Annotated in this window: 103 protein-coding genes (1 of these 103 running past the window's edge); 40 read left to right on the top strand and 63 right to left on the bottom strand. The window is 63.3% G+C overall.

Annotated features, from left to right (window positions below; translation table 11 throughout):
• The 12 genes from CD932_RS04465 to CD932_RS04410 form a co-directional block, all read left to right on the top strand.
• Nucleotides 1-1528, top strand: partial view of a flagellar hook protein FlgE gene (locus CD932_RS04465; protein WP_094441577.1) — the 3' portion only. Its footprint begins 20 nt before the window's first position; only the last 1528 of its 1548 coding nucleotides appear in the window; its start codon lies off the left edge, out of view; it ends in the stop codon at nucleotides 1526-1528.
• Between the two features lie 18 nt (nucleotides 1529-1546).
• Nucleotides 1547-2290, top strand: a complete 744-nt coding sequence (locus tag CD932_RS04460; protein ID WP_094441576.1) for a flagellar basal body rod protein FlgF — start codon at nucleotides 1547-1549, stop codon at nucleotides 2288-2290.
• A gap of 71 nt (nucleotides 2291-2361) precedes the next feature.
• Nucleotides 2362-3144 carry a flagellar basal-body rod protein FlgG gene (gene flgG / locus CD932_RS04455; protein WP_094441575.1) on the top strand — a complete coding sequence of 261 codons (783 nt, stop codon included), beginning with the start codon at nucleotides 2362-2364 and terminating at the stop codon, nucleotides 3142-3144.
• A gap of 58 nt (nucleotides 3145-3202) precedes the next feature.
• Nucleotides 3203-3862 carry a flagellar basal body L-ring protein FlgH gene (locus CD932_RS04450; protein ID WP_094441574.1) on the top strand — a complete coding sequence of 220 codons (660 nt, stop codon included), beginning with the start codon at nucleotides 3203-3205 and terminating at the stop codon, nucleotides 3860-3862.
• A 2-nt stretch (nucleotides 3863-3864) separates the two neighbouring features.
• On the top strand, nucleotides 3865-4980 hold the full coding sequence (locus tag CD932_RS04445; RefSeq protein WP_094443452.1) for a flagellar basal body P-ring protein FlgI: 1116 nt from the start codon (nucleotides 3865-3867) through the stop codon (nucleotides 4978-4980).
• Nucleotides 4981-4991: 11 nt separating this feature from the next.
• Nucleotides 4992-5912 carry a flagellar assembly peptidoglycan hydrolase FlgJ gene (flgJ, locus tag CD932_RS04440; RefSeq protein WP_094441573.1) on the top strand — a complete coding sequence of 307 codons (921 nt, stop codon included), beginning with the start codon at nucleotides 4992-4994 and terminating at the stop codon, nucleotides 5910-5912.
• 88 nt (nucleotides 5913-6000) lie between these two features.
• Nucleotides 6001-7968: a flagellar hook-associated protein FlgK gene (gene flgK, locus CD932_RS04435; RefSeq protein ID WP_094441572.1), complete on the top strand. Its 1968-nt coding sequence runs from the start codon at nucleotides 6001-6003 to the stop codon at nucleotides 7966-7968.
• A 48-nt stretch (nucleotides 7969-8016) separates the two neighbouring features.
• On the top strand, nucleotides 8017-9258 hold the full coding sequence (gene flgL, locus CD932_RS04430) for a flagellar hook-associated protein FlgL (protein WP_176460877.1): 1242 nt from the start codon (nucleotides 8017-8019) through the stop codon (nucleotides 9256-9258).
• A gap of 148 nt (nucleotides 9259-9406) precedes the next feature.
• On the top strand, nucleotides 9407-9847 hold the full coding sequence (locus CD932_RS04425; protein ID WP_094441570.1) for a MarR family winged helix-turn-helix transcriptional regulator: 441 nt from the start codon (nucleotides 9407-9409) through the stop codon (nucleotides 9845-9847).
• A 51-nt stretch (nucleotides 9848-9898) separates the two neighbouring features.
• Nucleotides 9899-11161, top strand: a complete 1263-nt coding sequence (locus tag CD932_RS04420; RefSeq protein ID WP_094441569.1) for an MFS transporter — start codon at nucleotides 9899-9901, stop codon at nucleotides 11159-11161.
• A gap of 6 nt (nucleotides 11162-11167) precedes the next feature.
• Nucleotides 11168-11569 (top strand): hypothetical protein, encoded by a 402-nt coding sequence (locus tag CD932_RS04415; RefSeq protein ID WP_141213181.1) that lies wholly within the window; start codon nucleotides 11168-11170, stop codon nucleotides 11567-11569.
• Between the two features lie 84 nt (nucleotides 11570-11653).
• The gene (locus tag CD932_RS04410; protein ID WP_141213180.1) at nucleotides 11654-12187 is read left to right on the top strand and encodes a hypothetical protein; all 534 of its coding nucleotides are present in this window, start codon (nucleotides 11654-11656) and stop codon (nucleotides 12185-12187) included.
• Between the two features lie 281 nt (nucleotides 12188-12468).
• Here CD932_RS04410 and CD932_RS28685 read toward each other — a convergent pair whose 3' ends face one another.
• From CD932_RS28685 to fliF, 15 genes are all read right to left on the bottom strand, one after another.
• Nucleotides 12469-12609, bottom strand: a complete 141-nt coding sequence (locus tag CD932_RS28685) for a hypothetical protein (RefSeq protein WP_176460876.1) — start codon at nucleotides 12607-12609, stop codon at nucleotides 12469-12471.
• Nucleotides 12610-12937: 328 nt separating this feature from the next.
• On the bottom strand, nucleotides 12938-13390 hold the full coding sequence (locus CD932_RS04405; RefSeq protein ID WP_070246640.1) for a VOC family protein: 453 nt from the start codon (nucleotides 13388-13390) through the stop codon (nucleotides 12938-12940).
• Between the two features lie 222 nt (nucleotides 13391-13612).
• Nucleotides 13613-14479 carry a flagellar biosynthetic protein FliR gene (gene fliR, locus CD932_RS04400; RefSeq protein ID WP_094441566.1) on the bottom strand — a complete coding sequence of 289 codons (867 nt, stop codon included), beginning with the start codon at nucleotides 14477-14479 and terminating at the stop codon, nucleotides 13613-13615.
• A gap of 22 nt (nucleotides 14480-14501) precedes the next feature.
• On the bottom strand, nucleotides 14502-14771 hold the full coding sequence (fliQ, locus tag CD932_RS04395; RefSeq protein ID WP_094441565.1) for a flagellar biosynthesis protein FliQ: 270 nt from the start codon (nucleotides 14769-14771) through the stop codon (nucleotides 14502-14504).
• 9 nt (nucleotides 14772-14780) lie between these two features.
• Nucleotides 14781-15557, bottom strand: coding sequence for a flagellar type III secretion system pore protein FliP (gene fliP / locus CD932_RS04390; protein WP_094441564.1), 777 nt, complete (start codon nucleotides 15555-15557; stop codon nucleotides 14781-14783).
• Nucleotides 15547-16110 carry a flagellar biosynthetic protein FliO gene (gene fliO / locus CD932_RS04385; protein ID WP_094441563.1) on the bottom strand — a complete coding sequence of 188 codons (564 nt, stop codon included), beginning with the start codon at nucleotides 16108-16110 and terminating at the stop codon, nucleotides 15547-15549. Before fliO ends, fliP begins: the two co-directional genes overlap by 11 nt.
• Entirely contained in the window at nucleotides 16107-16541 is a 435-nt protein-coding gene (gene fliN, locus CD932_RS04380) for a flagellar motor switch protein FliN (protein WP_094441562.1), read from the bottom strand. The genes fliO and fliN overlap by 4 nt, the downstream gene beginning before the upstream one ends.
• A 53-nt stretch (nucleotides 16542-16594) precedes the next feature.
• On the bottom strand, nucleotides 16595-17581 hold the full coding sequence (gene fliM / locus CD932_RS04375) for a flagellar motor switch protein FliM (RefSeq protein ID WP_094441561.1): 987 nt from the start codon (nucleotides 17579-17581) through the stop codon (nucleotides 16595-16597).
• Between the two features lie 6 nt (nucleotides 17582-17587).
• A complete protein-coding gene (gene fliL, locus CD932_RS04370) occupies nucleotides 17588-18103 on the bottom strand; it encodes a flagellar basal body-associated protein FliL (protein ID WP_094441560.1) in 516 nt (171 codons plus the stop codon).
• Nucleotides 18104-18245: 142 nt separating this feature from the next.
• Nucleotides 18246-19442, bottom strand: coding sequence for a flagellar hook-length control protein FliK (locus CD932_RS04365; RefSeq protein WP_094441559.1), 1197 nt, complete (start codon nucleotides 19440-19442; stop codon nucleotides 18246-18248).
• A gap of 43 nt (nucleotides 19443-19485) precedes the next feature.
• Nucleotides 19486-19926, bottom strand: a complete 441-nt coding sequence (gene fliJ / locus CD932_RS04360) for a flagellar export protein FliJ (protein ID WP_094441558.1) — start codon at nucleotides 19924-19926, stop codon at nucleotides 19486-19488.
• A 33-nt stretch (nucleotides 19927-19959) separates the two neighbouring features.
• Entirely contained in the window at nucleotides 19960-21276 is a 1317-nt protein-coding gene (fliI, locus tag CD932_RS04355) for a flagellar protein export ATPase FliI (RefSeq protein ID WP_254926598.1), read from the bottom strand.
• Nucleotides 21277-21377: 101 nt separating this feature from the next.
• Nucleotides 21378-22085 carry a flagellar assembly protein FliH gene (locus tag CD932_RS04350; protein WP_094441556.1) on the bottom strand — a complete coding sequence of 236 codons (708 nt, stop codon included), beginning with the start codon at nucleotides 22083-22085 and terminating at the stop codon, nucleotides 21378-21380.
• Nucleotides 22086-22128: 43 nt separating this feature from the next.
• On the bottom strand, nucleotides 22129-23127 hold the full coding sequence (gene fliG / locus CD932_RS04345; protein WP_094441555.1) for a flagellar motor switch protein FliG: 999 nt from the start codon (nucleotides 23125-23127) through the stop codon (nucleotides 22129-22131).
• Nucleotides 23120-24838: a flagellar basal-body MS-ring/collar protein FliF gene (gene fliF / locus CD932_RS04340; RefSeq protein WP_094441554.1), complete on the bottom strand. Its 1719-nt coding sequence runs from the start codon at nucleotides 24836-24838 to the stop codon at nucleotides 23120-23122. The genes fliG and fliF overlap by 8 nt, the downstream gene beginning before the upstream one ends.
• Before the next feature lie 266 nt (nucleotides 24839-25104).
• On the opposite strand from fliF, the gene fliE reads away from it, so the two are divergent.
• Nucleotides 25105-25446 (top strand): flagellar hook-basal body complex protein FliE, encoded by a 342-nt coding sequence (fliE, locus tag CD932_RS04335; protein ID WP_094441553.1) that lies wholly within the window; start codon nucleotides 25105-25107, stop codon nucleotides 25444-25446.
• Between the two features lie 8 nt (nucleotides 25447-25454).
• On the opposite strand, the gene CD932_RS04330 is transcribed toward fliE, so the two are convergent.
• The 14 genes from CD932_RS04330 to CD932_RS04265 all read right to left on the bottom strand — a co-directional run bounded on the left by CD932_RS04330 (nucleotide 25455) and on the right by CD932_RS04265 (nucleotide 40649).
• Complete coding sequence (locus CD932_RS04330) at nucleotides 25455-26204, bottom strand: flagellar brake protein (RefSeq protein ID WP_094441552.1); 750 nt, start codon at nucleotides 26202-26204, stop codon at nucleotides 25455-25457.
• A 35-nt stretch (nucleotides 26205-26239) separates the two neighbouring features.
• Nucleotides 26240-26569: an EscU/YscU/HrcU family type III secretion system export apparatus switch protein gene (locus tag CD932_RS04325; RefSeq protein WP_094441551.1), complete on the bottom strand. Its 330-nt coding sequence runs from the start codon at nucleotides 26567-26569 to the stop codon at nucleotides 26240-26242.
• Entirely contained in the window at nucleotides 26562-27710 is a 1149-nt protein-coding gene (locus CD932_RS04320) for a flagellar hook-length control protein FliK (protein WP_094441550.1), read from the bottom strand. Before CD932_RS04320 ends, CD932_RS04325 begins: the two co-directional genes overlap by 8 nt.
• 17 nt (nucleotides 27711-27727) lie before the next feature.
• Nucleotides 27728-28054: a flagellar protein FliT gene (locus CD932_RS04315; protein ID WP_094441549.1), complete on the bottom strand. Its 327-nt coding sequence runs from the start codon at nucleotides 28052-28054 to the stop codon at nucleotides 27728-27730.
• 1 nt (nucleotide 28055) lies between these two features.
• Nucleotides 28056-28511 carry a flagellar export chaperone FliS gene (gene fliS / locus CD932_RS04310; protein ID WP_094441548.1) on the bottom strand — a complete coding sequence of 152 codons (456 nt, stop codon included), beginning with the start codon at nucleotides 28509-28511 and terminating at the stop codon, nucleotides 28056-28058.
• Nucleotides 28512-28541: 30 nt separating this feature from the next.
• Complete coding sequence (fliD, locus tag CD932_RS04305) at nucleotides 28542-30539, bottom strand: flagellar filament capping protein FliD (protein ID WP_141213179.1); 1998 nt, start codon at nucleotides 30537-30539, stop codon at nucleotides 28542-28544.
• 119 nt (nucleotides 30540-30658) lie between these two features.
• The gene (locus CD932_RS04300; RefSeq protein WP_094441546.1) at nucleotides 30659-31027 is read right to left on the bottom strand and encodes a flagellar protein FlaG; all 369 of its coding nucleotides are present in this window, start codon (nucleotides 31025-31027) and stop codon (nucleotides 30659-30661) included.
• Nucleotides 31028-31120: 93 nt separating this feature from the next.
• Complete coding sequence (locus tag CD932_RS04295) at nucleotides 31121-32566, bottom strand: flagellin (protein WP_094441545.1); 1446 nt, start codon at nucleotides 32564-32566, stop codon at nucleotides 31121-31123.
• A gap of 325 nt (nucleotides 32567-32891) precedes the next feature.
• Nucleotides 32892-34337: a flagellin gene (locus CD932_RS04290; RefSeq protein WP_094441544.1), complete on the bottom strand. Its 1446-nt coding sequence runs from the start codon at nucleotides 34335-34337 to the stop codon at nucleotides 32892-32894.
• Between the two features lie 333 nt (nucleotides 34338-34670).
• On the bottom strand, nucleotides 34671-36122 hold the full coding sequence (locus CD932_RS04285; RefSeq protein ID WP_094441543.1) for a flagellin: 1452 nt from the start codon (nucleotides 36120-36122) through the stop codon (nucleotides 34671-34673).
• A 327-nt stretch (nucleotides 36123-36449) separates the two neighbouring features.
• The gene (locus tag CD932_RS04280; protein ID WP_254926454.1) at nucleotides 36450-38099 is read right to left on the bottom strand and encodes a GGDEF domain-containing protein; all 1650 of its coding nucleotides are present in this window, start codon (nucleotides 38097-38099) and stop codon (nucleotides 36450-36452) included.
• Between the two features lie 119 nt (nucleotides 38100-38218).
• Nucleotides 38219-38866, bottom strand: a complete 648-nt coding sequence (locus CD932_RS04275) for a response regulator transcription factor (protein ID WP_094441542.1) — start codon at nucleotides 38864-38866, stop codon at nucleotides 38219-38221.
• Nucleotides 38867-38894: 28 nt separating this feature from the next.
• Nucleotides 38895-40031, bottom strand: a complete 1137-nt coding sequence (locus CD932_RS04270; protein ID WP_254926453.1) for a sensor histidine kinase — start codon at nucleotides 40029-40031, stop codon at nucleotides 38895-38897.
• 24 nt (nucleotides 40032-40055) lie between these two features.
• Nucleotides 40056-40649 carry a hypothetical protein gene (locus tag CD932_RS04265; protein WP_094441540.1) on the bottom strand — a complete coding sequence of 198 codons (594 nt, stop codon included), beginning with the start codon at nucleotides 40647-40649 and terminating at the stop codon, nucleotides 40056-40058.
• Between the two features lie 88 nt (nucleotides 40650-40737).
• Here CD932_RS04265 and greB point away from each other — a divergent pair, with 88 nt between their 5' ends.
• Nucleotides 40738-41307 carry a transcription elongation factor GreB gene (gene greB / locus CD932_RS04260; protein ID WP_094441539.1) on the top strand — a complete coding sequence of 190 codons (570 nt, stop codon included), beginning with the start codon at nucleotides 40738-40740 and terminating at the stop codon, nucleotides 41305-41307.
• Between the two features lie 137 nt (nucleotides 41308-41444).
• Here the strand turns inward: greB and CD932_RS04255 are convergent, their stop codons facing one another.
• The 4 genes from CD932_RS04255 to CD932_RS04240 form a co-directional block, all read right to left on the bottom strand.
• Complete coding sequence (locus CD932_RS04255) at nucleotides 41445-43709, bottom strand: bifunctional (p)ppGpp synthetase/guanosine-3',5'-bis(diphosphate) 3'-pyrophosphohydrolase (protein WP_094441538.1); 2265 nt, start codon at nucleotides 43707-43709, stop codon at nucleotides 41445-41447.
• 81 nt (nucleotides 43710-43790) lie between these two features.
• Entirely contained in the window at nucleotides 43791-43994 is a 204-nt protein-coding gene (rpoZ, locus tag CD932_RS04250; protein WP_094441537.1) for a DNA-directed RNA polymerase subunit omega, read from the bottom strand.
• Nucleotides 43995-44063: 69 nt separating this feature from the next.
• The gene (gene gmk, locus CD932_RS04245) at nucleotides 44064-44702 is read right to left on the bottom strand and encodes a guanylate kinase (protein WP_176460875.1); all 639 of its coding nucleotides are present in this window, start codon (nucleotides 44700-44702) and stop codon (nucleotides 44064-44066) included.
• A 106-nt stretch (nucleotides 44703-44808) separates the two neighbouring features.
• A complete protein-coding gene (locus CD932_RS04240; protein WP_094441535.1) occupies nucleotides 44809-45699 on the bottom strand; it encodes a YicC/YloC family endoribonuclease in 891 nt (296 codons plus the stop codon).
• 324 nt (nucleotides 45700-46023) lie between these two features.
• Here CD932_RS04240 and rph point away from each other — a divergent pair, with 324 nt between their 5' ends.
• The 3 genes from rph (at nucleotide 46024) to hemW (ending at nucleotide 48675) form a co-directional block, all read left to right on the top strand.
• Entirely contained in the window at nucleotides 46024-46752 is a 729-nt protein-coding gene (gene rph / locus CD932_RS04235) for a ribonuclease PH (RefSeq protein ID WP_094441534.1), read from the top strand.
• 61 nt (nucleotides 46753-46813) lie between these two features.
• Nucleotides 46814-47398: an RdgB/HAM1 family non-canonical purine NTP pyrophosphatase gene (rdgB, locus tag CD932_RS04230; RefSeq protein ID WP_094441533.1), complete on the top strand. Its 585-nt coding sequence runs from the start codon at nucleotides 46814-46816 to the stop codon at nucleotides 47396-47398.
• Nucleotides 47395-48675 (top strand): radical SAM family heme chaperone HemW, encoded by a 1281-nt coding sequence (gene hemW / locus CD932_RS04225; protein ID WP_094441532.1) that lies wholly within the window; start codon nucleotides 47395-47397, stop codon nucleotides 48673-48675. Before rdgB ends, hemW begins: the two co-directional genes overlap by 4 nt.
• Before the next feature lie 10 nt (nucleotides 48676-48685).
• On the opposite strand, the gene CD932_RS04220 is transcribed toward hemW, so the two are convergent.
• From CD932_RS04220 to zwf, 6 genes are all read right to left on the bottom strand, one after another.
• Nucleotides 48686-49849 carry a tetratricopeptide repeat protein gene (locus CD932_RS04220; protein WP_094441531.1) on the bottom strand — a complete coding sequence of 388 codons (1164 nt, stop codon included), beginning with the start codon at nucleotides 49847-49849 and terminating at the stop codon, nucleotides 48686-48688.
• A gap of 108 nt (nucleotides 49850-49957) precedes the next feature.
• Nucleotides 49958-51676, bottom strand: a complete 1719-nt coding sequence (locus CD932_RS04215; protein ID WP_094441530.1) for a methyl-accepting chemotaxis protein — start codon at nucleotides 51674-51676, stop codon at nucleotides 49958-49960.
• A gap of 268 nt (nucleotides 51677-51944) precedes the next feature.
• A complete protein-coding gene (locus tag CD932_RS04210; protein WP_094441529.1) occupies nucleotides 51945-53033 on the bottom strand; it encodes a patatin-like phospholipase family protein in 1089 nt (362 codons plus the stop codon).
• Nucleotides 53034-53163: 130 nt separating this feature from the next.
• Nucleotides 53164-54099 carry a transaldolase gene (gene tal / locus CD932_RS04205; protein WP_094441528.1) on the bottom strand — a complete coding sequence of 312 codons (936 nt, stop codon included), beginning with the start codon at nucleotides 54097-54099 and terminating at the stop codon, nucleotides 53164-53166.
• Nucleotides 54100-54145: 46 nt separating this feature from the next.
• The gene (locus tag CD932_RS04200; protein ID WP_094441527.1) at nucleotides 54146-55000 is read right to left on the bottom strand and encodes an SIS domain-containing protein; all 855 of its coding nucleotides are present in this window, start codon (nucleotides 54998-55000) and stop codon (nucleotides 54146-54148) included.
• A gap of 109 nt (nucleotides 55001-55109) precedes the next feature.
• Entirely contained in the window at nucleotides 55110-56582 is a 1473-nt protein-coding gene (zwf, locus tag CD932_RS04195; RefSeq protein ID WP_094441526.1) for a glucose-6-phosphate dehydrogenase, read from the bottom strand.
• 544 nt (nucleotides 56583-57126) lie between these two features.
• Here zwf and CD932_RS04190 point away from each other — a divergent pair.
• Nucleotides 57127-58080 carry a chemotaxis protein gene (locus CD932_RS04190; RefSeq protein WP_094443450.1) on the top strand — a complete coding sequence of 318 codons (954 nt, stop codon included), beginning with the start codon at nucleotides 57127-57129 and terminating at the stop codon, nucleotides 58078-58080.
• A gap of 92 nt (nucleotides 58081-58172) precedes the next feature.
• Here CD932_RS04190 and CD932_RS04185 read toward each other — a convergent pair whose 3' ends face one another.
• On the bottom strand, nucleotides 58173-59069 hold the full coding sequence (locus tag CD932_RS04185; RefSeq protein WP_094441525.1) for an SMP-30/gluconolactonase/LRE family protein: 897 nt from the start codon (nucleotides 59067-59069) through the stop codon (nucleotides 58173-58175).
• A 13-nt stretch (nucleotides 59070-59082) separates the two neighbouring features.
• A complete protein-coding gene (gene pgi / locus CD932_RS04180; RefSeq protein ID WP_094441524.1) occupies nucleotides 59083-60735 on the bottom strand; it encodes a glucose-6-phosphate isomerase in 1653 nt (550 codons plus the stop codon).
• 327 nt (nucleotides 60736-61062) lie between these two features.
• Here pgi and edd point away from each other — a divergent pair, with 327 nt between their 5' ends.
• The 3 genes from edd to CD932_RS04165 all read left to right on the top strand — a co-directional run bounded on the left by edd (nucleotide 61063) and on the right by CD932_RS04165 (nucleotide 64231).
• Nucleotides 61063-62976: a phosphogluconate dehydratase gene (gene edd / locus CD932_RS04175; RefSeq protein WP_094441523.1), complete on the top strand. Its 1914-nt coding sequence runs from the start codon at nucleotides 61063-61065 to the stop codon at nucleotides 62974-62976.
• A gap of 2 nt (nucleotides 62977-62978) precedes the next feature.
• Complete coding sequence (eda, locus tag CD932_RS04170) at nucleotides 62979-63608, top strand: bifunctional 4-hydroxy-2-oxoglutarate aldolase/2-dehydro-3-deoxy-phosphogluconate aldolase (protein ID WP_094441522.1); 630 nt, start codon at nucleotides 62979-62981, stop codon at nucleotides 63606-63608.
• A gap of 83 nt (nucleotides 63609-63691) precedes the next feature.
• Entirely contained in the window at nucleotides 63692-64231 is a 540-nt protein-coding gene (locus CD932_RS04165; protein ID WP_141213178.1) for a type IV secretion protein Rhs, read from the top strand.
• A gap of 22 nt (nucleotides 64232-64253) precedes the next feature.
• Here CD932_RS04165 and CD932_RS04160 read toward each other — a convergent pair whose 3' ends face one another.
• From CD932_RS04160 to CD932_RS04150, 3 genes are read right to left on the bottom strand one after another with little or no spacing between them, the layout of a single operon-like run.
• Nucleotides 64254-65237 (bottom strand): diguanylate cyclase, encoded by a 984-nt coding sequence (locus CD932_RS04160; RefSeq protein ID WP_094443449.1) that lies wholly within the window; start codon nucleotides 65235-65237, stop codon nucleotides 64254-64256.
• Nucleotides 65238-65242: 5 nt separating this feature from the next.
• Nucleotides 65243-65866, bottom strand: coding sequence for a chemotaxis protein CheC (locus tag CD932_RS04155; RefSeq protein WP_094441520.1), 624 nt, complete (start codon nucleotides 65864-65866; stop codon nucleotides 65243-65245).
• Nucleotides 65867-65868: 2 nt separating this feature from the next.
• Nucleotides 65869-66237 carry a response regulator gene (locus CD932_RS04150; protein WP_094441519.1) on the bottom strand — a complete coding sequence of 123 codons (369 nt, stop codon included), beginning with the start codon at nucleotides 66235-66237 and terminating at the stop codon, nucleotides 65869-65871.
• A gap of 202 nt (nucleotides 66238-66439) precedes the next feature.
• Between CD932_RS04150 and rpiA the strand changes: the two genes are divergently transcribed.
• Complete coding sequence (rpiA, locus tag CD932_RS04145; RefSeq protein ID WP_094441518.1) at nucleotides 66440-67117, top strand: ribose-5-phosphate isomerase RpiA; 678 nt, start codon at nucleotides 66440-66442, stop codon at nucleotides 67115-67117.
• 25 nt (nucleotides 67118-67142) lie between these two features.
• On the opposite strand, the gene CD932_RS04140 is transcribed toward rpiA, so the two are convergent.
• Both CD932_RS04140 and CD932_RS04135 read right to left on the bottom strand, forming a co-directional pair.
• The gene (locus tag CD932_RS04140) at nucleotides 67143-67664 is read right to left on the bottom strand and encodes a DUF6622 family protein (RefSeq protein WP_094441517.1); all 522 of its coding nucleotides are present in this window, start codon (nucleotides 67662-67664) and stop codon (nucleotides 67143-67145) included.
• 190 nt (nucleotides 67665-67854) lie between these two features.
• A complete protein-coding gene (locus CD932_RS04135; RefSeq protein ID WP_094441516.1) occupies nucleotides 67855-68127 on the bottom strand; it encodes an oxidative damage protection protein in 273 nt (90 codons plus the stop codon).
• Between the two features lie 228 nt (nucleotides 68128-68355).
• Between CD932_RS04135 and kdsA the strand changes: the two genes are divergently transcribed.
• Both kdsA and kdsB read left to right on the top strand, forming a co-directional pair.
• Entirely contained in the window at nucleotides 68356-69201 is an 846-nt protein-coding gene (gene kdsA, locus CD932_RS04130; protein ID WP_094441515.1) for a 3-deoxy-8-phosphooctulonate synthase, read from the top strand.
• A complete protein-coding gene (gene kdsB, locus CD932_RS04125; protein WP_094441514.1) occupies nucleotides 69201-70505 on the top strand; it encodes a 3-deoxy-manno-octulosonate cytidylyltransferase in 1305 nt (434 codons plus the stop codon). The genes kdsA and kdsB overlap by 1 nt, the downstream gene beginning before the upstream one ends.
• Before the next feature lie 49 nt (nucleotides 70506-70554).
• On the opposite strand, the gene argA is transcribed toward kdsB, so the two are convergent.
• Complete coding sequence (argA, locus tag CD932_RS04120; RefSeq protein WP_065310349.1) at nucleotides 70555-71865, bottom strand: amino-acid N-acetyltransferase; 1311 nt, start codon at nucleotides 71863-71865, stop codon at nucleotides 70555-70557.
• 56 nt (nucleotides 71866-71921) lie between these two features.
• Here argA and hrpA point away from each other — a divergent pair, with 56 nt between their 5' ends.
• The gene (gene hrpA / locus CD932_RS04115; RefSeq protein WP_094441513.1) at nucleotides 71922-75992 is read left to right on the top strand and encodes an ATP-dependent RNA helicase HrpA; all 4071 of its coding nucleotides are present in this window, start codon (nucleotides 71922-71924) and stop codon (nucleotides 75990-75992) included.
• Nucleotides 75993-76007: 15 nt separating this feature from the next.
• Here hrpA and CD932_RS04110 read toward each other — a convergent pair whose 3' ends face one another.
• Nucleotides 76008-76619, bottom strand: coding sequence for a PRC-barrel domain-containing protein (locus CD932_RS04110; RefSeq protein ID WP_094441512.1), 612 nt, complete (start codon nucleotides 76617-76619; stop codon nucleotides 76008-76010).
• A 181-nt stretch (nucleotides 76620-76800) separates the two neighbouring features.
• Between CD932_RS04110 and CD932_RS04105 the strand changes: the two genes are divergently transcribed.
• Nucleotides 76801-77946, top strand: a complete 1146-nt coding sequence (locus CD932_RS04105; RefSeq protein WP_094441511.1) for a PHB depolymerase family esterase — start codon at nucleotides 76801-76803, stop codon at nucleotides 77944-77946.
• A gap of 10 nt (nucleotides 77947-77956) precedes the next feature.
• Here CD932_RS04105 and CD932_RS04100 read toward each other — a convergent pair whose 3' ends face one another.
• Complete coding sequence (locus tag CD932_RS04100; RefSeq protein WP_094443448.1) at nucleotides 77957-79222, bottom strand: putative Na+/H+ antiporter; 1266 nt, start codon at nucleotides 79220-79222, stop codon at nucleotides 77957-77959.
• Nucleotides 79223-79430: 208 nt separating this feature from the next.
• Between CD932_RS04100 and imuA the strand changes: the two genes are divergently transcribed.
• From imuA to CD932_RS04085, 3 genes are all read left to right on the top strand, one after another.
• A complete protein-coding gene (imuA, locus tag CD932_RS04095; protein WP_094441510.1) occupies nucleotides 79431-80141 on the top strand; it encodes a translesion DNA synthesis-associated protein ImuA in 711 nt (236 codons plus the stop codon).
• Nucleotides 80071-81567 (top strand): DNA polymerase Y family protein, encoded by a 1497-nt coding sequence (locus tag CD932_RS04090; protein WP_094441509.1) that lies wholly within the window; start codon nucleotides 80071-80073, stop codon nucleotides 81565-81567. The genes imuA and CD932_RS04090 overlap by 71 nt, the downstream gene beginning before the upstream one ends.
• Nucleotides 81568-81743: 176 nt before the next feature.
• Nucleotides 81744-82508, top strand: a complete 765-nt coding sequence (locus tag CD932_RS04085; RefSeq protein WP_094441508.1) for a S9 family peptidase — start codon at nucleotides 81744-81746, stop codon at nucleotides 82506-82508.
• Here CD932_RS04085 and CD932_RS28040 read toward each other — a convergent pair whose 3' ends face one another.
• The 8 genes from CD932_RS28040 to CD932_RS04050 form a co-directional block, all read right to left on the bottom strand.
• A complete protein-coding gene (locus CD932_RS28040) occupies nucleotides 82509-82769 on the bottom strand; it encodes a hypothetical protein (RefSeq protein WP_141213177.1) in 261 nt (86 codons plus the stop codon).
• Nucleotides 82770-82841: 72 nt separating this feature from the next.
• Nucleotides 82842-83192, bottom strand: coding sequence for a hypothetical protein (locus tag CD932_RS04080; protein ID WP_094443447.1), 351 nt, complete (start codon nucleotides 83190-83192; stop codon nucleotides 82842-82844).
• A gap of 22 nt (nucleotides 83193-83214) precedes the next feature.
• Complete coding sequence (locus CD932_RS04075) at nucleotides 83215-83847, bottom strand: glutathione S-transferase family protein (protein WP_094441507.1); 633 nt, start codon at nucleotides 83845-83847, stop codon at nucleotides 83215-83217.
• 67 nt (nucleotides 83848-83914) lie between these two features.
• A complete protein-coding gene (locus tag CD932_RS04070) occupies nucleotides 83915-85786 on the bottom strand; it encodes a M61 family metallopeptidase (RefSeq protein WP_094441506.1) in 1872 nt (623 codons plus the stop codon).
• Between the two features lie 21 nt (nucleotides 85787-85807).
• A complete protein-coding gene (locus CD932_RS04065) occupies nucleotides 85808-89017 on the bottom strand; it encodes a CHAT domain-containing protein (protein WP_094441505.1) in 3210 nt (1069 codons plus the stop codon).
• Nucleotides 89014-90663, bottom strand: coding sequence for a caspase family protein (locus CD932_RS04060; protein ID WP_094441504.1), 1650 nt, complete (start codon nucleotides 90661-90663; stop codon nucleotides 89014-89016). Before CD932_RS04060 ends, CD932_RS04065 begins: the two co-directional genes overlap by 4 nt.
• Nucleotides 90660-91169 (bottom strand): hypothetical protein, encoded by a 510-nt coding sequence (locus CD932_RS04055; RefSeq protein ID WP_094441503.1) that lies wholly within the window; start codon nucleotides 91167-91169, stop codon nucleotides 90660-90662. The genes CD932_RS04060 and CD932_RS04055 overlap by 4 nt, the downstream gene beginning before the upstream one ends.
• Nucleotides 91166-91777, bottom strand: coding sequence for an RNA polymerase sigma factor (locus CD932_RS04050; protein ID WP_094441502.1), 612 nt, complete (start codon nucleotides 91775-91777; stop codon nucleotides 91166-91168). Before CD932_RS04050 ends, CD932_RS04055 begins: the two co-directional genes overlap by 4 nt.
• A 144-nt stretch (nucleotides 91778-91921) precedes the next feature.
• On the opposite strand from CD932_RS04050, the gene CD932_RS04045 reads away from it, so the two are divergent.
• The 6 genes from CD932_RS04045 to coaD all read left to right on the top strand — a co-directional run bounded on the left by CD932_RS04045 (nucleotide 91922) and on the right by coaD (nucleotide 97800).
• The gene (locus tag CD932_RS04045) at nucleotides 91922-92155 is read left to right on the top strand and encodes a helix-turn-helix transcriptional regulator (RefSeq protein ID WP_094441501.1); all 234 of its coding nucleotides are present in this window, start codon (nucleotides 91922-91924) and stop codon (nucleotides 92153-92155) included.
• A gap of 139 nt (nucleotides 92156-92294) precedes the next feature.
• Nucleotides 92295-92768: an Hsp20 family protein gene (locus CD932_RS04040; protein WP_094441500.1), complete on the top strand. Its 474-nt coding sequence runs from the start codon at nucleotides 92295-92297 to the stop codon at nucleotides 92766-92768.
• A 238-nt stretch (nucleotides 92769-93006) separates the two neighbouring features.
• Entirely contained in the window at nucleotides 93007-94536 is a 1530-nt protein-coding gene (locus CD932_RS04035; RefSeq protein WP_094441499.1) for a Do family serine endopeptidase, read from the top strand.
• A gap of 24 nt (nucleotides 94537-94560) precedes the next feature.
• Nucleotides 94561-95220: a response regulator transcription factor gene (locus tag CD932_RS04030; RefSeq protein WP_094441498.1), complete on the top strand. Its 660-nt coding sequence runs from the start codon at nucleotides 94561-94563 to the stop codon at nucleotides 95218-95220.
• A 2-nt stretch (nucleotides 95221-95222) separates the two neighbouring features.
• Nucleotides 95223-96557, top strand: coding sequence for an ATP-binding protein (locus CD932_RS04025; protein WP_094441497.1), 1335 nt, complete (start codon nucleotides 95223-95225; stop codon nucleotides 96555-96557).
• A gap of 94 nt (nucleotides 96558-96651) precedes the next feature.
• Nucleotides 96652-97800: a pantetheine-phosphate adenylyltransferase gene (gene coaD / locus CD932_RS04020; RefSeq protein ID WP_094441496.1), complete on the top strand. Its 1149-nt coding sequence runs from the start codon at nucleotides 96652-96654 to the stop codon at nucleotides 97798-97800.
• Between the two features lie 178 nt (nucleotides 97801-97978).
• Here coaD and CD932_RS04015 read toward each other — a convergent pair whose 3' ends face one another.
• The 3 genes from CD932_RS04015 to CD932_RS04005 all read right to left on the bottom strand — a co-directional run bounded on the left by CD932_RS04015 (nucleotide 97979) and on the right by CD932_RS04005 (nucleotide 103530).
• Entirely contained in the window at nucleotides 97979-99790 is a 1812-nt protein-coding gene (locus CD932_RS04015; RefSeq protein ID WP_254926452.1) for a methyl-accepting chemotaxis protein, read from the bottom strand.
• A 367-nt stretch (nucleotides 99791-100157) separates the two neighbouring features.
• A complete protein-coding gene (locus CD932_RS04010; protein WP_094441494.1) occupies nucleotides 100158-102578 on the bottom strand; it encodes a TonB-dependent siderophore receptor in 2421 nt (806 codons plus the stop codon).
• 166 nt (nucleotides 102579-102744) lie between these two features.
• Nucleotides 102745-103530, bottom strand: a complete 786-nt coding sequence (locus CD932_RS04005; protein ID WP_094443446.1) for a PhzF family phenazine biosynthesis protein — start codon at nucleotides 103528-103530, stop codon at nucleotides 102745-102747.
• 109 nt (nucleotides 103531-103639) lie between these two features.
• Here CD932_RS04005 and CD932_RS04000 point away from each other — a divergent pair, with 109 nt between their 5' ends.
• Together CD932_RS04000 and CD932_RS03995 are read left to right on the top strand one after the other, a co-directional pair.
• Complete coding sequence (locus tag CD932_RS04000) at nucleotides 103640-106801, top strand: error-prone DNA polymerase (protein ID WP_094441493.1); 3162 nt, start codon at nucleotides 103640-103642, stop codon at nucleotides 106799-106801.
• Nucleotides 106802-106822: 21 nt separating this feature from the next.
• Nucleotides 106823-107317, top strand: a complete 495-nt coding sequence (locus CD932_RS03995; RefSeq protein ID WP_094441492.1) for a GNAT family N-acetyltransferase — start codon at nucleotides 106823-106825, stop codon at nucleotides 107315-107317.
• Here CD932_RS03995 and CD932_RS03990 read toward each other — a convergent pair whose 3' ends face one another.
• Together CD932_RS03990 and CD932_RS03985 are read right to left on the bottom strand one after the other, a co-directional pair.
• A complete protein-coding gene (locus tag CD932_RS03990) occupies nucleotides 107318-108727 on the bottom strand; it encodes an FAD-binding oxidoreductase (RefSeq protein WP_254926451.1) in 1410 nt (469 codons plus the stop codon). It abuts the gene before it with no gap.
• Between the two features lie 108 nt (nucleotides 108728-108835).
• Nucleotides 108836-109240: a PRC-barrel domain-containing protein gene (locus CD932_RS03985; RefSeq protein WP_094441491.1), complete on the bottom strand. Its 405-nt coding sequence runs from the start codon at nucleotides 109238-109240 to the stop codon at nucleotides 108836-108838.
• Nucleotides 109241-109484: 244 nt separating this feature from the next.
• Here CD932_RS03985 and CD932_RS03980 point away from each other — a divergent pair, with 244 nt between their 5' ends.
• The 3 genes from CD932_RS03980 to ftsB all read left to right on the top strand — a co-directional run bounded on the left by CD932_RS03980 (nucleotide 109485) and on the right by ftsB (nucleotide 112944).
• Complete coding sequence (locus CD932_RS03980) at nucleotides 109485-111137, top strand: CTP synthase (protein ID WP_094441490.1); 1653 nt, start codon at nucleotides 109485-109487, stop codon at nucleotides 111135-111137.
• Nucleotides 111138-111275: 138 nt separating this feature from the next.
• Complete coding sequence (gene eno, locus CD932_RS03975; protein WP_094441489.1) at nucleotides 111276-112559, top strand: phosphopyruvate hydratase; 1284 nt, start codon at nucleotides 111276-111278, stop codon at nucleotides 112557-112559.
• 61 nt (nucleotides 112560-112620) lie between these two features.
• Nucleotides 112621-112944, top strand: a complete 324-nt coding sequence (ftsB, locus tag CD932_RS03970) for a cell division protein FtsB (RefSeq protein ID WP_094441488.1) — start codon at nucleotides 112621-112623, stop codon at nucleotides 112942-112944.
• Between the two features lie 240 nt (nucleotides 112945-113184).
• Here the strand turns inward: ftsB and CD932_RS03965 are convergent, their stop codons facing one another.
• The gene (locus tag CD932_RS03965) at nucleotides 113185-113442 is read right to left on the bottom strand and encodes a hypothetical protein (RefSeq protein WP_141213176.1); all 258 of its coding nucleotides are present in this window, start codon (nucleotides 113440-113442) and stop codon (nucleotides 113185-113187) included.
• Between the last annotated feature and the right edge of the window lie 37 nt (nucleotides 113443-113479).

Raw genomic sequence — 113479 nt, 5'->3', positions numbered from 1 at the left:
GAGCGGCTTGAACGGCGCCGCCAAATCGCTGGACGTCATCGGCAACAATATCGCCAACTCGGGCACCGTGGGTTTCAAGCAGTCGCAGGCGCAATTCGCCGATATCTACGCCAGTTCGCTGTATGGCGTGGCCGGCAGCCAGTCCGGCATCGGCGTGGCGGTCTCGCAAGTGGCGCAATCATTTACCCAGGGCAACCTTGAAACCTCGGCCAATCCGCTCGATCTTGCCATCAATGGCGGCGGTTTTTTCCGCACCAACGCCGCCGGCACGATCCAGTATTCGCGCAATGGCCAGTTTCAGGTCGACAAGAGCGGTTTTATCATCAATGCGCAAAATGCCAAACTGACCGGCTATCCGGTCGACGCCAACGGCAAGGTGCTGGCCGGCGCCCCCATCCCGCTGCAGATCAATCCGGGCGACATGAACCCGCAGGCCACCACCAAGGTCAACACCCAGATCAACCTCAATTCGAATTCGGCCATGCCCACCACGGTGCCGTTCAGTATTACCGACCCGACCTCGTACAACAAGCAGATCCCTGTTCCCGTCTACGATACGCTGGGCAATGCGCACACCATGTCGATGTTCTACGTCAAGACCGGCACCAATACCTGGGACGTCTATACGGCCTCCGATGACCTGGAAGTGACCAGCGCCAAGGCCGCGTCCGCCCTGCAGACCGATCCCGCTGCCCTGGCCGCGCGCGCCGCCTACCAGGCGGCCGTCACGGCCGTGCCGCAAGTGGCCGCCAATGTCGCCAACGCCGCCGTGGCCTACGCCGGCGCGGCCGGCGCCGCCGTCACCACCGCCGCCGGTGCCGCCGGCGCGAATGCCGCGCAACTGGGCGCGATCAGCGCCACCTATGTCGGCGCGGTGGCCAACGGCGTCAATTCGAGCCGCACGCCGGACCAGATCGACGCGGCGATTGCTGCCGCCACCGTGGTGCCAGCGGTCAAGACCGGTTCGCTGATCTTCAACACTGTCGGCAGCCTGGACAAGGCCGCCATGCTGGCGCTCAATCCGCCGCAAAGCTTGCCCGTCAATGTCACCCTGCCGATCATCCCGGCCACCGGCGCCACCGGCACCCTGGCGGTCAAGGTCGATTTCAGCAGTTCGACCCAGCTGGGCATCGCCACCAGTGAAAAGAAAACCGAGGCCGATGGCTATGCCGCCGGCCAGCTGAGCCGCTTCGTGGTGGGCGCGGACGGCATCATCCAGGGCCAGTACAGCAACGGCAGGACGCGCGACCTGGGCCAGGTCATCCTCACTTCGTTCACCAATCCGAACGGCCTGCAGCCGCTGGGTAACAATGCCTGGGGCGAAACGTCGACCTCGGGCGGCCCCATTGTCGGCGTACCGGGCACCGGCACGGCCGGCAATTTGCGCTCGTCGGCGGTGGAAGTGTCGAACGTCGACCTGACGGCCGAACTGGTCAACATGATCACCGCCCAGCGCTCCTACCAGGCCAATGCGCAGACCATCAAGACGCAGGATTCGATCCTGCAAACGCTGGTCAGCCTGCGCTAACCGCAGCAGGAGAAAAACATGGACCGTCTTATCTATACCGCCAGCTCTGGCGCCAGGCACATCATGGAGAAGCAGGCCACCACGGCCAACAACTTGGCGAACGCGACCAGCACGGGCTTTCGCGCCCAGCTCGACTCGTTTCGCGCCGTGCCGGTGGTGGCCGACGGCATGATGCCGACGCGCACCTTTGTCGTCGATTCGACGGTCGGCTCGAACTTCGAGCAAGGTCCGATGATCCATACCGGCCGCGCGCTCGACGTGGCGCTGGAAAACAATGGCTGGATCGCGGTGCAGTCGGCCGACGGCTCGGAAGCGTACACCCGCAACGGCGCGCTGAAACTGAACGAGAACGGCATGCTGCAAACCCAGTCCGGCCTGATGGTGCAGGGCGATACGGGGCCGCTGGCGGTGCCGCCCGGCGTGACGGTGGCGATCGCTGGCGACGGCACCATCGGCACGATTTCCACCGATGTGCCGCCGGGGCCGTCGACCGTGCTGGGCCGCATCAAGCTGGTCAATCCTCCCGAGCAGATGCTGGTGCGCGGCGACGACGGCCTGTTCCGTGTCAAGGACGGCAGCGTGCCGCCGGCCGACCAGGCCGTCAAGCTGACTACCGGCGCGCTCGAGGGCAGCAATGTCAGCCCGGTCGACTCGATGGTGACCATGATCGCACTGGCGCGCCAGTTCGAAACCCAAATGAGCCTGCTCAAGAATGCCGAGAACAACGCGGCGAAAGCCACCCAGATCCTCGCTTTGAATTGATAGGGTGGCCCGCATAATGGTCACATAGAAATTATCACAGGGCCTGCGCGCGCTGTTATTGGAGAAAAATCATGATACGTTCCCTTTGGATAGCCAAGACCGGCCTGGAAGCGCAGCAAACGCAGATGGACGTGATCGCCAATAACCTGGCCAACGTCAGCACCACCGGCTTCAAGAAGTCGCGCGCCGTATTCGAAGACTTGCTGTATCAGAACGTGCGCCAGCCTGGCGCGCAATCGTCGCAACAGACCCAGCTGCCATCGGGCCTGCAACTCGGCACCGGCGTGCGCACCGTGGCCACCGAGCGCATCCACACGCAGGGCAATCCCCAGGCGTCCGGCAATTCGCGCGACGTGATGATCAACGGCAGCGGTTTTTTCCAGGTGCTGCTGCCCGACGGCGCCACCGCCTATACCCGCGACGGTTCGTTCCAGATCGACGCCAACGGCCAGATGGTGACCTCCGAAGGCTTCGTGATCCAGCCCGCCATTACCGTGCCAACCAACGCCCTGAGCCTGACCGTTGCGCGCGACGGCACCGTCTCGGTGACCTTGCCCAATACGACGGCGCCAGCGCAGATCGGCGCGCTGCAACTGACCACTTTTGTCAATCCGGCCGGCCTGGAATCGAAAGGCGAAAATCTGTACATGGAAACGGGCGCTTCGGGCGTGGCGCAGACCAATACGCCGGGCACCAATGGCGCCGGCCTGTTGATGCAGGGCTATATCGAAACCTCGAACGTCAACGTGGCCGAGGAAATGGTCAACATGATCCAGACCCAGCGCGCCTACGAGATCAACAGCAAGGCCATCACCACGTCCGACCAGATGTTGCAGAAACTTTCACAGCTTTAATCAGCTTCATTATTCAGTTGTCATGCCATCCGCCTGCGGATGGCAGCGGAGGCTCACCATGCGTTACCCCATCCTTGCCGTCGTTTCCCTGATTGCCGCAGCCGTTCTGTCAGGCTGCGCGGTGACTCCCACCTCGATCGTGCCTTACCCGACCACCACGCGCGCGCCGCTGCCCGAGCCGGTGGTGGCCAACAACGGCGCCATCTACCAGCAGTCGACCTACCGTCCGGCCTTCGAAGACCGCCGCGCCCGCCATGTGGGCGACACCCTGATCATCGCCATTACCGAACGCACCAATGCCGTCAAGTCGGGCGCCAGCTCGGGCAATAAATCGAACAGCGCCAGTTTCAGCACGCCCGGCATGCTGCAGGGCCGCTTTGGCGGCACGGTGGCGGCCAATGGCGCGCTCAAGCATGCCGATGGCGACAACCAGTCGGCCAGCAACACGTTTTCCGGCACGATCGGCGTGACGGTGATCGAGGAACTGCCGAACGGCAATCTGATCGTGGCTGGCGAGAAACAGATCGCCATGAACAAGGGCGTCGAGTTCATCCGCTTCTCGGGCATGGTCAATCCGGACACCATCGGCATCGGCAACGTGGTGCCGTCGACCCAGGTGGCCGATGCGCGCGTGGAATACCGCACCAACAGCCAGATCGACCGCGCCGAAATGGCCTCGATGGCCTCGCGCTTCTTCCTCAGCCTGTTGCCGTTCTGATGATGGCGACGCTGACTTTCCCCCGCCTGCTGCTCGCCTGCGCGCTGGCGGCGTCGATGCTGGCGCCCGCAGCGCGGGCCGAGCGCCTGAAAGACCTGGCCAGCATTGCGGGCGTGCGCCAGAATCAGCTGATGGGCTATGGCCTGGTGGTCGGTCTCGACGGCAGCGGCGACCAGACCACGCAAACGCCGTTTACCATCCAGAGCGTGGCGGCCATGCTGCAGCAGCAGGGCATCAACCTGCCGCAAGGCTCCAGCCTGCAACTGAAAAACGTCGCCGCCGTGATGGTGACGACGTCCCTGCCGGCGTTTGCCCAGCCGGGCCAGCTGCTCGACGTGACAGTGTCCTCGATGGGCAACGCCAAGAGCTTGCGCGGCGGCACCTTGCTGATGACGCCATTGAAGGGCGCCGATGGCCAGGTGTATGGCATGGCGCAGGGCAACGTGCTGGTCGGCGGCGTGGGCGCGCAGGCGGCCGGCAGTTCCGTCACCGTCAATCATTTGAGCGTGGGCCGCATTTCCGGCGGCGCCACCGTCGAGCGCAGCGTCGCCAGTGCGGTGGGCGCCAACGACATCATCCGCCTGGAACTGAATGCCACCGATTTCGCCACCGCCAGCCGGGTGGTCGATGCCGTCAACAGCCGCTATGGCCCCGGCACCGCCGCCGCCCTCGACGGGCGCGTGATCCAGGTGCGCACGCCGGCCGGCAGCGACCAGCGCGTGGCCTTTTTGGGCCAGCTCGAGAGCATCGAAGTCAATCCGGCCCGCCTGGCCGCGAAAGTCATCATGAATGCACGCACCGGTTCGGTGGTGATGAACCAATCGGTTACATTGGAAACCTGCGCCATTTCGCACGGCAACCTGTCGGTGACCATCAATACCGAGCCGCAAGTGAGCCAGCCGCCGCCGCTGTCGGGCGGCGCCACGGTGGTCACGCAAACGGCCCAGATCGATATCAAGAAGGAACCGGGCAAGGTGATGCTGGTCAAGGGCGGCGCCGCGCTGTCCGACGTGGTCAAGGCCCTCAACGCCATCGGCGCCTCGCCGCAAGACTTGCTGGCCATCCTGCAAGCGATGAAGGCGGCCGGTTCCCTGCGCGCCGAACTTGAAATCATTTGATTGGGCCTGCCATGATCAGCCAAACCGACCTCAGCAATACCGCCGCCTATGACGTCAAGGGCATGGATGGCTTGCGCCAGTCCGCCAAGGCCAAGGATCCCGCCGCGCTGAAAGAGGCGGCCACCCAGTTCGAAGCCATGTTCATCAACATGATGATGAAAAGCATGCGCGACGCCACGCCGCAGGACGGCGTGATGGATAGCCAGCAAAGCAAGATGTATACCTCGATGCTGGACCAGCAGACCAGCCAGAGCCTGGCCAAGCGGGGCACCGGCCTGGCCGATGTGTTGTTGCGGCAACTGTCGGCCAACCAGGCGTTGCCCGATGGCGAAGCCGCCGCCTCGCCCCGTTCCTCGAGCATGGCCGCAGCGCTGGCCGCCTTCCGCCAGCAGCAGGGCGCCGTCACGGACGGCGCGGCGCCCACCGCCGCCGACGGCAAGACCTTGAGCGACAAGGCCAATGCGAGCCAGGCGCCGCATGTGCGCGCCTTCCAGGAAAAGCTCGGCGCGCACGCCGAAGAGGCCAGCCGCAGCACCGGCATCCCGGCCAAGTTCATGCTGGGCCAGGCGGCGCTCGAAACGGGCTGGGGCAAGCGCGAAATCATCGGTCGCGACGGCAGCAGCAGCCACAACCTGTTCGGCATCAAGGCCAGCGCCGACTGGAAAGGCAAGGTCACCGAAGCGGTCACCACCGAGTACGTCAATGGCAAGGCGCAGCGCAAGGTCGAGAAATTCCGTGCCTACGACAGCTATGCGGACAGCTTCAAGGATTATGCGCAGTTAATCACCGGCAACAAGCGCTATGAAAAGGTCCTGGCCGCAGCCGGCGACGCCAGTACGTTTGCGCAAGGATTGCAAAAGGCCGGCTACGCCACCGATCCCAATTACGCTGCCAAACTGACAAAAATCATCAAGCATTCCCTGGTCGGATAGCGTGTGCCGGCGGTTCAGGCGCGCCTGCGACTTCAAGTTTTCGCCGTCGCTGCCGTAAACAAACAGGACAGGAACCTACAAAGACACCATGACCTCGAATCTCCTCAGCATCGGTAAGAGTGGCTTGCTCGCAGCGCAGGTGGGCCTGTCGACGACCGGCCATAACATCACCAACGTGAACGTGGCCGGCTATAACCGCCAGACGGTGGAGCAGCAGACGGCCAATGCCAATTTTGCCGGTTACGGCTATGTGGGCACCGGTACGGAAGTGTCGCAGGTCAAGCGCCAGTACGACAGTTTCATGGCGACCCAGGTCAATGCCGCGCAAAGCAACACCAGCTCGCTCAACGCCTATTACACGCAGATCAGCCAGATCGACAATATGCTGGCCGATTCGACGGCGGGTCTGTCGCCGTCGCTGCAGGATTTTTTCAAGGGCGTGCAGGACTTCAGTTCGAATCCGTCGTCAGTGGCTTCGCGCCAGGCGCTGCTGTCGAGCGCCGGTTCGCTGACGGGCCGCTTCCAGGGCTTGAGCGCGCGCCTGTCGGAAATCGGCGCCGGCGTCGACTCGCAAATCAGCTCGAACGTGGCGGTGATCAATACCTACGCCAAGCAGATCGCCGAACTCAATACCTCGATTTCGCAACTGACGGTCGATCCGTCGATCAAACCGAACGATTTGCTGGACCAGCGCGACCAGCTGGTCAATGAACTGAACAAATACGTCAAGACCACGGCGCAGCCGGGTTCGAACAACACGCTGACCCTGTCGATCGGCTCGGGCCAGCCGCTGGTGGTGGCCAACCGCAGTTTCGAACTGGCCGCCACGCCGTCGCTGACCGACCCGAACCGGGTCGAAGTGGGCTATGTCACCGGCAGCAACGTGACAATCCTGCCGGAAAACGCGCTGGCGGGTGGCTCGCTCGGCGGCTTGCTGGAGTTTCGCAGCGGCGCCCTGGACCGCGTGCAGAACTCGCTGGGCAAGGTCGCCGCCGGGATCGCCACCACTTTCAACGAACAGCACAAGCTGGGCCAGGACCTGAACGGCGACATGGGCGGCGACTTTTTCAAGATTCCCGCGCCGATGATCGGCGCCAGCCGCCTGAACAGCGCCTCGAGCACCACCGTGTTGTCGGCCAAGATCAGCGATCCGGGCGCGCTGACGGCCAGCGACTACAACATGCGGTACGATGGCAACAACTATGTGGTGACGCGCCAGAGCGATGGCGCGCGCACCGTCATCAATCCGTATCCGCAAACCGGCCCGCAAACCATCGACGGCGTGGATTTCTCGATCTCGGGCACGGCCGCCGAAGGCGACAACTACGTCATCAGGCCGACCTTCAACGTGGCCGCCGGCCTGGGCGTCATGATTAACGACCGCAACAAGCTCGCTGCGGCGGCCCCCATCACCACCGGCGCGCCGGTCAGCAATACCGGCAGCGGCAAGTTGTCGGCCGGCAGCGTCGACAAGACGTATCTGCAAGCGGGTAATGTACTCAAGAGTCAGGTGACCCTGACGTACGACAAGGCCAGCAATGCGTTCAAAGGCTTTCCTGCGGACAAGGCCGTGACCGTCAAGGGCGTGGACGGCAACAGCACCACCTACCCGGCCGGCACGGCCAGCATTGCCTACAAGGCGGGCGACCATTTCAGCTTTGGCGGCATCAATGTGACGATGACGGGCGCGCCAGCCAATGGCGACACCTACACGATTGCGCCGAACACGGGCGGGGTGGGCGACAACCGCAATGCGGTGGCGCTGGCGGCCTTGCAGACGAAAAACATCCTCGATGGCGGCAACGCCACCTTCCAGGGGTCGTATGCGGAAACCGTCAGCTTTGTCGGCAACAAGACGCGCGAAGTGCAGGTCAGCGGCCTGGCCAGCCAGGCCCTGCTGGAACAGACCACCAGCCAGCAACAGGCCGTGTCGGGCGTCAACCTCGATGAAGAGGCGGCCAATTTGCTGCGCTACCAGCAGGCCTACCAGGCGTGTGGCAAGGTCATGCAGATTGCCAGTACCCTGTTTGATGTGGTCATCGGCCTCGGACGCTAATCATTATTTTGCAGCGGCATCGCCGCCGCCATCAGGAAGGGCAGCATCATGCGCATCAGCACACGAATGATTTACGAGCAGGGCAGCACCCAGATCAACACTTTGCAAAGCGCCTTGAACCGCACGCAGATGCAGCTGTCGACCAACCGCCGCAACCTGACCCCGGCCGACGATCCGATCGCCTCGGCGCGCGCGCTGGAAGTGACGCAGTCGCAGTCGCTCAATACCCAGTTCGTGACCAACCGCTCGAACGCCACCAATTTTCTGACGCAAGAAGAATTGGCGCTGAAAAGCACCACCAAGCTGATCGCCGACGTGCAGGAACTGGTGGTCAAGGCCGGCAATCCGGGCTTGCGCAACGAAGAGCGCGACACCATCGCGAAAGAGCTCGAAGGGCGCATGACCGACCTGCTCGGCATCGCCAATACGGCCGACGGCGCCGGCGGCTATCTGTTCGGCGGCTACAAGTCGAGCACTCAGCCGTTCAGCCAGACGCCCACCGGCGCCGTCTATGCGGGCGACCAGGGCCAGCGCGAGCTGCAGGTGGGCTCGTCGCGGTTCCTGCCCACCAGCGATTCGGGCGCTGCGGTGTTTGAAGACAATATGACGGGCAACGGCAAATTTACCGTTACCCCCGACAGCGGCAATTATGCGCGCGGCGGCGCCGGTATCGTCACCAGCAGCACCGTCACCGACGCCAGCAAGCTGACCGGCAACAAATACGAGATCAAGTTCAGCGTGGCCGGCACCGGCACCGCCGCCGTCACCAGCTACACCATCCATGACCTGACGCTGGGCCAGACGGTGCCCAATCCGGCCGTGCCGGTAGCCTACAAGGCGGGCGACGCGATCAATTTCGACGGCCAGCAGGTCATCATCAGCGGCAAACCCGGCGACCAGGACAGCTTCAAGGTGGCGCCTAGCTCAAAGGAGTCGCTGTTTACCACCGTGACCAACCTGATCGGCTCGCTGCGCCTGTCGGGCAATGGCGACGCCGGCCAGGCCCGCCTGGCCAACAACATGAGCGCGGCCAGCAGCGTCCTCAGCACCGCCTACGACAACGTCCTGTCGGTCACGGCCAAGGTGGGCGCGCGCATGAAGGAACTCGATTACCTGGCCAGCGCCGGCGACGACCTGGACTTGCAATATTCGTCCACCTTGTCCAGCCTGCAGGACCTGGACATGGTCAAGACCGCGTCGCTGTTCACCCAGCAGCAGATCACCTTGCAGGCGGCGCAGAAAACCTTTACGCAAGTGTCGGGCCTGTCGTTGTTCAATTACATTCGCTAAGTTACGTCTGCTGACGCCGCCGGGGAGCCGGGGCAGGGAGTTTCTTCCGCCCCGGCTTTTTTTTCGGACAAAGTCAATTGACAGTCTAACTGAGCAGTCTTCCTGCGTATCTGTTACACTTGAGGCCGTTCAACGTTCTGCCTTCCTCATGTCCCTCACCGAACACCACGAACAAGTCCTGCTGCTGGCCAGCGAATTGCGCATCCATGTATGCAAGCTGCGCCGCCGTTTGCGCGAAGAAGCGCATATCGCCGACGTCACGCCCTCGCAGGCGTCGGTCTTGAGCCGGCTCGAACGCGATGGCCCGGCCACCGTCAGCAGCCTGGCGCGCGCCGAAGGCATGCGTCCGCAATCGATGGCGGCCACCGTGCTGGTCTTGACGCAAGCGCAACTGGTGACGGGCGCGCCCGATCCGCTCGACAAACGGCAAACCATCCTGAGCCTGACCGAGCGTTGCCGCGCCCTGGTAAAAGCGAGCCGCGCGGCGCGCGAAGACTGGCTGGCGCGCACCATTGACAGCCGGCTGACCCTGGACGAAGCCATGCAATTGCGGCAGGCCATGGCGCTGCTCAAACGACTGGCGGACTGAACCCACATTGATACTTGATAACTGACCCAGGCAAGGAGGCCCGCTCACCAGATGCTCAATACTTTCCGCTCGCTTAATAATCCCAATTACCGTATCTGGGCCGGTGGCGCCCTGGTGTCGAACGTCGGCACCTGGATGCAACGCACCGCGCAGGACTGGCTGGTGCTCAGCGAGCTGACCCATCACAACGCCAGCGCCGTCGGCATCGTCATGGCGCTGCAGTTCGGCCCGCAAGTGCTGCTGCTGCCGCTGACCGGCATGGCGGCCGATCTGCTGGACCGGCGCAAATTGCTGCTGCTGACCCAGGCGGCCATGGGTTTGTTGGCGCTGGGCCTGGGATTATTGTGCATCAGCGCACGGGTGGAGCTGTGGCATGTGTATGTGTTCGCCTTCTTGCTCGGCTGCGTGACGGCCTTCGACGCGCCCGTGCGCCAGACTTTTGTGTCGGAAATTGTCGGTGAGGAAGACCTCGGCAACGCCGTGGCCCTGAACTCCACCTCATTCAACGCCGCGCGCATGCTGGGGCCGGCCGTGGCGGGCCTCTTGATCAGCAGCGTTGGGACCGGCTGGGTCTTTATCATCAACGCATTCTCGTTTGCCGGCGTGATCGGTTCGCTGCTGTTGCTGCGCACGACCCTGCTGCGCGCCGCGCCGCGCATCAAGGCCAGCCGCGCCGGCCTGGCCGACGGCTTCCGCTATGTCCGCTCGCGGCCCGACCTCGTGTCGGTGCTGCTGATGCTGTTCCTGATCGGCACCTTCGGCCTGAATTTCCCGATTTTTCTCTCCACCATGTCAGTGACGGCCTTCCATGCGGGTGCCAGCCAGTATGGCGTGCTCAGTTCCATCATGGCCTGCGGTTCGGTGGCCGGCGCGCTGATGGCGGCCGGACGCGAGCAGCCGCGCCTGGCGCTGCTGCTCGGTGCGGCGGCGTTGTTCGGCTTCGGCTGCGCGCTGGCCGCCGTGATGCCCAACTACTGGCTGTTCGGCGTCATGCTGGTGGTGATCGGGATTGCCGCGCAAACATTTACCACCACCGTCAACAGCGCGGTGCAGTTGTCGACGGCACCGGCCATGCGCGGGCGCGTGATGGCCATCGTGATGGCGATCGCCGCTGGCGGCACGCCGCTTGGCGCGCCCATCGTCGGCTGGGTCGCCGACGTGTTCGGTCCGCGCTGGGCGCTGGGCATCGGTGCCTTGTCCGGCTTTGCGGCGGCGGCCGTCGGCGTGCGCTACCTGGTGAAATACCACGGCCTGAAGCTGCACTTTGACAGCCGGCGCTGGCGCTTTGCGCTCAGCGGCGACCAGCAACATTAAATTGGCGTGACTGGCGCCACATCTGTCACCTGCGGCGTGGGGTTGGCAAATGGAACAGGCACTTGGTGCGCGTTGCCGCTGGCCTGGCTCATCGGCTTTCCTTTCGCGATCATTGCGGCGCTTGTCTTCGGCTTGCCAGTCGCGTTTTTGTTTTGGAAGCTACGCTTGACGCGCTGTTGGCAATTCGGTACGGCTGGTTTTATCTGTGCCATACCTGTCTGGATGGAGCTCGCCGACCCATTCACTTCTGTCCGCTGGGCGAAATCGGGTCTTTATGATTCGCTGAACTATCTCGGGTCCGGCTTGACAGGCGGCGTTGCTTACTGGTGGATATGTCAGAGAGCAGGCATTCGTGATGGCAATGATGCGCTGTCCCAGGCAGGCCTGTGGCGGCCGCTGGATTTTTAACCTGGCAACCTGCTATGCTGGGCCGAACGGCCGGGTTCGGCCAGAAGCGGACATTTGATGCTCCACCATGTCAACGATAAATCCATGAAAGCAGAATTCCTTAGTCCTCACGATCCCTACCTTGAGTTCGACCAAGTCCTAGCTGCCGCTGGTGAGATATCGGACTCCGAGGTCGTTGCAAGCGTGGCCGTGATTGTTGACAGCGCACCGCTTGCCCGAGTAGACATTCTTGCGAGTGCAGGCGAGTCATGCTTCAGGGACGTACGTTCCATTGACAGCATGATTTACATTGGCTACGGGCGGTTCGTCTTCGTCGTCGACGTTCATCTTGGCTACGTGCGCCGCTTCTCACTAAGCGGGTATTTCGGGCATCTATATGACTCGCGTGACCTGGATCATCTTGATCGTCAGATCTCCGTCCTTGCCGCATCTGCATCTGAAGTGCTCGCATTTGACCGTACAGGGGGTCTGATCTGGAAGCAGCACGACCTTGGAATTGATGGCGTGGTACTCCACCGTGCGACACCCGGTACGATTGATGGAGAAGGAGAATGGGATCCACCTGGTGGGTGGCAACCGTTCAGCTTAAGGTCAGACACTGGTTCGATAATCCGATAATCGCTTCGGGGCGGTTACAGCCCGATGTGAGAATTCTTGCGTTTTGTAGATGGGCAAGCTGCTATCCTAGCAGCGCAACGGGCCGCGTTCGGCCAGGAGCGGTCTGGGATACGCGCTGCAGCGTACGCGGGCACTCATAGTCCAGCGCATCGCGTGTTTGGCGCCGGCGGCATTACGATCTTTTCCGCGGCATCGGAGGCCATGAACGCGCGCAAGGCGACGAGGCCGCTGTTGTTATCGACGCGCGGACTGCCAGGTTAGCATAGTAAATCAGCCCCCTATCATTTACTTTTTGGGGGATTGCTAGATTTGCTAGGTTTAAGGGCCGGGTTATTCCCTGGTGTGGTTTTGTTATCACGGCGGCGCTGATCCGGCAGCCCTGTTGATTTTGCTATCGGCTTTGGTCCTGGTTTAAGTGCCATGTCTGCTCTCCTTTGTAGTTCAAAAATTACAATTTCAACATAAAGTTGGTTAAGGGTAGCATATTTTTCATACGAAAAATTGACTTATTTTACGATGGTACGAATGACCGCTTTGGGGCGAATCCAGCCTGCCGATGAAGCCGCTAGATTTTCACCCTGGCAACCTGCTATGCTGGCCCAAACGGCCGGGTTCGGCCAAAACCGGTCGCTCAAGTAATCACCCATTAAAACCTCACACCGATGATGCACCGCCCAGCTGATGCCGAAGTTATTCTCCGTTTTACGTCTACCAGATAGCAACCAAGATAAGTATTCACTGACAGGCAGTTCACTCCGGATGTTGCATAAGTTCTATGGTGTGGCCGTCAGGTCCTCGGGTGTAGACCATGATTGTTCCGCTAGGCGCAGTTTGCGGTTCGCCGGTTGCCGTCCATCCATAAGGGGCCATGCGATTTAGCATTGCGCGAAGATCGGTCACGGCAAACGTCAAATGAGCCGAACCTACGTCACATGGACGTTGTTTCAAAACCACGCGGTCTTCCGGCGAATCGTACTCAATCAGCTCAACTCTATATCCATCGGGACCCTCTAGGAGAGCGTTTCTTAAATAAGCTCCCGACACCCCGACCACTTGTTCCATCGCGTGCCCACCGCCAAGCTCTTTGCGGTACACGAGTTGAAAGCCGAGGACCTCAGTCCAGAAATCAAGTACGCCATTGATCGACGCGACAGTCAGCCCAGTGTGCTCGGTGCGCAATACGGTAGAGGTTTGGTCGTTCATAGATGCATCCTGTTAACAGTCGAGGCCGCAGATTTATGCGAGAGTTAAGAATCCAGTCTGGATTTCCCCCATTACTTTAACAGATGACCGTTATGGGGGCGTAAGCTGCCATTCAGCGATGGGCCATGGAGCTTTCCAGCTTCATGAACAAACCAGCAAAATATGTCATAACCCTGGTCGCCTGCCCAGACTTTCCGGGCCAAGCCCGCTGTTTTTAGTCATTTAAGGGGGCGGCAATGGCGTGACAGGTGATGCTGGCGGCGCCGGTCGCAGCGGGTTGGCCGGCGGCGGTGGCGGCCGCTCGCGCTCGGCAAAGCCGCGCGGCAGCAGGCGCGCCGTCTCTATCCCGCGCAGGAACATGTTCTGGAACGGCGTGGCCAGGTAGGGCAGCACCATCGCCAGCACCAGCAGGCCCACGCCCAGGGTGACGGGAAAGCCGATGCCGAAGATGTTGAGCTGCGGCGCGGCGCGCGTCAGGATGCCCAGCGCGACGTTGGTCAGCAGCAGGGCGGCGACGATGGGCAGCGAAATCTGCACGCCCGAGCGGAAAATTTCGCCGCCCCAGGCCGCCAGTTGCTGGAAGCCGCCGCTGTGGATCGGGCTCGCTGAAATCGGCAGGCTGACGAAACTTTCCGCCAGCGCCGCCAGCAGTACCAGGTGACCGTTGACGGTCAAAAACATCAGGGTGGCCAGCATGGTCAGAAACTGGCTGATGGCCGACGAGCGGCCCTTGGTTTGCGGATCGAAGAACGAGGCGAAACCCAGGCCCATGGTCAGGCTGCTGATCTCGCCGGCCATCTCGATGGCGGCAAACACGATGCGGATCGAAAACCCCATCGCCAGACCGACCAGCATTTCCTGGGTGAGTATCAACAGGCCGGCCATCGACATCGGGTTCGTGGCGGGCAGGGCCGGCACGGTGGGCGCGATGATCATCGCCAGCAGCACGCCCAGGCTGACCTTGGTGCTGACGGGTACGGCGGCATTGCCGAACAGCGGCGCGGCCGCCACCAGGCCGAGGATGCGGCTAAGCGGCCACAGCAGCGCTGCGATCCAGGTATTGAGTTCGATGCTGGTCAGGGTCAGCACGGCCGTTGCCCTTGCTTCAAGTTCAGCCGACCAGGTTCGGGATGCCGGTAAACACCTGGCGCATGTAGTCGAGCATCACCGACAGTATCCACGGACCGGCCACCACGAGGGCGACAAAGATGCCGACCAGTTTCGGGATGAAGGACAGGGTCGCTTCATTGATCTGGGTGGCGGCCTGGAAGATGCTGACGATCAGGCCGATGATCAGCGCGACGAGCAGCATGGGCGCGGCCACCATCAGGGTGATTTCCATGGCCTGGCGGCCTATCGTCATGACGCTTTCGGGAGTCATTGTGCGCGCCTAGTAAAAACTTTGAGAAAGCGAGCCGAGCATCAACTGCCAGCCGTCGACCAGCACGAACAGCATCAGCTTGAACGGCAGCGAAATGGTGGCCGGCGACATCATCATCATGCCCATCGACATCAGCACGCTGGCCACCACCATGTCGATGATCAGGAAGGGAATGAAAATTGCAAAGCCGATCTGGAACGCCGTTTTCAGTTCGCTGGTGACAAAGGCCGGCACCAGGATGCGCAGCGGCACGTCTTCCGGTCCCTGCAGGGCGGGCGTGCGCGACATCTTGGCGAACAGCGCCAGGTCGGCCTGGCGCGTCTGCTTGAGCATGAAGGTTTTCAAGGGATCGACGCCCTTGTCGAGCGCCTGTTGCATGGTCAGCTTGTTTTCCTGGTAGGGCAGGTAGGCGTCGGTATAGATCTTGTCGAACACGGGCCCCATCACGAACAGCGTCAGGAACAGCGCCAGGCCCACCATTACCTGGTTCGGCGGCGCCGACTGCGTGCCGATTGCCTGGCGCAGCAGGGACAGCACGATGATAATGCGGGTAAAGCAGGTCATCATCAGCAAGGCCGCCGGCAGGAACGTCAAGGACGTCATCAGTATCAGCGTTTGCAGCGGCAGCGAATAGGCCTGGCCGCCGCCGGGCGCCGGCGCGCTGTTAAAGGCGGGAATGCCGGGCTGGGCCAGCGCCCACAGCGGCAGGGCCAGCGCGCTGCCGGCCAGCAACCATTTTACTATCGTCTTCGGATTGTTCAACGTCTTCGCCCGCTTATTTGCCATTGCGTTTTTCAATGGTCTGTTTCAGCCATTCTGAAAAATTGGCGGCGGCCGGGCCGTTTTGTGCATTCGACAACGATGGAGGCTCGCCTTCCTGGCGCGGCAGGGTGGCCAGCGCATTGATCCTGCCGGGCGAAGCGCCGACGACGATCCATTGGTCGGCCACTTCGATCAGCACGATGCGTTCGCGCCCGCCCAGGTTGAGCGAGCTGATTACGCGCATCTTGCTGTTGCCGCCCAGCGCTTTCGGGCCAAAGCGTTTCATGGCCCAGGCCAGCGCGACCAGCAGGGCCAGCACGAACAGCAGGGCGAAAATGGTTTGCAGCAGGCTGCCGCTCGAGCTCGTCGGCGCCATGGTCATCGGCGCGCCGGGCGGCATGGCGGGCAGGGTGGTGGCCGGTGCCGCCGGCGCGTCAGTCTCGGCGGCCGGCGCTGCCGGCGCGCTGGCCGTAGTAGCCGTAACGGCGGCGCTGGCCGGCGCATCGGCCGCCTGCGCCGTGCAGCATGCCGCCGCCAGCGGCAGCAGCAGGGTGGAAATCAACAGGCCAGGCTTCATTTATTGAGTTTTCGGATACGTTCGGACGGCGTGATGATATCAGTCAGGCGGATGCCGAACTTGTCGTTCACCACCACCACTTCGCCTTGCGCGATCAGGCAGCCGTTGACCAGCACGTCCATCGGCTCGCCGGCCAGGCCATCGAGTTCCACCACCGAACCTTGCGCCAGTTGCAGCAGGTTCTTGATGGCGATCTTGGTGCGGCCCAGTTCTACCGTCAGTTGCACCGGGATATCGAGGATGAAATCGATATCGTTATGGGTTTCGGACTTCGACGCATGTTTCGAAAAATCCTTGAACACGGCTGCGCTGGCCGCGCTGGCCGTATTGGCGGCCTGGTTTTGCAGCGCTTCTGCTTCGGCCTTGGCTTGCTCGGCAATCGCCGCGCCCCAGTCGTCTTCCGCGCTTTGATCGTCCAGATTGTCAGACATGTCATTCTCCTGTGGTTCGGGTACGATCCGCATGGCGGATCGCGACAGATGGTTTAATAGTTGTTGATATTATCGGCATTGGCGAGCAGTTTCTCGACCTTCAATGCATATTGTCCGTTCAATACGCCGTAAGTGCAATCCATCACCGGCACGCCGTCGACAGTGGCGGCGATCAGTTCGGGAATATTGAGCGGAATGATGTCGCCCACCTTCATGTTCAGGATCTCGTCAAACGACACGCGCGCCGTGCCCAGCGACGCCACCAGTTCGACTTCGGCGATCTGGATCTGCTGCGTCATCAGGCGGATCCAGCGCTTGTCCACTTCCAGCGCCTCGCCCTGCAGGCTGGAGGTGAGCGAATCGCGGATCGGCTCGATCATCGAATACGGCATGCAGAAGTGAATCTGGCCCGATACCGAACCGAGCTCCACCGTAAAAGTCGACGCCACCACCACCTCGTTCGGCGTGGCGATATTGGCGAACTGGGTGTTCATTTCCGAGCGGATATATTCAAACTCGACCGGGAACACCGGTTCCCACGATTTCGTGTAGGCCTCGAAGACGATATCGAGGATGCGCAGGATAATGCGCTGCTCGGTCTGCGTGAAGTCGCGGCCTTCGACGCGCGTATGGAAACGCCCGTCGCCGCCGAACAGATTGTCGACCAGCAAAAACACCAGGCCTGGATCGAATACCATCAACGCCGTGCCGCGCAGCGGCTTCATGTGTACCAGGTTCAGGTTGGTCGGCACCACCAAGTTGCGGATGAACTCGCTGTACTTCGAGACCCGCACCGAACCGACCGACACCTCCGCGCTGCGGCGCAGGAAGTTGAACAGGCCCACGCGCAGCAAGCGCGCAAAGCGCTCGTTGATAATCTCCAGCGTCGGCATGCGGCCGCGCACGATGCGTTCCTGGGTCGCCAGGTTGTAGGTCCGTACGCCCGTGACGTCTTCCGGCGCCTGCGCGTCGTCCTGATCTCCGTTGACGCCCTTCAGAAGGGCATCGACTTCTTCCTGGGAAAGGAAATTATCGGCCATGGCTGCTTATTGAATGATAAATGCGGTAAATAATACGTCCGTTACGTCTTGTTCCGGCCCTTTTTCTTCGAACGGCTGGTTTATTTGAGCAACGATTTCCGCCGCCAGCTGCTGTTTGCCTTCCACGGTATTGAGCTCCGACGCCTTTTTGCCCGACAGCAGCAGCAGCAAGCGGCTGCGCACCTTCGGCATGTTCGCCTTGATGGTTTCCATTTCTTCCGAGTTGGCTACCTGCAGTGTGAAGGCGGTTTGCAAATATTGCTCGCCATTTTCAGGCTGCAGGTTGACGGTAAACGAATCGATGGGCACGTAGACGGGCGGGCCGGCTTTCGCTGCGGAGTGTTTCTTTTTCTTCGATGGTGCCGATTCTTCCGCGTCACCCTTGCCGTGCAAGAAATACCAGGCCGCACCGCCGCCCACGCCGCCGGCCACCAGCACTGCGGCCAGGATGATGATGATCAGTTTCTTTTTTGACGCTCCCGCAGGTGCCAGTGCCGCATCGGCTTTCGGATCTGCTTTCATTTTTGGATTTGCTTTCAATGGTACTCGACTGCATGGAAGTGGATCACGACGCCATTATGTCATTATCGGCAAATTCTGCGCAGAGGCAACAATGGAAAAGAGGCCGTCAGTGCGCGCAACTTGCTTTTTGCAGCAGAAACCTTCAGGCAAAGGTATCGACTTCGCCCGCTGACGGCCTGCTGCGGCTGGCGCTTTGGGTGATGGCGATCTCGCCGCCCGAGACCACGCCGCCCTGGTTGCCGCCACGTCCGCCGCCATGACCGTCGCGCTGCTTGTTCTGTTGCTGCGCCGTGCCATCCGAGACGGTGGCGTTGCCAAACGCAATACCGGCCTCGCTCATCATGTCGCGCAGGCGCGGCAGCGCCGCTTCCAGTGCCTGCCGTACTTCCGGCTGGGCCGACATGAAGGCGGCATCGGCCTGGTCGTTGGTGACCGTCAACACCACTTGCAGCGGACCGAGATCGGGCGGATGCAATGTCAGGGTGGCGCTCTGGTCGCCGCCGGACGCCATCCACACGACTTTCTGGCCCAGTTGCTGGTCCCACGCCGGCGTGCCGACGCGGCCCATCAGTTTGTCCGTCGGTACGGCGGCCACCGCCGCTGCCTGCTGCAGGGCGCCGGGCGCCAGCGGCGCGGCCAGGCGGGTCAGGTCGGGCGCGGCTTCTTTCGGCAAGGGTTCGGCCAGCGCCGCGCCGGTTCTGGCGGTGGCCGCCAGTTGCGCGTCGAGCGCCAGCTTGCCCGCGTCAAGCTTGGCCGCTGGCCCGCTGGCGCCGGCCTGCGCCTTGCCCAGGCGGGCGGCAAAATCGCCGTCCTTGCCGTCATCCTGCACGCTGTCGGTCTCGATCTTCTGGCCGGCCAGCAACTGCGCCGCACTGATGTTTTTGCCGTCGAGCTTGCCATCAAGCCTTGCCAGCGCGCGTTCCCCGGCGTCGCCGGCCGCCGCGTCGCCGTTGGCCGGCGGCTGCATCGCCAGCTTGATGCTGCCGACCAGGGCCAGCATGTCGGCGATCGGGTCGTTTGGCAGTTTGGCCTCGGCTGTCGCGGCCTGTTCCGATTCGCTGCCCTCGCTGTCCTTGTCGGCCGGTGCCGCTTCCTTGCTGCTGGCACGGGCCTGCTCGGCCGCCTTGTTGGCGCCCGGGGCGGGAGCCGGAGCGGCAGGCTTGGCCGCCGCTTGCGCTGGCGCTTGAGGTTGAGCGCGGCTGCTGGCCTGGCGCTGTTCCAGCTGGCGGTTCAGGGTGCGCTGGAAATCGCCATCGGGCGCCGTGCCGGACGGCATGGCGCGGTTGGCCGGCGCCGGCGTGGCATGCGGGGAGGAAATCTGGGAAATCGGGGTCTGCATAGGGTGCCCTGTGGCGCTGCTGCCAGCGTAAATGAAGCGTCAACTAACGTTTGTAATAAGCTTGCCGTGCCGCGTGTTCGTCCATGGCTTTCTGGTCGCGCTTGTTTTCCAGCTTCAAGGCCTGTTCCTGCGCACGGTTGTTGAGCGTGGTGTACGACATGCGTTTGCGCTCCGCCGTTTGCCAGCTGGCTTTTTCGTGTTCGCTGCGCGCCTGCGCATGGTTCACCACTTGCTGCTGGCCCGTGATCGCGCTGTCCAACTTGAGCATGAAGGCCTGGAAGTTGCTGTACGCCATGGGCGTGATGCCGTTGGCCATGCTCGCTTCGAAGCGTTGCGCATAGTCGTCACGGTATCCGGCCAGCATCTGCAGCTTTTGCTGGCAATCGTCGAGCGCCTTCAGGGCCGCGCCCAGGCGCTTGGCGCAGTCATCGGTCTCGCGCTGGGCCAGGTCGATCAGGGTTGCAAGTTGGGAAGGAGATGCCATGATTTAATTATATGCCCGGCGGACACGCTTCAATCACTCGAACAGAGCGGCAAGTTGCCCCAAGCTCTCGTCCATGCCCACACGCTCGGTAATTTGCTGTTGCAAAAACGCTTCAATCCGTTCATGCAGGGCGATCGCCTGGTCCAGCACCGGGTCGGTGCCGGCGGCGTAGGCGCCCACGCTGATCAGGTCGCGGCTGCGCTCGTAGCGTGAATACAATTGTTTCAGCTTGCGCGCCTTTTGCTGGTGTTCATGGGTGGTGATCGAATGGGCGGCGCGCGAGATCGATTGTTCGATGTCGATCGCCGGGTAGTGGCCCGCTTCGGCCAGGCGGCGGTTGAGCACGATGTGGCCGTCGAGAATCGCGCGCGCCGAGTCGGCGATCGGGTCCTGTTGATCGTCGCCCTCGGTCAGCACGGTGTAGAACGCGGTAATCGAGCCGCCGCCTTCCTCGCCATTGCCGGCCCGTTCCACCAGCACCGGCAGCTTGGCGAACACCGACGGCGGGTAGCCCTTGGTGGCGGGCGGCTCGCCGATCGCCAGTGCGATTTCGCGCTGCGCCATGGCGTAGCGGGTCAGCGAATCCATGATCAACAGCACGTTCTGTCCCTGGTCGCGGAAATGTTCGGCAATCGCCGTCGCATAGGCCGCGCCCTGCAGGCGCATCAGCGGCGGGGTGTCGGCCGGCGCGGCCACCACCACCGAGCGGGCCAGGCCTTCGGGGCCCAGGATCTGCTCGATGAATTCCTTGACTTCCCGTCCCCGTTCGCCGATCAGGCCGACCACGATCACGTCGGCCTCTGTATAGCGCGCCATCATGCCCAGCAACACGCTTTTGCCGACGCCGGAGCCGGCGAACAGGCCCATGCGCTGGCCACGGCCGACGGTCAGCATGGCGTTGATCGAACGCACGCCCACGTCCAGGGTGGACACGATGGGCGCGCGGCCCAGCGGATTGGCGGGGCGCACATTGATGGGGGCGCTGTCGGTGGTGTGCAGCGGCCCCAATTGGTCGAGCGGACGCCCTGCGCCGTCGAGCACGCGGCCCAGCAATTGCGCGCCCACCGGCAAATGGCGCGCGCGGTCGCTGGGGCGGCGGCGCGGGTGCGCCACGCTGCCCGGGCGCGGAATCGCCGGTTCGACCGAAAACACGCGCGTGCCCGGCACGATGCCTTCGACATCGCTTTGCGGCATCAGAAACAGGCGGTCGCCTTCGAAGCCCACCACTTCGGCCTCGACCCGGCCGCCATTGGGCAGCGGCACGGTGCAGGCGGCGCCGACGGCCAGGCGCAAGCCGACCGCTTCCATCACCAGCCCGGCCACGCGCGTGACCCGGCCCGACACCTGCATCGGTTCCACAAAACCGACCACGGCGCTACAGTCGTTCAGATAGGCGCGCCAGCGCGCCGCATGCGCATTGACGTCCTTGTCGTTCTTGTCGTTCTTGTCGTTCACGGCGCCAGCCAGTCCAGGTCTTTGCCGAGCGCGTGCGTGAGACGCTGCCAGCGGGTCGACGCCTGGGCGTCGATCTGGTTGCTGGCCGTGTCGATCTTGCAACCGCCGCGCTCCACCGTCGGATCTTCGATCACGCGCCAGCCACCTTTGCCAAGTTCTTCGCCGATGCCGTCGCGCACCACTTGCGCGTCTTCCGGGTTAAGCATCAGCAAGGCCGGCTGTTGCAGCACTGGCAGGTATTCGATGGCGTCGCGCACCATCGGCAACAGCAGTTCGGGGCGCACGGGCAGGGCGGCTTTCAGCATGCCCTTGGCCAGTTGCAAGGCCAGTTCCATCACCTCATTGGAGATCAGTTCGTCGGCCTGCTGCAGCGCCGTGCCGAAACCGACGGCGATGGTCTGCAGGTGCGCCAGTTCCACGCTCGCGGCCTGCTGGCCTTCGGCGTACGATTGCGCGTGGCCATCGGCGTGGCCGGCCGCATGGCCTTCGGCATAGCCGGTGCTGCGGCCTTCCTCGTAGCCGGTGGCGTGCGCCGCTTCGCGGATGGCGTCGATCTCTTCCTGGGTCGGGTATTGCAGCGGTGGCGCCAGCTCCTCTTCGGGCAGGTCGGCAAACGGGTCGGCCTCGGGTGCGGCTTCGGGCTCGGGTTCGAGCAGCTTGCGCGCCGCCACCACGCTGGGGCGGTCGTCGCCAAACGAGGTCATTTCCCAGCGTTGATACGCGGTTTGTTTCTCTTTGGGAATAAAATTAGACAAACGAATCCTCGCCTTTTCCGCCCAGTACGATCTGTCCCTCGTCCGCCAGGCGGCGCACGATCTGCAGGATCTGCTTCTGCTGCGACTCCACTTCCGATAGCCGCACGGGGCCTTTCGAGTCCAGGTCTTCGCGCATCATCTCGCCGGCGCGCTGCGACATGTTCTTGAAAATCTTCTCGCGCAGCTCCTGCGAGGCGCCTTTCAGGGCGATGATCAGCATTTCCGACTGTACTTCGCGCAGCAGCAACTGGATGCCGCGGTCGTCGATGTCGATCACGTTGTCGAACACGAACATTTCGTCCATGATCTTCTGCGCCATGTCGTTGTCGTAGTTCTTGATATTGTCCATCACCGAGCCTTCCTGCTCGCCGCTCATGAAGTTCAGGATCTCGGCGGCGGCGCGCACGCCGCCCAGCGACGACTTCTTGATGTTTTCATTGCCCGACAGCAGTTTGGTCAGCACGTCGTTCAGTTCGCGCAGCGCGGCCGGCTGCACGCCGTCCAGGGTGGCGATGCGCAGCACCACGTCGTTGCGCAGGCGGTCGGTGAAGTGACCGAGGATTTCGCAGGCCTGGTCGCGCTCCAGGTGCACCAGGATGGTGGCGATGATCTGCGGGTGTTCGTTGCGGATCAGCTCGGACACGGATTGCGAATCCATCCATTTCAGCGATTCGATGCCGGACGCATCCTTGCCGCCCAAAATGCGCGACAGCAAGACGGAAGCCTTGTCGTCGCCCAGCGCCTTGGTCAGCACCTGGCGGATATATTCGTCCGAATCGAGGCCGACGGTGGAATTGAGCTCGGTTTGCTCGCGGAAGTCGTCGAGTACTTCGACCACCTGTTCGTGGGCAATGCCCTTCATGGTGGCCATCGCCGCGCCCAGTTTCAGCACTTCGCGCGGACCGAGAAATTTCATCACTTCGGCCGCTTCGCTCTCGCCCAGGGCCAGCATCAAAATGGCCGCTTTTTGCAATCCCGTCGTTTCAGTCATTATTGCCTATCCATGCCTTGATTACGTTGGCCACCACGCGTGGGTCGTCTTGCGCCAGCTTCCTGGCCATCGCCAGGTTTTCGCGGTAGCCGCGCGCCGTGTCCGCTTCCAGTTCTTCCAGCTGCGCTTCGCTGAGCAGGACTTCGTTTTCCTCGCCGGTCTTCGGCAGTTCCGGCTCGATCGCCGGCGGCGGTGCGCCGAAGTCGTCGATCTTGCGCATCACCGGGCGCAGCATCGGGCGCACGATCTTGATGAACAGATACAGCAAAATCAGGGCCGTGATCAAAAACTTCGCCAGTTCCTTCGCCAGCGGCAGGTTGGCCCGGTCGCGCCACCATTCGAGCTTGCTTTCGGGCAGGCGGTCGATGCCGTCGAACGGCGAATTGGCCACGCTGAAACTGTCGCCGCGGTCCTTGTTGTAGCCCATCGCCTCCTTGACGAGGTTATTGATCTGCACCATTTCAGCCGGGGAGATTGGCGTGACCGTCACCTTGCCGTCGGCGGCGATATTGCGCCGGTAGTTGACCACCACCGCCACCGACAAACGGCGCAAGCCGCCCATCGATTTCTGTTCGTAGCGCACGGTCTTGTCGACTTCATAATTGGTGGTCGATTCCTTTTGCGACGGCAAGGCCGCCGCTGCCGCGCCCGGCGCGCCCGGCGCTTCGGCCGTCAGGGGCGCGGTGGCCACGCCCGGCGGCTGGTTCGACAGCGCGCCCGGCACGCCCGACGCATTGGCGTTGCCGGCGCCGCTCGACTCGCTCGTCTGCTGGCTGCGGATGGTCGACGCTTCCGGCGGCGAGTTTGGCTTGTAGGTTTCGGCCGCCTGTTCGCTTTGCGAAAAATCCACGTCGGCCGTCGCTTCGGCGCGCACATTGCCTTCGCCGACGATCGGCAGCAAAATCGATTCGACCTGCTTGATCACGCTTTGCTGCAGTTGCTGCACGTATTTCAGCTGGTTCGGGTCCAGGCTCTTGATGCCGTTGGCGCGGTCCTTGTCGCGTTCCTGGTTCGACAGCAGGCTGCCGGCCTGGTCGACCACGGTCACGTTGATAGGCAGCAATTCCGGCACGCTCGAGGCCACCAGGTGCACGATGGCGCTCACTTGCAGCTGGTCCAGGCCACGGCCCGGATGCAGGTTCAGCAGCACCGAGGCGGTTGGTTTTTGCTGGTCGCGTACGAACACCGACGGTTTCGGCAGCGCCAGGTGGACGCGCGCCGTGTCGACCGCCGCCACCGATTCGATCGACTTGGCCAGCTCGCCTTCGAGCGCGCGCTGGAAATTGACTTGTTCCAGGAACTGCGATACGCCCAGCTTCTGGTTTTCCATTAATTCAAAACCCACGTTGCCGCCTTTCGGCAAGCCTTGCGCGGCCAGTTTCAGGCGCGCATCGTGGACCTGCTCGGAGGGCACCAGGATGGCGCCGCCGCCTTCGGAAAACTTGTGCTTGATGCCCAACTGGTCCAGCGAGGCGGTGATGGCGCCGCCGTCGCGGTCGGTGAAATTGGAAAACAGGACTTTATATTCGGGCGGCTGGTTCCACATGTACAGCGCCACGCCGATGGCGATCAGCGCCGCCACGCCCAGGCCGCGCAGGAAGTTCTTGCCCATCGGCGTCTTGGCAAATGCCTGCACGGATTCGACCGGCGTGCGCGCGGGGACGGGCGCCGGTGAGGGTTGGTTCAGTTCGATCTCTTCCGCTACAGCCATGATTGCCTTCCGTGGCGCTGGTATTGTGGGGTGGGTGGAGCAGCCGCCTGCGGGACGAGGGGCGATAAGGGGAATTATCCGCTCCCGTCATGCGCTTCAATCGTCCAAATAGAAGGCGGTTTCGCCGCCTGCTCGGCTGAGCGGCTGGCTTTCCTGCTGGTATTGTGGAACACTGGCAACGTACGGTAGCAGTGATTGTACCCGGCGCTGCCTTGCCGACCAGGGTTTTGTGCCCTGGAGGCAACAGACAGGAATCGGGAGGCATAGTGAAAACAGGTGGTATCGATAGCAGCAGGATCGAGGCGATGATCTCGCAATTGAAGGCGGCGGCCACGCGGCCGGAGGCGAAAGTGCCGGCTATCCAGACCGAGGCGCCCGCCGCCAAGGTCAATTTCGCCGACGCGCTCAAGGGCGCGCTCGATTCGGTGGCCAGCGCGCAGCAGACGTCGGCCGACCTGGGCAAGCGTTTTACCATGGGCGACGATAAGGTCAGCCTGTCGGACGTGATGGTGGCGTCGCAAAAAGCCGGCATCGAGTTCCAGGCGACGGTGCAGGTGAGAAATAAACTCGTGTCGTCTTACCACGAGATTATGAACATGCAAGTCTAGAGCCGGGATCAGCCCAACCCGGCAATGCGCGCATTGCGCTCCCGCTCCAGGCGCGTAATGTAGCGCTGTACCTGCGCCAGCGTGCCGCGCGACAGGTCGATGAACTGGCAGCCCAGGCGGCGGTTCAGCTTGTTGTTGAGCAGGGTCATGTCCAGCGAGTTGCGAATTTGCAACGTTACGGTGACGATGCCGATCTCGGGCAGGTCGATGCGGCAGCCCGGGTAATTCTTGCCGATGGTGTCGCCCAGCACCAGCTTGTTGTCCATGATGGCGATGCCGCCGCAGCTGATGTCGGCCAGCGGGAATGGCATGTTATTGGCCGTGCCCTCGTCGGTGACCATGGGGATGGTCACGCGCACGGGATTGCTGACCGGCGTGTTCATGCGGTAATACTCGCGGCGCTGCAAGCGGATCAGGGTGTCGGGAACGGCCATTTTCAGTGCTGGCGTGCTGCCATGCATGTATTCTTCCAGCGAATTACTGGAAAACATGATACGGATTTTGTCGAGCGAGGTTTCAAACGCGATATCGCTGGCGGCCGCCATGCGCCGGCTCTGGCCGGTGTCGACCGGGCGGTCGAGGATGACCATGTTGCGTTCGGCGTCGATCTCGAGGATGGACGTGACGCAGACCTCGGCTTCGCCGTGCGCCTGCATGCGGATCAACTGATTTTTTTCGCCGATGCTGCGCAGCAGGGCGACGATTTCCCGCCGTGATTCCACTTCAAAGTCATGCCAGTTTTCGAGGCCGGAATCCATATTATGTGCTTGCATTGATGCCTGTCTTTATTGTTCTAGAGTGCGTTGGGAAGGGCTGCGATGGTATCGGGCGGTGGCGGGAGCGGTCCGCCTTTCGCAGATTCAATATGATATAACCAGGCCAGCAGTTCCGCAATCGCCCGATACAGGCCGGGCGGAATCTGGCTGTCCAGATCGATATCCATCAACAGCGCCACCAGTTCCTTCGATTCGTGCACGAACACGCCATGCTCGCGCGCCGTGCTGATGATCTTGTCGGCGATCAAGCCGCTGCCCTTGGCCACCACCTTGGGCGCCGCTGCGCCGCTCTGGTAGGCCAGCGCGACGGCCGTCTGCGCCATCTTGCGCTTGCCATCGTCAACCATGGCCGTCCCCGATGGCCTTGCCGGCGATGGTCAGGGAAGACAGCGGCCAGCCCGAGGCCGCCATCGACGCTTCGAGCAGCGCTGCATGCTGGCGCAAGGTGTCGGCGCTCGCTTCGCTGCCGGCCTGCATCTGGATCTGGACTTTGCCTGCCTGCAATACCACCTGCGCCGACAGGTCGCCCAACAGCGGAAACTGGAAGCGCACGCTGCTGCGCCAGGCGGTGGCGTCTTCTTCCTGGCCGCCGTGCTGGCCGCCTTCGGGAGCGTCCCTGGCGATATCCCACTGCATTTTTTGTCCGGGCCAGGCCTCGCCCTGCCATTGCACCCTGGCCTGTTCATGCGTATGCAGTTGCAGGTTGATCAGTTGCGCTTGCGCCAGGTCGGTGCCGTTCTTCATGCCTTCGCCCTGCAGCGTCTTCTGCATTTGCGGTTCCAGCAGCAAGGACGCCAGCGGGCGCTTGCCGTCGGCCCATTCGGCCACATGCGATTCATAGAACAGGCCGCTGTTGCCGACGGCGTCGCGCAGCTGTTGCGCCACTTGCGCCGGGTCCGTGCCCGGCGTGGCCATCAGGCTGGTCTTGCCGACCAGCGACAGCGGCGCGCCGGGCACGCTTTCCGCCTGGCTCAGCACGGTGCTGATGGCGCGCGCGGTGCTGCTCAGTTCAGGGGCCGGCGTGTCGGCATTCAGGGCGGGCAGCAAATTGGCGGGGGTGAGCGGCGCCTTTCCCAGCAGAGCCGCTTGCGCGCCGCCGGCCCGCATGCCGGCCTGGGCGCCTTGCGCGGCGGCCGCTTCGGGCTCGGCTTGCGCATCGGCATAGGTCAGCATGGCGCCGCCGCCACGGGGATCCTGGCCTGCGCCGATCTGGAACGAGGGGCGTGGATTGATGCCGACCAGCAGCAAGGGAATCTCGGCGCCCAGTTGCGCGCCGGCCGGCAGCTGCATGCGCGCCGGCGTGCCGGCCACGCGCACCAGATAGCTGCCGTCGCTCATGCGCGCCATCACCTGGCCTGGCATCGATTTGCCGACCATGCCTTGCAAGGAACGCTGGAATTCGGCCTGGCGCGGTTCGGCAACGGCGTCGCCGGGACGCGTGCCCTTGAGCGGCGCGACCGACGCCATGCCGATGGTGTTGGGCAGCATGGCGCCGGGTCCTGCGCTCAGACGCTATAGGCGTTGGCCAGGCGCCGTTCGGTGCCGGTGCTGTTGATCAGCTTGGACAATTGCGCCATCCACGGCATGGTCAGGTCGCGGATCTTGCGGTCGTCTTCCAGCATCTGCCTGATCAGCGTCACCTTGCGCAGGCGAGCGGCGCTTTCCAGCACGACTTGTTCTTCATTGTCCTTCAGGCGCTGTGCATGGTCGCTGATCTGCCGTTCCAGGATTTCCAGTTCATCCCATTCGGCATGGCTGGCGGCCACCAGCATGCGCGCCGTCAGCGCCCGCATCGCTTCGTAGGTAGCGAGGACCTGCTGATCGGTCATCATCTCAGGCGCTCGCGTAGTTGGACATGCGGGCCACCGGCGCATCGCCGCTGGCCAGGTTGACGCCGCCTGGGGTGCCGATGGCGTTCCAGGTGTCGCGCAGGTCGGTCAGCAGGCGCTGCACTTCCTCGAGGATGGCCAGGTCGTTCTTCAGGTTGGCCGTCAGCAAACGCGCGCCCATGTATTCGTAGAGCGCATCGAGGTTTTCAGCGATCTCGCCACCCGCATTCTTGTCCAGGCTGGCGCGCAGGCCATGGTCGATCAGCTGCATGGCGCGCGAGATGGATTTGCCTTTCTCCGGGATATTGCCGGCTTTCATGTGCATCTGCGCGCTCAGCACCGCCACCAGCGCACCGTCGTACAGCATGGCAATCAGCTTGTGCGGAGAGGCGGCACCGATGCCCGTTTCAAGCCCGACCTTGGCGTAGGATTGCGCGCCCTTGTTTGATGATCCAAACATTCGTTTTCCTCTGGTAAAGATGCGTTAACTCTAGGACAGCTTCGCTAGTTGCTGAGTCAAAAAATTGCTGGTGCTGTTCATCGAACTGAGCGTCACGTCGAGCGAACTGTATTGCCTGCGCAGCCGCGCCTCGGTCAGGGTCAGCCTGGTGTTGAGCGCATCGCGCTGCTTGGCAATATCGGCGATGCTCTTGTTCAAACCGGTACTCTTGTTCTGGATCAGGCCTGCCGTGCCGAGGTAATTATCGGTAATAGTAGCAAACAAGGCGCTGATGCCCTTGGAAATATTCACCGTGCCGCGGTCACCGAGCTGTCCGCCGTTGATCAGCACGGCAATGCCGGCGCTGCCGGAACCGGCCGAACCGGTCAGTGTCTGGCCGCTGCCGACGGCCACCGCGCCGTCGATGGTGCCGGTCACGTCTTCTCCTGTGGTCATGGTGGGTGTGCCGAACAGGTCGTTGGCACCGCTGCCGGTAATTTCCAGCTTCGACGAGGAGCCATATTTGTTCGACACGATGCTGAACACGCCGTTTTGCTGCGTTACCTTGACGCCGGCCGTGGCGTCCGTCACGCCCGAGGCGCCATTGATCAGCGACTGCACGTGGCTTACCAGGCTGTCGGCCGTATAGCTGCCGGGCACCAGGGTCGCCTTGGTGCTGACACCATTGATGGTCAGCGACAGATTATCGTTGACGCCGGCGGTGATGGTCAGGTTGGCCGCCGTGCTGCCGACCAAGGTGCCTTGCGTGGCCAGCCTGGAGATCGAGATGCCCTTGGTGCCGACCGTCGAATTGCTGGTCGAACTGACAAAACTGACCAGGCTGTCGCTGGTCGAACCGGAAGTGGCCAGCAGCTTGATGACGTCGTCCGAATTCTTGTCGATCGCCGTTTGCAGCTTGCCGGTGTCGAGTTTCAGCGTGCCGTCTTTCTGGAAGGCGACGCCCAACTGGCTCAGGCTCGTCACGCTGCCGTCCAGGCCAGGCACGCTGCTGCCAAACAGCTTGCGCAAGCTGGCCTGCAGGCTGTTGGTGGTTGAATCGCCTATCAGTGGACCGCCGGTGCGCGCCGCACCCTTTTTCAGGTCGGGCGTGACGGCGGTCAGGCCGTTGACGGTGGTATTGAGCTCATTGTAGGCCTTGACGAAATTGCTCAGCGCCGTGTTGATGCCGGAGGTGTCCATGCGCACGCCGACGCTGCTGTTGCCAGCCTTGATGATAGTCATCGTCACGCCCGGCACGGCATTGTCGACATTGTTGGTCTGGCTGGTAATGGCCACGCCGTTGACGGTCAGCTTGGCATTTTGACCAGCGTTGCTTTGTGCCATGTTCTGCGTGCCATTCGGTGCGTAGGCCAGCAAGTTGCTGATGTCCTGGTCGCCGGCCACGGATACGCGCATGCTCGACGTTTCGCCGCTCTTGTCCGAGGTCAGCACCAGGCGGTTGGGCTTGTCGCTACCGTCGGAAATGATGCTGGCGGTCACGCCGATGGCGGCCTTGTTGATGGCGTCGCGGATACCTTGCAGTGAATTGTTGCTGCCGTCGATGGTGACGGTGCGCGCTACGCGCGTTGAGTCGAGATTAAAGGTGGCGCCGGTATAGCTGCCATTGGCCAGGGTGCCGCCGCTGATGCTGCCGAAGTCGAACGTCAGCACGGTACTGGCGCCCGAGCCGATCAGGGCGGTGGTGCTGGCCTGGCCGGCGGCGGAAATGGTCTGCGCCTGTGCCAGTTGATCGACTTTGACGCTGTAATTGCCCTTGACGGTATCCTTGCCGGTGGTGGCGGTCAGCACGGTTGCATCGGACGAGCTGGCGTTGGCCACCTTGTATTTCGAGGAGTCGGCCAGCGCGGTGACGGTGCCCTGGAATGCGCCAACGGCGCCGCTCAGGGTGCCGAAGGCGGAGATTTGGGCGGTAATTTCCTTCTCTTTGTTCTGCATTGCAACAAAGGGGCGGCTTTCCACGGCCATCAATTGACTGACCAGGCCATTGACGTCGAGAACGCCACCAGTACTGACGGATGCAACAGCCACAATAACCTCCTAGGGGAAAGCATGAATATACTTGGTTAACGGCATATTCCATCCAGACTTTAGAGGGGTATTTGGCCAGCTGTTTGCCCTATGCCACCAGGCGGTGGCACAGGGCCGGCTCACGCCGTTTGCTTGATCAGCAAACCTTGTGCTTTTTCCAGGGCCTTGCCGATTTCCAGCGCCTCCTTGGTCGGCATCTGGCGGATCACCTCGCCGGTTTGCTGGTCGATTACCTTGACGATGGTGCGCTCGCTGTCGGTGTCGACTGAAAACTCCAGCTGGCGCGACATGAATTGCATTGCCTTGTTGATGTCGCTGACGGCCTGCTTCACCTCTTTCAGTTCCAACTGTGCGTCTTCCTTGCCGCTGGCCTTGCTGTCCGGCGCGCTGGCCTCCGCCGGCCTGGCGGCGGTGCTGCTACTGCCTGGCGTGACCGCGGCGCGCTGCTGCGGTGCGGCTGGCATGGCGCCTGTTGCCTGGATATCCATGATCGTGTCCTTTAACGGAAATTCCCCGGCGGAACAAGATGCGGTATCTTGATCGGCCGGGGAGGGCTAAGCTACGGTACTACGGGGCGGGGATTAACCGCGCAGCAGCGACAGCACGCCGTTAGGCAGCGAGTTGGCCTGGGCCAGCATCGCGGTACCGGCCTGTTGCAGGATCTGGCCGCGCGTCAGCTTGGCCGTTTCCGACGCGAAGTCGGTATCCTGGATGCGGCTACGCGACGCCGACAGGTTTTCCGAGGTCGATTCCAGGTTGCTCACGGCCGTTTCAAAGCGCGACTGCAAGGCACCGAAGGAAGCGCGCTGGCTGTTGACACTGGCCAGCGCGGAATCGAGAATCTTCAGCGCATCGTTCGCCCCCTTGACGGTCGACACGTCGATGCTCGACACCGCGTTCAGGCTGGCGGCGCCGGCGGCGACACCACTCTTGCCTGCGCCCGTATCGTTGCCGATCGAGAAGCCCTTGTCGGAGTTCATCGAAATATAGCCCATCGACGCAGCCGTATTTGTGGTCGCGACCGTGAGGGCAGCGGTCGCGGTGCCATCGGCGCCGATCGATGCAGACGTGAATGACGCCGTTGCGCTATTGTTTTTCAGCGTAATGTTGTTGCCGGCAACATTAGTCAGCACCAGGCCGTCTTTGGCGTCGTTCAGCTTGGCCATCACACCGGTGGTGGAGGACACATCGTTGAAGGCGCTCACTGCCGAGGCCAGGCCCGATGCGTTAGTTGCGCCCACCGTGAAGGTCACGTTCGAGGCGGTGGTGTTGTCGGAGGTGACCGCCAGCGAATAGACGGCGCCGGCCGTAAACTTGACTGATTCTTCGGTTTTGGCCGTTGCCGTCACGCCCGTGTCGGCGGTCTTGGCGTTGATGCTGGCCGCCAGCGTTTGCGCGGTGTCAGTGGTTGCCACCGAGACCGAAGCCGTTTTCAGGCCCTGGATATCGAAGGTGCCGGTCGAGTAAGCAGTTCCCGTCGTGACGTTAGCAGGTGGCGCAGCGGACGACTGGTTGTTGCCATAGTTATTGGTACGGAAGTTGGCGGTCGTGGCCTGGATCGTCTGGCCGGCGTTGGCGCCCACCTGGAACGATGCCGAGCCGAACGAACCGTCGAGCAGTTTCAGGCCGTTGAACTCCGACGTTTGCGAGATGCGGTCGGCTTCCGACAGCAACTGGCCGACCTCGGCCTGGATGGCCTTGCGGTCGCCTGCCGAGTTGGTGGCGTTCGACGACTGTACTGACAGTTCGCGTACACGTTGCAGAATGTCGCCCGTCGATTTCAGCGAACCCTCGGCCGTCTGCAGCAGCGATACGCCGTCGTTGGCATTGCGCTTGGCTTGATCGAGGCCGCGGATTTGCGACGTGAAGCGCTCGGAAATCGCCAGGCCCGCAGCATCGTCTTTTGCGCTATTGATGCGCAAACCCGAGGACAGGCGTTGCAATGAGGTGGACAGGGCGGACTGCGACGTGCTCAGGTTGCGTTGTGCATTCAGTGACGCGGTATTGGTATTGATGACTGAGGCCATTTTGAAGCTCCTTGCTATATGTTTTGGCTAGATGCCTGTTACCTTGGTCTGCCCCTCCGTTCCGGGACACTCACACCGCAGTTATCTTCATTAACGGAAAGCCATGTGTAAAGTTTAGTAAAGAAAGGCCCCTATATTTTTTTTTATCACTCTCAAGTTGTCATGGCTGAGGGCGTTTAAGCGACATGATTTTCATAAACTTTAGGGCTGAAAATAATTAAATAGAAGAAATATATTTTATTATTTTTTTATCAAAAAAATCCCCGGCGCGGATCACTCCGGCCGGGGATGGCGTATTGCGCCATAAAGGTGCTTTTGAAGGAACTTAGCCGCGCAGCAGGGACAGCACGCCGTTAGGCAGCGAGTTGGCCTGGGCCAGCATCGCGGTACCAGCCTGTTGCAGGATCTGGCCGCGCGTCAGTTTGGCCGTTTCCGACGCGAAGTCGGTATCCTGGATGCGGCTACGCGAAGCCGACAGGTTTTCCGAGGTCGATTCCAGGTTGCTGACAGCCGTTTCAAAGCGCGACTGCAAGGCACCGAAGGAAGCGCGCTGGCTGTTGACACTGGCCAGCGCGGAATCGAGAATCTTCAGCGCATCGTTTGAACCACTGACGGTCGACACGTCGATGCTCGACACCGCGTTCAGGGTGGCGGCGCCGGCGGCGACACCACTCTTGCCTGCGCCCGTATCGTTGCCGATCGAGAAGCCCTTGTCGGAGTTCATCGAAATATAGCCCATCGACGCAGCCGTATTTGTGGTCGCGACCGTGAGGGCAGCGGTCGCGGTGCCATCGGCGCCGATCGATGCAGACGTGAATGACGCCGTTGCGCTATTGTTTTTCAGCGTAATGTTGTTGCCGGCAACATTAGTCAGCACCAGGCCGTCTTTGGCGTCGTTCAGCTTGGCCATCACACCGGTGGTGGAGGACACATCGTTGAAGGCGCTCACTGCCGAGGCCAGGCCCGATGCGTTAGTTGCGCCCACCGTGAAGGTCACGTTCGAGGCGGTGGTGTTGTCGGAGGTGACCGCCAGCGAATAGACGGCGCCGGCCGTAAACTTGACTGATTCTTCGGTTTTGGCCGTTGCCGTCACGCCCGTGTCGGCGGTCTTGGCGTTGATGCTGGCCGCCAGCGTTTGCGCGGTGTCAGTGGTTGCCACCGAGACCGAAGCCGTTTTCAGGCCCTGGATATCGAAGGTGCCGGTCGAGTAAGCAGTTCCCGTCGTGACGTTAGCAGGTGGCGCAGCGGACGACGGGTTGTTGCCATAGTTATTGGTACGGAAGTTGGCGGTCGTGGCCTGGATGGTCTGGCCGGCGTTGGCGCCCACCTGGAACGATGCCGAGCCGAACGAACCGTCGAGCAATTTCAGGCCGTTGAACTCCGACGTTTGCGAGATGCGGTCGGCTTCCGACAGCAACTGGCCGACCTCGGCCTGGATGGCCTTGCGGTCGCCTGCCGAGTTGGTGGCGTTCGACGACTGTACTGACAGTTCGCGTACACGTTGCAGAATGTCGCCCGTCGATTTCAGCGAACCCTCGGCCGTCTGCAGCAGCGATACGCCGTCGTTGGCATTGCGCTTGGCTTGATCGAGGCCGCGGATTTGCGACGTGAAGCGCTCGGAAATCGCCAGGCCCGCAGCATCGTCTTTTGCGCTATTGATGCGCAAACCCGAGGACAGGCGTTGCAATGAGGTGGACAGGGCGGACTGCGACGTGCTCAGGTTGCGTTGTGCATTCAGTGACGCGGTATTGGTATTGATGACTGAGGCCATTTTGAAGCTCCTTGCTATATGTTTTGGCTAGATGCCTGTTGCCTTGGCCTGCCCCTCCGTTCCGGGACACTCACACCGCAGTTATATTCATTAACGGAATACGCGATGGAATATTGAGTAAAGTAGGCCACTGTATTTTTGTCTATCACTCTCAAGTTGTCATGGCTGAGGGCGTTTAAGCGACACGATTTGCATAAACTTTAGGGTCGAAAATAATTAAATAGAAGAAATATATTTTATTATTTTTTTATCAAAAAAAACCCGGCGCGGATCACTCCGGCCGGGGATGGCATGGTTGTATCAGGCGCCAGCGCGGCGCCGTGGTATGGGAGATTAATTACCGCGCAACAGCGACAGCACGCCGTTTGGCAGCGAGTTGGCCTGGGCCAGCATGGCGGTGCCGGCCTGTTGCAGGATCTGGCCGCGCGTCAGCTTGGCTGTTTCCGCCGCAAAGTCCGTGTCCTGGATGCGTGAGCGTGAAGCCGACAGGTTTTCCGACGTCGATTCCAGGCTGGTGACCGCCGTTTCAAAGCGCGACTGCAAGGCGCCGAAGGTGGCGCGCTGGTTGTTGACAGCGGCCAGCGCCGAATCGAGTATCTTCAGTGCATCGTTGGCGCCCTTGGTGGTCGATACATCGATGCTCGACACGGGGTTCAGCGTGGCACCGACCGCTGTGACGGCATTGGTGCTGGTGACGTTGCCGATTGAAAAACCCTTGTCGGAATTCATCGAAATATAGCCCATGGTCTTGGCCGTTTCGCCAGTGCCGATCGTCGCTGTCGTACCGACCGTACCGGCGGCATTGATGGATGCTGCGACGACGGTGGAGGCGGCGGCGGTGCTGTTGTTTTTCAGCGTGATATTGTTGCCGGCGGTATTGGTCAGGATCAGGCCATTGTTGCTGCTGTTCAGCTTGGCGGTCACGCCGGTCGAGGCCGAGACATCGTTGAACGCGCTGACAGAGGCGGCCAGGGTGCTTGCATTGAGCGGATTGCCCACGGTGAAGGTCACGTTGGCAGCCGTGGCATTGTCGGAGGTGACGGCCAGCGAATACACGCCGCCGGCAACAAAGGTGGCCGATTCTTCGGTTTTTGCCGTGGCCGTCACGCCGGTTTTTTCGGCTGCGCCATTGATGTTGGTGGCCAGCGTCTGCGCGCTGTCGGTCGCCGCGACGCTGATGGTCGCCGATTGTAGGCCCTGAATGTCGAAGGAGCCCGCCGTGTAGGCAGTGCCGGTGGTGACGGTGGCGGGCGCCGTGGTGGCCGCTTCATTGTTGCCGTAGTTACTGGTACGGAAATTGGCGGTGGTGGCCTGGATGGTTTGGCCGGCGTTGGCGCCCACCTGGAAGGTGGCCGAGCCAAAAGAGCCATCGAGCAATTTCAAGCCATTGAATTCCGAGGTTTGCGAAATACGGTCCGCTTCCGACAACAGTTGGCCAACTTCCTGTTGAATCGCTTTACGGTCGCCTGCCGAGTTGGTGGCGTTCGCCGACTGGACCGACAGCTCACGCACCCGTTGCAGGATATTGCCAGTCGATTGCAGGGAACCTTCCGCCGTTTGCAGCAGCGACACGCCATCGTTGGCGTTGCGGCGGGCTTGATCGAGACCGCGGATTTGCGAAGTGAAACGCTCGGAGATCGCCAGCCCTGCGGCGTCGTCTTTTGCGCTGTTGATGCGCAGACCGGACGACAGGCGTTGCAGGGAGGTGGACAGTGCGGCTTGGGATGCGCCCAGATTGCGTTGCGAATTGAGCGATGCGATATTGGTATTGATAACTGCGGCCATTTTGAAGCTCCCGATTACTCTGGGTTTTGGCTCTGTGCCTGCTCACCTTGGTCTGCCCCCGCGCTCTGGGGCACTCAAACCGTAGTTGTAAAGATTAACGGAGGCTGGTCAAAAAAGTTTAGGGCAGGAATGCGTTTTTTTCGACTTTTCTCCTATGAGCGCCTAGCAGCGCCGTCCCTATACGGCAGGGTTTTTTGATACTTTATGGCAAAAATAAAAAATATAAATGCCTGGTGAGGGCCGTCTGGACGGCGATTTTCCATGGTCTGGCCAAAAAAAAAGCCCGCGGAGGGCGGGCATGGCGGGTAGCGGCGTGTCGTCAATTGCTCAGTCGGCCACTACCACGCGGTTCTTGCCAGTCTGCTTGGCCTGGTACATGGCGCCGTCGGCGCGCTTGACCAGTTCGGCCTGGTCTTCATTGGGCCGGCGCAGGGCGACGCCGGCGGAAAAGGTGATCAGCACTTTTTCATTGTCATGCAAGAAGAAATGCCGGGTCAGTTCGCGCTGCAGCCGCGTCATGGTCGAGGACGCCGATTCGACCGTGGTTTCAGGCAGCAGGATCAAAAATTCCTCGCCGCCGAAGCGGGCGATCACGTCCATCGAGCGCAAGGTGTCCTTGACGATCCTGACCAGGTGTTTCAGCGCCGCATCGCCGGCCAAGTGGCCATAGGTATCGTTCAGGCGCTTGAAGTCGTCCAGGTCCAGCATGGCGATGCACAGCGGCGTGCCGCGCCGGTCCGAGCGCGCCGTTTCGCGTTCGAACACATCGTCCAGGCCGCGCCGGTTCAGGCTGCCTGTCAGCTGGTCTTCGCGCACCAGTTCGCTCATATGCTGGAGTTTGGCTTCCAGCGTGTGGATGCGCTGTTCCGCATCGAGCACTTCCTGGCGCGCCAGCACCATCTTGTCGCGCGCGCGCAGCGCCTCGGTCTGCACCAGCCGCGTTTCTTGCAGCACGTCGTCGAGCACCTGGTTCAGGTCGGTGATATTTTCCGCCTGGCTGATCTTGTCGGAATAGCCGCCGATCTTTTCATGGAAGTCGCCGGTGCTGGCCGCCACCTGGCCGAGGCGGTCGATAAAGGTCATCATCATGTTCTTGACGGTGAGCTTGACGTCCGACAGGCTGTGCTTGAGCTGGCTTTGCTTGTAGATGACTTCCTTCAGGCTGCGCGTGGCGTCTTCCAGCGCGCGCTGGTCGAGCGGGCCGGCGATCAGGTTCTGCACCGCCTCGACCTGGCCGCGCAGCCAGCTGTCGTCGTCGAGCAACTGGCTGACGTTGTCCAGCAGCAGCTTGAACAGGCGCAACAGCAACTCCTGCTGCTCCGCCGTGTCGCCGCTTTTCAGTTCGATCTGGTAGCACAGCTGCTTCAGGCGCACCGCCGCTTCGTTCAGTGCCTCTTCCGTATGCGCCTGCTTGATGGCCGCACCCAGCGATTCGGCTTCCTGCACCAGCGCCGGCGTGCCGGTCAGCAGGGTTGCCACGGCAAAGCCCAGGGTACGGCTCAGCAATTCGCGCAGGGTGCGCGTCTGTTCGCCGTCCGGCAGCGGCGGCAATTCGATGCCGCCGCCTTTCCTGGCCTGCTTTTCCGACAGCTGCGCCAGGGTGCGTGCATAGCTGTCCCAGTCGCGCGCTTTCAGGGCCCGCTGGAAGCGCCGGCCGAAGTCGCCCAGTTCGCCGCCCGATTCGCTCATCCTGGCGGCAAACTGGCTCAGCACGTTTTCGGCGCCCTGGTCCGCGCTTTTTTCAACGTTGCCGCTGGCGGCCAGCACGGCGGCCGGCGCAGTTTCGGCCGGTTCGCTGATGCCGGCGATTTCATTGTAGATGTCGCGGTAGGCGTTCGGCGTGGGCGCGATGCGGCGCGTGGCCAGGCGGCGAAACGCTTCGCGGGCGATATCGGCCGGATTCACGGCGGGATTGGCGGCAGGTTTCAAGGCGGTCACAGGCACGCTGGCCGGCGGGGAGGGCAATTTACTGGACATGTAGGCACGGCCTTTTTAGATATCTGCTAATTATCCCCATGATATGCGAGTTGGCAAAGCACTTATTGTTGGAGAAGCATGACGAAGGGCCGCCAATTCCCACGATATGCGCCCGCAAGCTACTCCACCAGCTGGTTGCGGATCGCATAAAGAGTCAGCTCGGCGCTGTTTTTCAGCTTCATCTTCAGCAGCAGCCGCGCGCGGTATTCGCTGACGGTTTTCGCCGACAGCCTCAGTTCTTCGGCGATCGCGCCCACCGTCTTGCCCGAAGCGATCAGCACCAGGGTCTGGTATTCGCGGTCCGACAAGGTTTCGTGCAGCGCCGTTTCATGGTCTTCGCCAACCGTGTTGGCCAGTTCCTGCGCCAGTGCGGCGCTGATGTATTTCAGGCCTTCTGCCGCCTGGCGGATGGCTGTCACCAGCTCGCGCGGCGTGCTCTGCTTGGTCAGGTAGCCGGCCGCGCCCGCTTTGAGCGAGCGGATCGCATACTGGTCTTCGCGGTGCATCGACAGCATCAGCACCGGCAGGTCCGGCTTTTCCTTCTTGATCTGCTTGAGCACGTCGATGCCGCTGCGGTCGGGCAAGGAGATGTCGAGCAGCATCACCTGGCATTTTGAGGCGCGGAAGCGCTTGACCGCATCGTGGCCGTTTTCGGCCTCGCCGGCGACGACGATGTCGCGGGTATCGGCCAGGATCTGTTTCAGGCCTTCGCGCACGATCGCATGGTCGTCGGCGATGAATACCCGGATGATGGCTTTTTCTTTCATGACTGCATTCGTTTCTGCATGTGTTGCTTTATGGTTTACTGACATCCGGCTGCCGCGGGCCGTGTTGCGTGCCCGCACTGGCAGCAGCCGCTATTATCGCCTCCCGGGGCGTGCTCAGCCTGATTTTTATGGTCAGGAGCGTGCCGCCAGCCGGGGCGTTGGCCAGTTGCAGGGCGCCGCCGAGCGCACTGGCGCGCTCGCTCATGCTGCGGATGCCGAACGATTGCGGTTTGGCGCGGTCCAGCGGGCGCATGCCGACGCCGTTGTCGCTGATGCACAGGCGGACGTGCTGGCGCTGCTGGTCGAGCCGTACCGCTACCTTGCTGGCGTGCGCGTGCCTGGCGATATTGGTCAGCGCTTCCTGGGCGATGCGAAACAGGCCGGTAGCCTGGTCCGGGTTCAGGTCGATCTCCTTGCGGTTCGATGAAAACACGCACTCGATGCCGGCCTGTCGCACGAATTGCTTCGCTTGCCAGTCGAGCGCGGCGACCAGCCCCAGCTCGAGCATGGACGGACGCAGGTCGAGCGAAATGCGGTGCACGGCGTCGATGCTGCGGTCGACCAGGTCGTCGACATAGGCGGCCTGGTCCTGCAGCGCGGCGTCGCCTGCGGGCAGGCGGCGCGCCAGCATCGCCAGCGCCATCTTGATCGCCGTCAGGTTGCCGCCCAGGTCGTCATGCAGTTCGCGCGCCAGGCGCGTGCGCTCCTGCTGCCTTACCTTGTCGATTTGCGCCGTCAGCTCGGCCAGGCGGGCGCGCGACTGGCGCAGCTCGCGCTGTTCGAGCCGGCCTTCCGTGACGGCTGCGCTCGCTTGCGGCGTGCGCGGCTCCTCCCCCTGCGCCAGGATCAGCGCGCGTCCCTGGTGTGCGGCGCGCGTCAGGCGCAATCGCACGGCGTGGACGCCGCTGTCGCGCCGTTGCAGCTGCGCCTGCACGATGGCGTGCGCGCCGATGCCGTCCCCGAGCGGCACCGGCCCATCGGGCCATTGCGGCGCCAACTGAAGCAAGGTCATCGCTTGCAGTGCTGCCAGGCTGTATTGCAGGTGCTTGCAGGCGGCAGGATTGGCGTCGAGCACCTGCCAGTTGGCCGCGTCGAACAGATAGGCGTCATTGTTGGCGGCCTGCAGGGCCGGCGCCAGATGGGGCAGCTCAAGCGTATCTGACATGGTGGTAATGGTCTTCATGGTTCATTAGCGGCGTGCGCGCCAGAAAGCGGCAAAACGGCGCAGCACGCGGGTCGCACGCGTATTGTGGCGGCCGCGCCGGCCGGCGCCGGCCCGCAGGCGGCGCCACCAGGCGCGGCGCGCGCGGCTCAGCAGGCTCGACAGGCGGCTGACGCGGCGCCAGGCGCGCGTCGCTTGCAGTCGGGCGATCCAGCGGTCCTTGTTCTCCATGAAGCGGCCATGCCAGCGGGCAAACCATGGCAAGGTCAACAGGGTGGGAAGGGTCAGCGTGTACAGGCGCGCCACCGCTGCGGCGCCGCCCAGCTTGGCCGCGACGATCACGCCGATGCCGGAAAACGCATGGCCGCGCGCGATCGCCAGCAGGGCCAGCAGCTTGACGGGAAACAGCAGCACCGCCGGCAGCACGAACACGGCCAGCGCCCAGTAGGGCGGCAGGCGCTGTATCCACGCTTCAAGCGCGTGCAGCGGCGGAAACTGCGCCACCAGCCGCATGGCGCGCGCGCCGGTCGCCCACAGCCATTCCTCGATCAGCAGGAAAATGGCGGCCAGGTAGACCAGCGGCGCAAACAGCCAGCGCCTGAAACGGTAGTGTTTTCTCATCCGGCTCCAAACATATTGCCCTGATGATACGTCAAAAAAGCCCACGCGCACGCAGGTGCGGGCCAGCTGGCGGGGCTACAATAGACAGATGAATAAAGCATTTGTAAAAGAGTCCGACAACGACGACGATGAAGAAGCCGCCGCGCTGGCGCTGGCCATTCCCGCCGGCGCCAAGAATTACATCACGCCGGCCGGCTACCAGCGCATCCGTGCCGAGCTGCTGCAACTGATCGACGTCGACCGCCCGGAGGTGGTGCGCATCGTGCATTGGGCGGCGTCGAACGGCGACCGCTCGGAAAACGGCGATTATATCTACGGCAAGCGCCGCCTGCGCGAGATCGACCGCCGCATCCGTTTTCTCACCAAGCGGATGGACCTGGCCGCCATCGTCGACCCCAGCGTCCATCATGGCAACGACCAGGTCTTCTTCGGCGCCACGGTCACCTACCTCACCGGCGACGGCGAAACGCATACCATCACGATAGTCGGCATCGACGAATTCGACCCGCTGAACGGCAAGATCAGCTGGGTCTCGCCGATGGCGCGCGCGATCACCAAGGCGCGCGAGGGCGATGTGATCATTCTGAATACCCCGCTGGGGGCGCAGGAACTGGAGTTGCTGGAGGTGACGTACCCGGCGCCGGGGGATGTTGCTTGAACGAGTGTTGAAGCATAAAACACCTGGAAAACCGTAGCGAGCGGCAGTGAGTTGTGGCTGAGAAGCGCAGCTGTGCTTAAGCACAGCGAGCATCGCAGGCCGCAAATCTCGACGCGCAGTAGGTTTAACAGGTGTTTTTAATTCCGTTCGCGCAGGATGCGGTTCACGCCGGCAACCCTGCGCACATTGCGCAGCAGCGCCGCCAGGTGTACGCGATCCTTCACCTGCACGGTAAAGCGCAGCTGGTCGAGCACGTTGTCCTTGTCTTCGTCCATGCCGACATAGATGATGTTGGCGTCGGACTCGCCGATTTCGGCGGCCACGCGCGCCAGGATGCCGCGCTCGCTGTTGATCAGGACCTTGATGCGGCAGTCGAAACGGCGGTTCAGCTCGGTGCCCCAGCGCACGGCGATCCAGCGGTCCGGTTCCTTGATGCGCTGGCGCTTGGCCTGGGTGCAGTCGCTGGTGTGCACCAGCAGGCCCTGGTCGCGGCGCAGCTGGCCGATGATCTGGTCGCCCGGGATCGGCAAACAGCACGGCGCCAGTTGCACGGACACGCCTTCGCTGCCGCAGATGGTGACCGGGTCGAGCTCGCTGCCGTGGTTGTGTTCGACCGGCATGCTGGCCGCTTCGCCGCCGATCAGGCCAAAGATATGGCGCGCCACCAGGGTAGCCATGCGCTTGCCGATGCCGATGTCGGCGTACAGCTCGTCGAGCGAATGGGCGCTCGATTCGTTGAGCAGGCGTTCGACCAGCGGCGCCGGCAGGTCGGCGCCGATATTCAGGGTTTGCAGCGCCTGCGACAGCAGTTGCTGGCCCAGCGAAATCGATTCGGGCAGGTTGATGGTGCGCAGGTGGTGGCGGATCGCCGAACGGGCCTTGCCGGTACGCACGAACGACAGCCAGGTGGGGCTGGGGCGCGAAGCCGAATCGGTAATGATTTCGACGATATCGCCATTGTGCAGCTCGGTGCGCAGCGGCGCGGTTTCATTGTTGATCTTGACGGCCACGGTCTGGTCGCCGATGCCGGTGTGGATCGAATAGGCAAAGTCGATCGCCGTGGCGCCGCGCGGCAGCGCAATGATCTTCGACTTCGGCGTAAATACATAGACCGAATCGGGGAACAGGTCGACCTTGACGTGTTCCAGGAACTCGGCCGAGTCGCCCGTCTGCTGCTGGATGTCGAGCAGCGACTGCAGCCACGCATGGGTGCGCTGTTGCAGGTCGGACGGGTTCGATTCGCCGCTTTTGTAGAGCCAGTGCGCCGCCACGCCGGACTCGGCGGTGCGATGCATTTCCTGGGTACGGATCTGGAATTCCACCGGCGTGCCGTAGGGGCCGATGACGGTGGTATGCAGCGACTGGTAGCCGTTCAGTTTGCGGATCGCGATGTAGTCCTTGAACTTGCCCGGCATCGGCTTGTACAGGCTGTGCAGGGTGCCCAGGGTGACATAGCAGTCGGCAAAGTTGCCCACCACCACGCGAAAGCCATATACGTCGAGCACCTGCGAGAACGACAGGTGCTTGCTGCGCATCTTTTTATAGATGTCGTACAGGGACTTTTCGCGGCCCGTCACTTCGGCGTCGATCTCGGCCATGGAGAGGGTGCTTTTCACCGCCTCCATGATCTTGTTGACGACTTCGCGCCGGTTGCCGCGCGCCGCCTTGACGGCTTTGGCCAGGGTGCGGTAGCGCATCGGGTGCAGATGCGAGAACGACAGGTCCTGCAGTTCGCGGAAGATATTGTTCAGGCCCAGGCGGTGCGCGATCGGCACATACACTTCCATGGTCTCGCCGGCTATGCGCGCCTTCTTTGCGGCCGTCATGAAGTCCAGCGTGCGCATATTGTGCAGGCGGTCGGCCAGCTTGATCAGGATGACGCGCACGTCGGAGGCCATCGCCAGCAGCATCTTGCGGAAGTTTTCCGCCTGCGCTTCGATCTGGCTCTGGAATTCGATTTTTTCCAGTTTCGACAAGCCGTCGACCAGGTGCGCGACGGGGGCGCCGAAGCGCTCGATCAGTTCGTCTTTCTTGACGTCCTGGTCTTCCATCACGTCATGCAGCAGGGCGGCCATGATGGCCTGCGCGTCGAGCTTCCAGTCGGCGCAGATTTCGGCCACGGCGATCGGGTGCGAGATATACGGCTCGCCCGAGCGGCGCATCTGGCCCAGGTGCATTTCGTCGGAGAAGCGGTAGGCTTCCTTGACTTTTTTCAGGTCGGCGGGAGAAAGGTATTCGGCCAGCTTGTCGGCCAGGTGACTGACCGACGCCACGCCGGGCACGGGTGGCGGCGGGCTGGACGTGCCGGTGCCTGGCGCATGCGTGCCCGGCGCTTTTGGCGCCTGACGCGGGGCCAGGGGTGGCGGTGCTGCTGAAGTCGTGTCGGCTGGGGTCAGACTCATAAAACGTCGCGTTACTTCGCAGTGTGAATAAAGGGTAAAGTAGAACCAGGGATCACCACTGTTCCGGCACGCGCCTGGCTGTTACATCGGCACCTTTTTCAGCATCTCGATGCCGACTTTGCCGGCAGCGATTTCGCGCAGTGCGACAACGGTAGGCTTGTCCTTGGCATCCACTTTAGGGGTATGGCCTTGCAGCAACTGACGTGCGCGGTAGGTCGCCGCCAGGGTCAGCTGGAAACGGTTAGGGATCTGCTTCAAGCAATCTTCAATGGTGATACGGGCCATGGTAACTCCTAATATATAGTATTGGTACAGTATTGGTGCGTGGCGCTGTGTGACTGGCGTGCAGCGCTGTTATTCGGCGTGCAGGCCCAGTTGGGCGAAAAGCGAGGCGTTGCGGGCCGCTTGTTGCGCAAACCGGCAACGGGCCGCTCTCACGATCGCGCTCAGTTCGGACAAAGCGACCGTAAACTCTTCATTGATAATAACATATTCGAACTCCGGCGCGTGGGCGATTTCGCCGCCGGCGGCCAGCAGACGCCGCGTGATGACGTGCGGTTCGTCCTGGCCGCGCTTGTTCAGCCGCTCTTCGAGCGCATCGATCGACGGCGGCAGGATGAAAATCCCGGCCGCACGCGGAAACTGTTTGCGCACCTGGCGCGCGCCCTGCCAGTCGATTTCCAGCAAAATATCGGTGCCGGCCGCCATCTGTTGCTCGACCATGATGCGCGAGGTGCCGTAGTAATTGCCGTGCACTTCGGCCCATTCCAGGAACTCGCCCTGGTCGGCGCGCGCGATAAAATCGTCGGCGCTGGTGAAATAGTATTCACGGCCGTGCTCTTCGCCGGGGCGCGGCGCGCGCGTGGTGGTCGAGATCGACAGCTTGATGGCCGGTTCCTGCGCCAGCAGCGCGTTGACCAGCGTCGATTTGCCGGCGCCCGAGGGCGCGGCGACCACGAACAGGCTGCCGGAGAAGGCGGTAGGGTGACTCATGCGTATTTTTCCAAGGCGTGGGATGGCGCCGTTAGTGCGGCGCCCAATCCGCTATTTTACCAAGAGGCAAGGCGCGCGGCCAGTCCCATGGCACGCCAGGCGGGCGCTATTCCAGATTCTGCACCTGTTCGCGCATCTGCTCGATCAGCAGTTTCAGATCCATCGAGGCGTCGGCCAGTTCCTTGACGGACGCCTTGGCGCCCAGGGTGTTGGCTTCGCGGTTCAGTTCCTGCATCATGAAGTCCAGGCGCTTGCCGACCTGGCCGCCCTTGGTCAGGATATGGCGCGTTTCGCCCAGGTGGGCCGACAGGCGCGCCAGTTCTTCCGACACGTCGATGCGGATGCCGTACAGGATCACTTCCTGGCGGATGCGCTCCATCGCGTCCTGGCGCGACAGCGCCGAATGCGACCCCTGGCTGGCCAGGCCCAGCGCGTCCTGCATGCGCTCGATGGCTTTTTGCTGGAAGGCGGCGACCACTTGCGGGATCAATGGCGTGATGCGCTTGACGATGGCTTCCATCGCTTCGATGCGCGCCACCAGCACCGCTTCGAGCGCCGCGCCTTCGCGCTTGCGGCTGTCGACAAAGGCGGCGATCGTCCGTTTTGTCAGGGCGCCGACGTCCGCTTGCAGCGACTCCTGGCCCACTTGCGCTTCTTCGATCACGCCAGGCCAGCGCAGCAGTTCAGCCACCGACATCACGGGCGCCGACACGAAATGCTGGCCCACTTCCGATTGCAGGCGCGCCAGTTCGGCCAGCAGCGGCAGGTTCAGCGCCTGCGTGCCGGCGGTGGCGGCCTTGCGGCCAAAGCTCAGGCGCACTTCAACCTTGCCGCGCGTGATGGCCGACATGACAGCGGCGCGCAGGTCCGGTTCGAGCGCGCGCAAATCGTCGTTGATACGGAATTGCAGGTCGAGAAAGCGTGAATTGACGCTCTTGATTTCAATTGTCAGCGTGCCTGCAGCCCCTTCGCTGGTGGCAACGGCGTAGCCTGTCATGCTCGAAATGCTCAAAGGATTCCCCGATTTGGTCTTATATACAGTCACTTATACACTTAATCAGCTAGCGCAGGCAAGACCGCCCGCGCGCCTGAAACAGGGGCGCCATCGTGGGGTGGCCCGTTTTTTGCGCATGAGAAGGCGCATGCGGCGCAATAGTGTGCGTTTTACGGCATTGTAAAGAAAATTGTGCAGGGTGGGGCAGGATTGTCGTGCAGGCGAGCGTGTTGCTTTCTGGTTCGCCCGTCCTGGCGGCGATCGCTATCTGGCAGGGCGCCGCGCGGTGGTAAAATCGCTGCCGCATCCACCCCTACAGGACACTCCATGACATTTGCATCCCGCCCGAGCGGCCGCGCCGTCGACGCACTGCGCGCCATCCGCATCACCCGCCAGTACACCATGCATGCCGAAGGCTCGGTGCTGATCGAGTGCGGCGACACCAAGGTCATCTGCACCGCCAGCATCGAGGACAAGGTGCCCGGTTTCCTGAAGGGCAAGGGACAAGGCTGGCTGACGGCCGAGTACGGCATGCTGCCCCGCTCGACCCATACGCGCATGGACCGCGAAGCGGCGCGCGGCAAGCAGTCCGGCCGTACCCAGGAAATCCAGCGCCTGATCGGCCGCTCGCTGCGCGCCGCCTTCGATCTGCAGGCCTTCGGCGAGCGCACCTTGCATCTCGATTGCGACGTGATCCAGGCCGACGGCGGCACGCGCACGGCCTCGATCACCGGCGCCATGGTGGCTGCCTACGATGCGTTTGCGCAGTTGCAAAAGCGCGGCGCGATCACTGCGATCCCTGTAAAAAGCTTTGTCGCCGCCATTTCGGTCGGCGTCTACCAGGGCATGCCGGTGCTCGATCTCGATTACGCGGAAGACTCCAATTGTGATACCGACATGAACGTGGTGATGACGGAAGCGGGCCACTTCATCGAAGTGCAGGGCACGGCCGAGGGCGCCGCCTTCGACCGCGCCGGCATGAACCGGCTGCTGGACCTGGCGCAAGGCGGCATCGCCGACCTGGTCAGGCTGCAAAAGCAGGCGCTGGGGCTGTAAGGGCAGAGGCGGGTGGCGTGCAAAAGGTTTACAATGTCGGCACTTCACACGGACGACTGACATGACCCAACGCCTCATCCTCGCCTCCAACAACGCCGGCAAGCTCAAGGAATTCAACGAGCTGCTCTCGACCATCGGCTTTGCCGTGCACGCCCAGGGCGAGTACGACGTGCCTGAAGCTGACGAGCCATTTCGCACCTTTGTCGAAAACGCGCTGCAAAAGGCGCGTCACGCCTCGCGCCTGACGGGCTTGCCCGCGCTGGCCGACGATTCGGGCGTGTGCGTCAATGCGCTCGGCGGCGCGCCGGGCGTGTACTCGGCGCGCTATGCGGGCGAGCCGAAGTCGGACGCGGCCAACAGCGCCAAACTGATCGCCGATCTCGGGCAATATGCCGACAAGTCCGCCTATTACTACTGCGTGCTGGTGTATGTGCGCCACCCCGACGATCCGCAGCCGGTGATCGCCGACGCGCGCTGGCATGGCGAAATGATCGCCACCCCGCGCGGCGCGGGCGGCTTCGGCTACGATCCGCATTTTTATATTCCCGCGCTGGGCAAGTGCGCCGCCGAGCTGACGTCCGACGAAAAGAACGCGCTGTCGCACCGCGGCCAGGCGCTGCGCATATTGGTCGAGAAACTGCGATGATCCCGATTAAAGTGGCGGGCAGCATGGCCCGGCCTGCTTCGAAGCCCGGCAATGTCCCGGCGCCGCAGGACGGCATTTCCGGCGCGGCCGGCGCGGCCCTGCGCTATCTGCAGCCGGGCGCGCTGAACCTGACGGCCTTGCCGCCGCTGTCGCTGTACATCCATTTTCCGTGGTGCGTCAGGAAATGCCCGTATTGCGACTTCAATTCGCACGAGGTACGGCAGGAGCAGGGCTTTCCGGAAGACGACTACCTGGCCGCGCTGCGGCTGGACCTGGAAATGGCGCTGCCCTTGATCTGGGGCCGCAAGATCCACACCATTTTTATCGGTGGCGGCACGCCGAGCCTGATGTCGGCGGCCGGGCTGGACCGCCTGATGTCGGACGTGCGCACCTTGCTGCCACTGGAGAGCGACTGCGAAATCACCATGGAGGCGAACCCGGGCACGTTCGAGACGGAGAAATTCAAGTCCTACCGCGCCAGCGGCGTCAATCGCCTGTCGGTCGGCATCCAGAGTTTCAATGGGCGCCATTTGCAATCGCTGGGCCGCATCCATGACGACCACGAGGCGCGCCGCGCGGTCGAGATCGCGCAGGCGCATTTCGACAATTTCAACCTCGACCTGATGTATGCGCTGCCGTCGCAGACGCTGGCCGAAGCGCAGGCAGACCTGGAGACGGCACTGTCGTTCGCGCCGCCGCACCTGTCGCTGTACCACCTGACGCTGGAGCCGAACACGCTGTTTGCGAAATATCCGCCGGCGCTGCCCGACGACGACGAAAGCGCCGACATCGCCGACATGGTGGCCGCGCGGGCCGCGCAGGCCGGTTATGGCCGTTATGAAGTGTCGGCCTATGCCCGGCCGGGCCGCCAGGCGCGCCACAACCGCAATTACTGGGAGTTTGGCGACTATCTCGGCATCGGCGCAGGCGCCCATTCGAAAATCTCGTTCCCGCACCGCGTGCTGCGCCAGGCCCGCTACAAGCAGCCGCGCGCCTATATGGAGGCGGTGCGCGAGGGCAAGCCGGTGCAGGAAGAGCGAGAACTGGCGCGCGAGGAAATGGGCTTCGAGTTCATGCTCAACACCCTGCGCCTGACCGGCGGCTTTGCGCCGAACCTGTTTGCCGAACGCACGGGCCTGCTGCTCAACGCCATCGAGCAGCCGCTCAATGCGGCCGAAGCGAAGGGCTTGCTGTACCGCGACCACCAGGTGATACGACCGACCGAACTGGGCCTTTGTTTCCTCAACGATCTGCAGCAGATGTTCCTCGAACAATAGGGTTCAGCATTCACTGCACGCCAGCGGCGCGCAGGCGTTGCAGTTTTGCCGCATACAGCGCCTGGTCGCCGCGCGTGGTGCTCTGGTCCAGCGCCAGTTGCAGCTGCTTGCCGGCTTGCCGCCACTGCCCCAGTTGCGCGTGGGCCTGGGCCAGCCAGAAATGGAATTCGTGATAGTACGGGTCGCGTGCGATCTCGCGCGAGAACAGGGCGATGGCGAGCGCGTAGTCGTGCCGCTCCATCGCCGCCTTGCCCAGATTGAAATAATGGAACGGCGGCTGTGGTTGCAAGGCCAGCAGGCGCTGCCTCAACGGCTGCGCCTGCTCTGCCAGTCCCGACGCTTCCAGTGACTGCGCCAGGTTGGCCAGCAGCACCGTATTGTCGGGCGCGCGCTCCAGCGCATGGGCCAGCGTGCGCTGGCCCGCTTCGGTATCGCCATGGCGCAGCTGGACCAGGCCCAGCGTGTTGTAGGCGCCGCTGAACGACGGGTCCTGCACGATGGCGCTCCTGGCCCACCAGTAGGCCGCATGTACCTGGCCCCGGCGCAGGGTTTCGGCGGCGCGGTTATTCATGTACATGGCCAGAATCGTCGCCTCGCCCAGTTCGCGCGTGCGGTAGCCGGCCACGTCTTTCGACGGCAGGAAGTCGATCACCATCATGGCGCTGGCATCGTAGCTGCGCGAGTTGTCAAGGCGCTGGCGGCCCAGCACCAGGTTGACATGGCCGGCGACAAAATACAGGTCGCCGCTGCGGCTCCAGCTTGCTTCGCCCAGCACTTCCTGGTAGCGCACGGCCAGCCCCAGCTCCTGCGCCAGCGCCGCCGTCATGATCACCAGCGACAGGCAGTTGCCGCTGCGCGCGGCAAACGTTTCGCTGGCGTTGCGCGTGAAATCGGCATCGTATTCGAGCTTGAGCATGGCCTTGTCGTACAGCGCCTGGTACAGGGCGGCGCGCGGGTTGTTCGAACGCGCGTCAGTTTTACGCAGCAGTACCTCGTTGCGCAGGTAGCGGCGCATCGCATCGTCGAGGGCGAACACCTGGCTGGCGTCGACCGCCATGGCGGGCGCAAAGGCGCTGTCGCTGAAGACCGGGGGGGCTGGGGGCGGTGGCGTGGCGCAGGCGGCCAGCAGGGCGCACGAGAGCGCAGTGATGAGGATGCCGAGATGGCGGCGCATGATTTCTCCCGTACAGGCGCCGTATCAACTGCCGCAGGTGGCGCGCCTGGCCCACCTGGTATCAGTATCGGCGCCACCTGGCGCCGTGTCAAATCAATGAGAACTCTTTTAAAACTCCTCCCAGTCTTGCTCGCCGGCAGGCGTGGCGGGCGCCTTGGGCGTGGCCGGATGGGCTGCCAGGGCCGGTTTGGCAACCGCCTTGCGTACTGCCGGCTTTGCCGGCGCGGCATGCACGGCGGAACGCGGCCGCACGGGGGGCGGGGCATGCACGGCCGGCGACTGCTCCAGCTTGAAGCCGCCGGCCACCTGCGCCAGGCGGGCCGCCTGGTCCTGCATGCTTTCGGCGGCGGCCGCCGCCTCTTCCACCAGTGCCGCATTTTGCTGCGTCACCTGGTCCATCTGCGTGATGGCCTGGTTGACCTGGTCGATGCCCAGGCTCTGCTCGGCGCTGGCCGAGGTGATTTCTGCCATGATGTCGGTGACGCGGCGCACGCTGTCGACCACCTCGTTCATGGTACTGCCGGCCTGCTGCACCAGGCGGCTGCCGCCGTTGACCTGGGCCACCGAGTCGTCGATCAGGCTCTTGATTTCCTTGGCCGCGCTGGCTGAACGCTGGGCCAGGTTGCGCACTTCGGTGGCCACCACGGCAAAGCCGCGCCCCTGTTCGCCGGCGCGCGCAGCTTCCACCGCCGCGTTCAGCGCCAGAATATTCGTCTGGAAGGCGATGCCGTCGATGACGCCGATGATGTCGACGATCTTTTTTGACGAGGCATCGATGGCGCCCATGGTGGCGACCACCTGGCCGACGATGCCGCCGCCGCGCTCGGCTACTTCCGAGGCGGACAGGGCCAACTGGTTGGCCTGGCGCGCATTGTCGGCGTTCTGCCGCACCGTCGAGGTCAGCTCTTCCATCGACGAGGCGGTTTCTTCGAGCGAGCTCGCCTGCTGCTCCGTGCGCGACGACAAGTCCTGGTTGCCGGCCGCAATTTCGGACGATGCGGTGGCGATCGCGTGGGTGCCCGTCTGCACTTGCGACACCACGTTGATGAGCGCATCGTTCATGCCTTTGAGCGCGCGCATCAGGTCGCCCACCTCATCGCGCGTGGCCTGGCCGAACTGCGTGCGCAGGTCGCCGGCGGCCACCGTGGCAGCCACCGCGATGGCCGCCTGCAGCGGCTGCGTGATCGAGCGCGTGATCAGCCAGGCGCACAGGCTGCCGAAGACGATCATCAGGCCGGCCAGCAGGGCCGTCAGGGTCTGGCTGCGCGTATTGGCCCGTTCGATGGCATGGGCGGTGTCATCGATGGCCTGGCGCTGCTCGGCCAGGAAACCCTGCACCTTGGCCTGGTAGGCCTGGGCGGCCGGCATGTATTGCTGGGTGTAGACGCGTTCGGCCGTCTCGGCCTGGCCGGTCTTCCTGGCCGCCATCACCGCCTGCTTGGCCTCCTGGTACACGCCGCGCACCTGCATCACCGAGGCAAAGGTGGCTTTTTCCTGCTCGCTCGACAGCATGCCCTCCATCTGTTTCAGCAGGCCCCCGCCTTTTTTGGTGCCGGCCGCAATCGCGTCGGCAAACGTCACCGACAAGCTCTCGTCGGAGCTTTTGGCAATCAGCGTGGTGCGTTCGATGGCCGCATAGATCAGCAGGTACAGGTCGGACGCCAGGCGCTCCTTGGCCAGCGGCTTTTCCATCATGGCGCGCGTGGCCTGGGCGTTGCCCCAGGCGCTGATGACGGAAAACGAGGTGCAGATGATGGCCAGCAGCAGCACCACGGCAAAGCCGATCGCCAGGCGGGCGCCAATGCGAATATTGGTAAGTGTTTTCATGGTGTCTTTTGGTTGCAGTGATCAATAAAGCATTTTCCATTGGAAATGCTACATGGACATGACGATGGCAAGATCGTGTTCAAGCGTGGTGTGGCGCCATGCTTGTGCACCAGGCGGGGTTGGGGCCCGAGAAAACAAATAGTGAAAAAACGCCATGCCTTGTGTCGAGAGCGGGGGTGGCGGTGCGTAAATCCTACCATGCAAAAATGATTGTCGGTACGAAATGCGCAGCGGCCCGGTGGGTCGCAGGGGGCTTGTTGTTTTTCGCTCAGGCGTGCAGGTCCAGCGCCTGGCGCAGGTCCGGCCGCTCGGCCCAGCGCGCAAAGGCGGCGGCCATGCGCTCGCTTTCGGCGATGGCGCGGCGCCAGTCGCGCATGCGCGCCGCATGGTCCTGGCCGTAATGGGGAAAGTCGCGCCGGTCCGGCAGCTTGCCGTTGGGCAGGCTGGCGACAAAGGCGGGCGAAGGCGATACCAGGATCATGTTGTCGAGCGCCGCATCCTGGCCGCGCACGCGGCGCCAGGGCATGGCCTTGTCCAGCCATCCTGGCACGATGTAGTCGGCAAAATGCGGATACAGCACCAGGTCCGGCTCGCGCTGGTAGGGCAGGTGCAAATGGTAGTCGACCAGGCCGCCGTCCCAGTAGCGCCCGGGCGGCGCACCGGCGATGTCGGTCACCGCATCGAGTACCAGCGGAATCGAGCCCGAGGCGAGCAGCGCGTCGCGCAGATTGTCCTGTGCCAACGGCACGAAGTGGGCGTGGAAGTCGTCGAAGCGCGAGCGCAGCCAGCTCGCGCCGTCCGGCCCCGCATGGAACACCACGCGCTCAAGCGAGGCGGCCAGGCGCGCGCGCGCCACGGCATTGCTGGCTGCGGCCAGCAAAAAGCCGCGCCGGTCGCGCCAGACACCAGGCCGGTCCAGGCCCTTGAGTCCGCGCACGGCCAGCACCGCCAGGCTATGCTGCGCATGTTGCAGCACTTGTGCATCCTGGCCGTCCAGCATGGCGTCGAGCAGGGCGCGGCAGGTGCGGCTGACGTGGGCCGGCGTCGGCTTGTCGGGATAGCGCTGGCCCACGTAGTGGCGCACCAGGCGGCGCTGCGCGGCGACCGGATCGGCAAAGGTTGCCGCCGCCATGCGCCAGGCGCCGATCGAGGCGCCGATGAACTGGCGCCGGCGCGGCGCGCGCGGCAAAAAATCGCCGAACAGCCAGCAATCGAACTGGTGCAGGATCAACCCCTTCGGCCCGCCGGCAGCGGCCGGCACGATGGCGATGTCAAGCGCGCGCAAGCCGTGCTCGGCGATGCGGGCGCGGGCCCTGCGGCCCAGGCGGATGGTGATGGCGGACGTGCTTGGCGACATGGGGTGCAGCTCGTGACTGGTAAACAGCTTTTCATTGTAGCGCCAGAGATGGCATCAGGCGTGTGCCACACCATGAAAAAAGCGGCGCCGTGCACTGCACGGACGCCGCTTTTCCTGATGGTGGCAGGTCTTAGCGCAGCGCCGAGATCAGCTGTTTCAGCTTGCCCGTATCGACGCAGAAGGCGCGGATGCCTTCGGCCAGTTTTTCGGTCGCCATCGCGTCTTCATTCATCATGAAGCGGAACGATTTTTCATCGAGCGACATCTTGACGATACTGGCGCCCGGCGCCGCTTCGGCGCTCAGCTTGCGTTGTATCGGCGCGTCGCTGTCGGCCAGCTTTTGCAGCAGGTCGGGGCTGATGGTGAGCAGGTCGCAGCCGGCCAGTTCCAGGATTTGCGAGGTATTGCGGAAACTTGCGCCCATCACTTCGGTGGTGTAGCCGAACTTGCGGTAGTAATTGTAGATGCGCTTGACCGACTGCACGCCCGGGTCTTCCGCACCCATGTAGTCGATGCCGGTCGACTTCTTGTGCCAGTCGTAGATGCGGCCGACGAATGGTGAAATCAGTTGCGCGCCCGCTTCGGCGCAGGCGATGGCCTGGGCCAGCGAGAACAGCAGCGTCATGTTGCAGCGGATGCCTTCCTTTTCCAGGATCTCGGCGGCGCGGATGCCTTCCCAGGTCGAGGCCATCTTGATCAGCACGCGTTCGCGCGCGATGCCGGCGTTCGAATACAGGGCCACCAGGTCGCGGCCCTTGGCCACCGTGCCATCGATATCGAACGACAGGCGGGCGTCGACTTCGGTCGACACGCGCCCGGGTATGGTCTGCAGGATTTCCACGCCAAAGGCGATCAGCAGCCGGTCGATGATTTCGGTGGGCGATGCGTTCGGATGGTCGCGCACGGCCTTTTCCAGCAGCGGCTTGTACTCATCCTTTTGCACGGCTTTGAGGATCAGCGAAGGATTGGTGGTCGCATCGCGCGGCGTGTACGCCTGGATCGACTGGAAGTCGCCCGTATCGGCCACCACGGTAGTGAATTGTTTGAGTTGTTCTAATTGGTTCATGGCTGCGCTCAAAAGAAGGAAGGGGCTTGCCGGGGTATTGTACCGACTAGCCGATAAAGGAATCAAACTGCATGTCGAATTCCTGCAAAGCCTTCTGCGCATTCTGCATCTTCTTGCGGAACTCCGGCCCGCGCTGCAGGGCCAGGCCCACTGCCAGCACGTCGATCACCACCAGGTAGGCCAGGCGCGCCGAGATGGGCGTGTAGGGGTCGGTGTTGAAGATCAGGTCGATCGGGATCAGCACGGTAGCCAGGTCCGCCAGCGGCGTGCCTGACGGCGCCAGCACGATCACGTCGGCGCCGCCGCGGCGCGCCAGTTTGACCGAGCGCACCAGGGCCGGGCTGTTGCCGCGCTGCGAGATGGCGACCAGTGCGTCGCCGCCGCGCAGCAGGGCTGCGGCGATGCTGTGGATATTCGGGTCGCTGTAGGCCACCGTCGGCACGCCCGAGCGGAAGAACTTGTGCTGGGCGTCGGCCGCCACGATGCCGGAGGTGCCCTGGCCATAGAATTCGATCTTGCTGGCGCGCGACAAAATATCGAGCGCGCGCTGTATCGCTTCCGGGTTCAGGTTGTTGCGCAGGTCGAGCAAGGTGTTGATCGAACGGCTGCAGATTTTATTGACCAGGTCTGCCGCCAGGTCGTCCTGCGCCGGCTGCTCGTTAGCGCCCGGCATGGCCAGCGCCAGGCCCTGCGCCAGGCGCAGCTTGAACTCATGCCAGCCGTCATAACCGAGGGTGCGGCAGAAACGCACCACGGTCGGCTCCGACACCTGCGCGTTTTTCGCCAGCGCGGTGATGTTCTGGCTGACCGTCTGGTTCGGTTGTTCCAGCACCGCCAGCGCGACTTTTTTCTCCGACTTGGAGAGCGAGTCGAGCTGGGTGCGGATGGAATCGAGTAGCATTAATTAATCTTTTATTTCTGGCAACGGTGAAGCAGGGGTTTCGCGGAGTACTACTCCGCGCCTGCGTAACGGCCTGGCCTTGCAAGGCCAGGCTCCTTGCGCTCCATTCTTAGTCCTCTGGGAGCGCTTCTTCACGCCACTGCAAGCCATCGCGTCCGATCAGCGCGCTGGCCGCCGCCGGGCCCCAGGTACCGGCCGTGTACGGGATCGGTGCGCTGTCGTTCTGTTCCCAGTTGTCGAGGATCGGTTCGACCCATTCCCAGGCCGCTTCCAGTTCGTCGCCGCGCATGAACAGGGTCAGCTGGCCGCGCAGGACGTCGAGCAGCAATCGCTCGTAGGCGTCCATGCGGGGGGTCTTGAACGATTCGCGGAAATCGAGTTCCAGTTCGGCCGGTTTCAGGCGCATGCCGTCACCCGGGGTTTTCGCCATCAAATTCATGCGCAAACCTTCGTCGGGCTGCAGGCGGATCACCAGGCAGTTCGGCTGGAAGCTCGACGTCGGCTGGTTGAAGATCGAGTGCGGGATCTGCTTGAAGCGCACGACGATTTCGGCCAGGCTGTCGGCCATGCGCTTGCCGGTGCGCAGGTAGAACGGCACGCCGGCCCAGCGCCAGGTGTCGATTTCCGCTTTCAGCGCGACAAACGTCTCGGTGCGCGAATGCTCGGGCGCATCGGGCTCGTCGCGGTAGCTCGGCACGTTGGCGCCGTCGACATGGCCGGCGCGGTACTGGCCGCGCACGATGTTTTGTGCCAGGGTGGTCGGCGTGAATTTTTTCAGCGAGCGCAGCACTTGCAGTTTTTCATCGCGCACGGCGTCCGGTGCGATCGAGGTCGGCGGCTCCATGGCGACGATGCACAGCAGTTGCAGCAAGTGGTTCTGCAGCATGTCGCGCAGCGCGCCCGAGGTGTCGTAGTAGCCCATGCGGTTGCCCACGCCGAGTTTTTCGGCGATGGTGATCTGCACGTCGGAAATCCATTCACGGCGCCACAGCGGCTCGAACAGGATATTGCCGAAGCGCAGCGCCATCAGGTTCTGCACGGTTTCCTTGCCCAGGTAGTGGTCGATGCGGTAGATCTGCGATTCCTGGAACACCTTGCCCACTTCGGCATTGATCTGCTTGGCGCTGGCCAGGTCGCGGCCCAGCGGTTTTTCCAGCACCACGCGCGAAGTTGGGGTGACCAGGCCGTTGTCTTCCAGGTTGTCGCAAATCAGGGCGAACAGGTGCGGCGGCGTGGCCAGGTAGTACACGCGCGTCAGGTTGGCGTCGCCGCGCAGCGCCTCGACCAGCGGCGCATAGGTCTTGGCGTCGCTGGCGTTGAGCGACACATAGACGATACGCGCGCAGAACTTGCTCCAGGTGGCCGCGTTGAGCGTGCTGGCCTTGATGTGCGGGCGCGCATTGGTTTCCACCATTTTCAGGAAGGCGTCCTGGCCGCTGTCCTGGCGGCCGACGCAGATGATGCGCGAAGTCAAAGGCAGGTCGTTCGCGACATCGCGCGCATACATTGCAGGCAGTAATTTACGCATGGCTAAATCGCCGCTGCCGCCAAACAGGACCAGGTCAAAATCGGTAAGAGCCATAATATGATGTCGTCGCAAAAGTAAAGGAGCCGGAGCCGGGAGGGTGCTGATCGCTGGCAGCGCTGTGGCGCAGCGTCGCGCTTGTAGCGCCGCGTGGTACCGCAGTTGATGCTACTGTAAATTCATGGTGTAAATTTACTACGTAGAACTGGCAATTGCAAGAAATTTTACTACATTGTGTTTCATGCCGCCACTATCGCATTATAGGCCGGTGCGCTGCACTTGCCACAGCATCATGGATTCCAGGAAGGCCATGATTGCCGGGGAAATTTTCGCCCGCAACGGTGTGGATTTGCGCTGTAGCAACAACACCGACAAGAAAAGCCGCCGTAAAGCCCTTGAACTAATTTAAGTAACTTTAAAGAAATAAATTGACCGTATAATCGGCATAAAACGCTGGCTACCATGTTGGCGACGAAATACTGCGCTGTAGCGTCGGCCATGCCCCGAATCCGCCTTCCGACACTACCGTACCACGCCTTCAGTCATGAAAGCGCGCGGCAAGGGGACTTCAATCACGGACAACAAGACGGCTCAAGGGGAAATAATGAATTCAATGCAAGAGATCGATGAGCGCACCAGCCTGACAGGCAATAACAAATTTGAGCTGTTCCTGTTCAAGCTCGGCACCAGCGACCATTCGACCAGCCGCGAACTGTTCGGCATCAATGTATTCAAGGTGCGCGAGATCATGGAAATGCCGGCCATCACGGCCGTTGCCGGTTCCCATCCGCACATGTTGGGTGTGGTCAATATCCGTGGCCAGATCGTGCCCGTGATCGACTTGCCGATGGCGGTCGGCTGCAAGAGCAGTGGCCTGAAGATCCTGATGGTGACGGAATTTGCCCGTTCGACGCAGGCTTTTGCTGTGGAAGAGGTCGATGAAATCGTGCGTTTGGAATGGAACCAGGTGTTGTCGGCCGAATCGAGCGTCGGCGGCGGCCTGGTCACCAGCATCGCCCGCCTCGACGGCGATACCGACAAGACGCGCCTGGCGCAAGTGCTGGACGTCGAGCAGATCCTGCGCAATGTGCTGCCATCGGGCGACCCGGACGTCGACAAGGGCAGCATCGGCCCGCTGGTGCGCCTGCCGCCTGGCGCGGTGATCCTGGCCGCCGACGATTCCTCGCTGGCCCGTTCCCTGATCGAAAAGGGCCTCGAAGCGATGGGCGTGCCCTTCATCATGACCAAGACCGGCAAGGAAGCGTGGGAGCGTCTGCAGGCGATCTCCGCACAGGCGGCGACCGAAGGCAAGACGGCAAAAGACAAGGTTGCGCTGGTGCTGACCGACCTGGAAATGCCGGAAATGGACGGCTTCACCCTGACCCGCAATATCAAGAACGACGGCCGCTTCGCCACCATTCCGGTCGTGATTCACTCGTCGCTGACGGGCTCGACCAACGAAGACCACGTCAAGGGCGTGGGCGCCGATGGTTATGTGGCCAAGTTCGTGGCCGCCGAATTGGCCGACACGATCCGCAGGGTGTTGGCGCGGTAATTTCAACCCAACTTCCAAAGGCTGGGGTCAGACCCCCTCGCCCGTTAGCAATGAATTTTGCGTTAGCGGCATTGAGGGTCTGACCCCGGCAGTTACGCCTGGTAAGCCGTTTCCGGCTGCCCCGCCACATCGACCCTGACCGACAGCACATGCCCCGTCAGCGGGTATTCGGCGATCTCTTCTTTTGACCGGTTGTGGCTGGCGGTGGTGATATACAGGGTGCGCAGGTCGGCGCCGCCGAAGGTGACCATGGTGGGGCAGCGTGCCGGCACCGTGATGTCACCGAGCAGTTGGCCATCGGGCGCGAAGCGCAGGATCTTGCCGCCTTCGAACATGGCCGACCAGTAATTGCCTTCGCTGTCGACGGCCGCGCCGTCGGGGCGCCCGCCATAGTCCGCTGCCTTTTTATCGGTGGAAAAGCGCTGGAACGGTTGCGCTGCGGAAAGGGCGCCGGTGGCCGCGTCGAAATCGAAACGGTCGATGCGGTGGGTGGTGGTGTCCGCGTGGTACATGGTGTGCTGGTCGGGAGAAAACCCCAGGCCATTCGAGACCGTCATGCCGCCCGACCAGATTCTGCGCACCTTGCCTTTTTCCAGCACAAACATTTCCGCCGCATCCGCATTGCGCGGCTCGAAGATCGTGCCGACCCAGAAACGCCCTGCGGGATCGACCTTGCCGTCGTTGAAGCGGGTGGTGGCCATGTCGAACGGCGCCGGCGCGATGTGCGCCAGGCTGCCGGTCCTGGTGTCGAGGTGTGCAAAGCCGCTGCGCAGCGCCACGATCAGGCCGCCGCCGGCGTTGATGGCCAGCGCCGACGGTTCGCTCGGCATCTCCCATTGCGTCTGCTTGCCGCTGTCCGGATGCAGCCGGTGCACGGCGCGCCCGTCGATATCGACCCAGTACAGCGCCTGTTCCTTCGGGTGCCACAGCGGGCATTCGCCCACCTGCATGGCTTGTTCGCTGACGACCTTGATTTCGTAAATATTCATTGATCTCTTTTGTTTAGTAGGCGGCTTTGGCGGCGCGCGCCAGGGCAATCAGGCCATTGGTCGAGCAGTCGTGCAGTTCCGGCTGGGCCTCGCCCGTCAGTTCCGACTCGATTTTCCTGGCCAGTACCTTGCCCAGTTCCACGCCCCACTGGTCAAAACTGTTGACGTTCCACAGCACGCCCTGGACAAACGTCTTGTGCTCGTACAGGGCGATCAGCGCGCCCAGCGTCGAGGGTGTCAGCTGGTCCATCAGAATGGTGTTGCTGGGGCGGTTGCCGGGGAAGGTCTTGTGCGGCACCAGCGCTTCGATCTGTTCAACTGGCAAGCCTTGCGCCTGCAGGTCCGCGCGCACTTCCTCGCCCGTCTTGCCGGTCATGAATGCTTCCGACTGGGCGAAGCAGTTGGCCAGCAGGGCGTCGTGGTGGCCCGGCAGGTCGTGCGTGGCGCGCAAGGCGGCGATAAAGTCGATCGGCGTGATGTCGGTGCCCTGATGCAGCAGCTGGAAGTAGGCGTGCTGGGCATTGGTGCCGCAATCGCCCCAGATGACGGGCCCGGTCGGCACGCCGACGGGCTGGCCGTCCCTGGTGACGCGCTTGCCATTGCTTTCCATGTCCAGCTGTTGCAGATAGGCCGCAAAGCGGGAGAGGTCCTGGTGATACGGCGCGATGGAAACGGAGCCGCAATCGAGGAACTGGCGGTTCCAGAAGCCGACCATGGCCAGCACCACCGGCATGTTCTGTTCGAGCGGTGCTTCACGGAAATGTTGGTCCATCGCATGCGCGCCGGCCAGGAAATCGCTGAAGTATTCGAAGCCGACGGCCAGCGCCACGGCCAGGCCGATCGACGACCAGACCGAGTAACGGCCACCGACCCAGTCCCAGAACGGGAACATGTTGGCCGGATCGATACCGAACTCGACGATGGCCGCCGCATTGGTCGATACCGCCACGAAGTGTTTCGCCAGATCCTTTTCTTGCGCTTCCAGCAGCAACCAGGCGCGCGCCGTGTTGGCGTTGAGCATGGTTTCGGCCGTCACGAAGGTTTTCGAGGCCACGATGAACAAGGTGGTTTCGGGATCGACTTTCGACAGCGTCGCTTCCATGTCGTGGCCGTCGACGTTCGACACGAAATGCATTTCCAGGCCCGGGTTGGCGTAGGAGCGCAGCGCCAGGCAGGCCATTTTCGGCCCCAGGTCGGAGCCGCCGATGCCGATATTGACGACGTCGGAAATCGGCTTGCCGGTGTAGCCCAGCCAGCTGCCGTTGCGCACCTTGTCGGTAAACGCTTTCACGCGCTGCAAGACATCGTGCACGTCGGCGTCGATATCCTGGCCGTCGACTACCAGCCTGGTGCCGCGCGGCGCACGCAATGCCGTGTGCAGAACCGCCCGATGTTCGGTAAGATTGATTTTCTCGCCAGTAAACATCGCTTCGCGCTGCGCTTCCACGCCGCGTTCGCGGGCCAGGTCGATCAGCAAGGCCATGCTGGTCGCATCGACCCGGTTCTTCGAGTAATCGAGCATCAGGCCGGCCGCGTCGATGGTCATCTGCGCAAAACGCTGCGGATTGTCGGCAAACAATGCGCGCAGGTGCACATCGCGCACCGTGGCGCTGTGGGACTGCAATTGCTGGAAACTGGTCAGGGTAGTGAGGGCGGGAGTGGACATGGCGGTCGGCTGGATACTGGTCTCGGTTATAAGGCGTGCGGCGCACCCGCGATGGGCGCTGCCGACGGTGATATGAGAATAATACATCAGAAAAAAGTAAATTCACTACAGTTTGTATCAAAGACCAGGCGCCATCATGTGGTTTTCAGCATGAACAGCCATTGAATCAGGCAATGGAGGCAGGATTTTCGCCAAGCTGGTACCTGGCATGCAAGCATTGAAAAGCGGAAAAAATGTGGTTTATTTATGGTGTTGGCCCCAGCAAGAGTGCTTCTGCCTCACCATTTTGTAGTAAAATTTCACAAAATACTTTTTAAGGAATCCATCATGGCGCTGCATCCAGTAGTCGAATCCGTAACAGCGCGCATTATCGCGCGCAGCCGGCCATCGCGCGGCGCCTATCTGTCGCACCTCGATGCCGCCCGCATCCAGGGCGTGCAGCGCGGCGCGCTGGCCTGTACCAACCTGGCGCACGGCTTTGCCGCCTTTCCCGCCAATGACAAACTGGCACTGAAAGAATACAAAAAGCCGTCGGTGGCCATCGTCTCGTCGTACAACGACATGTTGTCGGCGCACCAGCCGTTTGAGCGCTTTCCGCAAATCATCAAGGAGTCCGTGCGCGAAGTGGGCGCCGTGGCGCAGTTTGCCGGCGGCGTGCCGGCCATGTGTGATGGCGTGACGCAAGGCCAGCCCGGCATGGAGTTGTCGCTGTTCTCGCGCGACGCGATTGCCATGTCGACCGCCGTGGCGCTGTCGCACAATATGTTCGACGCCGCGCTGTACCTGGGCGTGTGCGACAAGATCGTGCCGGGCCTGTTGATCGGCGCGCTGCACTTCGGCCACTTGCCGGCCGTGTTCGTGCCGGCCGGCCCGATGACCTCGGGCCTGTCGAACAAGGACAAAGCCAAGATCCGCCAGCTGTATGCGCAAGGCAAGGCGACGCGTGAAGACTTGCTCGAAGGCGAATCGAAAGCCTACCACGGCGCCGGCACCTGTACTTTTTACGGTACTGCCAACAGCAACCAGATGCTGATGGAAGTGATGGGCCTGCACCTGCCTGGCGCCGCCTTCATCACGCCGAACACGCCGCTGCGCGATGCGCTGACGGCCGCTGCGGCCCAGCGCGCCGCCGTGATCACGGCGCAAGGCAGCAATTACTTGCCGGTCGGCCATATCGTCGACGAGAAATGTATCGTCAACGCCGTGGTCGGCTTGCTCGCCACCGGCGGTTCGACCAATCACACCCTGCACCTGGTGGCGATCGCCAAGGCGGCCGGCATCGTGATCGACTGGAACGACTTCAATGAACTGTCGTCCATCGTGCCGCTGCTGACGCGCATCTATCCGAATGGCGAAGCGGACGTCAACCATTTCCATGCGGCCGGCGGCACCGGGTATCTGATCCGCGAACTGCTGGACGCCGGCCTGTTGCACGACGATGTCAACACCATCCTCGGCCACGGCCTGCGCGCCCACTGTACCGAGCCGTTCCTGGGCGAAGACGGCAAGGTATTCTGGAAAGATGCAGCGGCCGCCAGCGCCGACGAGAGCGTGCTGCGTCCGGCCTCGAACCCGTTCGCGCCGGACGGCGGCATGGTGCTGGTGGCCGGTAACCTAGGCCGCGCGGTGATGAAGGTGTCGGCCGTCAAGCCCGAGCACCGCACCGTCGAAGCGCCTGCCCTGGTGTTCAATTCGCAGGAAGATTTCATGGCCGCCTACAAGGCCGGCACGCTGGACCGCGATTTCGTCGCCGTGCTGCGTTTCCAGGGCCCGCGCGCCAACGGCATGCCGGAACTGCATGCGCTCACGCCGGCGCTGGCCAATCTGCAGGATGCCGGCCGCCATGTGGCGCTGGTCACCGATGGCCGCATGTCGGGCGCGTCGGGCAAGGTGCCTTCGGCCATTCACGTGTCGCCTGAAATCCTGGCCGGCGGTCCGCTGGGCCTGGTGCGCGACGGCGACGTCATCCGTCTCGATGCTTTTACTGGCGTGCTCGAAGCGCTGGTGCCGGCCGACGTCTGGCATGCGCGTTCGCTGGTCACCGCTGATTTGTCGTCCAGCCATATCGGCATGGGCCGCGAATTGTTTTCGATGTTCCGCTCCACCGTCAGCGCGGCGGAAGAGGGCGCCACCACGTTCGGCCTGCCGTCGCCGATTCCCACCACCGTGCCCTTGCACGAAGGCGAGAATGTCGGCGATACTGTGCCGGGCTCCGATGAAGACTTTTTGGCAAGGAAATAAACATGACCATGACACTCCTGGAAATTATGCGCACCTCGAGCGTGATCCCCGTGATTGCGATCGACGACCCTGAACACGCCGTACCGCTGGCCCGCGCGCTGGTGGCGGGCGGCATCCGCGTGCTGGAAGTTACCTTGCGCACCAAACACGGCCTGGAGGCGATCCGCGCCATGTCCGAAGTGCCGGGCGCCATCGTCGGCGTCGGCACCCTGACCCGTCCCGAGGAATTCGCCGCCGCGCGTGACGCCGGCGCCGTGTTCGGCGTCTCGCCTGGTTTGACTGGCGCGCTGGTGGCCGCCGCAAAAAGCAGCGGCCTGCCGCTGTTGCCTGGCGTAATGACCCCGGGTGAGGTGATGGCGGCGCGTGAAAACGGCTTCTTGCAACTGAAACTGTTCCCGGCCGTGCCAGCCGGCGGCATCGGCATGTTGAACGCCATCTACGGCCCGCTGCCGGACGTGACGTTCTGCCCGACCGGCGGCATTTCGCAGGAAACGGCGTCGCAGTTCCTGGCGCTGAAAAACGTTGCCTGCGTGGGCGGCTCGTGGCTCACGCCGAAAGACGCGATCGCGGCCGGCAACTGGGAGCGCATCACGGAAATCGCCAAGGCAGCCAGCGGTTTGCGCTCCGCCTAGGCGCTCCGCCTAGGCGCTCGGCTTAAGTTTTACCCTCGCGGCAAGCCGTCCGGCTTGCCGCGCTTTCGCATTTGCTGATGCCCATGCCAGATTTTCGCCGTCCCTTGAGCGCTGGTGAAACCGCCATGGCGCGCAGCGTCTTTCAGGGCGCCATCGACTACACGCGCGTGCGCGTGGTGTGCGGCTCCTTCCTTCCCTTCAATCTGCAGGACCAGAACACGGCCATGACGCCGCGCGGCAGCCTGTATTTCATGGCGCCCCAGTACCGCGACGATTTTTCACGCGAGAACGCCAGCGGCAAGCTGTTCTTCATTCATGAAATGGTGCATGTGTGGCAGTGGCAGCTGGGCTACAACTGCCTCTGGCATGGCTTGCTGCTGGCGCTGTCCGGCGGCTATTGGCGCCAGCGCGCCTACCGCTACGACAGCAGCGTGCGGGGCACGACGCTGGCCAGCTACAACATGGAACAGCAGGCCGAACTGGTGTCTCACTATTTCGGCGCCACCGAACTGGGCCTGGCGTCGATGACGGCCAGGCTGCCTTTTTTGCGCGAGGTACTCGGTGGCTTCTTGCAGTCGCCCGGCAACCCTGCTTTGCTGCCGGGGCGCTGGCTTGCAAGGTGATCCCACCTTGCAAGCCAGATAGTCAGGCCGGCGGTGTCGGCGGAGAATCGTTGCTGATGACCTGATTGCGCCCGCCGTCCTTGGCGCGGTACAGCGCGCGGTCGGCGGCGCCGATCAATTGGCCCATCTCCAGCGGCGCGCCAGCGCTGTGGGAGGCCACGCCGATACTGATGGTGATCGGGCGCGGCGCGCCGTCCTGCTGGCCATTGTCGATCGCCAGCGCGCGCACGCCCTTGCGGATCGCCTCGGCCAGGCCCAGCGCCTTGGACAGTTCGGTATCGGGCAGGATGGCGGCGAACTCCTCGCCGCCGTAGCGGGCCAGCACATCGCCGGAACGGTTTAGCATGGCGGCCAGCGCGCCGGCTACTTGCTTGAGGCAAGTGTCGCCTTGCTGGTGGCCGTACTGGTCGTTATAGTCCTTGAAATGGTCGATATCGATCATCAGCAGCGACAGCGGGCTGCCGCTGCGCCTGGCGCGCCGCATTTCCTTGTCGATCGCCACATCGAAATGACGGCGGTTGGCGACACCGGTCAGACCGTCCGAAAAGGTTTGCGAGCGCAGCACCATGGTCTGCTCGCGCAGCAGTTTTTCGCGGCCCACGGCGATGGTGACGTCGGTGATCTGGATCAGGCAGTGGCGCGGCGTGCCGGGCAGGCTGATCGGTGTGACCGCCACCGCCTGCTGCATGCGTTCGCGCCGCTCGCTGCCCGCCGCCGCCTGCTGGTACAGCGGGAACGGCGCCTTGTGCAGCGACTGCGACAGCAGCGACTGGAAGTTGTCGCGCAGGGCCTGGGTGATGGCCGACTCGATGCGCTTGTGCTGCAGTTCGGGGAACACCTCGAAGAAATCGCGGCCCAGCACGGTGTCGGCCTGCCATCCCGAATGGCGCTCCAGCCAGCGGTTCCACAGCAAGATGCTGCGGTTGTCGTCGAGCACGATAGCGCCCAGGTTGACGGCGCCGATAATGCTTTCGAGCAGGCTCAAGCGGTGCAAGGTTTGGGGCATGGTGCTCACGCCGGTCCAAACACCTTGGCCAGGTAGCGGCTGACCTGTTCTTTCAGGTCGTGCAAGGCGGACAGGTTCAGCACGAAGGCGACATAGCCGTGGATCTGGTGCTTGGCCAGCACGAAGTCGATATGCAGCATCAGCACCACGTCATCGCCCTGGTCGCCGAAGACGGACAGGATTTCTGCGCTGGTGCCCACGTGGTAGATGGGCAGGGAGCCGTGCAATTGGCTGTCGAACAGGTTGGCCAGCGTCCCCACGCAGGAATTGAGGATGATGTTGCCGATTTCGCACATCGCCTCCTGTTCCATTTCCGTCAGTTCCTGCAGCGGGACGGCGTCGCCCACCATCAGGCGCACGATTTCCAGGCTTTTATCTTCGGGAAACATCAAGATGGCTTCGGTGGCAAACGCCCCATCGTAATGCTGGCTGACGCCGCAAATGCGGTCGCCGTCGCGCTTGTTGCCCAGCAGGTCCGCCGCGTCGGCACGGTTCAGGAAGGTAATCGATGGCACCGACATGGAGACTTCTTCGTTGACGATCTCGCTCATGGAGGCCGCAGCGTGACCCACGCCGATATTGAAGATTTCGATCAGCGCGTCGTTTTCCAGTTCGGACAGGTTGACCATGTTCAGGCTTCCAGCGTATCGATCAGCTGGTGGATGCGCGTTTCCGTGATCGGCTTTTCCATGAAGCCTACTTTCAGTTCGCTGGCGCGGTTGCGGATGGCGTTTTGCACATTGGCCGTGACCAGGAAGATATGGGTCTGCGGATACAGGGCGCGCAACTGCTCGGCGGTGGCCACGCCGCCCATGCCCGGCATATTCACGTCCAGCAGGATCAGGTAGGGGTTCAGCGCCTTGACTTTCTCCAGCGCTTCCTCGCCCGTGGCCGCTTCAGTGATCTGCCAGGTGGCATGTTTGCTGAGAATAAATTGATGCGCCATCAAACGTGAAACGCGGCTGTCATCGACAACCAGTACCTGTTTACTGTGATCCATTTGTATTCCTGAGGCGTCATCTCTGTCAATGTGACATTTTCGCATAGATTGCCGCAGCACCTGATAATTCGCCATGCGAATTGCCCCAGGACGAAAAATGCAAGGACTTCCACCCGCAGTCAGTTGCTGCGTCGCCCTTGACCATGTTTGCCGGTCCGGCGATCCAGTAAAATAGCGCCATTCCCACTTTACCCTGCCTGCCATGACCCAAGACGAATTGAAACAAGCCGTAGCCCGTACCGCCATTGATTATGTCGTGAAAGGCGAAATCATCGGTGTCGGTACCGGCTCTACCGCCAACTTTTTTATCGATGAACTGGCCAGTATCAAGGACAGCATCAAGGGCGCGGTCGCCTCGTCCGAAGCGACCGCCGCGCGCCTGGCCAGCCACGGCATCGCCGTGTTCGACCTGAACGATGTGAGCGAAATCGCCGTGTATATCGACGGCGCCGACGAAATCACGGCCAGCGGCGCCATGATCAAGGGCGGCGGCGCGGCGTTGACGCGCGAGAAGATCGTGGCGTCGGTGGCGAAACAGTTCGTCTGCATCGCCGACGGCTCCAAGCTGGTCGAGACCCTGGGCGCCTTCCCGCTGCCGGTGGAAGTGGTGCCGATGGCGCGCGCCGCCGTCTCGCGCCAGCTGGCCGCACTGGGCGGCACGCCGCGCTTGCGTCTGAAGCCCGGCAGCGATGAAGCCTTTATTACCGACAACGGCGGCGAGATCATCGACGTGCTGGGCTTGAAGATTGTCGATCCGGTGGCGCTGGAGCAGCAGATCAACCAGATCGTCGGCGTGATTGCCGTGGGCTTGTTCGCCGCACGCGGCGCCAATGTGTGTTTGCTCGGTACGCCTGAAGGCGTGCGTACCTTGATCTACTGATGTACTGATCCTCGGCACCGTTGTTTCAGATGGCGGCCCCGTGTGGGCCGCCAGTCATTTGTGCCTGGCGATACACAGCCAGCGTGCGCAGCAAACCGCCCAGAAAGAGGCCGCTGAAGACGCCATACAGCAGGCAGACGGTCAGCACGAAACCGGTGGCATGGGCATAAGCGGGATGCATCGCCAGGCTGACCGCTACCGCATATTTCATGCAAAAGATCGCCAGCATCAGCGCCAATGGCAGCCAGCTGCCGGCCACCCGTACGCTGCCCTGTTGCGGCAAGGCCAGCAACTGGCGCGGCTTGGTCATGCTCCAGGCGAGAAGGCCGCCGGCCAGGGCGCCCGCCGTCCAGGCGTAGGGCGCCATGCCGTCGAAGCCGAAACTGCCATGCACGCCGGACAGCGACAGCGCCAGCATCACCAGCGGAATGATGCACAGCTTGCGCAAGCTCACTTCACGGGCGCGGCTGGCCAGCACGCCGCGATACACGAGAAACGCCAGGATGGCCCAGACGTAGAGGGGGGTGTGGCTGAAGAGCTGTTGCATGGTGTGCGCCTTGAAAAGTCGTTGTCGATGGACGTACTGTGCCTGCCAGCGGCGACGGCGGCGAGCGCACTGCGACGAAACAGAGGAGGGATGCCGTGAAACGGCTTGAGGTGGCGTGAAACTGTGGCGTGAAACTGAGAAATGAAACCGAGAAATGAAACTGCCCGTGACGCCGTCACGGGCATACAACTTATTCTGTTGGCGGCACGTAACCCATGGCGGCGTCGGCGCCGTCGCCGAAGAAGTGCTTTTCCATCTGCGTGGCCAGGTATTTGCGGGCGCGCGCGTCGGCCAGGTTCAGACGGTTTTCATTGACCAGCATGGTCTGGTGCTTGAGCCAGGCGGCCCAGGCTTCTTTCGAGACCGATTCGTAAATTTTCTTGCCCAGTTCGCCCGGGTACGGCGGCAAGTCCAGTCCTTCGGCTTCTTTGTTGAGTTTGACGCAATGGATAGTGCGGGCCATCTGTGCTCCTGAATCGGTGTAAAGATAAAGCGTGATTATAAGGCACTTTGCGCGGCGCTACCGGCTGGCATGGCTGGCTGGCCGCGCCGCTTGTGGTTCGCTCTTGCGCCAGATCAAATTTGATCTGCGCCGCCCCAGCTAGTAAGATGTGTTGTCGCGCAAGTGCGCTCTTGCGCCAGTATCGCATCAACCACGCGGCCTGCCCGCCCAACAAGAATGGATTCCCCTATGGTCTCAGTCAAAGTCAACGACATCAGCGTCAGCAATGAAGGCAAGTTTGTGCTGTTTGGCGGCATCAATGTGCTCGAATCGCGCGACCTGGCCCTGCGCGCCTGCGAAGAATATGTGCGCGTCACGCAAAAACTGGGCATCCCGTATATTTTCAAGGCCAGCTTCGACAAGGCCAACCGCTCGTCGATCCATTCCTACCGTGGCCCGGGCCTGGAAGAGGGCATGCGCATCTTCCAGGACGTGAAAGCCGCGTTTGGCGTGCCGATCATTACGGACGTGCATGAACCATGGCAGGCGCAGCAGGTCGCCGAAGTGGTCGACGTGTTGCAACTGCCCGCCTTCCTGGCGCGCCAGACCGACCTGGTGGTGGCCCTGGCGAAGACCGGCAAGGTGATCAATATCAAGAAGCCGCAGTTTTTGAGCCCCGGCCAGATGGCCAATATCGTGGAAAAGTTCAAGGAAGCGGGCAATGAGCAGCTGATCCTGTGCGACCGCGGCACCTGCCTTGGCTACGACAACCTGGTGGTCGACATGCTGGGCTTTGGCGTGATGAAACAGACCTGCAACGATCTGCCCATCATTTTCGACGTTACCCACGCCCTGCAGCAGCGCGACCCCGGCGGCGCCGCTTCCGGTGGCCGGCGCCAGCAAGTGGCGGACCTGGCCCGCGCCGGCCTGGCCGTCGGCATTGCCGGCCTGTTCCTGGAAGCCCATCCCGATCCCGATAACGCGCGCTGCGACGGCCCGAGCGCCTTGCCGCTCGATAAACTGGAACCGTTCCTGACGCAATTGAAAGCGCTGGACGACCTGGTGAAATCCTTCCCTGCACTGAATATCAATTAATGGAAAACGGTAAATTGACACCGCGCCTGGCCATTGTCATTCCGGCCCGCTACGCCTCGACCCGCCTGCGAGGCAAACCGCTGCTTGAGATCCTCGGCAAGCCGATGGTGCAGCATGTGTACGAACGGGCGCTGCAAGTGCCTGGTGTCGATACGGTGGTGGTGGCCACCGACGACCTGCGCGTGGCCGACGCCGTGCGCGGCTTTGGCGGGCGTTGCGTGATGACCTTGCCTGAGCATCCGTCCGGCACCGACCGCCTGGTTGAGGTGATGCAAACGGTGGACGCCGACATCTATATCAACCTGCAGGGCGACGAGCCTTTGGTGCGCCCGGGCGACATCGCCTTGCTGGCCGACGGCATGCGCGTTGACAGCGCGGTGCAGGTCGGCACCTTGTACCATGCCATCGATGCTGTGGAAGCGCGCAATCCGAATACCGTCAAGGTGGTGCTGGCGGCCAATGGCGACGCCCTGTATTTCAGCCGCGCGGCGATTCCCTTTGCGCGCGACGAGGCGCCGGCGCAGTATTTGAAACATGTGGGCGTGTATGCCTACCGGCGCGAGGTGCTGGCCGCGTATTCAAAACTGCCGGCAGCGATGCTGGAGCAGGCCGAAAAGCTCGAGCAGTTGCGCTTGCTGGCGGCCGGCCTGCGCATCCGCGCCTTCGAGGTGGCGCCTTCCGGCCCCGGCGTCGATACGCCCGAGTGCCTGGCGCGCGTGAGGGCGCTGATGGCAGGCGAGCTGCCGGCGTCCTTGCCGACCTTGGCTGCGACCTTGGCTGATATCAAACTGGTGATTACCGACGTCGACGGCGTGCTGACCGACGGCGGCATTTACTATGACGCCACCGGCGAATGCCTGAAGCGCTTCCATGTGCGCGACGGCCTGGGCATGCGCCTGCTGGAAGAAAACGGCGTGCGCGTGGCGGTACTATCCGGCCGCGATTCGCCCACCCTGCGCAAGCGCGTGGCCGACCTGGGCATCACCCTGTACCAGTTCGGCGTGAAGGACAAGCACGCCGCCTGCCGCGCGCTGATGGAGCAAGCCGGTGCCGGCGTCAATGAGACCGTCTGCATCGGCGACGACAGCATCGACCTGCCCGCGTTTGCCGCCTGCGGCCTGTCGTATGCGGTGGCCGACGCCCCCGTCTATGTGCAGGCGCGCGCCAGCGCCGTGCTGGTCAAGGAAGGCGGCAAGGGCGCGTTCCGCGAACTGGCCGACGCCATCCTGGTCGCCCAGGGCAAGGAGCATGTCTTCGGTTCGGCCGAAGGTTTTTCCACCGTGATGGGCAGGGTGGCCCAATAAAAAACGGCCGCCATGTGCAATGCATGGCGGCCGTTTTTGTTGATGGTATTTACAAGGTCTTGATCAGCACCTGCGATTTGCGCTGCCAGTTATACATATGCTGGCGGTCCTTCGGCAAATCGTCGACGGTGGCCGGCAAAAAGCCGCGTTTCTTGAACCAGTGCGAGGTACGCGTGGTCAGCACGAACAGCTTGGTCAGACCGGCGGCGCGCGCGCGGTTTTCCATGTGCTTCAGGATGCGCTCGCCGTCGCCCTGGGTCTGCACTTCCGGGTTGACGATCAGGCAGGCCATTTCGGCCATTTTCTCGGCCGGGAACGGGTACAGCGCGGCGCAGCCGAAGATCACGCCATCGTGCTCGATGACGGAGAAATAATCGATTTCGCGTTCGATCAGCTCGCGGCCGCGTTTGACCAGGGTGCCGTCCGCTTCCATCGGTTCGATCAGCTTGATGATGCCGCCCACGTCTTCGATGGTGGCCTGGCGCAGGCTTTCCAGGTTTTCATGGCTGATCATGGTGCCCACGCCATCGTGGGTAAATAATTCCAGCAGGGCCGAGCCGTCCATGGTGAACGGCACGATGTGCGAGCGGTCCACGCCGTTGTGGCAGGCCTTGACGCAGTGTTTCAGGTAGAAGGCGGTGGCGTCCGGCAAAAAGCCCGCCATCAGCACGGCTTCGGCCTGGTGCGAGGACAGCTCGCGAATTTCCACGCCGGTGGCGTCGGCCATCATCGGCGTTTCGGTAATGAAGATCAGTTTGTCGGCATGCAGGGCGATGGCCGCGCTGCACGCCACGTCTTCCATGGTCAGGTTGAACGCTTCGCCGGTCGGCGAAAAGCCCAGCGGCGACAGCAGCACCAGGCCGTCGGAGCCGAGGATGGAGTGGATGGTTTCGGCGTCGACCTTGCGCGTGATGCCGGTCAGTTCCAGGTCCACGCCATCGATCACGCCCAGCGGACGCGCCGTGATGAAGTTGCCGGAAATAATACGGATCGCCGCGTTCGACATCGGCGTATTGGGCAAGCCCTGGCTGAAGGCGGCCTCGATATCGAGGCGCAATTCGCCGGCCGCTTCTTTCGCGCACTCGAGCGCGGCGATGTCGGTAATCCGTACGCCGTTGTGAAAACGGCCTTCGACGTTACGCAGCGCCAGTTGTTCGGCCACCTGCGGACGCGAGCCGTAGACCACGGTCACATTGATATCGAGCGCATGCAGCAGAGACAAGTCATGGGCCAGTACCTGCAGCGCCCCGGCGCTGACGAGTTCACCGGGGAAGGCGACCACGAAGGTCTTGCCGCGAAAGGCGTGGATGTAGGGCGCGACGGAGCGCAGCCATTGGACGAATTGGGTAGGGTTTTCCATTAAGCGCATTATAATTCGCTGCGCGATGTGCGCGCTTAAAATACCTGTAAAAAACAATGTCTTCAGCCAGCAATAAGTCTTCCCCTCCTTCCACTGTTGCGAATGTGCCCAATCCGGAGGCTCGCCAGCGTGCGCCCGGTAGCCGGCAAGCGCCGCCAAGCCGCGAAGCGCGCGAGGCCGCCCGCGCCGCGCGCGAAGCGGAACAAGCGTTCCGCAATCCGCTGCCGCCGATCACCTATCCGGAAGACTTGCCGGTCTCGGGCCGGCGCGCCGAAATCGCCAAAGCGCTGCAGGAAAACCAGGTCATCATCGTGTCGGGCGAAACGGGTTCGGGCAAGACCACCCAGTTGCCGAAGATCTGCCTGGAACTGGGACGCGGCCAGAAGGGCATGATCGGCCACACCCAGCCGCGCCGTATCGCCGCCTCGTCGACGGCCAAGCGCATCGCGCAGGAACTGGGCACGCCGCTGGGCGTCACGGTGGGTTTTAAAGTCCGCTTTGCCGATACGCTGACAAAAGGCGCATCGGTCAAGCTGATGACGGACGGTATCTTGCTGGCCGAGACACAGACCGATCCGCTGCTGAAAAACTACGACACCATCATCATCGATGAGGCGCACGAACGCAGCCTGAACATCGATTTCCTGCTCGGGTATCTGAAGCAGCTGCTGCCGCGCCGGCCCGACCTGAAAATCATCATCACCTCGGCCACCATCGACGCCGAGCGCTTTGCGCGCCACTTCGGCACGCTTGACAAACCGGCGCCCGTGATCGAAGTGTCGGGCCGCCTGTACCAGGTGGAAGTGCGCTATCGTCCGGTCGAGCGCGAACAGGTGGCCATGCCCGGTGCGGGCGCCAACGCCGACAAGCCTGGCCAGCGCACCGCCGCTGCGCGCGAAAAACGCGACCTGATGGACGCCGTGGTCGATGGCGTGGAAGAACTGTGCCGCATCGGCTCGGGCGACGTGCTGGTATTCCTGCCGGGCGAGCGCGAGATCCGCGACTGCGCCGAAGCGCTGCGCAAGCACCATCCGCCGCACGTGGAGATCCTGCCGCTGTTCGCCCGCCTGTCGGCCGAAGAACAGGAGCGCGTGTTCAGGACCAGCAATGCGCGCCGCATCGTGCTTGCCACCAACGTGGCGGAAACCTCGCTGACCGTGCCCGGCATCCGCTACGTGGTCGACGCGGGCCTGGCGCGCGTCAAGCGCTACAGCTACCGCAATAAAGTGGAGCAGCTGCAGGTCGAACCGATCGCGCAGTCGGCCGCCAACCAGCGCGCCGGGCGTTGCGGCCGCGTCGCCGACGGCGTCTGCATCCGCCTGTATGAAGAGCAGGATTATTTGCTGCGCCCGAAATTCACCGAGCCGGAAATATTGCGATCCTCGCTGGCGGCCGTCATTTTGCGCATGAAGTCCCTGCACCTGACGGACGTGGAGACTTTCCCGTTCATCGAGCCGCCGCTGGCGCGCGCGATCGCCGACGGCTACCAGCTGCTGCAGGAACTGGGCGCCGTCGATGACGTCAACCGGCTTACGCCGCTGGGCAACAAGCTGGCCAAGCTGCCGCTGGACCCGCGCGTGGGCCGCATGATTTTGGCCGCGCTGGACAACGCCTGCCTGAACGAAGTGCTGATCGTCGCCTCGGCGCTATCGGTGCAGGACCCGCGCGACCGGCCGATGGAACACCAGCAGGCGGCCGATGAAGCGCACAAGAAATTTGCCGATGAAAAATCGGAGTTCTTGAGCTACCTGAAGATCTGGCGCTGGTTCGAGTCCGCCATCGAGCACAAGAAAACCAACCGCCAGTTGCAGGACAATTGCCGCACCAACTTCCTGTCGCAGATGCGCTTGCGCGAATGGCGCGACGTGCATTCGCAATTGCTCACCATCGTCAAGGAACAGGGCTGGCGCCTGAACGAAGCGCCGGCCACGTATGACAACTTGCACATGGCGCTGCTGACCGGTTTGCTGGGCAATATCGGCTTCAAGGGCGAGGACGAGCCGGGCGCGGGGTATCTGGGTGCGCGCGGCATCAAGTTCCATATCTGGCCCGGTTCTTCGCTGCTGAAAAAGCCGGGCAAGTGGATCATGGCGGCCGAACTGGTCGACACCACGCGCCTGTACGCGCGCTGCGTGGCGCAGATCCAGCCCGAGTGGCTGGAAAAAGTCGGCGAGCATCTGCTGAAAAAATCGTGGGGCGAGCCGCGCTGGGAAAAACGTTCGGCGCAGGTCACCGCATCGGAACGCGCGACTCTTTACGGCCTGGTGGTGTACAGCCAGCGCCGCATCAACTACGGCAATTTCAATTTGCCGGAAGCGCGCGAGATCTTTATCCGCGACGCGCTGGTGGGCGGCGACTTCGACACGCGCGCGCCGTTCTTTGCGCACAACCTTAAACTGATCAAGGACATCGAAAACCTCGAACACAAATCGCGGCGCCTGGACGTGCTGGTTGACGATGAACTGATCGCGGCCTTCTACGACCAGCTGCTGCCGGCGGACGTGTGCAATGGCGCCGGCTTCGAAAAATGGCACAAGGACGCCACGCGCGAGAACCCCAGGCTGCTGTACCTGAACCGCGAAGAGCTGATGCGCCACGAGGCGGCCGGCGTGACCACCGACCTGTTCCCCAAAATCATGTCGGTGACGGGCCTGGAAATGGGGCTGACGTACCACTTCGAGCCGGGCAGCGTGCGCGATGGCGTGACCTTGTCGGTGCCGCTGTATGCCTTGAACCAGTTGCCGCGCGAGCGCTGCGAATGGCTGGTGCCGGGCATGCTGAAGGAAAAAGTCCATCTGCTATTAAAATCGTTGCCGCAAAAGCTGCGCCGCCACTGCGTGCCGCTGCCCGATTATGCGGCCAAATTCTGCGAGCGCGTGCACGAGGCGGGCGTGTTCGGACGCGGCGACCTGGTCGACGCGATTATCCTTGATATCCGCACGCAGATCACCATCAATGTCTTGACCACCGACTTCAAGCCGGAAACCCTGCCTGCCCATCACTTCATGAATTTCAAGGTGATCGACGAGCATGGCCGGCAACTGGACATGGGCCGCAACCTGGCCACCTTGCAAGCCGAATTCGGCGGCCAGGCGCGCCAGAGTTTTCAAAAGCTGGCCGAGGTGTCGGGCGTCTCCGCTGCCGGCATGCCGGGTACCGGTACGCCGGGTGCGAAAGTGGCCGGCAGCCAGGTTGCCGCGCGCTTGCAGTCGCAGGCGTCGGCGGCGCCGGCCAGGAATGCGGCCAAGCCTGCCGCATCGGGCAATACCGTCGCCCAGCATATGGGCCTGACGGGCTGGACCTTTGGTGAATTGCCGGAGTTGCTCGAAATCGTGCAGGGCAAGCTGACCCTGATCGGCTTTCCGGCGCTGGTCGACAAGGGTACGCATTGCGATCTCGAAGTGTTCGACGACCCGACGGTGGCGGCGCGCACGCACCGCATCGGCCTGCGCCGCCTGTTTGCCTTGCAGATGAAGGAGCAGATCAAGTTCGTCGAGAAAAGCATTCCTGGCCTGCAGCAGATGGGCATGCAGTTCATGGCCCTGGGCTCGCAGGAAGAATTGCGCGAGCAAATCATCAACAAGGCGATCGACATCGCCTGCCTGCAAGACCCGCTGCCGCTGGACGCCGCTTCGTTTTCCAAACGCCAGGCGGAAGGCAAGTCGCGCCTGGTCCTCTTGGTCAATGAAATCGCCCGCCTGCTGTCGCAAGTGCTGACGGAATTCCACGGCTTGCCCAAGCGCCTGCAAAATATTGCGGCGCCGGCGGCAGCCGATATCCAGGCACAGTTGCAAGGCCTCGTGCATAAACGCTTCCTGACGGAAAACGAGTACACGCAGCTGTCGCACTTCCCCCGTTACCTGAAGGCGATCAACGTGCGCCTGGAAAAGCTGCGCGCCGACCCAGCCCGCGACACCAGGCTCATGGCCGAATGGCAGTCCGCTGCCGCACCGTACTTGCGCCAGGCAAAAGACCGCCAGGCCGGCAAGAATACCGACCCGAAACTGGTCGATTTCCGCTGGATGCTCGAAGAGTTGCGCGTGTCCCTGTTTGCGCAGGAGTTGCGCACGCCAATGCCGGTGTCGGCGAAACGCCTGCAAAAAGTATGGGAGTCGATGCAGCGATAGACCTCTGCGGCTTGATCAACTGCGCCGGTTCATCTCGTCGTCATCGCTGAGCGACGAGCGCGAGCCCAGGTCGTCTTGCAAACTACCGGTCCCGGCCCGGCTGCCGCTCATCGACGAGCCGCTCATGCTGCCGCCGGTGTCCGATTGCAGGCTGGCGCCGCCGCGCAGGTCGCTGCCGGAGGACATGCGCCCACCGACCGCGCTGCCCGTGCTGCTCATGCCGCCCATGCCATAGCGCGAGGTGGTGCCGTAGAACTGGTTCATCTGGTCGTTCCAGGCGTCGCTGGCCATGTCGGGCCAGTTGTCCTTGTCGAAGCCGGGGGCGTTTTTCAGTTGATTCTTGTCCACGTCGAGCAGGAAGCGCTTGTTGACGGCGTCCAGGGTCAGCTTTTCCCAGGGCACGGCAAACAGCTTTTCGCCCAGGCCCAGCATGCCGCCGAAGGACAACACGGCATAGGCGATCTGGCCGCTGCGCATGTCGAGCATGATTTCCTTGATCTCACCGAGTTGTTCGTCGCTGTGGTTGCAGACATCGTCGCCGATCAGGGTGTCGGCCCCCATCAGTGCCGGCCCGGGGCCGGTGTCGTTGCGGTACATGCCCAGCATATCGCGGTCCAGATAGCTCATGGTGTTTTCTCCATTGAAAGTGGATGGAAGTACGCAGTGAGCATCCAGATTAAGCATGGCGCCCCGCAGGCGTTTGAGTTGCCTCAATTGTGTCAGGGGAACTTTTAAAAGCTCAGAATCGTACGGTGTCATGCAGCAAGTGCGGTACTCTATGCTGTCCCCATCACGAGGCTGTGCAATCATGGTTAAACCCGCCACGACCTGGCTGCGCGGCTTGCTGCGCGCCGGCAAAGTGCAGCAGCGCACGACCACCAGGCTGGCCAAGGTGCTGTTCGGGCCACCTGCGGCCAAGCCCGCTTCGAAGCCACGCCGCAAGGCCGTTCCCAAGACTGCGCCGACTGCTGGCGCACCGCTGGCGCCGCCGCGCGTGCGCAAGAAGGCCGCGCCCGCGCCGGGCAAGTGGCTGGCCGCACATTATGCGCCGCTGGTGGAACGGGGGCAGTTGCCGGGCCGGCGCCTGCCCTACTATCTGTATCTGCCCGACAAGGAACCGAATGCCGCCATGCGCACCCGGGGCCGGCCGCTGCTGGTGATGCTGCACGGCTGCGAGCAGAGCGCCACCCAGTTTGCCGAAGGCACGCGCATGAATCGCCTGGCCGAGCGCAAGGGCTATGCCGTGCTGTATCCGCAGCAATCGCTGCGCTCGCATGCGCGGCGCTGCTGGAAATGGTATGACAAGCTGACCCAGGACGGCGGCGGTGATGTGAGCCTGATCGTCGGCGCCATCGCACAGGTGGCCGCGCGTTATCCGATTGACCGCACGCGCATCTATATAGGCGGCATTTCCGCCGGCGCCGGCATGGCCCATATCGTGGCGCTGAACCACCCGCAGCTGTTTGCCGCCGTGGGCCTGCATTCCGGTCCCGTATTCGGCGCCGGCCACAGCCTGATCGGCGCCATGCAGGTGATGCAGCATGGCGCGGTGGGCCGGGTCGACAGCGCCATCGACGAAGTGCTGGCGCGCCAGCCCCTGTTTCCACACCTGCCGACCATGCTGATCCAGGGGCAGCAAGACCATGTGGTGCGTCCCGTTAACCAGACCCAGCTGGTGCGCCAGAGCATCCGCCTCAACCGCATGCCGGCCACCACCGTGGTGACGGCGCAGCGCTGGCCGCCCGGCGCGGCGGGCAGCCGCAATCCCGCGCATGGCTATGCCGTGCATGATTATCAGGTGGCAGGCGAGTTGCTGCTGCGCGTGGCGCAGATCGAGCGGCTGGAGCACGCCTGGAGCGGTGGCGACGCCAGCCTGCCGTTCAATGCCAAGGCGGGGCCGGACGCCAGCAAGATGCTGCTGGACTTTTTTGCGCGCCACCAGCGGCGATACTGAGGTACTTCGATTACAGCAGCAGGAAGGCCAGCGCCGCCACCATGGTGGGCGGCAGGGCGCCGGCCAGGAGGCCCAGCGCGCCGATCGATTCACTGTCGAAGCCGCGCCGCAGCAGGGCCACGCCGGCCGGGTTCGGCGCGTTGGCGATCACGGTCAGGCCGCCGCCCGCCACCGCGCCCGCCATCAGCATGTATTTCGCTTCCGCGCTGATGCCGACGATCAGCGAACCGAGGTAGGTGAGGGCGGCATTGTCGGTAATGGCCGTCAGGCCCAGCGCGCCGAAGAACAGAGACAGCGGTTCCAGGCTTGAGACGATAGGTTGCAACCACCATTGCTGCATGCCGCCCAGCACCACCAGGCCCGCCAGGAAAAAGCCGACCAGCAAGCCTTCCTTCAGGATCAAAGGGTTCTGGTAACGCTCATACGCCTGCACGAAGCCGAGGAAGAATAAAAACAGTCCCAGGAACAAGACCGGATGATGGGCCAGTGCCACCACGCCGGCCAGCACGGCCAGGTGGACCAGGCTGATGGCCAGCGGTACTTCAGGAAGCTCGACGTCGCCCGGTTTCGGCTTGAGGTCGGAGGTGTTGCTATGCAAATACTTCCGTAGCAGCAAACAGGCGCCGGTCGCGTTGATCAACACGGCAATCGCCGCTTTCCAGCCAAAATGGCTGGCCATGAAGGCGCTGTCCCAGTTCCAGGTGGTCGCCACCATCAGCACCGGTGGCGCCGCATACGAGGTCAGCGTGCCGCCGACGGAAACGTTGACGAACAGCACGCCCAGCGCGCCATATTTCAGCCATTCGGGTATGCCGGGGCGAAAGATTTGCGGCGCCAGCATCAGTGCCGCCAGGGTCATGGCGGCCGGCTCGGTAATCAGGGAACCGGTCAGCGGCACCAGCGCCAGACCCAGCCAGGCCAGCGCCAGCTCGGTGCGCAGCGGCACGGCGCGCGCCACGCCTTTCAACAGGCGCTGCACGGCGTCGAGCACGGGGCGCGAGGCGGCTACCACCATGACGACAAAGACGAACAGCGGTTCCGTGTAATGGCGCGATTCGGCATAGGTAATCGCGGCAGCGCTGCCGGAAATGAAGGCCATGGTGATGATCAGGATAAACGCCCAGAAGCCGAACACCACTTCCACCTCGCCCAGCAGATGGAACAGTCCCGCGTGGCGCGGATGGCGGTCGGCCAGCAGGTCAAACGTCTTGGCGGCAAAAGTGTGGACGAGGGCAAGGCCGAAGATGACGGCGCTGATCAGTTGTATGGTGGTCAAATGCAGTTCCTTCATGAATGTGAAGCCGTCCGTGTGGAAGCCATGCCGGACGGTAAGGAGAGCGCTTATGGTACAGCAATCGTACCCGATCACCGCGTTTTCCCGTGTCCCCGGCAGCCTGCCCAGGGATGGACAGACAGATAATCCTTGCCAAAATGGCCGGCGAATAGTACTGTATATTCATACAGTATTTTCCTTGGGTACTTTCATGCAACATTCCGAACTGATGGCCTCGCCGGAAGCCTTGCATCCTTCCTTGTGGCGCGCCTCGCAGCTGGGGCAGGGCGCGGCGCGCTGCGTCGACACGGGCTTTGCCGCCTTGTCCATGCAACTGCCGGGCGGCGGCTGGCCCACGGGCAGCCTGGTCGACCTGCTGGTGCAGCAGGCCGGCAGCGGCGAATTGCGGCTGCTGGCGCCGGCACTGGCGCAACTGCAGGGCTTGCCCATCGTGCTGCTGCAGCCGCCCCATCCGCCGCAGGCGCTGGCGCTGGCCGCGCAAGGCCTGCATCCGTCGCAACTGCTGTGGCTGCGCAGCGCCAGCAGCAAGGACGCCTTGTGGGCGGCGGAGAACATTTTGCGTAGCAGCAGTTGCGGCGCGCTCTTGTTCTGGCAAAGCCAGGTACGCGCCGACAGCCTGCGCCGGCTGCACCTGGCGGCGCAGGGCGGCCATACCCTGTTTTTCATGCTGCGCCCGCTGCATGGCGCGCAAGACGCCTCGCCGGCGCCGCTGCGCCTGTCGGTGCGGCCGGCCGCCGGCGGCATCGATATCGGCTTTATCAAACGCCGGGGACCGCAGCGCGATGCGCCGCTGTTCCTGCCCTTGCAACCTCCTTCTTTACTGCAGCGCCATGCGCCTCTGGATCGGCCTTTGCCTGCCCCGGCTCCCGCTCGACGTGTTCTTGCCGAACTGGTCGGCTGACACCTTGTGCGTCGTGCTTGAGCACGAACAAGTCATCGCCCTGTCGCCACTGGCGCGCGCGGCCGGCATCAAGCCGGGCATGCGCCGCGCCGGCGCCCTGATGCTGGCGCCGCAGGCGCGCGTGCATGAACGCTCGCCGGAACGGGAAGCACAGGCCTTGCAGGAAGTGGCGCTGGCGCTGTTGCAATACTCGCCCCAGGTGGCCAGCGCCGAAGAAGCGACCCTGCTGGTCGACGCCGGCGCCAGCCTGCGCCTGTTCGGCGGCGTGCGCGCGCTGTGCCGGCAAATCGAGGCGAGCTTGCGCGCGCTCGGCTACACGACCGTGCTGTCGTGCGCGCCGACGGCGCGCGGCGCCTGGCTGCTGGCGCAAGGGCTTGCAAAGGCGGGCGCAACATCGGGGCGGGTGCTGGGCATGGCCAGCCTGGTGCGCCAGCTGGACCGCTTGCCCTGCGCGCTGCTGCCGCCGGCGCGCGCATATCTCGACTGGTTCGAAGGCATCGGCTGCATGACACTGGGGCAGTTGCGCCGATTGCCACGGCCGGGCCTGCAGCGCCGCTGCGGACGGCCCCTGCTCGACATGCTTGACGACGCGCACGGCCACGGCACTGAACTGTTCGTGTGGCTACAAGCGCCGCCCGGCTTTTGCGCCTCGCTGGAATTGTTCGACCGGGTCGAGCAGGCCGACGCGCTGCTGTTCGGCGCGCGCCGCCTGCTGCAGCAAATGACGGGCTGGCTGTGCGCGCATCAGCTGGCCGTAGCCCGCATAGAATTGCTGCTGATCCATGAAAGGGGCAGGGTAGCGAAGCCTCCGACCGTGCTGGCGCTGGCGCTGGGCGAGGCCGTCTGGCGCGATGAACACCTGGTGCGCTTGCTGCGCGAGCGCCTGGCGCAAGTGACGCTGGACGCACCGGTGATCGGCCTGACCTTGTCCGCGCCGCAGGTGCAGGCGATGGCGCCGCCCAGCGACAGCCTGTTTCCCGAACCGGGCGGCACGCCCCAGGAACGCCAGCACCTGATGGAATTGCTGGTGGCGCGCCTGGGCGCGGACAATGTGCTGCAAGCCATGCCGCAAGCCGATTACCGGCCCGAAGCGGCCAATCGCTGGCTGCCGCTGCCGGCCAAAGCCCCCTCGAAAAGCGCCGTGCCCGACTTGCCGCCGGGCCTGCCCGGCATGCCCCGCCCCGGCTGGCTGCTGGCCCAGCCGATCGCCCTGCTGATGCGCGAACACCGGCCGTTCTACGGCTCGCCTTTGAAGATGGTGTCGGTGGCCGAACGCATCGAGGCCGGCTGGTGGGGCCAGTCACAGGCGCGCGACTACTTTATTGCCGAAGGCCTCGATCATGCCCACTACTGGGTTTATCGTGAACGCATTGCCAACAATGCGCAAGAGGCGCCGAGGTGGTATCTGCATGGGCTGTTCAGTTGAAGTTTATATCACCCCCAACGTCGGAAAATCCGGGGTCGGACCCCTCGGATCCGACCCCAGTCCTTGCTGTTGGGTTAAAAAAGTGCCAGCTCCCCGCCTCCTCCAAAACATCCCCGCCCCAGCGGCGCTACAATGCCCCATCGCCCGGCATGTCCGGCAGTTTTTGACAAGTACCTATGAAATCCACCCGGCAAAACTTTCCCGGCGCGCATGGCCATCTGCTGGCGGCGCGGCTCGATGCGCCCGATGGCGCGATCCGCGCCCACGCGCTGTTTGCTCACTGCTTTACCTGCGGCAAGGATGTGCTGGCCGCGCGCCGCATCGCGCAGGGGCTGACCGAACACGGCATCGCCGTGCTGCGCTTTGATTTCACGGGGCTGGGCGCCAGCGAAGGCGAATTTGCCGCCACCAATTTTTCGTCGAACGTCGATGACCTGGTCGCCGCCGCCGATTTTCTGCGCACCAGGCATGCCGCTCCCCAATTGCTGATCGGTCACAGCCTCGGCGGCGCGGCCGTGCTGGCCGCCGCCGCGCAGGTGCCGAAAGCCGCTGCCGTGGTGACGTTGGCGGCACCCAGCACGCCCGCCTATGTGACGCGCATGTTCAGCGCGCACCTGGACCAGATCGCCGCCGATGGCGAAGCGCTGGTGCAACTGGAAGGGCGGCCGTTTCGCATCCGCCAGCAATTCGTCGACGATGCGGGCAGCCACAGCCTGAAGGAATGCATCGCCGGCCTGCGCCGCGCCTTGCTGGTCATGCATGCGCCGAACGACACCACCGTCAGCCTGTCGAACGCGATGGAGATTTTTACGGCCGCGAAACATCCGAAAAGCTTTGTCTCGCTCGACGACGCCGACCACTTGCTGACCGGGCGCGACGATGCGGCCTATGTTGCCAACGTGATCGCGGCCTGGAGTGCGCGCTATCTGCAGGCGTCCTGATTAATTTCTCGCCAGCATGGCTTTGATTTCATCGCAACTGGTTTCATATCCATGCAGAGGAAGTGCCTGCATCAGCTTCGCATATTTTTCCATGGCTGCCGGGTCTTTCGATGCCGCAACGGCTTGTGCGCGCCGCTGTAGTTCGTGCATTGCCGATGAGTAGCACATATTGCTATTGAACGAAGTCGAAAAAACGCCGGCATAAAAGACGATGACTGCGGCAGGCAGTGCAGTGACGGCGATAAGGGAAGCTCGGAACATGGTTTTTCGCGATTACATGAAAACGCCGCACCGGCAAAAAGCGGGTGCGGCGTATTTGAGAAAGAAGCGGGTTTACTCGTCGTCGAATTCTGCCGATAAATCTTTCCAGCCCTTGCTGGTGGCAAAGGCGGAAAACTCTTCCGGTGCTTCGAGTACGATCAGTTTCTTGTCTTGCAGGCCCAGGTCGCCATGGCCGAAGTCGGGGCCGACGTAGCCGAGGCTGCGCAGGCGCGCCAGGATATGGCCGACCAGGGTCTTGTCCTTGTAAGCGCCCGCTTCGAGCGGGGCGGAAAAATCGACATACACGTCGATAATGCCGTAGCCTTCGTCGAAGATGCGGATGGCCTTGATGTCGTGGGCACGGCCGGAGCCGTCGGTGGCCTTGAAAGGGCCGCTGAGCTGGATGTCGGTGTCATTGTTCATGGTGTCAGCATACACCAATCAATCAGACTTTGGGCAGCGCCATGCCGCGCTGCACGGCTGGGCGCTCGCCCACCAGGGTCAGCCAGCGCTGCAGCGCCGGACTCGTTTCGATCTGCGCGCCCAGCGCACCCTTGAGGCGTTCCTCGGCGGCGCGCACCCACGGGTAGGCGGCGATATCGGCAATCGTGTACTCGCTGCCGGCCAGGTAGGGCGCGGCGGACAACTGCTTTTCCATGACGTTGAGCAATCTTTCTGCTTCTTCGCGGTAACGTTTTAGCGCCTGTTCCGATTTTTCCTCGGCCCGCTCGAAATAGCCCAGTTGGCCCAGCATGGGGCCAAGGCCGCCGATTTGCCAGCTCAGCCATTCCAGGGCCTTGTAGCGGGCAGGCCCCGAGGGCGCCAGGAAACGCTGGTGTTTTTCCGCCAGGTAAATCAGGATGGCGGCGCTTTCAAACAGCGGCAGCGCGCCGCCTTCGGCGTCTTCGTCGACGATGGCGGGGATCTTGTTGTTGGGCGAAATGGCCAGGAATTCCGGCGTGAACTGCTGGCCTTCGCCTATATTGACCGCCTCGATACGATAGGGAATGCTCAATTCCTCGAGCAGGATGGTGGGCTTGCGGCCGTTGGGCGTGGTCCAGGTGTAGAGCGTGATCATGATTTCTCCTTGGTCAATGTGCTGTGCCATCTTAAAACGGCACCGCGCGGGCCAGCGCGCGATAGCTTTATTTTAACGGCTGCAAGATCGCGCTCAGGCGGTCCGGCGTGCCGGCGATGCGTTCGAGTTGCGGATACTTCAGGCCGCCGTGATAGTCGAGCGCCACGGTCAGGAACTGCTTGCCCTTCCTGACCAGCAGGTTGATCGGTTCGCTACCGTTCTTGGCGGTGGTGATGGCGGCTTTCAGCAGCGTGGGCGTGTAGGCCGTGCCATTGACTGCCAGCAAGGTCGTGTTGCCCGACAGGCCGGCCTTGAAGGCGGGACCGTCCCACAGCAGCCGGCCCAGTTTGCCGTCCTTGTCGATCACCATGCCCAGCGAATAGGTCAGGTCGGTGCTTTTGCCGCGCTCTTCATCGGCCTTCAGAAAGGCCGTGGGGGTATCGCGGTAGACCAGTTTCCAGCCGGCGCGCACCAGGCCGTCGAGTGGCGCGCCGGGGCCGTGCCCATCGACGCGGCGGTGCAAAAAGGTGGCCCAGTCGTGGGGCTGTACCGCGTTCAGCGCCGCCACCACATCGTCAAACGTGTAGGTCAGCGCCGTGGTGCTGCCGTCGTTGACGCCAAAGAAGAGGCGCGCGAAATCGTCGAGCGAACGGCGCTCGCGCGACAGTTCGCGGATCAATGTGTCGACGTCGAGCCAGATCAATGCCCCTTCCATATAATAATCTTCATCGCGCTGCCAGCTGCTCCAGCCCTGCGGGCGGCGGCCATTGATGATGGGATCGTTGGTGGTGTCGCCCATGGTGCGCCAGCTGCGCCCCGGCTCCACGTCGTAGCGCGCGGCGGTGGCGGCGAACAGCTCGCGCATATGCACCGGGTCGACCAGGCCGGAACGGGCTGCCAGCACATTGCCCCAGTACTGCGTCTGCCCCTCATACACCCACAACAGGCTGTTTTGCAGCGGCGTGTTGAAGTCCGGCGTGTCCTGGCCGGCCGGGCGGCGGAACTTGCCGTTCCAGGAATGCGTCAGCTCGTGCGGCAGCAGCACGCGCACCGGCGCGCTCTTGTCCCAGTCGCTGAAGTAGCCGGGCTTGACGCCGTTCTCGCTCGACTGCTGGTGCTCGCGGCCGATGCCGCCGAATTCATCGCTTTGCGCCAGCAGGAAATCGTAATGCTTGTAATGGCGCGAGCCGAACAATTTATACGCTTGCTGCATCAGCGCGCGGTGCGGCGCGATCTGTTCCGGCGTCGCCTCCAGGCTGTCGGCGCTGTCGGCCACCAGGTTCAGGTGCACGGGAAATCGGGCGCCCGGGTCGAGGTCGATGCGCTTGAAATGGCGGCCGGCGAACAGGGGCGAGTCGACCAGGGTTTCCAGGTCCAGCGGCTTGAACGCCACCTGCTGGCCCGCTGGCGTGGCCGCCTGGCTTTGCACGTCCAGCGCGCTGCCGAACTGCCAGCCGGCCGGCAGCGTCAAATTGGCTTGCACGGCGATTTCGCGCGTGGGGCGCCCGGCCGGATACAGGGTCATGGCCTGCCACTGCACGCCCAGCATCTCGCGCGTCATGGTGATGCGGCCCTGGTTCGCTTCGACCGGCGAGAGGAACTGGTAGCGCGCTTCCACGGTGGCGGCGCCAGCCGGCACGGTGACGTGAAAGGCGAACATGTTGACGGGGTCGCGCCGCCATTCCAGGCTCTGGCCATTGGCCGACAGGCGCAGGCCGGCCAATTGGTTCAGCGGGCCGCTGGGGCCGTGGTTGCCCGGTATCCATTGCGGGTACAGCAGGGTCAGCTCGCCGGGGACGGCGGGAATCGACGCATGGACCTGGAAAATCTGCTGTGCGACATTGCTGGCGTCAACGTTCAATACGATGTGTTCGGCGGCCTGCGCATGGCAGGCGGCGGCGAACAGCAGGGCAAGCAGGGGGCGGCGAGAGAGGGGCATGGATCAGCAATAAAAAAAGTGTCAGGAACCGAGCAGGATAAAACCGGCCCAGTAGAAAGGATGGCTGCGCGACTGGCCCGTGGTGGCCGGCGATGTCGTGTCGAGCGGTGCAAGACCGCGCCCGGCCCGGTTCGCGGCAGCTTGCCGGCCTGCCCGCAACTGGTGCAGCTGCGCCTGGCGCAAGGCTTGCGGCTTGCTTTTGCCTTGCCTGCGGGCCGCATAAAAATCGCGCATCAGGGTGGCGGTCGACTGGTCCGACACGCGCCACAGGCTGGCCAGCACATTGTGCGCGCCGCGCTGGCGCGCCAGCCAGGCCAGGCCTTCGAGTTCGCGGCCGGTGTCGTCGGTGCCGGCCGGTACTGCCGTCTCGCAGGCCGACAGGGTCAGCAGGTCCAGGCCGTCGAAGCGGTAGCGGCTGCTACCCAATTCGGCCAGGCTCAGTTTCTGGCCGTCGCCCAGCAGCAGATACGAATCCTGGCCGGCGCCCGAGCGCAGCACGAAGTGGCTGGCGATATGCACGCCGCTGTTGGCCGGCAGCGCCTGGCGCAGCGCTTCTGCGGTGAAATCGTCATCGAGGTAGACGCGGCTGGGGATGCGCGCGGCCCGTTCGATGGTGTCGACGGCTTGCAGTTCGCGCCGCACGAAGGGCAGTGCGGGCAGCTCGCCGCTGGCGCCGGTCTGGCCAAACAGCGCCATCGACGGCGCGCGCGCCGGCGCCTGTTCCATCGTGCCGCTGCCGGCCTGCAGCGACACGGGCAGCCGTTCGACCAGCCAGCGGCGTCCGTCATGCAGCATGGCAAACGGCAGGTAGCGCAGCACGCCGCCCAGCGACAGCGACAGCGACGTGGCGCCGGCAAGATCGGCCCGCGCCGGCGCGATCAACAGCGCATACAGCGCCTGCGCCTCGGCCCTGGCATCCTGGTCCGGGTCCTGTGCGCTGCGGCGCAGGCGGGCGATCTGCTGCGCCAGCGCGCGCTCGTCGATGGCGACGTTATAAACATGGGTGCCGGCGCGGCCGGCACGGCGCGCCACGATGCGAAGGCGCTGGCCCGTCACCAGGTAAGTCAGGTGCAAGGTGCCGCGCTTTAACGGCGCCGCCGGCATGCTGGCGGCGCGGGCGTCGCGTACGGTGGTGGCCTTCGGTGTGGACGGCAGCGCCAGCAGCGCCGTGGCAGCATCGTCGACCAGGCTGGCCATCGACGCTTGCGCCGCCGCCAGCGCCGCATCGGCCTGCGCTGCGTTTTGCGCCTGCTGTTCGCGTGCCACGGCCAGCGCGGCGCTGCCGGCGCGCAGGGCCGCGCCGCTGGCGGCGAACTGGCGCTGCCAGGCCGCTTCCACGCCCGTGTAGTCGAGGCGCGTGGTGCGCGGATCCGGGCCGCTCCTGACCAGGCTGTGAAACTCGTCTTCGCGCACCATGGCCAGCACGGTTTCGGCCTCGGGCAGGCGGCGCTGGTCGAGCAGGCGGTCGGCCAGCTGGCCGTAGGCGGCGCGCTTTTGCCGCACAAAGCCCAGGCGCAGCGCCACCGGCAGCCCGCTGGTCGCCACGCGCGCCGTTTGCAGCGCATTGACGGCCTGCTTGCCGAGGAAAATCGCGGCCCCATCTTCTTCCAGCGCGCCCAGTTGCAAGGCGGCGCGCGCTTCGAGCAGTGTGCTGTCATTGGCCAGCGCGATGGCCAGCGCGCGCGCCGCCTGCCCGCGCGCCGTGGCCAATTGGCCCGCGCGCGCCTGCAAGCTGGCCGCGTCGAGCAGCGCCTGCGCGTAAGCGGGGTGGGACGGGCCGCGCGTCTCGGCCAGCTGCTGCGCCAGGTTCGATGCGTGCTGCGCCAGCGCAGGAAGCGCAGCTGCATTGCCGACTTCCGCACGCGCCAGCAGATGCGCCTGGCGCACCGTGTCCAGCAGCTCTTTTGACGCGGGCGGCGTTTGCGCCAGGCGTGCTTCGAGCGTGGCCAGGGCGGCGACGGCTTCTGCTTGCCGGCCCAGCGCGATCTGCGCCTGCGCCGCCAGCAGCAGCGCTTCGGCCTCGTCGCCGGGGAGCATCTGCTCGCCCGACATGGCCAGCCTGGCCGCCGCCTGCGCCGCGTCCAGCGCCGCCTGGTACTGGCCCAGCGCCAGCAATGCGCCGCCCTGCGTGAGCTGGTGCAAGGCGCAAGCCGGGGCCGTGTCGCCCTGCACGCTGCGGCAGTGGCGCAGCGCCTCGCCGGCCGCCACCTCGGCGCGCCCCAACTGGTTGTCGGCCAGCGCCGCTTGCGCTACATCCTGCCAGGCGTTGACGGTATGGGCGTGGCGCTCGCCGTACAGGGCGCGGCGGATGCGCAGGCCGTCTTCGGCTTCCTGCAGCGCCTTGCCGCTTTCGCCCAGACGCAAATGGATGCCTGCCAGGCGGCCCAGGGCCACGCTGGCCTGCATCGACTCAGGTCCCGCCTTGCGCACGGCGCTGGCCAGCGCGCGCTGGGCGAACGATAGCGCCTGGCGGTCGTTGCCGGCCAGGGTGTGCCAGTTGGCCAGGTCGTTGACGCTGGTTTGCGTCTCGGTGGCGTCTTCGCCGAAGGCGCCCAGGCGTATCCGGTAGGCCAGTTCCAGATAGCCGTATGCTTCCTGCATGCGGCCCATGCGCAGCAGCAGCACGCCGACGTCGCGCATGCCCCAGGCGTGGTCGGTGCTGTTCTTGCCCGAGGTGCGCTCCCAGGTCTCCATCGCCTGCCGCGCATATGGCAGGCCGCGCGCGTACTCCCTGGTCTGCAGCGCCACGCCGGACAGGTTCGACAGGCTGGTGCCATACGACACGGTGTCCTTGCCGATCAGGCGCGCCTTGGCGGCCAGCGCAATATCGCCCCATTGCCAGGCCAGCTCGAAGTGGCTCCACTGGCGGTACAGATACATCAACTCGCTCGGGTAATACATGTTCTCGCGGCCCGGGTCGCCATCGCCATCACCGATCCGCTGGCGGATGGCCCAGCCTTCGAGCAGCGCCTGTTCGCTGTCGGCATAGCGGTGCAGCAGTTGCAGGCTCTGGCCCAGGCCCAGCAAGCTGCTGGCCACGCCCGCCTGGTCGCCGGCCTGCCGGCATGCCGCCAGGGCTTGCTGGAACAGCGGCAGCGCTACGGCCGGCTGCTCGGCCGCACTGGCCTCATTGCCTTTTTCCAGCCACGGCGCGATGGTGGCCTGGCAGCTATCGGCCGCCATCGCGGTCATGGGGCCGGCCAGCAGCAGCATCAGCAGCCAGCGCTTCATGGCACCGACTTCCACGACAGGCGCGCCAGCTGCGCCTGCTCGGGTGTGTCCGCTGGCGCCGGGCTTGCGCCACCGCGCGTGGTGGCCGGCAGGGCGTCGAGGATGGCAAAGCGGCGCGCTGGCGCGCCATTGGCGGCGGGTGCGGCCACCAGCGCCAGCCACTCCACGCCATAGGCCGGGCCGCTGACGACAAAGCTGCGTTCAAAACGGCTGATGCCGTTGCCGATGGCCGGCGGCATGCGGTTGCTGTCGCCCGCCAGCGCCGGGTAGATGCGGGTGGCGGCGCCGTGCTGCGGCAAATGCGCCAGGCCCAGGTCGACCGATGCCGCGCCACGGTTTTCCACGCTGATGCGGATGCGCGTGCCGGCCGGCAGCGTGCCCAGGTCGCCATCGGCCAGGGGCAACTGGCGCGGCGCCTGGCCCGGCAGCGTCAGTTCGATGCGCGCGTCGAGCAGCGCGGCGCCGGTTGATGGCGGCAGCGCCAGCAGCGAGGCGATACGCCCGTCCGGCGTGCCTGGCGCCGGCGTGCGGCGCGCCCAGTTCGTGTCAGGCAGGGTTTGCTGGCTGTCGGCCGCCAGCACCAGCCGCGCGCCGTTCCAGCCCACCTCGCTGGCGCGCCAGCGCGCGCCGCCCGCGTCGAACATGTCGCCGCCGCGCACGCCGTCGAGCAGACCATGGGGCAGCTTCCAGCCCTGTGCGTCGCGTTGCACCGGCCACAGGGGGGCGATGTGTGCGGCGTCGTCCGCGCGCCATAGCGCCGCATCGAGCTTGCCTGCATACACGGGCGAGGGCCAGGCGGAGCGCGGCAGTTGATACGCTTGCAGCGCCGCGCGGTATTGCGCGCTGGCGTTGCCGGCCCAGGCGGCGTAGGTGATGGGCTGCGCCTGCAGGCCGGCGATCACGGCCCGCGTAAATAATCCCGCCGACTGGCCGGGGAGCGGGACGCCGCGCGCCTCGGGCGTACGCTGCTGCGCTTCGGCGGCAAAGAAGCCGACAAAGCGGGGACGCGCCCGCGCCGGTTGCGATCCCGATACAGATCCCTGATCCTTGCCGGCGCCCTGGCGCCAGCCGATCTCGCTGGCCGACAGGCCGCGCCAGATCAGACCGTCATCGCTGCGCGTGCCGGCCGCCGCGTGGCAGGTGTCGAACACGGCCACCACCTGTACCTGGCGCGCCGACAGCGCATCGATGGCGCGCCCCAGTTCGGCGCTGCCGATGCCGCCGTCCAGCCGTCCGGACGGGCCGAGGCGGCTGTCGCGCGTGAGCAGGCGCGTGCCTTGACTGGTGCTAAAAGCGCCGGGATAAGCGGGCGCCAGCACGCTGTGGCCTGACCAGTACAGCAGCAACACGTCATCCTTGCCCAGGGTCTTTTCCAGCTGCGCCAGGCGCGCCAGGATGGCCGCGCGCGTGGGCAGTCCATCAAAGGCGGCGCCATCGGCCAGGCTGGCGATATGCCGTTCGCCAAAGCCTTGCTGGCGCAGCGCGGCGCCCATGGCGGCCACGTCGCTGGCGGGGCCGGCCAGCCAGGCTGCGCGCGGCAGGGCGGGCAGTTCGCCCACGCCGATCAGCAGCGCATGGCGCTCGCCGGCCAGCGCCGCGCCGCTTGCCAGGCAATGCAGTAACAGCCAGCACAGCCGGCGCTTCATGGATGGCGCAGTTCGATGGTGGCGACGATGGCGCCGCTCGATTGCAGGCTGCGCAGCGCCGCTGGCGGGTCGGCCGCGTCGAGCAGATAGCCGCCGTCGGCCAGCGGGCCGGCGACGATGGTGGCGCCGGCCTGCGTCAAGGCGGCGCTCACTTGTTCGACGGTGGCGCCGGGCGCAAAGCGCGCGCGCAAGGTCGCCGCGCCCTGGGTTTGCACGCCGGGCAGGCTGCGCCACTGCAGCTGGTCGCCAGCGGCATCGTGCGGCCGCCACAGCAGCCAGGCCTGCGCGATGCAGACGCTGGCCAGCGCCGTGATCGCCCAAGGCGCCAATGATGGAAAGGTTGGCAAAGTGGGCCAGCGCAGGCGCCGCCACCAGCTTGTCGGGCGCAGCCGCTGGTGCAATTGCGCCAGGCCCGTGTCGGGTGCCATCGTGGCCGCTTCCGCGTCGAGCGCTGCGCGCAGCATGGCGCGCAGGCGCTGGTCTTCGGGGTCGATGGGGTCAGTCATGCCGGGCCTTCCTGGACAAACCAGCGTTCCATGCACTGGCGCAGATGGAGGCGGCCATGGAACAGCCGCGTCTTGATGGTGCCTTGCGGCGCCTGCTGTACCTGGGCGATATCGGCCACCGACAGCTCATCGATGGCCCACAGCGTCAGGCTTTCGCGCTGCATCGGGTTGCGCAGGCGCCGCAGGCAGTCGAGGATGGCGTGGCGCCGCTGCGCGCCTTCCTGCCTGGCCTGCGGCCCCGGGTCGTGTTCGTGTTCATCGAGCTGCGCCTGGTCGTAGCCGTCGAGGTCGATCGACTCTTCGCGCCTCTGGCGCTTGCCGTGGCGGCGGATCTGGTCAATGGCCTTGTTGCGCGCCAGGGTCAGCAGCCAGGTGCCGAAGGCGACCCGGCCGTCGTAGCGCATCGGCGCGCGCCATACGTCGTGGAACACGTCGACCGTGATTTCGTCGGCGATGGCGTGCGCATCGAGGCCGCAGCCGGCCAGCCGCAGCCGCGCAAACACGCGCACGCGCGGCGACCAGGCGCGGAACAAAGCATCGAGCGCGCGCTGGTCGCCCGCAGCCATGGCAGCGAGCAGTTCGGCGGGATTGACGGGCAATGCACTCATGGGGGGAGGGGTGGCGACAGGGCCAGCCGATTATAGCATTGGGGCAATATTAAAATTGTTTGCAAAAAGATTGAACCGGATCGCGGCGGGCGACGAACAAGACGGTGAAGGGCCGCAAGCGCGCGGCCCCGCCACCCGGGATGCATGACCATGAGACAACACGGCAATACTTTACAGCACGGCGGTGCGATGCAGCGCCTGACACCTGCCGAGCGGCTGGTGGCGGCACTGGCCATGCGCGGCGCGCCATATAAAATTATCGCCCGCAGCCTGGACAAATCACCGGCCACCGTGCGCAACCAGCTGCACATGATTTACCAGAAGCTCGGTGTCAGCAACCGTACGGCGCTGTCCTGCGCCTTGCTGGACGAGCAATAAAAATATTTTCGCCACTGGGGCAAAAATCGTGTTTTTCAAGGCCTTGAAGGGGGCTTGATCGTCCTTAGATTGGATAGCAAGCGGATGCTCATCGTGAGGTCCGCTCCTCTTATCGCTTAACTTCAAAAGGATATTTATCATGCGTACATTTGACCTTGCTCCCCTGTATCGTTCCGCCATCGGCTTCGACCGCCTGGCCCAATTGCTCAACGAACAGCGCGCCGATGCGCCGCCGAGCTATCCACCGTACAACATCGAACTGGTGTCGGAAGACAAGTACCGCATCGTGATGGCGCTGGCCGGCTTCTCGCGCGCCGAGATCGACATCATCACCGAACGCGACTCGCTGCATGTCACGGGCCGCAAGCAGAAAGATGGCGTCGAGCGCACCTTCCTGCACCGCGGTATCGCCGCCCGCGATTTCGAACAGCGCTTCCAGTTGGCCAACCATGTGAAGGTCACCGGCGCCACGTTTGAAAACGGCATGCTGACCATCGAGCTGGTGCGTGAAGTGCCGGAAGCGCTGAAACCGCGCAAGATCGAGATCGGCACCGGCGGCGGCGACGTGGTGGACCACCAGCTCGCCTCGCTGGAACAGCGCCAGGCGGCTTGAGCCTTCAGCCTGGCCTGAAATGGCGGAAGGATTCCCCATCCTTCTGATGCAGTAAAATACTGGCCGGTTGATCCGGCCAGTGTCACGTCCGGCCCCCTTGAAAGACTGCATTAGATGATGCTTAAAGGGTTGAGACAGGACGCAATACATGTTTCTTAATGGAAAAATGTTAAGCAGCGCCTAAGTCTGGTGGCCCACTATTGCATGCATCAAAGTCTCATTAAATGAGGAGCAATCCATGGAACATGCAGAACATAAAACGACCAGCGCATCGCTGAAGATCAAACGCACCGTCGCCGCCCTGGCCGCCATCGGCGTGCTCGGCGCGGGCGGCGCGATGGTGGTGCATCAGAATAATGCGGGCGCCAATGGCGCGCCGGCCGCCGCCCCGGTGGTGGCCGCCGTGGCGCCGGCCGCTGCCACGGCGGCGCCCGGTCCGCTGGTATCGTTGCCCGACTTTAGCCAGATCGCCGCGCGCAACAGCCCGGCCGTCGTCAATATCAGCGTCACCGGCAGCACCAAGGTGGCGCTCGATACGTCCGGCCAGGCTGGCGCCGACGATTTCGGCAACGATCCCTTCCTGGAGTTCTTCCGCCGCTTCCAGGGGCCGCAAGGCGGGCAGCGCGGCGGGCGCGATGTGCCCACGCACGGCCTCGGTTCCGGCTTTATCGTCAGCCCGGACGGCATCATCATGACCAACGCCCACGTGGTGCGCGATGCGCGCGAGGTGACCGTCAAGCTCAACGACCGCCGCGAGTTCCGCGCCAAGGTGCTCGGTTCCGATCCGAAGACCGATATCGCGGTGCTGAAAATCGACGCCAGCAACCTGCCGGTAGTGCCGCTGGGCCACTCGAACGACCTGAAGGTGGGCGAATGGGTGCTGGCCATCGGCTCGCCGTACGGCTTTGACAGCACGGTGACGGCCGGCGTGGTCAGCGCCAAGGGCCGCTCGCTGCCCGACGACAGCAACGTGCCGTTCATCCAGACCGATGTGGCGGTCAACCCCGGCAACTCGGGTGGCCCGCTGTTCAATACGCGTGGCGAAGTGGTCGGCATCAATTCGCAGATCTATAGCCAGACGGGTGGCTTCCAGGGCCTGTCGTTCGCGATTCCGATCGACCTGGCCGGCCGCATCAAGGACCAGATCGTTGCCACCGGCAAGGCCAGTCACGCCAAGCTGGGCGTGACGGTGCAGGAAGTGAACCAGGGCTTTGCCGACTCCTTCAAGCTGGCCACGCCCGAAGGCGCGCTGGTGGCCAACGTCGAACGGGGCAGTCCGGCCGACAAGGCGGGCCTGAAATCGGGCGACGTGATCCGCAAGATGAACGGCCAGCGCATCATCGCCTCGGGCGACTTGCCGGCCATGGTGGGCATCGCGCTGCCGGGTGACAAGGTCAGCATGGATGTCTGGCGCGACGGCAAGATCGTGACGCTCACCGCCACCCTGGGCAATGCCGCCGACAAGGTGGCCGAGGCGGCGCCCGAGCATGGCGCTGCCGGCAAGGTGAAGCTGGGCCTGGCCCTGCGTCCGTTACAATCGGATGAAAAGCGCGAAGCGGGCATCAGCGCCGGCCTGCTGGTGGAAGACGCCGGCGGCGCGGCGGCCAATGCCGGGGTGCAGCCGGGCGACGTGTTATTGTCGGTCAACGGCCGTCCCGTCAACACCGTCGAGCAGGTACGCGACGTGGTCGACAAGTCGGCCAAGTCGGTCGCCTTGCTGATACAGCGCGGACCGGACAAGATCTTTATTCCCGTGCGCCTGGGCTAAATACATCACGAAGAGAGGCACACCATGCGCTTACTGCTGGTAGAAGACGACACAATGATCGGCGAAGTGGTGCTGGACCTGCTGCGCGCCGAGCACTATGCGGTGGACTGGGTCAAGGATGGCGACATGGCCGACACCGCCCTGCAAACGCAGACCTATGACCTGGTGCTGCTGGACCTGGGCCTGCCGCGCAAGGATGGCCTGGAAGTGCTGCGCTCGATGCGCCTGCGCAAGCTCGACACCCCGGTGCTGGTGGCCACCGCGCGCGACGCCATCGAGCAGCGCATCGCCGGCCTGGACGCCGGCGCCGACGATTATGTCCTGAAGCCGTATGATCTGGACGAACTGCTGGCGCGCATCCGCGCCTTGCTGCGGCGTGCTGCGGGCCGCCCGGAGCCGGTATTCGAACACCAGGGCGTGTCGATCAATCCCTTGACGCGCGAAGTGATCGCCGACGGCCATTCGGTGAACCTGTCGGCGCGCGAATGGGCGGTGCTCGAAGCGTTGATCGCGCGGCCCGGCATCGTGCTGTCGCGCGCGCAGCTGGAAGAAAAGCTGTACAGCTGGAAGGATGAAGTCAACAGCAACGCCGTCGAGGTGTATATCCACGGCCTGCGCAAGAAGCTGGGCAGCGAATTGATCCAGAACGTGCGCGGCCTTGGCTACATGGTGCCCAAGGCATGAGAATGAAGGTGACGGTGACGCACTCGCTGCGCGGCCGCTTGCTGTGGTTTTTGCTGGCCGCCATCATCATGGCGGCACTGGCGCAGGCGTCGATCGCCTACCGCAGCGCGCTGTACGACGCCGACCAGATTTTCGATTACCACATGCAGCAGATGGCGCTGTCGCTGCGTTCGGGCGCGCCGCTGGCCAACCAGGCCGAAGCCTTGCCGGCCGACCCGGCCAATAACGACATGGTGGTGCAGGTGTGGACGCCGGACGGGGTGCAGGTGTTCCGTTCGATCACGCGCGCCGAACTGCCGCAGCGCGCCGTGCTGGGTTTTTCGAACGTGAAGGCGAACGGCACCACCTATCGCATCTTCTCCGTGCAGACCAGTTCCCAGACCGTGCAGATCGCCCAGGACATGGCGGTGAGAAAACGCATGGCCGGTAGCCTGGCGCTGCGCACCGTCGGCCCGATCGCGCTGATGGCGCCGATTCTGATGCTGGTGGTGTGGTGGGTGGTCAGCGGTTCGCTGGCGCCGGTCTCGCGCGTGCGCAAGCAGGTGGCGGCGCGCCAGGCCGACGACTTGTCGCCTGTCTCGGAATCGGGCCTGCCCGACGAAGTGCGCCCGCTGGTGCATGAACTGAACCTGCTGTTCGACCGCGTGAAAACCGCCTTCGACGCGCAGCAGCATTTTGTTGCCGACGCCGCCCATGAATTGCGCACGCCCTTGGCGGCGCTCAAACTGCAGGTGCTGAGCCTGGAGCGGGCCGAGTCGGAAGACAAGCGCAGCCTGGCCATTTCGCGCGTCAGCGCCGGCATCGAACGGGCCACGCGGCTGGTCGAGCAGTTGCTGGTGCTGGCCCGCCAGGAAGCGAGCGCGGCCAGCGGCGACCAGCTGCAACTGGTGGACCTGAACGATGTCGTCAAGCGCGCGCTGGGCGACATGGCCGGCGTGGCGCAGGCGCGCAAGATCGACCTGGGCCTGCACCACATGGACCCGGCCAGCGCCGCCGGCCAGGCCGACGCCTTGAATATCTTGCTGCGCAACCTGGTCGACAACGCCATCAAGTACACGCCGCAGGGGGGCAGGGTCGATATCGACCTGCGCTCGACGCCGGTCGGCGTGACGCTGTCGGTGGAAGACAGCGGTCCCGGCATTCCCGAGGAAGAGCGCGAACGGGTGTTCAGCCGCTTCTACCGCGTACCCGGCACCGACGCCAATGGCAGCGGCCTGGGCCTGGCCATCATCAAGGCGATCGCCGAGCGCCATGGCGCGCGCCTGGTGCTGGACCGCTCCGAGCGCCTCGGCGGCTTGTGCGTGCGGGTGGCGTTTCCGCTGCCGTTGAAAAAGTGACGATTTGATACGATTTTTTGGCATGCTGGATTGACGTACGCGGCGCAGGCCTATATTGTCTGCCCAATAAGTACATCAATGAACGGAGCGCAGCATGCAGAAGATCGGTTTTTCAGGCACCCTCGACCCCATCACCAATGGCCATATGTGGGTGATTGGCGAAGCGCGGTCACTGGCCGACGAGGTCATCGTCTTCCTGTCGCAAAACCCGGCCAAGAAGCCGCAGTTTGCCGCCGAAGACCGCAAGCGCATCATCGAGCAAAGCGCGCGCGAGTGGGGCTGGGACAATGTGCAGGTGGTGATCGTCAAGGGAGACTACACGGCGCGCGCGGCCAAAAAACACGGCTGCGACTACCTGATCCGCGGCATCCGCACCACCGCCGATTTCGACTATGAAAACCTGATCCAGCAAACCAATGTCGATGTGCTGCAGGGCGCGAAAACCATTTTCGTCATGCCGCCGCGCGATCTCGGTTCCGTCAGTTCCAGCTTCGTGAAAGCGCTGGAAGGCCCGGTCGGCTGGAACTGGACCATGAAAAAATTCGTCCCCGGCCCCGCCTACCAGGCGTGGATACTCGACTGCCTGCGCAAGGAATGGGAGGCGCTGTGGCACTACGCCACCGCCCCCGCAGACCAGATCGCACTGTTTGACCACTGGTTCGCGCACCTGACGGGGCCAAACGCGTATGGCGGCGCGGACCGCCATTATCACAACCTCGACCATCTGGTGCACGGCCTGTCCGAAATCCGCGTCTGGGCCGACAACACCTGCGCCGCGCCGCGCGACAGCGCGCTGGTGAAAAAGGCCTTCTGGTTCCACGACGCCGTCTACGGCCACGACGAAGACGCCGCGCAGTCGAGCGAAGAAGCCAGCGCCCGCCTGTGGCTGGGCAGCGGCCTGGACGCCGGCGACAATGCCGACGTGGCCCAGCTGATACGCGCCACCGACCATTTCCAGGGATCATCGATTGCGCATGTGCTGAAAGACGTGATGCTGAGCGCCGACCTGGCCATCCTGGGCCAGGACGAAGAAGTGTATCTGGCCTACACCCAGGCCATCGCCCGCGAATACGCGCATGTCGAAGCGGCCCGCTTCAAGCAGCAGCGCGGCCAGGCGCTACAGCATCTGAGCGACAAGGCGCAGGCCGGGCAACTGTTTGGCGATGCGTATTTTTCCAACCAGTACAACCAGCGGGCGATCGAGAATATGCGCAAAGAGATGGCGGCGCTGGCGATCGGATGATCAGGCATACTCGGCGACAAACTCCAGCGCCCGCTGCCGCCACTGGCACACGGCTGCACCACACAATCAAACGAGCCGCCTGTGGAGCCGGATGCTCGGCTCGGTCGTGTCCGGCATGACCGAATCGGTGATCTGGCTGGGCATGCGGCTGTAGACCATCTTCATGCGCTGGTTATTGTTAGAACTCTTCCCAGTCACCCCCGGCAGCGGCAGCCTTGCGTGCTTTTGCCTGGGACAAAGGCAGGACGTTCGATGCAGGCGCCGGCTTTGCCGACGATGCGCGCGCAGGCGTTTTGACCAAACCGCCTGCCTTGCTGGCATTGCTCAGCGTGGGCCGCGCGGCGGGCTTGACGGTGGGGCGGGCACCGGCTGACGGTATCTGGAAGACGCTCACGGTGCGCACCAGATTGTCCGCTTGATCGCGCAGCGATTCGGCCGCAGCGGCAGCCTCTTCAACCAGTGACGCGTTTTGCTGCGTGACATTGTCCATCGCACTGACGGCCTCATTGATTTGTTCGATCCCCGTCGATTGTTCGTGGCTGGCGCTGACGATCTCGGCGATCACATCGGTCACCCGCTTGACGCTGCTGACCACCTCGGACATGGTGGAGCCGGCTTCGTTGGCGAATTTGGTGCCCAGGTCAACCCGCTCCACCGAATTGTCGATCAAGACCTTGATTTCCTTGGCGGCGCTGGCGCTGCGCTGCGCGAGATTGCGTACCTCGGAAGCGACCACGGCAAATCCACGTCCCTGTTCACCGGCCCTGGCCGCCTCGACCGCCGCATTGAGCGCGAGGATATTGGTCTGGAAAGCGATGCCGTCGATGACACTGATGATGTCGACGATCTTGCGCGACGCTTCGCTGATCGATTCCATCGTGCCCACCACCTGGGAAACCACAGCGCCGCCCTTGGTCGCGACGTCCGACGCCGTGATCGCCAATACGTTGGCCTGGCGCGCATTGTCGGCGTTTTGTTTGACGGTCGAGGTCAGTTCTTCCATTGAGGAAGCGGTTTCTTCCAGCGCACTGGCCTGTTGCTCGGTCCTGTTCGACAAGTCATTATTGCCGGAGGAAATTTCCGCGGCGGCGGTGGACACCGTTTCCGAGTCATGGCGTACCGACGAGACCACCTGGACCAGCGAACCTTGCATGCGCTGCACCGCTGCCAAAACGCTGCTGCTGTCGCCGGGCCTGACATGCAGTTCGCCGGTCAGGTCGCCGCTGGCAACCCTGGTCACGGCGTCGCACAAATCGGTCGGTTCCGCCCCCAGTGCTTGCAGCAGGCGTCGCGAGATCAGGATGCCGGCCGCAATCGCCAGTACGATGGCGAGCACGCTGAGGAGCACCAGCTTGTTCCTGGCAGCCGTAAAGTCATCCTCGGCATCCTTGATCAGCTCAAGGGAATGGCGCGTGGTGAATTGCCCGTATTCATTGGAGGCGGCAACCAGGGCGGCCAGCAGGGGGCGGCACTCCTTGTTCATCTTGACGATCGCTTCCTCCTTCTTGTCTTGCAGGGCAAGCTCCACAATGGCTAAGGCCACAGGGGAATACTGCTTTTCGATGCTATCGATCTTGTCGATCATGCGCCGGGCATCGGCCGACACGGAGGCATCGCTGGCAAGTTCTTTCAGCTTGCGCAAATTGGACACGACCTCTGCCTGGGCCTGGGACACAATTTTCTTCTCCGCATCACGGTCCGCCGGCGTGCTGACAAGTACCAGATTCCTGGCTGCCACGGCGCGCAACCCTACCGCCTCCCGCACGGCATGGGCCGCCTCGGAACGTTCGCGCACGCCATGCACATAATTTTCAAAGTTCTCGGATTGGTCCAACATCCCGAAGATGGCAAAAATGGCAATTCCCGTCAGCAATAATGCGATGCCGCCGAAGGCGGCGGCAAGCTGGGCACGCACCGTTAAATTTTTCACGATATTTCCTTGGTCTAATATTTGCATATGGTCCGCGCAGGCTGCCGTAATTCGACGCATGCGAGGGCACGATGGATGTCGATACGCCGTCTGGTGTTCGATCAGTTAAACAATGCAATTTCGAAGGCAGGATGAGCGTGACAAGAAAATACGCCGTTCATGCGCGAAGTCAGCGCTGGGCAAAACATTGCACTGTCAGGGCACGGGGCTGGGTGCGGGTGTAATGAAATAACTTATCTGGTTATTTCATTTTATTTATTTTATTTGATGTATTTAGTTTCTCACACAAACACACAAAAAGCAATCAACTTCACGATGTGGTTGTAAAGAGGCAACGTTTAAACCAATGCATGCTGATGAACGCTCCAAACCGCACAGCGGCTGCCCCTCCTGGCACAGCCGCTGTTTTCAAGAAGACCAACTCAACTCAGAATTTTACCCACAGCCGTCCAAAGTAGGAGGCGCCGTTCAGGCCAAACTGCACGCTGTCGTACTTGAAGCCGTTGTCGGTTTCGTCGGCGTTCTGCGTGGTCGGCTTGACGTTGAAGATGTTGTTGCCGCCAAAGGTCAGCTTGGTGTTTTTGGTGATGCTGTAGGTAAAGCTCAGGTCGGCCGAGGTCTTCGCTGCGTAGCGCGCGTTCGGCACGCCTGCGGCGGTGCCGCTGAAGGTACCCAGGGTTTGCGGGCCGAAGTGGATCACGCGCAGGTTCGATTCGAGCTTGCCGGTTACATAGTCAAAACCCAGGGTGGCTTTCGAGCGCGGGCCGCCCTGCTCGATGAACAGGCGTTCGCGTTCGGACAGCAGCACGTCTTCAAAGCCGGTCAGCGAAGCCGGGGTTTTCACTTTCGTCACTTCGGTCTTGCTCAGGTTCAGCGCCAGAAAGGTGGTCAGGCGGTTGCCGAACACGTCACCCTTGTGCGAGGCCGTCAGGTCCAGGCCGCGTGTGCGGGTGTCGATCGAGTTGACAAAGAACTGCGCTTCGACCACGCCCAGCAGCGCCAGGCGTGACGCCAGGTCAGGGTAGTTGCCGGCGTTGAAGCGGCCCGACAGCACGATGCGGTCCTTGATCTTGATGTTGTACAGGTCGGCCGTGACGGACACGGCTTGCGTCGGCGTCCAGGTGGCGCCGAGGGTAAAGCTGGTCGATTTTTCTTCCTTCAGCTTCGGGATGCCGGCCGCGTTGGCCACCGCGCCGCCGTTCGGCGCCAGCACCACGTCGGTCGGTACGCCGCCAACGAAATCGGTAAAGGTCGACGAGAAATACACTTGTTGCAGCGAGGGCGCGCGGAAACCCGTGCTGGCCGAGCCGCGCAGCAGCACAGTCGGCGCCGCCTTGTAGCTGGCGGCCAGCTTGCCCGTGACGGTCGAGCCGAAGTCGCTGAATTTTTCATAGCGCAGCGCGCCCTGGGTTTTCAGGCGTTGCGTCAGGTCCAGTTCCACGTCGCCATAGGCGGCGATGCTGTGGCGTTTGGCCTTGGTCACGTCGCTGGGCTGGAAGCCGGGGAAGCCCTGGCTGCGGCCACTGCCGCCCACACCCACGCCGTCGGCGTCGATATAGGAGCCCGGTTCACCTGCCATGATCTTGTATTCCTCGCTGCGGTATTCGGCGCCGAAGGCAACGTTCATGCCGTGCAGGACGGTGTCGTAGTAGCGGCTGAAATCGGCATTGGTGGTCAGCTGCTGGAACGAAAAGCCGCCCGCGTCAAAACGGCTGGGGCTCACGCCTTTGCCGCCATTAAGGAGGTCGAGGTTGGCGATCGAGGCGTTCAGGGTATTGCTGATGTCGTAGCGCATCTTGTTGTAGCCATAGGTCTGCGAGAAATCCGCATTCCAGTCGCCGAGCTGGCCACGGTGGCCGATGGTGGCGTACTGGTCGTCGATCTTGCCGTTAATAAAGGGCACGAAACCGTTCGGATACATGGCGGCCGAGTTGCGCCCTGGAATATCGATGCTGCCGATGCCGCCGCGGCCAAACGCGGCGCTGGAGGCGTCGCGCGTCTGCGCGCCGGCCGTGAAATACAGCTTGCTGGTGGCGCTGGTGGCGTAGTCGCCATTGACGTACAAGGTCTTGTTTTGCGATTTGGTGTCACCGATGGTGCGCAGGCTGTCGGCGTCAGCCCGGTTCGAGCGGCCGCGGTCGAGGTATTCGCCGGTGATCGCAATGGTGCCCTTGTCGCCCAGCGCCAGGCCGCAGTAGGCCGAGGTCATGTAGTTCTTGCCGTCGCCTTCCGAATACTGGCTGTAGCCGGCCACCGCTTCGCAGCCCAGGCTTTTCTTGAGTTCGATATCGATCACGCCGGCAATCGCGTCCGAGCCATACTGGGCGGCGGCGCCGTCGCGCAGCACCTGCACGTTCTTGATCGCCAGCAGCGGGATCGCATTCATGTCGGTGCCCGTGTTGCCGCGGTTGCGCGCGCCAAACAGGTTGACCAGAGCGGTAGTGTGGCGGCGCTTGCCGTTGACCAGCACCAGGGTCTGGTCGGAACCGAGGCCGCGCAGGGCGGCCGAGTCGACCAGGTCGGCGCCGTCCGCACCGGTCTGGCGGGTGGAGTTGAACGACGGCGAAATATATTGCAGCGACTGCGCCAGGTCGAACTGGCCGCCCTGTTCGGCGACCTTGGTCATGGGAATGATATCGACCGGCACCATGGTGTCGGTGGCGGAACTGGCGCTGACGCGGCGCGAGCCGACCACGCTGACCGTTTGCACGGCGCCCGCGTCGGCGGCGCTGGCGGCATCACCGGTTTGCGCCATGGCGGGCGCGGCGCAGAGGCCGAAAACGCCGAGGGCGGCACTGCCATAGAGGCTGATCAGAACGGCTTTACGCAAGGTAGTGAGGGTCGGCACGCGGGTATCTCCAAGTGAATTTGTTACTTGATTTTAGTGCCAGCTTTTAACTTTTTGCCAGTATTACCGTATTTTCCACGTACAAATAAAGCCTGACTGTTGTTTCCTGGTTCGCATCAATTTGGTGGGCGCCTGGTCTGCATTGCCATGGTGCATGTTGCCCCGCTCAGGTGCTGTTTTGCACCATTCCGCCCACCCGGATAGCGTCTGCGCCGTACTCGACCTGGATCAAACAGGGCTGGCCGGTGACGTGGCCCTGGGACAGGCTCAGCGACTGCCGCAGCTGATGTGCCAGCGCCCCCGCCGCCACGCCCGTGGCGCTGTCTTCCATGCCTGGGTCGAGGTGGTTGAAGTTGCGCCCTTCATAGTGGCCGTCGGCCAGCCTGCAATACACATAGCAGCCATTGACGCCATGCAAGCGGCTCCAGTCGGCAATCAGTTCCAGGTTGGGCCGCAGCGCGCGCAAGGTGGTGCTGTCGGCCACTTCCAGCAGCAGCTTGGGGCTGCCGACGGAGGCGACGACCGGTGGCGACAGCAAATGCATGTGCTGGCCCATCAGTTCAGACGGCAGATAGTGCTCGATGATCACCGCCGGCGGTGTTTGCGGCGCCAGGCTGACAAACATCCCTTGCGCGCGCCGCGCCAGCCGCAACGGTTGATGGTGCATGGCCGTGTGCACGCTCAGGCTTGCCGGCGCGCCCGGCGCCGCCAGCAGCACATGCGCGGCGGCCAGTGTCGCGTGCAGGCATAGCGGGCTGCGCGTGTGCGGATAAAAATAGTCGAGCACGATGGCGCCGTCAGGCTGGCGGTCGATAAAGACGCAGGCGCTGACCTGATGTTCCAGGGCAAACTGCTGGCGCTCGGTCTCTGTGCTGGCGTCGTGCTCGACGACCAGCGCCGGATTGCCGCCACCGGGCGCGGCGCCGAAACATTTCAGGAGATGGATGGTCATGGCCATGGTGGGCAAAGTGCTTCTTTGGGGGGAAAGTACAAGCATAACCGAGTGGCCAGTTTTTACCTGAGTATAATTACTGTGTTTATATACAGTATTGAGGTGCATCATGGCGGTCGCGAGCTTGCCCGATTACGCTGAGTTGTTCTGCCTGACCAACTTCAGCTTCCTGCACGGCGCTTCGCATGCGCAGGAACTGGTGGCGCGCGCCATCGAGCTGGGCTACCACGCGCTGGCCATCACGGACGAGTGTTCGCTGGCCGGCGTGGTGCGCGCCCACGGCGTGGCCAAACGGGCCAACTTTCCGCTGATCATAGGCGCGCATTTTCACCTCACGCATGCCGATGGCAGTGTTGCCTGGTCGCTGCTGGCGCTGGCGAAGAACCGCGACGGTTATGGCAATCTGTCCGAGCTGATCACGATGGCGCGCACGCGCGCAGCCAAGGGGCGCTACCTGCTGACGCCCGACGATTTCGCCGCGCCATCGCCCGAGTTCGCCCATCTCAAAGGCTTGCCCGGCTGTTTGATGATCTTGCTGCCCGGCTATCCGGCCGATGCGGCCGCCTTGCGCGAGCAGGGCGTGTGGATGCAGGCCACCTTTGCCATGGAGGAAAACAAGGGGGAGAGAAAAGCGCGCAACTGGATTGGCCTCAATTTGCTGCTGCGCGCCCAGGACGATGCGCACCGGCTGGCCGTGCAGGCGGCGGCCCGGGCGCAGGGCTTGCCGGTGGTGGCCGTCGGCCATGTCTGCATGCATGTGCGTTCGCGCAAGCCGCTGCTCGATACCCTGTGCGCCGTGCGGGTGGGCAAGCCGGTGGCCGAGTGCGGTTATGCGCTGGCGCAAAACGCGGAACAGCATCTGCGCGCCCGGCTGCGCCTGGGCAATGTGTATCCAGCGCAGGCGCTGGCCGAAACCGTGTTGATTGCCAGCCAGTGCGATTTCTCGCTCGATAGCCTGCGCTATGAATACCCCGATGAACTGGTGCCGGCCGGCCATACGCCGGCCACTTACTTGCGTGAAGAGACCTACCATGGCGCGCGCACGCGCTTTCCGCTGGGCATCCCTGCCAACGTGCAGGCGCAGATCGAGCATGAACTTGAACTGATCGCCGACCTGGCGTATGAGCCGTACTTTTTGACCGTCTACGACATCGTGCGTTTTGCCCGCTCGCAAGCCATCCTGTGCCAGGGCCGGGGCTCGGCCGCCAATTCGGCCGTCTGCTATTGCCTGCATATTACCGAGGTCGACCCGGCGCGCGGCAACTCGCTGGTCGGGCGCTTCATGTCGCGCGAGCGCAATGAGCCGCCGGACATCGACGTCGACTTCGAACACCAGCGGCGCGAGGAAGTGATTCAATATATCTACGGCAAATATGGCCGGCGGCGCGCCGCGCTGGCCGCCGTGGTGATCAGCTACCGGCCGAAAAGCGCCTTGCGCGACAGCGGCCGCGCGCTGGGCGTGGACCTGGCCATCGTGGAAAAAGTGGCCAAGGCGCACCGCTGGTTCGACGGCAAGCGCGACTTGCTGAAGCGGCTGGCTGAAAGCGGGCTGGACCCGGGGGCGCCGCTGTCGCGCCAGTGGGCCACGCTGGCGCAGCAGTTGCTGGGTTTTCCGCGCCACTTGTCGCAGCATCCGGGCGGCTTCGTGATTGCGCAGGGCCAGCTGTCGCGCCTGGTGCCGATCGAAAACGCCACCATGGCCGGTCGCAGCGTGATCGAATGGGACAAGGACGACCTGGAAGAGCTGGGCCTGATGAAGGTCGACGTGCTGGCGCTGGGCATGCTGTCGGCGCTGCGCCGCGCCTTCGACATCGTCAGCCTGCGCCGTGGCGAGCCGTTCGTGATGCAGGATATTCCGCCCGAGGACAAGGCCACCTACGACATGATCTGCGAGGCCGACACCATCGGCGTATTCCAGATCGAATCGCGCGCGCAGATGAGCATGCTGCCGCGCCTGCGTCCACGCCAGTTCTATGACCTGGTGATCGAAGTGGCGCTGGTGCGCCCCGGCCCGATCCAGGGCGGCATGGTCCATCCGTATTTGCAGCGGCGCCAGAACCGGGAGGCGGTGAGCTACCCCAAGGGCCTGGAAAAGGCGCTGGGCCGCACCCTGGGCATTCCGATCTTCCAGGAGCAGGTGATGCAGGTGGCGATGATCGCGGCGAAATTTTCACCGGGCGAAGCGGACCAGTTGCGGCGCGCCATGGCGGCCTGGAAACGCAAGGGCGGCTTGAACAATTACCATGAACGTATCGTCACTGCCATGGTCGCCAATGGCTATGACGCAGCCTTCGCCGAAGCCATCTTCAGCCAGATCGAAGGCTTTGGCGAATACGGTTTTCCCGAGTCGCATGCGGCCAGTTTTGCGCTGCTGACTTATGCCAGTTCCTGGCTGAAGTGCCACGAACCGGCCGCCTTTCTGTGCGCCTTGCTCAACAGCCAGCCCATGGGGTTTTATAGCCCCTCGCAACTGGTGCAGGATGCGCGCCGGCATGGCGTGCCAGTATTGCCCGTCGATGTGGCCGCCAGCGGCTGGGAAGCGGCGCTGGCAGGCGACACCAACACGCCTGCCGTGCGCCTCGGTTTCAATACGCTGTTCGGCATGCGCGCGCAGGCAGCCCTGCGCATCGAGGATGCGCGCGCCATTGCCGCGTTCGTGGACGTGGCCGACCTGGCGCGGCGCGCATCGCTCGACCGTCACGACCTGCAGATACTGGCCGCCGGCAATGCCTTGCAGGCGCTGGCCGGCAACCGCCACGAAGCCTTGTGGCAGGCGGCCGGCGCCGTGCCCGAGCGCGACTTGCTGCGCGCCACCACGCTTGCTGAAGACTTGCCGCAGCTGTCCGCACCGGGCGAAGGCGCGGGCATCGTCAGCGACTACCGCGCGCAGGGCCTGACCCTGGGCCGCCATCCGCTGGCGCTGCTGCGCCAGCAGTTGCTGGCGCAGCGTTTCCTGCCCGCTTCCACCTTGCGCTGCTATACCAACGGTCAAGTGGCGCGCGCCTGCGGCATCGTCACCGTACGCCAGCGCCCCGGCACGGCCAAGGGCGTGCTGTTCCTGACCCTGGAAGATGAGACCGGTACGGTCAATGTGATCGTCTGGCCGTCGCTGGTGGAGCAGCAGCGCAAAGAGGTGCTGGGTGCGCCCTTGCTGGGCGTGTATGGCGTGTGGCAACAGGAAGGCATCGTGCGCAACCTGGTGGCCAGGCGCCTGGTCGACATGTCGCATCTGCTGGGACGCTTGCGCACCAGCAGCCGCGATTTTTGTTAATACTTATGGCATGATCTGCCCATGAAACCTTTATCTGAATTCGCTTTGCCTGCATGGACCTTGCGTCCGGCTTTGGTGGCCGACGCGCCCGCCATCGTTGCCCTGATCGACGACCTGATGCCTTTCCTGACCCTGCACCCGGACGGCGCCGGGGCGGAAAAGTTCATCGAACACTGCAGCCTGCCGGCCATCGAAACATATCTGTCGCAGGACAAATACCGCTACCAGATCGCCCATCTCGATGGCGAACTGGCCGGCGTGGTGGCGATGCGCGAGAACACGCATCTGTTTCATATGTTCGTGCCGCGCGCGCTGCACCGGCGCGGCATCGCCCTGCGATTGTGGCAGGCGGCGCGCGATGCGGCGCTGGCCAGGGGAGAAGTGACGGCATTTACCGTCAATTCCTCCCTGTATGCCTTGCCGGTGTATACCCGGATCGGATTCGTGCCGACAGGACCGAAAGTGGAGCAGGGCGGGATTGCGTTTGTGCCGATGCAGATGACGCTGGCCGGCTAATTACCAGCGTACGATCTTGCCCGGATTCATGATGTTTTTCGGGTCGAGTGCATGCTTGAGCGCGCGCATGGTGTCGATCGCGCCCTCGCCATGTTCTTCCACCAGGAAGGCCATCTTGTGCATGCCCACGCCGTGCTCGCCGGTGCAGGTGCCGTCCATGCCGATGGCGCGCGTGACCATGTCGGCGTTGACCTGTTCGGCGCGCGCGATGTCTTGCGGATTGTCCGGGTCGACCAGCATCTGCACATGAAAATTGCCGTCGCCCACATGACCGATAATGGCGTACACCAGGCCGGCGCTTTCGCAGTCTTCCCTGGTAGCCAGTATACATTCGGCCAGCCGTGAAATCGGCACGCAGCAATCGGTGGAGATGGCGCGGCTGCCCGGGCGCATCTGCAGCAGCGCAAAATAGGCATTGTGGCGCGCCGCCCACAGGCGCGAGCGCTCTTCTGGCCGGCTGGCCCATTCGAAACCGCTGGCGCCATGTTCTGCGGCAATCTCCTGCACCAGCTGCGCCTGCTCGGCCACGCTGGCCGGCGTGCCGTGAAATTCAAACAGCAGCAGCGGCTTTTCCGGCAGCGCCAGCTTGTCGTAGGCGTTGATGGCTTTTACGCCGTTCTCGTCAAGGAATTCCACGCGCGCCACCGGCACGCCCATCTGGATGGTCTCGATCACGGCATTGACGGCCGCGCCCGTATCGGGAAACGAGCAGACGGCGGCGGAAATGGCTTCCGGCAAGGGGTACAGTTTGACGGTGACTTCGGTGATGATGCCCAGCGTGCCTTCGCTGCCGACGAACAGCCGCGTCAGGTCGTAGCCGGCCGACGATTTTTTCGCCCGGGTGCCGGTCTTGATGATGCGTCCGTCGGCCGTGACGACCGTGAGCGCCAGCACGTTTTCGCGCATGGTGCCGTAGCGCACGGCGTTGGTGCCGGAAGCGCGGGTGGCCGCCATGCCGCCCAGCGAGGCGTTGGCGCCCGGATCGATGGGGAAGAACAGCCCGGTGTCGCGGATCTCTTCGTTCAACTGCTTGCGCGTCACGCCGGCCTGCACCGTGGCCGTCAGGTCTTGCGCATGCACGGCCACCATCGCGTTCATCTGCGACAGGTCGAGCGTCACGCCGCCGTGCAGGGCCAGCACATGGCCCTCGAGCGAGGTGCCGCTGCCCCAGGCGATCACCGGCACGTCATGCGCGGCGCACAGCTTGACGGCGGCCGCCACTTCCTCGGTCGAGTGGGCAAAGATGACGGCGTCGGGCAGCATCGGGTCGTAGCTCGATTCGTCGCGGCCATGATGCTCGCGCATGGCCTGCGTCATGGAAAAGCGCTCGGCAAAGATCAGGGCCAGTACGGCCGCAAGGGATGCAGGCAGCGGCCGCTTCAGGGCGGCCAGATGGTCAGGTCGATTCACGCGTGTCCTCCGTTTTTTCTTTATTCTACTTGAGGATGCGCGCACCAAAAGAAAAGGGCAGAACCTGTGGTTCCACCCTTTGCCGCAAGCGCCCCGCGTGCCGAATGACTATTCGCGCGCGGTGGTGCCGTAGTAGCTGTGGATTTCGTTGGACCAGGTGGTGTCGGCCATGTTCGGCCAGTTGTCCGTGTCGAAGCCGGGGGCGTTTTCGATGCGCTCCTTGTCGATATTCAGCGTGAAGCGCTTGTTGACGGTGTCGAGCAGCAGCGCTTCCCAGGGCACGGCGAACAGTTTTTCGCCGATGGTGAAGACACCGCCGTGCGACATGACGGCGTAGGCAATTTTGCCGCTGCGCATGTCGATCATGATTTCCTTGATTTCACCCAGATGTTCATCCCTGGCGTTGTGCACGTGGTCACCGATCAGGGTGTCGGCGCCCATCAGTTCAGGGCCGGGACCTTTATGGCCACGGTCCACATACATGCCATAGGCGTCGCGTTCTTCATAGCTCATGATTTACCTCCGTTGAAAATGCCAGTGTGCGGCAGCGCGACACCCGGGTCTGTTCGCTCTCCCACACAAGATATAAGGATGGAAATATTTCATATATTGCTATCGTGAGCTCTTGCGGCGCCGACAGCCAGGCTGGAGCGACGTTGCCGGCGGTTGGCGTAATTTTGCATGCGGCAACCGTGCTTTCGGCGGGCTTTAGTGTATAATTTCAATTTCCCGCACGTGCCGTTCGGCACCATCTGCAATGACCAAATTTGTCTTCGTCACCGGTGGCGTTGTGTCTTCCCTTGGTAAAGGGATTGCCGCCGCCTCTCTCGCCGCGATCCTCGAATCGCGCGGCCTTAAAGTCACCATGCTCAAGCTCGACCCGTATATCAACGTCGATCCTGGCACCATGAGCCCGATGCAACACGGTGAAGTGTTCGTCACCGACGACGGGGCCGAAACCGACCTCGACCTCGGCCACTACGAGCGCTTCATTTCCACCCGCATGAAAAAGGTGAATAACTTCACCACCGGCCAGATCTATGAATCGGTGATCCGCAAGGAACGCCGCGGCGAATATCTGGGCAAGACCGTGCAGGTGATTCCGCATATCACCAATGAAATCCAGGATTACATCCGCCGTGGCGCCGAAGGCTACGACGTGGCCCTGTGCGAAATCGGCGGCACCGTCGGCGATATCGAGTCGCTGCCTTTCCTGGAAGCGGCTCGCCAGCTGAGCCTGCGCGCCGGCCGCAAGAATACCGCCTTCGTTCACCTGACCCTGGTGCCGTATATTGCCTCGGCCGGTGAATTGAAAACCAAGCCGACCCAGCACTCGGTGCAGAAGCTGCGCGAAATCGGCATCCTGCCCAATGCGCTGCTGTGCCGTGCCGACCGCGCCATTCCCGAGGACGAGCGCGCGAAGATCTCGCTGTTCTCGAACATCGAGGAAGACGCCGTCATTTCCGTGTGGGATGTCGACACCATCTACAAAGTGCCGCAAATGCTGCATGACCAGGGCCTCGACAAGATCATCTGCGACGCGCTGGACTTGAACCCGGCGCCGGCCGACCTGTCGGTCTGGAGCAAGCTGATCTACACGCTCGAACATCCGAAGTCGGCAGTGACCGTCGGCATGGTCGGCAAGTATGTGGAGCTGACCGAATCGTACAAATCGCTGACCGAAGCGCTGCGTCACGCCGGCATCCACAACGAGTCGCAGGTCAATATCGAGTACATCGATTCGGAAGAAATCGAAACCACCGGTTGCGCCGCTCTGGCCAAGTACGACGCCATCCTGGTGCCGGGCGGCTTCGGCAAGCGCGGCGTGGAAGGCAAGATCATGGCGGCCCAGTTCGCCCGTGAAAACAAGGTGCCTTACCTGGGCATCTGCCTGGGCATGCAAGTGGCGCTGATCGAATACGCACGCCATAAAGCCGGTTTGACCAGCGCCAACTCGACCGAATTCGACCTCGACACTGCGCAACCGGTGGTAGCACTGATCGATCAGTGGCAAGGCCAGGACGGCAAGGTTGAAAAGCGCGACGCCAATTCTGACCTGGGCGGCACCATGCGCCTGGGCGCGCAAACCTGCGCCATCAAGCCGGGCACCCTGGCCGCCGAGATCTACGGCGCCGTCGTCACCGAGCGTCACCGTCACCGCTACGAAGCGAACAATCACTACCTGCCGCGCGTGGAAGCGGCCGGCCTGGTGGTAGCCGCCCGCACGCCGACCGAAGACCTGTGCGAAATCATGGAATTGCCGCGCACGGGCGATAATGCCCACCCCTGGTATATGGGCGTGCAGTATCATCCGGAATTCAAATCGACCCCGCGTGACGGCCACCCGCTGTTCACCTCGTTCATCAAGGCAGCGCTGGCCCACAAGGAAGAGAACGCCACCGCAGAATAAACGTGGCCTGATGGCGTTTGGCCTTGCAGCACCGCTCCCGGCAGCTTAGTCTACGCCGGGAGTTTGTTTACCCTCTTTGTGCAATTGCGCATCAGAACGCAGTGTGCAGCCCTGTTACGCTTAACTTTGGAGAATGATATGAGTGCTATTGTTGACATTATCGGCCGTGAGATCCTGGACTCGCGCGGCAACCCTACCGTCGAATGCGATGTGCTGCTGGAATCGGGCGTGATGGGCCGTGCCGCCGTGCCGTCGGGTGCCTCGACCGGTTCGCGCGAAGCCGTGGAACTGCGCGATGGCGACGCCAAGCGCTACTTCGGCAAGGGCGTGCTGCAGGCATGCGAGAACATCAATACCGAAATCTCCGAAGCCATCATGGGCCTGGACGCCAATGAACAGGCGTTCCTGGACCGCACCCTGATCGATCTGGACGGCACGGAAAACAAATCGCGCCTGGGCGCCAACGCCATCCTGGCCGTCTCGATGGCGGTCGCCAAGGCCGCCGCCGAAGAAGCCGGCCTGCCTTTGTACCGTTATTTCGGCGGTTCGGGCGCGATGCAATTGCCGGTGCCGATGATGAACGTCATCAACGGCGGCGCGCACGCCGACAACAACCTCGATATCCAGGAATTCATGATCATTCCAGTGGGCGCGCCGTCGTTCAAGGAAGCGGTTCGTTATGGCGCGGAAGTGTTCCACACGCTGAAAAAGATCCTGCACAAGAAGGGTCTGAACACCAACGTCGGCGACGAAGGCGGTTTCGCGCCATCGCTGGCCAACCACGAAGAAGCGATCAAGCTGATCATCCAGGCGATCGAAGAAGCCGGCTACGAGCCAGGCACGCAAGTGGCCATTGGCCTGGACTGCGCCGCTTCCGAGTTCTACAAGGATGGCAAGTACGAGCTGGCCGGCGAAGGCCTGAGCTTGACCGCCACCGAATTTACCAACCTGCTGGCAACCTGGTGCGACAAGTACCCGATCATCTCGATCGAAGACGCGATGCATGAAGGCGACTGGGATGGCTGGGCGATCCTGACGGCCGAACTGGGCAAGAAAGTGCAACTGGTCGGCGACGATCTGTATGTCACCAACACCAAGATCCTGAAAGAAGGCATCCAGAAGGGCATCGCCAACTCGATCCTGATCAAGATCAACCAGATCGGCACCCTGACCGAAACCTTCGCCGCCATCGAAATGGCCAAGCGCGCCGGCTACACGGCCGTCATTTCGCACCGCTCGGGCGAAACGGAAGACTCGACCATCGCCGATATCGCTGTCGGTACCAATGCCCTGCAGATCAAGACCGGCTCGATGTCGCGCTCGGACCGCATGGCCAAGTACAATCAGCTGCTGCGCATCGAGGAAGACCTGGGCGACATCGCTTCCTATCCTGGCCGCGATGCATTCTATAATCTGAAGTAATTGCAACAAGATGAGCAACTGACCGGCCGGAATTTTCCGGCCGGTTTTTTAACCGAGACCCATGCGCCTGATTACGCTTGCCCTGGCAGCCTTGCTGCTGTTGATACAATTTCCCCTCTGGACGGGCAAAGGCGGCTGGCTGCGCGTTGCCGACATGGAAGCCCAAGTCGCGCAGGCGCATCAAAAGAATATGGAATTGAAAGCCCGTAACGCCAAGCTCGAATCCGAAGTGCGCGACCTGAAGGACGGCACCGGCGCGGTCGAGGAGCGTGCCCGCTATGAGCTGGGAATGGTCAAGCAGAATGAGATTTTTGTGCAGATCGTGCGCAAGGGCCAGCTGCCGCCGATGATAGAAACGCCTGCCGCGACGGCTGCGCCTCACTGAGAAGGATTGATTTCCTTCCCTGCCAGCCCGGGCCGATTGCCAGGCTGACGCATACACGCTTTTCTACTGCTTACAGCTCGCCCTTGCCGCTCGAAATCAGGTAAAAGCGGATGGCGGTCACGGCAACGGCCAGAGTGATCAGGGTGGTTTCGAAAATCATCATATTCAATCCTAAGTAATGTAAGTTGTAATCAAAAAAGTGTTCAGGCAAGGCGAAGCAACGCCGCCATGGACGCTTTTTTAACCGCGCGAAGCGAGGAAACGCAGTTCGCTGGCCAGGTTGGGCATCAGGTGTTCGTAGCGTGCCGCTTCCGAGTTCAGCAGGGCGATATCGCGCTGGCTTGGGCGGCTGTAGCGTGGCTCGTCGGCGGCGGCGGCTGCCTGGACGACCGGTTTCGAGGCCAGCAGGGCGCCCAGGAAAGCGCGCGTGGCGCGGCCGAGGTTGTTGAAATAGCCGTCGTTGCTGGTGCTGCTGTAAGTGCTGGTCATTGTGGACATATGCCCTCCATGAAAGTGTGTTGTTGCATTGCACAAT

This window comes from Janthinobacterium sp. PC23-8, assembly GCF_002250505.1.
In the GTDB taxonomy this organism is placed as follows: Bacteria; Pseudomonadota; Gammaproteobacteria; order Burkholderiales; family Burkholderiaceae_D; genus Janthinobacterium.
The sequence above is the reverse complement of the archived record's forward strand: the minus strand, read 5'-3'. Positions and strand labels throughout refer to the sequence as shown.

Excerpts from the sequence above, each read along its gene's own strand:
- CD932_RS04410 (WP_141213180.1), top strand. The coding sequence starts at position 11,654 with ATGAAAGCAGAATTCCTTAGTCCTCACGATCCCTACCTTGAGTTCGAC.
- CD932_RS04460 (WP_094441576.1), top strand. The coding sequence starts at position 1,547 with ATGGACCGTCTTATCTATACCGCCAGCTCTGGCGCCAGGCACATCATG.
- CD932_RS04025 (WP_094441497.1), top strand. The coding sequence starts at position 95,223 with ATGAAGGTGACGGTGACGCACTCGCTGCGCGGCCGCTTGCTGTGGTTT.
- CD932_RS04085 (WP_094441508.1), top strand. The coding sequence starts at position 81,744 with ATGAAATCCACCCGGCAAAACTTTCCCGGCGCGCATGGCCATCTGCTG.
- fliN (WP_094441562.1), bottom strand. The coding sequence starts at position 16,541 with ATGTCTGACAATCTGGACGATCAAAGCGCGGAAGACGACTGGGGCGCG.
- argA (WP_065310349.1), bottom strand. The coding sequence starts at position 71,865 with ATGGAAAACCCTACCCAATTCGTCCAATGGCTGCGCTCCGTCGCGCCC.
- CD932_RS04445 (WP_094443452.1), top strand. The coding sequence starts at position 3,865 with ATGGCGACGCTGACTTTCCCCCGCCTGCTGCTCGCCTGCGCGCTGGCG.
- hemW (WP_094441532.1), top strand. The coding sequence starts at position 47,395 with ATGATCCCGATTAAAGTGGCGGGCAGCATGGCCCGGCCTGCTTCGAAG.
- flgK (WP_094441572.1), top strand. The coding sequence starts at position 6,001 with ATGACCTCGAATCTCCTCAGCATCGGTAAGAGTGGCTTGCTCGCAGCG.
- fliI (WP_254926598.1), bottom strand. The coding sequence starts at position 21,276 with ATGCAGGTGTCGGGCCGGGTCACGCGCGTGGCCGGGCTGGTGATGGAA.
- CD932_RS04040 (WP_094441500.1), top strand. The coding sequence starts at position 92,295 with ATGCGTACATTTGACCTTGCTCCCCTGTATCGTTCCGCCATCGGCTTC.
- flgJ (WP_094441573.1), top strand. The coding sequence starts at position 4,992 with ATGATCAGCCAAACCGACCTCAGCAATACCGCCGCCTATGACGTCAAG.
- gmk (WP_176460875.1), bottom strand. The coding sequence starts at position 44,702 with ATGAGTCACCCTACCGCCTTCTCCGGCAGCCTGTTCGTGGTCGCCGCG.
- CD932_RS04105 (WP_094441511.1), top strand. The coding sequence starts at position 76,801 with ATGGTTAAACCCGCCACGACCTGGCTGCGCGGCTTGCTGCGCGCCGGC.
- fliL (WP_094441560.1), bottom strand. The coding sequence starts at position 18,103 with ATGAAAGCAGATCCGAAAGCCGATGCGGCACTGGCACCTGCGGGAGCG.
- CD932_RS04330 (WP_094441552.1), bottom strand. The coding sequence starts at position 26,204 with ATGGATTCCGGCCTCGAAAACTGGCATGACTTTGAAGTGGAATCACGG.
- CD932_RS04140 (WP_094441517.1), bottom strand. The coding sequence starts at position 67,664 with ATGCAACAGCTCTTCAGCCACACCCCCCTCTACGTCTGGGCCATCCTG.
- CD932_RS03980 (WP_094441490.1), top strand. The coding sequence starts at position 109,485 with ATGACCAAATTTGTCTTCGTCACCGGTGGCGTTGTGTCTTCCCTTGGT.
- CD932_RS04275 (WP_094441542.1), bottom strand. The coding sequence starts at position 38,866 with ATGAAAGAAAAAGCCATCATCCGGGTATTCATCGCCGACGACCATGCG.
- CD932_RS04075 (WP_094441507.1), bottom strand. The coding sequence starts at position 83,847 with ATGATCACGCTCTACACCTGGACCACGCCCAACGGCCGCAAGCCCACC.
- CD932_RS03985 (WP_094441491.1), bottom strand. The coding sequence starts at position 109,240 with ATGAGCTATGAAGAACGCGACGCCTATGGCATGTATGTGGACCGTGGC.
- CD932_RS04450 (WP_094441574.1), top strand. The coding sequence starts at position 3,203 with ATGCGTTACCCCATCCTTGCCGTCGTTTCCCTGATTGCCGCAGCCGTT.
- CD932_RS04005 (WP_094443446.1), bottom strand. The coding sequence starts at position 103,530 with ATGACCATCCATCTCCTGAAATGTTTCGGCGCCGCGCCCGGTGGCGGC.
- rpoZ (WP_094441537.1), bottom strand. The coding sequence starts at position 43,994 with ATGGCCCGTATCACCATTGAAGATTGCTTGAAGCAGATCCCTAACCGT.
- CD932_RS04065 (WP_094441505.1), bottom strand. The coding sequence starts at position 89,017 with ATGAAGCGCTGGCTGCTGATGCTGCTGCTGGCCGGCCCCATGACCGCG.
- CD932_RS04300 (WP_094441546.1), bottom strand. The coding sequence starts at position 31,027 with ATGGATATCCAGGCAACAGGCGCCATGCCAGCCGCACCGCAGCAGCGC.
- tal (WP_094441528.1), bottom strand. The coding sequence starts at position 54,099 with ATGAACCAATTAGAACAACTCAAACAATTCACTACCGTGGTGGCCGAT.
- flgL (WP_176460877.1), top strand. The coding sequence starts at position 8,017 with ATGCGCATCAGCACACGAATGATTTACGAGCAGGGCAGCACCCAGATC.
- CD932_RS03965 (WP_141213176.1), bottom strand. The coding sequence starts at position 113,442 with ATGTCCACAATGACCAGCACTTACAGCAGCACCAGCAACGACGGCTAT.
- CD932_RS04055 (WP_094441503.1), bottom strand. The coding sequence starts at position 91,169 with ATGACTGACCCCATCGACCCCGAAGACCAGCGCCTGCGCGCCATGCTG.
- CD932_RS04210 (WP_094441529.1), bottom strand. The coding sequence starts at position 53,033 with ATGTCGCCAAGCACGTCCGCCATCACCATCCGCCTGGGCCGCAGGGCC.
- CD932_RS04045 (WP_094441501.1), top strand. The coding sequence starts at position 91,922 with ATGACCATGAGACAACACGGCAATACTTTACAGCACGGCGGTGCGATG.
- rdgB (WP_094441533.1), top strand. The coding sequence starts at position 46,814 with ATGACCCAACGCCTCATCCTCGCCTCCAACAACGCCGGCAAGCTCAAG.
- rph (WP_094441534.1), top strand. The coding sequence starts at position 46,024 with ATGACATTTGCATCCCGCCCGAGCGGCCGCGCCGTCGACGCACTGCGC.
- fliJ (WP_094441558.1), bottom strand. The coding sequence starts at position 19,926 with ATGGCATCTCCTTCCCAACTTGCAACCCTGATCGACCTGGCCCAGCGC.
- CD932_RS04405 (WP_070246640.1), bottom strand. The coding sequence starts at position 13,390 with ATGAACGACCAAACCTCTACCGTATTGCGCACCGAGCACACTGGGCTG.
- ftsB (WP_094441488.1), top strand. The coding sequence starts at position 112,621 with ATGCGCCTGATTACGCTTGCCCTGGCAGCCTTGCTGCTGTTGATACAA.
- eda (WP_094441522.1), top strand. The coding sequence starts at position 62,979 with ATGACCATGACACTCCTGGAAATTATGCGCACCTCGAGCGTGATCCCC.
- eno (WP_094441489.1), top strand. The coding sequence starts at position 111,276 with ATGAGTGCTATTGTTGACATTATCGGCCGTGAGATCCTGGACTCGCGC.
- CD932_RS04265 (WP_094441540.1), bottom strand. The coding sequence starts at position 40,649 with ATGAGAAAACACTACCGTTTCAGGCGCTGGCTGTTTGCGCCGCTGGTC.
- CD932_RS04325 (WP_094441551.1), bottom strand. The coding sequence starts at position 26,569 with ATGGTTGACGATGGCAAGCGCAAGATGGCGCAGACGGCCGTCGCGCTG.
- CD932_RS04050 (WP_094441502.1), bottom strand. The coding sequence starts at position 91,777 with ATGAGTGCATTGCCCGTCAATCCCGCCGAACTGCTCGCTGCCATGGCT.
- CD932_RS04320 (WP_094441550.1), bottom strand. The coding sequence starts at position 27,710 with ATGCTGCCCAACACCATCGGCATGGCGTCGGTCGCGCCGCTCAAGGGC.
- CD932_RS04200 (WP_094441527.1), bottom strand. The coding sequence starts at position 55,000 with ATGCTACTCGATTCCATCCGCACCCAGCTCGACTCGCTCTCCAAGTCG.
- greB (WP_094441539.1), top strand. The coding sequence starts at position 40,738 with ATGAATAAAGCATTTGTAAAAGAGTCCGACAACGACGACGATGAAGAA.
- coaD (WP_094441496.1), top strand. The coding sequence starts at position 96,652 with ATGCAGAAGATCGGTTTTTCAGGCACCCTCGACCCCATCACCAATGGC.
- CD932_RS04295 (WP_094441545.1), bottom strand. The coding sequence starts at position 32,566 with ATGGCCTCAGTCATCAATACCAATACCGCGTCACTGAATGCACAACGC.
- CD932_RS04015 (WP_254926452.1), bottom strand. The coding sequence starts at position 99,790 with ATGCGTCGAATTACGGCAGCCTGCGCGGACCATATGCAAATATTAGAC.
- CD932_RS04150 (WP_094441519.1), bottom strand. The coding sequence starts at position 66,237 with ATGGATCACAGTAAACAGGTACTGGTTGTCGATGACAGCCGCGTTTCA.
- CD932_RS04365 (WP_094441559.1), bottom strand. The coding sequence starts at position 19,442 with ATGCAGACCCCGATTTCCCAGATTTCCTCCCCGCATGCCACGCCGGCG.
- CD932_RS04000 (WP_094441493.1), top strand. The coding sequence starts at position 103,640 with ATGGCGGTCGCGAGCTTGCCCGATTACGCTGAGTTGTTCTGCCTGACC.
- CD932_RS04080 (WP_094443447.1), bottom strand. The coding sequence starts at position 83,192 with ATGAACAATGACACCGACATCCAGCTCAGCGGCCCTTTCAAGGCCACC.
- CD932_RS04280 (WP_254926454.1), bottom strand. The coding sequence starts at position 38,099 with ATGTCCAGTAAATTGCCCTCCCCGCCGGCCAGCGTGCCTGTGACCGCC.
- fliF (WP_094441554.1), bottom strand. The coding sequence starts at position 24,838 with ATGGCTGTAGCGGAAGAGATCGAACTGAACCAACCCTCACCGGCGCCC.
- CD932_RS04220 (WP_094441531.1), bottom strand. The coding sequence starts at position 49,849 with ATGCGCCGCCATCTCGGCATCCTCATCACTGCGCTCTCGTGCGCCCTG.
- CD932_RS04270 (WP_254926453.1), bottom strand. The coding sequence starts at position 40,031 with ATGTCAGATACGCTTGAGCTGCCCCATCTGGCGCCGGCCCTGCAGGCC.
- hrpA (WP_094441513.1), top strand. The coding sequence starts at position 71,922 with ATGTCTTCAGCCAGCAATAAGTCTTCCCCTCCTTCCACTGTTGCGAAT.
- CD932_RS04035 (WP_094441499.1), top strand. The coding sequence starts at position 93,007 with ATGGAACATGCAGAACATAAAACGACCAGCGCATCGCTGAAGATCAAA.
- CD932_RS04090 (WP_094441509.1), top strand. The coding sequence starts at position 80,071 with ATGCGCCTCTGGATCGGCCTTTGCCTGCCCCGGCTCCCGCTCGACGTG.
- pgi (WP_094441524.1), bottom strand. The coding sequence starts at position 60,735 with ATGTCCACTCCCGCCCTCACTACCCTGACCAGTTTCCAGCAATTGCAG.
- CD932_RS04285 (WP_094441543.1), bottom strand. The coding sequence starts at position 36,122 with ATGGCCGCAGTTATCAATACCAATATCGCATCGCTCAATTCGCAACGC.
- CD932_RS04165 (WP_141213178.1), top strand. The coding sequence starts at position 63,692 with ATGCCAGATTTTCGCCGTCCCTTGAGCGCTGGTGAAACCGCCATGGCG.
- fliQ (WP_094441565.1), bottom strand. The coding sequence starts at position 14,771 with ATGACTCCCGAAAGCGTCATGACGATAGGCCGCCAGGCCATGGAAATC.
- CD932_RS04110 (WP_094441512.1), bottom strand. The coding sequence starts at position 76,619 with ATGAGCTATCTGGACCGCGATATGCTGGGCATGTACCGCAACGACACC.
- flgG (WP_094441575.1), top strand. The coding sequence starts at position 2,362 with ATGATACGTTCCCTTTGGATAGCCAAGACCGGCCTGGAAGCGCAGCAA.
- fliP (WP_094441564.1), bottom strand. The coding sequence starts at position 15,557 with ATGGCAAATAAGCGGGCGAAGACGTTGAACAATCCGAAGACGATAGTA.
- kdsB (WP_094441514.1), top strand. The coding sequence starts at position 69,201 with ATGGAAAACGGTAAATTGACACCGCGCCTGGCCATTGTCATTCCGGCC.
- CD932_RS04255 (WP_094441538.1), bottom strand. The coding sequence starts at position 43,709 with ATGAGTCTGACCCCAGCCGACACGACTTCAGCAGCACCGCCACCCCTG.
- CD932_RS04240 (WP_094441535.1), bottom strand. The coding sequence starts at position 45,699 with ATGACAGGCTACGCCGTTGCCACCAGCGAAGGGGCTGCAGGCACGCTG.
- CD932_RS04135 (WP_094441516.1), bottom strand. The coding sequence starts at position 68,127 with ATGGCCCGCACTATCCATTGCGTCAAACTCAACAAAGAAGCCGAAGGA.
- CD932_RS28685 (WP_176460876.1), bottom strand. The coding sequence starts at position 12,609 with ATGGCACTTAAACCAGGACCAAAGCCGATAGCAAAATCAACAGGGCTG.
- edd (WP_094441523.1), top strand. The coding sequence starts at position 61,063 with ATGGCGCTGCATCCAGTAGTCGAATCCGTAACAGCGCGCATTATCGCG.
- fliM (WP_094441561.1), bottom strand. The coding sequence starts at position 17,581 with ATGGCCGATAATTTCCTTTCCCAGGAAGAAGTCGATGCCCTTCTGAAG.
- CD932_RS28040 (WP_141213177.1), bottom strand. The coding sequence starts at position 82,769 with ATGTTCCGAGCTTCCCTTATCGCCGTCACTGCACTGCCTGCCGCAGTC.
- CD932_RS04155 (WP_094441520.1), bottom strand. The coding sequence starts at position 65,866 with ATGGTCAACCTGTCCGAACTGGAAAACGACGCGCTGATCGAAATCTTC.
- CD932_RS04160 (WP_094443449.1), bottom strand. The coding sequence starts at position 65,237 with ATGCCCCAAACCTTGCACCGCTTGAGCCTGCTCGAAAGCATTATCGGC.
- CD932_RS04425 (WP_094441570.1), top strand. The coding sequence starts at position 9,407 with ATGTCCCTCACCGAACACCACGAACAAGTCCTGCTGCTGGCCAGCGAA.
- imuA (WP_094441510.1), top strand. The coding sequence starts at position 79,431 with ATGCAACATTCCGAACTGATGGCCTCGCCGGAAGCCTTGCATCCTTCC.
- kdsA (WP_094441515.1), top strand. The coding sequence starts at position 68,356 with ATGGTCTCAGTCAAAGTCAACGACATCAGCGTCAGCAATGAAGGCAAG.
- CD932_RS04185 (WP_094441525.1), bottom strand. The coding sequence starts at position 59,069 with ATGAATATTTACGAAATCAAGGTCGTCAGCGAACAAGCCATGCAGGTG.
- CD932_RS04070 (WP_094441506.1), bottom strand. The coding sequence starts at position 85,786 with ATGCCCCTCTCTCGCCGCCCCCTGCTTGCCCTGCTGTTCGCCGCCGCC.
- CD932_RS04030 (WP_094441498.1), top strand. The coding sequence starts at position 94,561 with ATGCGCTTACTGCTGGTAGAAGACGACACAATGATCGGCGAAGTGGTG.
- CD932_RS04060 (WP_094441504.1), bottom strand. The coding sequence starts at position 90,663 with ATGAAGCGCCGGCTGTGCTGGCTGTTACTGCATTGCCTGGCAAGCGGC.
- CD932_RS04420 (WP_094441569.1), top strand. The coding sequence starts at position 9,899 with ATGCTCAATACTTTCCGCTCGCTTAATAATCCCAATTACCGTATCTGG.
- rpiA (WP_094441518.1), top strand. The coding sequence starts at position 66,440 with ATGACCCAAGACGAATTGAAACAAGCCGTAGCCCGTACCGCCATTGAT.
- CD932_RS03995 (WP_094441492.1), top strand. The coding sequence starts at position 106,823 with ATGAAACCTTTATCTGAATTCGCTTTGCCTGCATGGACCTTGCGTCCG.
- fliO (WP_094441563.1), bottom strand. The coding sequence starts at position 16,110 with ATGAAGCCTGGCCTGTTGATTTCCACCCTGCTGCTGCCGCTGGCGGCG.
- fliS (WP_094441548.1), bottom strand. The coding sequence starts at position 28,511 with ATGTTTGGATCATCAAACAAGGGCGCGCAATCCTACGCCAAGGTCGGG.
- CD932_RS04350 (WP_094441556.1), bottom strand. The coding sequence starts at position 22,085 with ATGACCTCGTTTGGCGACGACCGCCCCAGCGTGGTGGCGGCGCGCAAG.
- zwf (WP_094441526.1), bottom strand. The coding sequence starts at position 56,582 with ATGGCTCTTACCGATTTTGACCTGGTCCTGTTTGGCGGCAGCGGCGAT.
- CD932_RS04215 (WP_094441530.1), bottom strand. The coding sequence starts at position 51,676 with ATGAAAACACTTACCAATATTCGCATTGGCGCCCGCCTGGCGATCGGC.
- CD932_RS04315 (WP_094441549.1), bottom strand. The coding sequence starts at position 28,054 with ATGATGACCGATCAGCAGGTCCTCGCTACCTACGAAGCGATGCGGGCG.
- fliG (WP_094441555.1), bottom strand. The coding sequence starts at position 23,127 with ATGACTGAAACGACGGGATTGCAAAAAGCGGCCATTTTGATGCTGGCC.
- CD932_RS04290 (WP_094441544.1), bottom strand. The coding sequence starts at position 34,337 with ATGGCCTCAGTCATCAATACCAATACCGCGTCACTGAATGCACAACGC.